This is a genomic window from Streptomyces sp. NPDC048211 (assembly GCF_043202315.1).
Classification (GTDB): Bacteria; Actinomycetota; Actinomycetes; order Streptomycetales; family Streptomycetaceae; genus Streptomyces.
This window is the reverse complement of the sequence record NZ_JBIDAD010000005.1, coordinates 226763-342105: the sequence shown is the minus strand read 5'-3', so window position 1 is coordinate 342105 and position 115343 is coordinate 226763. Positions and strand designations below refer to the sequence as shown.

General features: G+C 69.7%; 99 protein-coding genes and 4 pseudogenes (2 of these 103 running past the window's edge). 44 read left to right on the top strand and 59 right to left on the bottom strand.

Annotated features, from left to right (window positions below; translation table 11 throughout):
* The 4 genes from ACGFZA_RS21150 to ACGFZA_RS21135 form a co-directional block, all read right to left on the bottom strand.
* Nucleotides 1-80, bottom strand: the 5' end (the start) of a protein-coding gene (locus tag ACGFZA_RS21150) for a sugar ABC transporter permease (protein ID WP_385274392.1). 1192 nt of this gene lie to the left of the window's left edge; 80 of the gene's 1272 nt are visible here — the first part of the coding sequence; its start codon is at nucleotides 78-80; its stop codon lies beyond the left edge, outside the window.
* Nucleotides 77-856 carry an ATP-binding cassette domain-containing protein gene (locus ACGFZA_RS21145; RefSeq protein ID WP_385274389.1) on the bottom strand — a complete coding sequence of 260 codons (780 nt, stop codon included), beginning with the start codon at nucleotides 854-856 and terminating at the stop codon, nucleotides 77-79. The genes ACGFZA_RS21150 and ACGFZA_RS21145 overlap by 4 nt, the downstream gene beginning before the upstream one ends.
* A gap of 100 nt (nucleotides 857-956) precedes the next feature.
* Nucleotides 957-2045 (bottom strand): sugar ABC transporter substrate-binding protein, encoded by a 1089-nt coding sequence (locus ACGFZA_RS21140; protein ID WP_393681017.1) that lies wholly within the window; start codon nucleotides 2043-2045, stop codon nucleotides 957-959.
* Between the two features lie 240 nt (nucleotides 2046-2285).
* Nucleotides 2286-2738, bottom strand: coding sequence for a flavodoxin family protein (locus ACGFZA_RS21135; RefSeq protein WP_393681015.1), 453 nt, complete (start codon nucleotides 2736-2738; stop codon nucleotides 2286-2288).
* Nucleotides 2739-2879: 141 nt separating this feature from the next.
* Here ACGFZA_RS21135 and ACGFZA_RS21130 point away from each other — a divergent pair, with 141 nt between their 5' ends.
* Nucleotides 2880-4088: a four-carbon acid sugar kinase family protein gene (locus ACGFZA_RS21130; RefSeq protein WP_393681013.1), complete on the top strand. Its 1209-nt coding sequence runs from the start codon at nucleotides 2880-2882 to the stop codon at nucleotides 4086-4088.
* A 134-nt stretch (nucleotides 4089-4222) separates the two neighbouring features.
* Here ACGFZA_RS21130 and ACGFZA_RS21125 read toward each other — a convergent pair whose 3' ends face one another.
* The 13 genes from ACGFZA_RS21125 to ACGFZA_RS21065 form a co-directional block, all read right to left on the bottom strand.
* Nucleotides 4223-4966 carry an NADase-type glycan-binding domain-containing protein gene (locus ACGFZA_RS21125; protein WP_393681011.1) on the bottom strand — a complete coding sequence of 248 codons (744 nt, stop codon included), beginning with the start codon at nucleotides 4964-4966 and terminating at the stop codon, nucleotides 4223-4225.
* A gap of 344 nt (nucleotides 4967-5310) precedes the next feature.
* Nucleotides 5311-5877: a phage tail protein gene (locus ACGFZA_RS21120; RefSeq protein ID WP_385274375.1), complete on the bottom strand. Its 567-nt coding sequence runs from the start codon at nucleotides 5875-5877 to the stop codon at nucleotides 5311-5313.
* 4 nt (nucleotides 5878-5881) lie between these two features.
* Complete coding sequence (locus ACGFZA_RS21115) at nucleotides 5882-7858, bottom strand: putative baseplate assembly protein (protein ID WP_393681008.1); 1977 nt, start codon at nucleotides 7856-7858, stop codon at nucleotides 5882-5884.
* Nucleotides 7855-8289, bottom strand: coding sequence for a GPW/gp25 family protein (locus ACGFZA_RS21110; RefSeq protein ID WP_326733613.1), 435 nt, complete (start codon nucleotides 8287-8289; stop codon nucleotides 7855-7857). Before ACGFZA_RS21110 ends, ACGFZA_RS21115 begins: the two co-directional genes overlap by 4 nt.
* A 6-nt stretch (nucleotides 8290-8295) precedes the next feature.
* A complete protein-coding gene (locus ACGFZA_RS21105; protein ID WP_393681006.1) occupies nucleotides 8296-8577 on the bottom strand; it encodes a PAAR domain-containing protein in 282 nt (93 codons plus the stop codon).
* Nucleotides 8578-8610: 33 nt separating this feature from the next.
* Nucleotides 8611-10509: a VgrG-related protein gene (locus ACGFZA_RS21100; protein WP_393681004.1), complete on the bottom strand. Its 1899-nt coding sequence runs from the start codon at nucleotides 10507-10509 to the stop codon at nucleotides 8611-8613.
* A complete protein-coding gene (locus tag ACGFZA_RS21095; protein ID WP_393681002.1) occupies nucleotides 10506-11306 on the bottom strand; it encodes a peptidase M23 in 801 nt (266 codons plus the stop codon). The genes ACGFZA_RS21100 and ACGFZA_RS21095 overlap by 4 nt, the downstream gene beginning before the upstream one ends.
* Nucleotides 11307-11311: 5 nt before the next feature.
* Nucleotides 11312-11749, bottom strand: coding sequence for a phage tail protein (locus tag ACGFZA_RS21090; protein ID WP_148016756.1), 438 nt, complete (start codon nucleotides 11747-11749; stop codon nucleotides 11312-11314).
* Between the two features lie 93 nt (nucleotides 11750-11842).
* Complete coding sequence (locus tag ACGFZA_RS21085) at nucleotides 11843-13552, bottom strand: hypothetical protein (protein ID WP_393680999.1); 1710 nt, start codon at nucleotides 13550-13552, stop codon at nucleotides 11843-11845.
* 28 nt (nucleotides 13553-13580) lie between these two features.
* Complete coding sequence (locus ACGFZA_RS21080) at nucleotides 13581-13724, bottom strand: DUF6760 family protein (protein ID WP_266804398.1); 144 nt, start codon at nucleotides 13722-13724, stop codon at nucleotides 13581-13583.
* Nucleotides 13721-14164, bottom strand: a complete 444-nt coding sequence (locus tag ACGFZA_RS21075) for a hypothetical protein (RefSeq protein ID WP_393680997.1) — start codon at nucleotides 14162-14164, stop codon at nucleotides 13721-13723. Before ACGFZA_RS21075 ends, ACGFZA_RS21080 begins: the two co-directional genes overlap by 4 nt.
* Nucleotides 14164-14607, bottom strand: a complete 444-nt coding sequence (locus ACGFZA_RS21070) for a phage tail protein (protein ID WP_148016754.1) — start codon at nucleotides 14605-14607, stop codon at nucleotides 14164-14166. The genes ACGFZA_RS21075 and ACGFZA_RS21070 overlap by 1 nt, the downstream gene beginning before the upstream one ends.
* Before the next feature lie 69 nt (nucleotides 14608-14676).
* Nucleotides 14677-16212, bottom strand: coding sequence for a phage tail sheath family protein (locus ACGFZA_RS21065; protein WP_393680994.1), 1536 nt, complete (start codon nucleotides 16210-16212; stop codon nucleotides 14677-14679).
* A 276-nt stretch (nucleotides 16213-16488) separates the two neighbouring features.
* Between ACGFZA_RS21065 and ACGFZA_RS21060 the strand changes: the two genes are divergently transcribed.
* A complete protein-coding gene (locus ACGFZA_RS21060; RefSeq protein ID WP_393680992.1) occupies nucleotides 16489-20019 on the top strand; it encodes a hypothetical protein in 3531 nt (1176 codons plus the stop codon).
* Nucleotides 20019-20648 carry a hypothetical protein gene (locus ACGFZA_RS21055; RefSeq protein WP_393680990.1) on the top strand — a complete coding sequence of 210 codons (630 nt, stop codon included), beginning with the start codon at nucleotides 20019-20021 and terminating at the stop codon, nucleotides 20646-20648. Before ACGFZA_RS21060 ends, ACGFZA_RS21055 begins: the two co-directional genes overlap by 1 nt.
* Before the next feature lie 66 nt (nucleotides 20649-20714).
* Here the strand turns inward: ACGFZA_RS21055 and ACGFZA_RS21050 are convergent, their stop codons facing one another.
* From ACGFZA_RS21050 to ACGFZA_RS21025, 6 genes are all read right to left on the bottom strand, one after another.
* Nucleotides 20715-21992 carry a cytochrome P450 gene (locus tag ACGFZA_RS21050; protein WP_393680988.1) on the bottom strand — a complete coding sequence of 426 codons (1278 nt, stop codon included), beginning with the start codon at nucleotides 21990-21992 and terminating at the stop codon, nucleotides 20715-20717.
* Nucleotides 21989-22783, bottom strand: a complete 795-nt coding sequence (locus ACGFZA_RS21045; protein ID WP_393680986.1) for an alpha/beta fold hydrolase — start codon at nucleotides 22781-22783, stop codon at nucleotides 21989-21991. The genes ACGFZA_RS21050 and ACGFZA_RS21045 overlap by 4 nt, the downstream gene beginning before the upstream one ends.
* A gap of 140 nt (nucleotides 22784-22923) precedes the next feature.
* Nucleotides 22924-25071, bottom strand: coding sequence for an AAA family ATPase (locus ACGFZA_RS21040; protein WP_393680984.1), 2148 nt, complete (start codon nucleotides 25069-25071; stop codon nucleotides 22924-22926).
* Nucleotides 25068-25829 (bottom strand): DUF4255 domain-containing protein, encoded by a 762-nt coding sequence (locus ACGFZA_RS21035; protein ID WP_385274334.1) that lies wholly within the window; start codon nucleotides 25827-25829, stop codon nucleotides 25068-25070. The genes ACGFZA_RS21040 and ACGFZA_RS21035 overlap by 4 nt, the downstream gene beginning before the upstream one ends.
* Nucleotides 25830-25845: 16 nt before the next feature.
* Complete coding sequence (locus tag ACGFZA_RS21030) at nucleotides 25846-27861, bottom strand: HYR domain-containing protein (protein WP_393680981.1); 2016 nt, start codon at nucleotides 27859-27861, stop codon at nucleotides 25846-25848.
* Between the two features lie 267 nt (nucleotides 27862-28128).
* Nucleotides 28129-28755, bottom strand: coding sequence for a response regulator transcription factor (locus ACGFZA_RS21025; RefSeq protein WP_385274679.1), 627 nt, complete (start codon nucleotides 28753-28755; stop codon nucleotides 28129-28131).
* A gap of 219 nt (nucleotides 28756-28974) precedes the next feature.
* On the opposite strand from ACGFZA_RS21025, the gene ACGFZA_RS21020 reads away from it, so the two are divergent.
* On the top strand, nucleotides 28975-30327 hold the full coding sequence (locus tag ACGFZA_RS21020) for a hypothetical protein (RefSeq protein ID WP_393680979.1): 1353 nt from the start codon (nucleotides 28975-28977) through the stop codon (nucleotides 30325-30327).
* Nucleotides 30328-30454: 127 nt separating this feature from the next.
* Here ACGFZA_RS21020 and ACGFZA_RS21015 read toward each other — a convergent pair whose 3' ends face one another.
* Nucleotides 30455-31333, bottom strand: coding sequence for a DUF4157 domain-containing protein (locus ACGFZA_RS21015; protein WP_393680977.1), 879 nt, complete (start codon nucleotides 31331-31333; stop codon nucleotides 30455-30457).
* A 291-nt stretch (nucleotides 31334-31624) separates the two neighbouring features.
* A complete protein-coding gene (locus tag ACGFZA_RS21010; RefSeq protein ID WP_393680975.1) occupies nucleotides 31625-33397 on the bottom strand; it encodes a tannase/feruloyl esterase family alpha/beta hydrolase in 1773 nt (590 codons plus the stop codon).
* Nucleotides 33398-33654: 257 nt separating this feature from the next.
* Between ACGFZA_RS21010 and ACGFZA_RS21005 the strand changes: the two genes are divergently transcribed.
* From ACGFZA_RS21005 to ACGFZA_RS20970, 8 genes are all read left to right on the top strand, one after another.
* Complete coding sequence (locus tag ACGFZA_RS21005; protein ID WP_385274319.1) at nucleotides 33655-34308, top strand: GntR family transcriptional regulator; 654 nt, start codon at nucleotides 33655-33657, stop codon at nucleotides 34306-34308.
* Between the two features lie 45 nt (nucleotides 34309-34353).
* Complete coding sequence (locus ACGFZA_RS21000; protein ID WP_385274316.1) at nucleotides 34354-35103, top strand: PIG-L deacetylase family protein; 750 nt, start codon at nucleotides 34354-34356, stop codon at nucleotides 35101-35103.
* Nucleotides 35100-35816 carry a 4-carboxy-4-hydroxy-2-oxoadipate aldolase/oxaloacetate decarboxylase gene (locus tag ACGFZA_RS20995; RefSeq protein ID WP_393680972.1) on the top strand — a complete coding sequence of 239 codons (717 nt, stop codon included), beginning with the start codon at nucleotides 35100-35102 and terminating at the stop codon, nucleotides 35814-35816. The genes ACGFZA_RS21000 and ACGFZA_RS20995 overlap by 4 nt, the downstream gene beginning before the upstream one ends.
* On the top strand, nucleotides 35813-36886 hold the full coding sequence (locus tag ACGFZA_RS20990) for a 4-oxalomesaconate tautomerase (protein WP_393680970.1): 1074 nt from the start codon (nucleotides 35813-35815) through the stop codon (nucleotides 36884-36886). The genes ACGFZA_RS20995 and ACGFZA_RS20990 overlap by 4 nt, the downstream gene beginning before the upstream one ends.
* Before the next feature lie 47 nt (nucleotides 36887-36933).
* Complete coding sequence (locus tag ACGFZA_RS20985; RefSeq protein ID WP_393680968.1) at nucleotides 36934-37884, top strand: catechol 2,3-dioxygenase; 951 nt, start codon at nucleotides 36934-36936, stop codon at nucleotides 37882-37884.
* Nucleotides 37885-38112: 228 nt separating this feature from the next.
* A complete protein-coding gene (locus ACGFZA_RS20980) occupies nucleotides 38113-39441 on the top strand; it encodes an MFS transporter (protein WP_393680966.1) in 1329 nt (442 codons plus the stop codon).
* Between the two features lie 317 nt (nucleotides 39442-39758).
* Entirely contained in the window at nucleotides 39759-41207 is a 1449-nt protein-coding gene (locus ACGFZA_RS20975) for a Gfo/Idh/MocA family protein (protein ID WP_393680964.1), read from the top strand.
* A 26-nt stretch (nucleotides 41208-41233) separates the two neighbouring features.
* Nucleotides 41234-42235 carry an NEW3 domain-containing protein gene (locus ACGFZA_RS20970; protein ID WP_393680962.1) on the top strand — a complete coding sequence of 334 codons (1002 nt, stop codon included), beginning with the start codon at nucleotides 41234-41236 and terminating at the stop codon, nucleotides 42233-42235.
* Between the two features lie 69 nt (nucleotides 42236-42304).
* Here ACGFZA_RS20970 and gap read toward each other — a convergent pair whose 3' ends face one another.
* The 3 genes from gap to ACGFZA_RS20955 all read right to left on the bottom strand — a co-directional run bounded on the left by gap (nucleotide 42305) and on the right by ACGFZA_RS20955 (nucleotide 46027).
* Nucleotides 42305-43303 carry a type I glyceraldehyde-3-phosphate dehydrogenase gene (gene gap, locus ACGFZA_RS20965; RefSeq protein WP_385274296.1) on the bottom strand — a complete coding sequence of 333 codons (999 nt, stop codon included), beginning with the start codon at nucleotides 43301-43303 and terminating at the stop codon, nucleotides 42305-42307.
* A 275-nt stretch (nucleotides 43304-43578) separates the two neighbouring features.
* Entirely contained in the window at nucleotides 43579-44535 is a 957-nt protein-coding gene (locus ACGFZA_RS20960) for a GlxA family transcriptional regulator (protein WP_385274293.1), read from the bottom strand.
* Between the two features lie 79 nt (nucleotides 44536-44614).
* A complete protein-coding gene (locus ACGFZA_RS20955; RefSeq protein ID WP_393680959.1) occupies nucleotides 44615-46027 on the bottom strand; it encodes an aminopeptidase P family protein in 1413 nt (470 codons plus the stop codon).
* A gap of 175 nt (nucleotides 46028-46202) precedes the next feature.
* Between ACGFZA_RS20955 and ACGFZA_RS20950 the strand changes: the two genes are divergently transcribed.
* Complete coding sequence (locus ACGFZA_RS20950; RefSeq protein ID WP_385274287.1) at nucleotides 46203-47186, top strand: LuxR family transcriptional regulator; 984 nt, start codon at nucleotides 46203-46205, stop codon at nucleotides 47184-47186.
* A gap of 60 nt (nucleotides 47187-47246) precedes the next feature.
* On the opposite strand, the gene ACGFZA_RS20945 is transcribed toward ACGFZA_RS20950, so the two are convergent.
* A complete protein-coding gene (locus ACGFZA_RS20945; RefSeq protein ID WP_385274284.1) occupies nucleotides 47247-49061 on the bottom strand; it encodes an ABC transporter ATP-binding protein in 1815 nt (604 codons plus the stop codon).
* Between the two features lie 345 nt (nucleotides 49062-49406).
* Here ACGFZA_RS20945 and ACGFZA_RS20940 point away from each other — a divergent pair.
* The 3 genes and pseudogenes from ACGFZA_RS20940 to ACGFZA_RS20930 all read left to right on the top strand — a co-directional run.
* A pseudogene (locus ACGFZA_RS20940) lies at nucleotides 49407-49685 on the top strand (hypothetical protein); the annotation flags it as partial.
* 251 nt (nucleotides 49686-49936) lie between these two features.
* Entirely contained in the window at nucleotides 49937-50224 is a 288-nt protein-coding gene (locus ACGFZA_RS20935; RefSeq protein ID WP_385274281.1) for a DUF1905 domain-containing protein, read from the top strand.
* Between the two features lie 458 nt (nucleotides 50225-50682).
* Nucleotides 50683-51258 carry a DinB family protein gene (locus ACGFZA_RS20930; protein WP_393681351.1) on the top strand — a complete coding sequence of 192 codons (576 nt, stop codon included), beginning with the start codon at nucleotides 50683-50685 and terminating at the stop codon, nucleotides 51256-51258.
* A 51-nt stretch (nucleotides 51259-51309) separates the two neighbouring features.
* Here the strand turns inward: ACGFZA_RS20930 and ACGFZA_RS20925 are convergent, their stop codons facing one another.
* Nucleotides 51310-52569: a TerD family protein gene (locus ACGFZA_RS20925; RefSeq protein WP_385274278.1), complete on the bottom strand. Its 1260-nt coding sequence runs from the start codon at nucleotides 52567-52569 to the stop codon at nucleotides 51310-51312.
* Between the two features lie 329 nt (nucleotides 52570-52898).
* Between ACGFZA_RS20925 and ACGFZA_RS20920 the strand changes: the two genes are divergently transcribed.
* The 3 genes from ACGFZA_RS20920 (at nucleotide 52899) to ACGFZA_RS20910 (ending at nucleotide 56234) form a co-directional block, all read left to right on the top strand.
* Nucleotides 52899-53891, top strand: coding sequence for an MBL fold metallo-hydrolase (locus tag ACGFZA_RS20920; RefSeq protein WP_393680955.1), 993 nt, complete (start codon nucleotides 52899-52901; stop codon nucleotides 53889-53891).
* 407 nt (nucleotides 53892-54298) lie between these two features.
* Nucleotides 54299-55534 carry an NUDIX domain-containing protein gene (locus tag ACGFZA_RS20915; protein ID WP_393680953.1) on the top strand — a complete coding sequence of 412 codons (1236 nt, stop codon included), beginning with the start codon at nucleotides 54299-54301 and terminating at the stop codon, nucleotides 55532-55534.
* A gap of 196 nt (nucleotides 55535-55730) precedes the next feature.
* Complete coding sequence (locus ACGFZA_RS20910; protein ID WP_385274269.1) at nucleotides 55731-56234, top strand: NUDIX domain-containing protein; 504 nt, start codon at nucleotides 55731-55733, stop codon at nucleotides 56232-56234.
* Nucleotides 56235-56528: 294 nt separating this feature from the next.
* Here ACGFZA_RS20910 and ACGFZA_RS20905 read toward each other — a convergent pair whose 3' ends face one another.
* Nucleotides 56529-57908: a cellulase family glycosylhydrolase gene (locus ACGFZA_RS20905; RefSeq protein ID WP_393680950.1), complete on the bottom strand. Its 1380-nt coding sequence runs from the start codon at nucleotides 57906-57908 to the stop codon at nucleotides 56529-56531.
* Nucleotides 57909-58454: 546 nt separating this feature from the next.
* Between ACGFZA_RS20905 and ACGFZA_RS20900 the strand changes: the two genes are divergently transcribed.
* Together ACGFZA_RS20900 and ACGFZA_RS20895 are read left to right on the top strand one after the other, a co-directional pair.
* Nucleotides 58455-59477, top strand: a complete 1023-nt coding sequence (locus tag ACGFZA_RS20900; RefSeq protein ID WP_393680948.1) for a LacI family DNA-binding transcriptional regulator — start codon at nucleotides 58455-58457, stop codon at nucleotides 59475-59477.
* A gap of 420 nt (nucleotides 59478-59897) precedes the next feature.
* On the top strand, nucleotides 59898-60992 hold the full coding sequence (locus tag ACGFZA_RS20895; RefSeq protein WP_393680946.1) for a lytic polysaccharide monooxygenase: 1095 nt from the start codon (nucleotides 59898-59900) through the stop codon (nucleotides 60990-60992).
* A 319-nt stretch (nucleotides 60993-61311) separates the two neighbouring features.
* On the opposite strand, the gene ACGFZA_RS20890 is transcribed toward ACGFZA_RS20895, so the two are convergent.
* Nucleotides 61312-61440 (bottom strand): LPFR motif small protein, encoded by a 129-nt coding sequence (locus ACGFZA_RS20890; protein WP_393680944.1) that lies wholly within the window; start codon nucleotides 61438-61440, stop codon nucleotides 61312-61314.
* Nucleotides 61441-62135: 695 nt separating this feature from the next.
* On the opposite strand from ACGFZA_RS20890, the gene ACGFZA_RS20885 reads away from it, so the two are divergent.
* From ACGFZA_RS20885 to ACGFZA_RS20870, 4 genes are all read left to right on the top strand, one after another.
* Entirely contained in the window at nucleotides 62136-62810 is a 675-nt protein-coding gene (locus ACGFZA_RS20885) for a lytic polysaccharide monooxygenase (RefSeq protein ID WP_393680942.1), read from the top strand.
* Between the two features lie 253 nt (nucleotides 62811-63063).
* Entirely contained in the window at nucleotides 63064-64614 is a 1551-nt protein-coding gene (locus tag ACGFZA_RS20880) for a PQQ-dependent sugar dehydrogenase (RefSeq protein ID WP_393680940.1), read from the top strand.
* Nucleotides 64615-64704: 90 nt separating this feature from the next.
* The gene (locus ACGFZA_RS20875; RefSeq protein ID WP_393680938.1) at nucleotides 64705-65397 is read left to right on the top strand and encodes a TetR/AcrR family transcriptional regulator; all 693 of its coding nucleotides are present in this window, start codon (nucleotides 64705-64707) and stop codon (nucleotides 65395-65397) included.
* 54 nt (nucleotides 65398-65451) lie between these two features.
* A complete protein-coding gene (locus tag ACGFZA_RS20870; RefSeq protein WP_393680936.1) occupies nucleotides 65452-66981 on the top strand; it encodes an FAD-dependent monooxygenase in 1530 nt (509 codons plus the stop codon).
* 36 nt (nucleotides 66982-67017) lie between these two features.
* Here the strand turns inward: ACGFZA_RS20870 and ACGFZA_RS20865 are convergent, their stop codons facing one another.
* Nucleotides 67018-67218, bottom strand: coding sequence for a hypothetical protein (locus ACGFZA_RS20865; protein ID WP_393680934.1), 201 nt, complete (start codon nucleotides 67216-67218; stop codon nucleotides 67018-67020).
* Nucleotides 67219-67249: 31 nt separating this feature from the next.
* Between ACGFZA_RS20865 and ACGFZA_RS20860 the strand changes: the two are divergent.
* Nucleotides 67250-67414, top strand: a pseudogene (locus tag ACGFZA_RS20860) (SDR family oxidoreductase); the annotation flags it as partial.
* A 93-nt stretch (nucleotides 67415-67507) separates the two neighbouring features.
* Here ACGFZA_RS20860 and ACGFZA_RS20855 read toward each other — a convergent pair.
* The 14 genes from ACGFZA_RS20855 to ACGFZA_RS20790 all read right to left on the bottom strand — a co-directional run bounded on the left by ACGFZA_RS20855 (nucleotide 67508) and on the right by ACGFZA_RS20790 (nucleotide 76357).
* A complete protein-coding gene (locus ACGFZA_RS20855; protein ID WP_393681349.1) occupies nucleotides 67508-68041 on the bottom strand; it encodes a kinase in 534 nt (177 codons plus the stop codon).
* 215 nt (nucleotides 68042-68256) lie between these two features.
* Nucleotides 68257-68712 carry an Asp23/Gls24 family envelope stress response protein gene (locus ACGFZA_RS20850; protein ID WP_393680932.1) on the bottom strand — a complete coding sequence of 152 codons (456 nt, stop codon included), beginning with the start codon at nucleotides 68710-68712 and terminating at the stop codon, nucleotides 68257-68259.
* Between the two features lie 178 nt (nucleotides 68713-68890).
* On the bottom strand, nucleotides 68891-69169 hold the full coding sequence (locus ACGFZA_RS20845) for a gas vesicle protein K (protein ID WP_385274235.1): 279 nt from the start codon (nucleotides 69167-69169) through the stop codon (nucleotides 68891-68893).
* A complete protein-coding gene (locus tag ACGFZA_RS20840) occupies nucleotides 69166-69393 on the bottom strand; it encodes a gas vesicle protein (protein ID WP_385274232.1) in 228 nt (75 codons plus the stop codon). Before ACGFZA_RS20840 ends, ACGFZA_RS20845 begins: the two co-directional genes overlap by 4 nt.
* A 3-nt stretch (nucleotides 69394-69396) precedes the next feature.
* Nucleotides 69397-70212 (bottom strand): GvpL/GvpF family gas vesicle protein, encoded by an 816-nt coding sequence (locus ACGFZA_RS20835; RefSeq protein ID WP_393680929.1) that lies wholly within the window; start codon nucleotides 70210-70212, stop codon nucleotides 69397-69399.
* Nucleotides 70213-70230: 18 nt separating this feature from the next.
* Nucleotides 70231-70572 (bottom strand): gas vesicle protein, encoded by a 342-nt coding sequence (locus ACGFZA_RS20830; RefSeq protein ID WP_393680927.1) that lies wholly within the window; start codon nucleotides 70570-70572, stop codon nucleotides 70231-70233.
* A complete protein-coding gene (locus ACGFZA_RS20825) occupies nucleotides 70565-71746 on the bottom strand; it encodes an SRPBCC family protein (protein ID WP_393680925.1) in 1182 nt (393 codons plus the stop codon). Before ACGFZA_RS20825 ends, ACGFZA_RS20830 begins: the two co-directional genes overlap by 8 nt.
* Before the next feature lie 6 nt (nucleotides 71747-71752).
* The gene (locus ACGFZA_RS20820) at nucleotides 71753-72718 is read right to left on the bottom strand and encodes a histone protein (protein ID WP_393680923.1); all 966 of its coding nucleotides are present in this window, start codon (nucleotides 72716-72718) and stop codon (nucleotides 71753-71755) included.
* Nucleotides 72719-72725: 7 nt separating this feature from the next.
* Nucleotides 72726-72980 (bottom strand): gas vesicle protein GvpG, encoded by a 255-nt coding sequence (locus ACGFZA_RS20815; RefSeq protein WP_393680921.1) that lies wholly within the window; start codon nucleotides 72978-72980, stop codon nucleotides 72726-72728.
* A gap of 1 nt (nucleotide 72981) precedes the next feature.
* The gene (locus ACGFZA_RS20810; RefSeq protein ID WP_393680919.1) at nucleotides 72982-73734 is read right to left on the bottom strand and encodes a GvpL/GvpF family gas vesicle protein; all 753 of its coding nucleotides are present in this window, start codon (nucleotides 73732-73734) and stop codon (nucleotides 72982-72984) included.
* A 2-nt stretch (nucleotides 73735-73736) separates the two neighbouring features.
* Nucleotides 73737-74192 (bottom strand): gas vesicle protein GvpJ, encoded by a 456-nt coding sequence (gene gvpJ, locus ACGFZA_RS20805; RefSeq protein ID WP_385274211.1) that lies wholly within the window; start codon nucleotides 74190-74192, stop codon nucleotides 73737-73739.
* A 33-nt stretch (nucleotides 74193-74225) separates the two neighbouring features.
* Complete coding sequence (locus ACGFZA_RS20800; RefSeq protein WP_393680916.1) at nucleotides 74226-74546, bottom strand: gas vesicle protein; 321 nt, start codon at nucleotides 74544-74546, stop codon at nucleotides 74226-74228.
* A 523-nt stretch (nucleotides 74547-75069) separates the two neighbouring features.
* Nucleotides 75070-75384, bottom strand: coding sequence for a DUF2316 family protein (locus ACGFZA_RS20795; RefSeq protein ID WP_393680914.1), 315 nt, complete (start codon nucleotides 75382-75384; stop codon nucleotides 75070-75072).
* A 37-nt stretch (nucleotides 75385-75421) separates the two neighbouring features.
* Nucleotides 75422-76357 (bottom strand): aldo/keto reductase, encoded by a 936-nt coding sequence (locus ACGFZA_RS20790; RefSeq protein ID WP_393680912.1) that lies wholly within the window; start codon nucleotides 76355-76357, stop codon nucleotides 75422-75424.
* Between the two features lie 85 nt (nucleotides 76358-76442).
* Here ACGFZA_RS20790 and ACGFZA_RS20785 point away from each other — a divergent pair, with 85 nt between their 5' ends.
* Together ACGFZA_RS20785 and ACGFZA_RS20780 are read left to right on the top strand one after the other, a co-directional pair.
* Entirely contained in the window at nucleotides 76443-77066 is a 624-nt protein-coding gene (locus ACGFZA_RS20785) for a TetR/AcrR family transcriptional regulator (protein WP_385274199.1), read from the top strand.
* A 212-nt stretch (nucleotides 77067-77278) separates the two neighbouring features.
* The gene (locus ACGFZA_RS20780) at nucleotides 77279-79654 is read left to right on the top strand and encodes a SpoIIE family protein phosphatase (protein WP_393680909.1); all 2376 of its coding nucleotides are present in this window, start codon (nucleotides 77279-77281) and stop codon (nucleotides 79652-79654) included.
* 359 nt (nucleotides 79655-80013) lie between these two features.
* Here ACGFZA_RS20780 and ACGFZA_RS20775 read toward each other — a convergent pair whose 3' ends face one another.
* The 3 genes from ACGFZA_RS20775 to ACGFZA_RS20765 all read right to left on the bottom strand — a co-directional run bounded on the left by ACGFZA_RS20775 (nucleotide 80014) and on the right by ACGFZA_RS20765 (nucleotide 85617).
* Nucleotides 80014-81795, bottom strand: a complete 1782-nt coding sequence (locus tag ACGFZA_RS20775; RefSeq protein WP_393680907.1) for a ThuA domain-containing protein — start codon at nucleotides 81793-81795, stop codon at nucleotides 80014-80016.
* Entirely contained in the window at nucleotides 81792-84614 is a 2823-nt protein-coding gene (locus tag ACGFZA_RS20770) for a PQQ-dependent sugar dehydrogenase (protein ID WP_393680905.1), read from the bottom strand. Before ACGFZA_RS20770 ends, ACGFZA_RS20775 begins: the two co-directional genes overlap by 4 nt.
* 532 nt (nucleotides 84615-85146) lie before the next feature.
* Complete coding sequence (locus tag ACGFZA_RS20765; protein ID WP_393680903.1) at nucleotides 85147-85617, bottom strand: hypothetical protein; 471 nt, start codon at nucleotides 85615-85617, stop codon at nucleotides 85147-85149.
* Nucleotides 85618-85754: 137 nt separating this feature from the next.
* Here ACGFZA_RS20765 and ACGFZA_RS20760 point away from each other — a divergent pair.
* Both ACGFZA_RS20760 and ACGFZA_RS20755 read left to right on the top strand, forming a co-directional pair.
* A pseudogene (locus ACGFZA_RS20760) lies at nucleotides 85755-86898 on the top strand (DUF3500 domain-containing protein).
* A 113-nt stretch (nucleotides 86899-87011) separates the two neighbouring features.
* On the top strand, nucleotides 87012-87875 hold the full coding sequence (locus ACGFZA_RS20755) for a fumarylacetoacetate hydrolase family protein (protein WP_393680901.1): 864 nt from the start codon (nucleotides 87012-87014) through the stop codon (nucleotides 87873-87875).
* Between the two features lie 192 nt (nucleotides 87876-88067).
* Here the strand turns inward: ACGFZA_RS20755 and ACGFZA_RS20750 are convergent, their stop codons facing one another.
* The 7 genes from ACGFZA_RS20750 to ACGFZA_RS20720 form a co-directional block, all read right to left on the bottom strand.
* Entirely contained in the window at nucleotides 88068-88760 is a 693-nt protein-coding gene (locus ACGFZA_RS20750; RefSeq protein ID WP_393680899.1) for a Sua5/YciO/YrdC/YwlC family protein, read from the bottom strand.
* Entirely contained in the window at nucleotides 88757-89647 is an 891-nt protein-coding gene (locus ACGFZA_RS20745; protein ID WP_393680897.1) for a hypothetical protein, read from the bottom strand. The genes ACGFZA_RS20750 and ACGFZA_RS20745 overlap by 4 nt, the downstream gene beginning before the upstream one ends.
* Before the next feature lie 303 nt (nucleotides 89648-89950).
* Nucleotides 89951-92362, bottom strand: coding sequence for a glycoside hydrolase family 3 protein (locus ACGFZA_RS20740; RefSeq protein WP_393680895.1), 2412 nt, complete (start codon nucleotides 92360-92362; stop codon nucleotides 89951-89953).
* A gap of 557 nt (nucleotides 92363-92919) precedes the next feature.
* Entirely contained in the window at nucleotides 92920-95490 is a 2571-nt protein-coding gene (locus ACGFZA_RS20735) for a family 78 glycoside hydrolase catalytic domain (protein ID WP_393680893.1), read from the bottom strand.
* Between the two features lie 72 nt (nucleotides 95491-95562).
* Nucleotides 95563-96471: a carbohydrate ABC transporter permease gene (locus ACGFZA_RS20730; RefSeq protein ID WP_393680891.1), complete on the bottom strand. Its 909-nt coding sequence runs from the start codon at nucleotides 96469-96471 to the stop codon at nucleotides 95563-95565.
* A 5-nt stretch (nucleotides 96472-96476) separates the two neighbouring features.
* On the bottom strand, nucleotides 96477-97361 hold the full coding sequence (locus tag ACGFZA_RS20725; protein WP_393680889.1) for a carbohydrate ABC transporter permease: 885 nt from the start codon (nucleotides 97359-97361) through the stop codon (nucleotides 96477-96479).
* A 107-nt stretch (nucleotides 97362-97468) separates the two neighbouring features.
* The gene (locus tag ACGFZA_RS20720; RefSeq protein ID WP_393680887.1) at nucleotides 97469-98788 is read right to left on the bottom strand and encodes an ABC transporter substrate-binding protein; all 1320 of its coding nucleotides are present in this window, start codon (nucleotides 98786-98788) and stop codon (nucleotides 97469-97471) included.
* 289 nt (nucleotides 98789-99077) lie between these two features.
* Here ACGFZA_RS20720 and ACGFZA_RS20715 point away from each other — a divergent pair, with 289 nt between their 5' ends.
* The gene (locus ACGFZA_RS20715; RefSeq protein WP_393680885.1) at nucleotides 99078-100091 is read left to right on the top strand and encodes a LacI family DNA-binding transcriptional regulator; all 1014 of its coding nucleotides are present in this window, start codon (nucleotides 99078-99080) and stop codon (nucleotides 100089-100091) included.
* A 96-nt stretch (nucleotides 100092-100187) separates the two neighbouring features.
* Complete coding sequence (locus tag ACGFZA_RS20710; RefSeq protein WP_393680883.1) at nucleotides 100188-101213, top strand: LacI family DNA-binding transcriptional regulator; 1026 nt, start codon at nucleotides 100188-100190, stop codon at nucleotides 101211-101213.
* A gap of 15 nt (nucleotides 101214-101228) precedes the next feature.
* Here ACGFZA_RS20710 and ACGFZA_RS20705 read toward each other — a convergent pair whose 3' ends face one another.
* A complete protein-coding gene (locus tag ACGFZA_RS20705; RefSeq protein WP_393680881.1) occupies nucleotides 101229-102464 on the bottom strand; it encodes an MFS transporter in 1236 nt (411 codons plus the stop codon).
* A 226-nt stretch (nucleotides 102465-102690) separates the two neighbouring features.
* A complete protein-coding gene (locus tag ACGFZA_RS20700) occupies nucleotides 102691-103599 on the bottom strand; it encodes a LysR family transcriptional regulator (RefSeq protein WP_393680879.1) in 909 nt (302 codons plus the stop codon).
* 127 nt (nucleotides 103600-103726) lie between these two features.
* On the opposite strand from ACGFZA_RS20700, the gene ACGFZA_RS20695 reads away from it, so the two are divergent.
* The 12 genes and pseudogenes from ACGFZA_RS20695 to ACGFZA_RS20640 all read left to right on the top strand — a co-directional run.
* Nucleotides 103727-104725, top strand: coding sequence for a fumarylacetoacetate hydrolase family protein (locus tag ACGFZA_RS20695; RefSeq protein ID WP_393680877.1), 999 nt, complete (start codon nucleotides 103727-103729; stop codon nucleotides 104723-104725).
* Complete coding sequence (locus tag ACGFZA_RS20690; RefSeq protein WP_393680875.1) at nucleotides 104722-105684, top strand: cyclase family protein; 963 nt, start codon at nucleotides 104722-104724, stop codon at nucleotides 105682-105684. Before ACGFZA_RS20695 ends, ACGFZA_RS20690 begins: the two co-directional genes overlap by 4 nt.
* A gap of 22 nt (nucleotides 105685-105706) precedes the next feature.
* The gene (locus ACGFZA_RS20685; RefSeq protein WP_393680873.1) at nucleotides 105707-106837 is read left to right on the top strand and encodes an FAD-dependent oxidoreductase; all 1131 of its coding nucleotides are present in this window, start codon (nucleotides 105707-105709) and stop codon (nucleotides 106835-106837) included.
* The gene (locus ACGFZA_RS20680) at nucleotides 106834-107832 is read left to right on the top strand and encodes an amidohydrolase family protein (protein WP_393680871.1); all 999 of its coding nucleotides are present in this window, start codon (nucleotides 106834-106836) and stop codon (nucleotides 107830-107832) included. The genes ACGFZA_RS20685 and ACGFZA_RS20680 overlap by 4 nt, the downstream gene beginning before the upstream one ends.
* A 22-nt stretch (nucleotides 107833-107854) precedes the next feature.
* A complete protein-coding gene (locus tag ACGFZA_RS20675; RefSeq protein ID WP_393680869.1) occupies nucleotides 107855-108793 on the top strand; it encodes a VOC family protein in 939 nt (312 codons plus the stop codon).
* Nucleotides 108794-108946: 153 nt separating this feature from the next.
* Nucleotides 108947-109918 carry a fumarylacetoacetate hydrolase family protein gene (locus tag ACGFZA_RS20670; protein WP_393680867.1) on the top strand — a complete coding sequence of 324 codons (972 nt, stop codon included), beginning with the start codon at nucleotides 108947-108949 and terminating at the stop codon, nucleotides 109916-109918.
* A gap of 5 nt (nucleotides 109919-109923) precedes the next feature.
* A complete protein-coding gene (locus ACGFZA_RS20665; protein WP_393681347.1) occupies nucleotides 109924-110670 on the top strand; it encodes an SDR family NAD(P)-dependent oxidoreductase in 747 nt (248 codons plus the stop codon).
* Nucleotides 110671-110711: 41 nt separating this feature from the next.
* Nucleotides 110712-111449, top strand: a pseudogene (locus ACGFZA_RS20660) (CoA transferase subunit A); the annotation flags it as partial.
* A gap of 22 nt (nucleotides 111450-111471) precedes the next feature.
* Nucleotides 111472-112122, top strand: a complete 651-nt coding sequence (locus tag ACGFZA_RS20655; protein WP_393681345.1) for a CoA transferase subunit B — start codon at nucleotides 111472-111474, stop codon at nucleotides 112120-112122.
* Nucleotides 112123-112303: 181 nt separating this feature from the next.
* Nucleotides 112304-113518 (top strand): FAD-dependent monooxygenase, encoded by a 1215-nt coding sequence (locus ACGFZA_RS20650; RefSeq protein WP_393680865.1) that lies wholly within the window; start codon nucleotides 112304-112306, stop codon nucleotides 113516-113518.
* A 23-nt stretch (nucleotides 113519-113541) separates the two neighbouring features.
* Nucleotides 113542-114582, top strand: coding sequence for a cupin domain-containing protein (locus ACGFZA_RS20645; protein WP_393680863.1), 1041 nt, complete (start codon nucleotides 113542-113544; stop codon nucleotides 114580-114582).
* Between the two features lie 36 nt (nucleotides 114583-114618).
* Nucleotides 114619-115343, top strand: partial view of a fumarylacetoacetate hydrolase family protein gene (locus ACGFZA_RS20640; RefSeq protein WP_393680861.1) — the 5' portion only. Its footprint extends 142 nt past the window's final position; only the first 725 of its 867 coding nucleotides appear in the window; the start codon lies at nucleotides 114619-114621; its stop codon lies beyond the right edge, outside the window.

The following is a 115343-nucleotide window of genomic DNA, read 5'->3' as shown; positions in this document are numbered from 1 at the left end:
ACGAGCAGGCGGGTGTCGACGGCGGGCATGGCGTCGTGCGCCGGTTCCTGGGCGTCGTCGTGTACGGGTTCCCGGCTCATCGCTCCTCCTCCCGCTTACGGGCCTGGCGACGGGTGACGGCACTGTCCGAGGCGCCGGTGATGGCGGAGATGATCTCCTCGGTGGTGGTGGAACGCCGGTCGAAGAAGCCGTTGTTGCGCCCGAGGCGCATCACCGCGATCCGGTCCGCCACCGCCATCACGTCCACCATGTTGTGGCTGACCAGGATGGTCCCGAGGCCGCGTTCCCTGAGCCGTTCGACCAGATCGAGCACCTCGGCCGTCTGCTCCACGCCCAGGGCCGCGGTGGGTTCGTCGAGGATGACGACCTTCGGATCGCCGATCAGGGACCGGGCGATCGCCACCGTCTGGCGTTGTCCGCCGGAGAGCGAGGCGACGGGGATGCGGACGCTCGGGATGCGGATGGACAGTGTGTCGAGCAGTTCGCGCGAGCGCTGGTCCATGCGGACCTCGTCGAGCACACCGAAGCGGCGCAGTTCGCGGCCGAGGAAGAGGTTGCCGACCACGTCGAGGTTGTCGCACAGGGCCAGGTCCTGGTAGACGGTCGCGATGCCGAGGTTCTGGGCGTCGTGGGGGCGGCCGATGGCGACCCGGCGGCCCTGCCATTCGATGACACCCTGGTCCGGTGGGTTGACTCCCGCGATGGCCTTGACCGCGGTCGACTTGCCGGCGCCGTTGTCGCCGACGAGCGCGACGACCTCGCCCGGGTGGACCTCCAGGTCGAATCCCGAGAGTGCCTGCACGGCGCCGAATCGTTTGGAGATCCCCCGCAGGGTGAGCACGGGTGCTTGCGGCAAAGGAACCGCCTCCTGGGTTGCCCGTCCGCACGGGCGGACGCTCTCGGCCCCCGCCGGCCGGGCCGCGCGGTGCGGCCCGACCGGATGAGTGGAGTCGCGACTACTGGAGACCGGCCTCCTTGCAGGCGTCGGCGTAGGCAGGAGTGCAGATCTCCTTGACCGTGTACAGGCCGTCCTTGACGACCGTGTCCTTGATGTTGTTCTTGTCGACCACGACCGGCGTCAGCAGTTTGGCCGGGACCTTCTCACCACTTCCGCTGGTGACGGTGGTCGGCGCCAGGGACTTGGGGATGTCCTTGCCCTGCGCGAGGTCGACGGCCATCGCGGCCGCGGTGTCCGCCTCCGGCTTGTACGGCTTCTCGACGGTGATGGTCTGGGTGCCGAGCAGGATCCGCTGGATCGCGTCGAGCTGGGCGTCCTGACCGGTCAGCGGCACGTTGATGCCGGCCGCCTTCAGCGCGGTGGCGATACCGGCGGCCAGACCGTCGTTGGCCGAGTACACGCCGACGATCTTGTCCTTGCCGAGCGCGCTGATGGCGCCCGCCATCTGCTGGTTGGCGTTGTTCGGGTCCCAGTTCGGAGTGTCGTACTCCTTGCCGATCTTCACCTTCCCGTCGAGGACGGAGTGCGCTCCGGCCTTGAACTCGGCGGCGTTCGGGTCGGTCGGCGAACCGTTCTGCATGACGATTTCGCCGCTCTTCGCCTTGTCACCCAGCGCGTCGAGCAGCGCCTTGCCCTGCAACTCGCCGACCTTGCGGTTGTCGTACGAGACGTAGGCATCGACGGGGCCCTGCGCGAGCCGGTCGTACGCCACGATCTTCACGCCCGCGTCGCGTGCCTTCTGCACGGAGGACTGGATCGACTTGGCGTCCACGGCGTCCAGGATGAGTACCTGGTCGCCCTTGGCGAGGGCGGTGTTCACCTGCTGCTGCTGGGTGGTGGCGCTCTCCGCGGCGTTGTAGTAGTCGATCTGGGCGCCCGGCGCCAGCTCCTTGATCTTGTCCTCGATGTACGGCCGGTCGAACTTCTCGTACCGCGTGGTCTTGCTCTCGGGCAGCAGCAGGCCGATCTTCACCTCGTCGGCCCGGTGGCCCGCCGCCGGCTGCGCTGCCCCGCTGGTCGCCACCGCGCCCAGCGACAGGGCCGCCGCTCCGGCCAGAGCGATCGCGCTCCGCAATGTACGGGTCATGGGAGGCTCCTTCTCGTGCGGCGCCGTCCCTCTCCTGGGAGAGCGCGGATAGCGAACGTGCACTTATGGCCTACATATCGACATTAGCGGCAACCCCGCGACCGGCAAGCGGGTGGCATCTCCCCAGCTCGGAGCCCTTGGGGCAGCGCTGTTGGCCGGCCCATGGAGCACGACCGACGCCCCGGCGGCCCGATCGCGGGGCTCCGGCGGCCGGCCTGTATGCGCCGACGGGGCTGTGGGTCAGTCCGTCAACCCGGCGGCGAGGGTCGCTCCCAGCTCCCAGCACGCCTCGACGTCGGCCTTGGCGGGTTCTCCCGTGACCGTCACGGCGTCGGCCGCACGGCGCCATCCCAGACCTGTCGTGATCGACTCGATGGCCCGCACAGCCCCGGTGACGTCGTTGCCGCCGTGCACGTAGTACCCGAAGGGGCGGCCCCGTGTCGCGTCGAGGCAGGGGTAGTAGACCTGGTCGAAGAAGTGCTTGAGGGCGCCGGAGATGTAACCGAGGTTCGCCGGGGTTCCGAGCAGGATTCCGTCGGCGGCGAGCACGTCGGACGCCGTCGCGGCGAGCGCCGCGCGCCGTTCGACCCGGACGCCCTCGATCCCGTCGGCCGTCGTGCCGGAGACGACGGCTTCGAACAGTGCCTGGCAGTTCGGCGAGGGTGTGTGATGCACGATCAGCAAAGTGGCCACACCCCCAGACCCTGCCCCGTCCGCCGCGCGGCCGCAAGCGAGGCCGGCCGTGTCCGGCGGCGGCGAATCGATTGTCCTGCGCCTCGACTTCACCGACGATGGGTTCCCTCACCCATGAGCTGATCGACGACAAGGCGTGGCATGACATCCGGCAAGGGCACCCGGCAGGGCATCGGCATCCTGGCGGACGACCTCACCAGCGCCGGGGACGGAGCGGCCCCGTTCCGCCGGACCGGCCACGAGGCACGCATCCTCCTCTCCACCCCGGCGACGGCGCCCTCGCAGAGCCCGGGCGTGACAGCGGTCGACCTGGGAACCCGTCTGCTCGACGAGGCATCCGCCGCCACGCGCACCGGGGAGGCCGCCCGACTCTTCGACGGCTCCGCGCTCCTGCTCAAGACGGTGGACTCGACCCTGCGCGGGCATGTCGCGGCGGAGGTCCGGGCCGCGTGGGCGGGTGCGCGGCGGCGGGCCGTCCTCATCGCTCCCGCCTTCCCGGCGGAGGGCAGGGTGACGAGGGACTCCGTGCAGTACGTGCGGGGCGTACCGGTCCACCGGAGTGACTTCGCCCGCGATCCCGTGCACCCCGTGCGGCACTCGGACCTGAGGGCGGTGTTCCCGGACGCGCTGACGGTCTCGCCGGACCGGACGGCCCAGCTGCCCGGGCTGATCGCCCGAGGCGGCCTGATCGTGTGCTCCGCGGCGCAGGACAGCGACCTCGATCGTCTGGTGGCGGCGGTCCCGCGCCTGGACGACGTGCTGTGGGTCGGCTCCCCCGGACTGGCGGCGGCCCTGGCCCGACGGTGTGCACGCGCCGACGGTCCCGCTGTCTCCCCGCCCGCACCGGCGCGCCGGCCGCTCGTCGTCGTCGGCAGCGCGAACCCGGCGACCCGGCGCCAGCTGGCCGCACTCCGCTCACGTACGGATGTCCGCACCGTCACCGTCGGTGACGATCCTGCCGCGGCGGTGGAGAGGCTGCGCGGCCTGACGGCGCCCGTCCTCGCCCTGCGGACACCCGAGGACCGCCGTGCGCCGCAGGCCGCACACGCGCTCGCCCGGTCCTTGGCCGCAGCCGTCCGGGCGCTGGCCGAAGAGCATCTGACCGACGCGCTCGTCGTCACCGGCGGCGAAACGGCCGCGACCGTGCTCCAGACACTCGGTGCGAGCGGCATCGACCTGGTCGACGAGCCGGAGCCCGGCGTCGCACGCGGAACCCTGCGTGGACAGTCCTCCCTCACCGTGCTGATCAAGGCGGGCGGCTTCGGCGACGACGAGATGCTCCTGCGCCTGTGTGACCTCGTGCGGCATCCGGAGGTGCTGCGCCCCGTGAGCCGAGCAGCCGGCGCATGACCGCGACCGCGTTCGGGACCGGTGCGCGCAGCGGCCAGGCCCCGACGGGCCGCCGCCGATACCGGAACCGTCCCCGGTGAACGCGCAGGACCTCGACGCAGGGCTACGGCCGGGGCGCCGCACGGCAGGAGCCGTCAGGGCCGGTGGCCGAAGAACTCGACCTCGGCGACGGCCACCCGGCGGCCCTCGCCGGTGCCGTAGGCGGATTCGACCGCGAGCCGCACCCCGACCGTGTCCGATCCCCGCACATCGAAGGTCTGCTGGCCCGCCTGGTCCGCCAGCCGGATCGTCCGCCTGGTCTCCTTGCCGTCCTCCGAGGTGAGGAGCACGGCGATCGTCGCGGGCCTGGCCTGCGTGAGGAATTCGTCCTTGCGTGCCGAGGTCCCGGATAAGACCACCATCTTCAGCAGCCGGACCGGCTGCGTGAACGAGCACTCCAGGTACTGGCCCCTGCCGTCGCCGCTCTCCCGCGGCGCCCAGTACCGGTTGTTGAACCCGTCGAAGGCCGCAGCGGCCGGATGCCCCGACACCGCGCTGGAACTCCGGAAGGCGGACGGTACAACCGCCTCCGGAGCCCCCGTCTCCTCCTTGGCGAAGCCGAGCAGGCCGGACAGGTGCGGCAGCGCGAACCAGACCCCGGCGCCCAGCAGGAGCAGCACGACCGGAAGGAGCACTCGCGGTCTGCGCCGTGCGCGCCGTGGCCGCGTCCCGGCGAGGTGGGTCTTCCCCGGGCCCCGGCGCAGGATCCGGCGCCACCACGGCGGGCGCGGGTCCGGGGGCGGTCCCGGGTCGAGGAGCAGCGCGCAGTGGACGCAGAGTGTGCGGTGCGGTGCGTTCTCCGTACGGCAGTTGGGGCACAGCACGGGAGTGACCGTCACCGGTCCTGGCGGGGCGGCGGGTTCCGGGCCGGGGGCCCAGGCGTCGGGCCCGGGTGCGGGGCCGTCGGGGGCGTCTCCGGGGCGCCGGGGGGCCGCAGCCGGCTGCGGAGGGGAAGGGGGCTCGGTGGTCGGTGCGGTGGGTGTGCGTGCGGGGCCGGGCACGGGCGGGGCGGCCGGCCGGACAGGTGCCCCGTCAGGTACCTGCGCCGCGGGCTCCGGCCGGCCGGCTGCCGGCGGTCCCTGGTCCGCCTCGCCGGCTCCCTGCGGCTCCCACCCCAGAAACGCCTCGCAGGACGCGCAGAACTCCCGCCCCGGCGCGTTCCGGTGACCACACGTCTCGCAGATCACTGCGTACCGCCCCCCGTGTCCCCGGCCGGAGGCAGGATCTCCAGCGTGTACCCCACATGGGCCGGGACCTCGGTCCCGATGAGCTCCTCCAGCCGTACCCGGTCGATCGCGCGTCCCGGCCGCTCGCGGACCCGGATCGTCACCGAGGGGCGTGCCCGGCCCGGCAGCACGGTGTGCGACGCGGTCGACCAGGCCGTGCCGCCGCTCTCGGTGATCTCGGGCTCCGTGCCCGTCTCCAGCCGCACCGCGTCGGCCAGCCCACCCGCGGTGCCGCGCCGGGCGTGCCGGGCGACCGCTCCCCGTACCGTCTCGCGACGCCGCTCGACCGGGCTGTCCTCGTACTGCTCCACCGCCACCCACTGGGCCAGCCAGGCCAGGAAGTCCTCCGGGGCGCTGCGGGGGTCGAGGTGGGCGGGCAGGTTGTCGATCGTGAGGAGCACGGGGGCGAGCACGTCGTCGAGCGCGGCGAGGAAACGCCGGAGGAAGTCCTGTTCCAGGTAGACGGCGGGCAGTTGGTCGATGAGGGGGTGCGGGGTCGGGAGGCCGGTGACGCCGGTACGCATCGTCCTAGGCCCCCCTCACCCGGAGCTGGTGCTCGTAGCTGAAGACGAGCGCGTGCCGGTCCAGCGGGATCTTGGCCGTGGCGTCGGTGCGTTCGCCGGTGACCGGATCGGCGCGGTAGAGCCGTACGTCCTCCACGAGGTCCACCCCCGGCACCCGCTGGAGGACGGCGAACGCCTCGCCCGACTGGACCGGCCGCCCGAAGGGCCAGCCCTGCCCGTTCGGCCCGCCGGACAGCGCGTTGAAGTATCCGTACAGGGCGGCCAGCGCCGCCTCCCGTACGCGGTCCGCGTCCGCGCCGCGCTCGGCCTGCACCGAGGCGACGACGGTGACGCCCTGGTAGAACGGCGGCTCGACCACGAGCCGGGCCCCGATCGGGCGGCGGGCCTCCAGGTGCCCGGCGATGAGGCGGAGGGTGTGGGCGGGAGGGATGAGCTCGTCGAACTCGATCCTGCCCCGGTCGTCGCTGCGGCCGGCCGGGACGACGAGCAGGCGCACCCCGTGGGCGGAGCCCTCGTCGTCCCCGTCCCCGGGGTCACCGGCCCGGATGCAGTGCACGCGTGCCGCGTCCGGGGCGATGTCGCGGGCGAGGAGTTCGTAGTCGTGCGGGACGACGGCACGGTGCAGGGTGCGCAGCGTCATCGGTCCGCGTACCCGGGCGCTGTCGACGCTCTCGCCGTCGACGCCGCCGAGAGCCGGCCGCCGGTTCTCCACCCGTGCCACATAGGGGATCGCGCTGCGCAGGACCTTCAGGGTCGACCGGGCGACGTTGCCGCGCAGTCCGCCGCCCGTGCGGTAGGAACGCACCCGGACGGTGGCGCCCTTCGCGGGAACCGCGCCGTAGTGGCGGACGGAGCCGTCGCGTTCCCGGACGGCCGGACCGAAGTCGACGCGGCCGGAGTTCGGGTCGAGGGTGATGTGGCGGTCCTCGGGGCCGGAGTGCGCGAAGTCGTCGACCCTGGTCCAGCGCGTGTACTCCGGCTCCGGTCCGCCGGCGGGGTCGGCCACCTCGACGACGAAGTCGCCGGGCACCACGGGCGGACGGGCCAGTTCGAACACCTGGCCGGGCACTCCCTCCGCCGCGCCGAGCACCTCGTCGGCGATGGTCTCGGCGTGCTCGGCGGCCACGGTCGCACCGATGGTGAAGGCGGTGATCCGGCGGACGACGGGCGGTGCCAGGTAGGTCGGCCGGCCGTCCTCCGCGTCGATGAGCCGGCAGCGCAGCCAGCCGCCGGTGCGCCGCACGACGGCCGCGGGGGTGTGCGTCCTCGGCAGATGGAGGATCAGTTCGCCGGAGCGGTTGAAGCCTCCGGTGTCGTCCTTCTCGACCTCACAGACCGTCCAGGCGGTGCCGTCCCAGGCTTCCCAGACCAGCGGCGGCCGCAGCGGATCGACGCCGACGCCCTCGACCTTGCAGTCGAGCCGCAGGACGACGACTCCGGCGGGCACCGCGGCCGACAGACCGACGTAGAGACAGTCGCCGGGGGCCGGGGTCGCCCCGAAGCACGTCACGTCGCGGCCGATCGCCAGCTCCTCCGTACGGTCCGCCGCCTCCCCCGACACCGGCCAGGTGGCGAGATGGGCGAAGGCGCAGGGAGCGATCGTCAACTGCTCGGCGGTCGTGAAGACGACGGCTTCCTCCGTCTCCGTCCGCACGGTGGCGACCTCCGTCCCAGCCCGTACGACGACCGGGTCGGGCCGGGGTGCGGAGAGCCGGAACGTCACGTCGGTGTGCGCGGCCGTGGGCGGGTGCAGCTGTACCCCGATCAGGTCGAGGAAGGCGAGGTAGCTCTTCTCCGGTACCCGGTTCACGCGGTAGACGAGCTGGTCGACCATGGTGGCGAACGCCTCGATGAGGGTGACGCCCGGGTCCGACACGTTGTGGTCGGTCCACTCCGGGCAACGCTGCTGGACCAGGCGTTTGGCCTCGTCCACCAGGCCCTGGAAGCGGCGGTCGTCCAGATGGGGACTGGGCAGCGTCACGCGCCGGCCTCCTCGTCGTCGTGGCTCGTCTCCTGGGCGTGCTGCGGAATCACGTAGAACGGGAAGACGAGGTTGCGGGGGTCGTTGGAGCCGCGCACCGAGTAGCCGATGTCGATGTACAGGACCCCGTTGTCCGCCTCGTCGAACCGGACGGTGACCTCGGCGACCTCGATCCGCGGCTCCCAGCGCTCCAGCGCCAGGCGCACCTCGTACGCGAGCTGTCCCGCCGTCCCCGCGTCGGCGGGTGCGAACACGTAGTCATTGACGGCGCAGCCGAACTCCGGCCGCATCGGCCGTTCGCCGGGGGACGTCGCCAGGATCAGCCGGATCGACTCCTCCAGCTCCCGCTCGCCGCGCACCAGCGCGATGGAGCCGGTGGCGTCCGTGCGGGGCGGAAACGCCCAGCCGGCTCCGATGAACTGCTGTCCCATGCCGGCTCAGCCTCCGATCAGCACAGTGGCGCAGCCCGACAGGACCGGGGACCCGCAGCCGCTCAGGTCCCCGACCCGGGCGGCCGGACTCCCGCCGATCAACACGCTGGTGCTGCCGGGCGGTGCGATCGTGGACGGCGGGTGGACCAGGGGGGACGCGCACTGGTGGGCGGTGCCGACCGTGGCGGCGGGCCTCCCGCCGATCAGCACCGACACCACCCCGGGCGGCCCGACCATGCCGGGGTGACCGGTGGGGTCGGTGACGCGTGCGGCTGCGGCTGACGGCATGCGGTGTCCTCCTCTTCCCCTGATGGAGACAGGTCAGTTGAGCTTGATCAGCGGCGCGTTGACGGAGACCGAACCGCCGCTCGTGACGTCCGTGCGCCGACTGCCGTCGACGGTGACCTGGCCGCCCCGGACCTCCACCGCGCCGCCGGTGGAGAGCGCGACCCTGCCGTTCCCGCCGTCGAGTGCGACCCCGTTGCGGGACGTCACCGTGACGCTGTCGCCGGTGAGTTCCAGCGCCCCGCCGCCGGCGTCCAGCACGACTCCCTCGGCTGCCTTGACGGAGACCTGTTGCCGGGCCTCGATCGTCACGCTGCCGTCGCTGTTGATGACGACGGCCGTGCCCCGCCGGTCCAGGTCGATCGTGAGCTTTCCGTCGCCGGTACGGAGCCTGACGCCCTGCGGGCCGTTCGCCGCGTCCAGCAGTTCGAGCTGGTTTCCGCTCTTCGACGCGAAGGCGCGACGGTTCACCGCGCCGGTGGTGGGATCGACGAGACCGCCGCCGTCGCCGGGGGCTCCCGCGGAGGCCCCGGCGCCTCCCCCGGGCCGGTCCTTCCCGTTGTACAGACCGGCCAGCACGTACGGACGGTCGAGGTGGCCGTGCTCGAAGCCGACCAGCACCTCGTCACCGACCTCCGGGATGAAGGCCTCACCGCCGCCCGTCCCGCCGGACTGCGCCGTACGCGCCCAGTCGCTCGCGTACTCGTCCGACAGCCAGGGGAAGCGCACCTTCACCCGGCCCGACCCCTCCGGGTCCTGGGTGTCCGTCACCGTGCCGCTGACCAGTCCCGCGCACCGCCCCCCTCCCCCGGACGCTCCCGCCGGACCGTGCCCGTCGCCTCCGGTGAGCCCGAACAGCGAGCGCTCCTGCTGGCCGGACACGGTGATCCAGGTCTCGTACCCGCGTACGGCGTCGAAGACGTGCCGCGAGGACGTGACGGTGTACCGGCCCTCGAACGGCGCGCCCACGGCGTTCAGCGCCACCGCGCTGCCCGCCCTGACCTCCGGGTTGCCCCGGATCACCGCCTCCAGCTCCGCGAACGAGCCGGCGATCCGCTCCGCCAGCGCCTTCGCCGCCCGGTCCACCTGCGCCTGCGCCCCGTAGACCGCGTCGGTGACCACGAACCGTGCCTCGCCGAACGGAGCGGACACCTCGGCCGCCGTCACCCCGAGGTCCAGCGTCGACGACGTGCCGGCCGGGGCCCTGCCCACCACCGGTGCCTTGGCCCCGATGTCCCAGCCGCGCACTTCCACCTCGGACACCTGCTCGGCGGCCGAGACCCCGGCCCGGCAGCGCAACAGGTTGTCGCCCAGTTCGAGGACGAGGGGGTCGCGTTCGGCGCGCGCGGACCCGTCCGGCGCCCCGCTCGCCTCTACGGGGCGGGTGATGTGCAACCGCCCGTCGCGTACGTACGCCTGCGCACCGGCCTCCTCCGCCAGCCCGCGCACGAACTCCCAGTCGGTGACGTTGGGCTGGGCGATGTGCTCGATCACGGGTCCGGCCACATCCACGGTGCCCGGCTTCAGTCCGGCGCGCTGGGCGACCTGACCGCAGATGTCGGCGAGCGTCATGTTCTGGTAGCTGGCGACCCGGCGGCCGCGCAGCAGCCGGTGGGACTCGTCGAGGCCTCGTACGACGGTGAACGTGCCGGTCTCGTCGAGCTCCACCTCCAGTGCCGTGACCACCCCTTCGAGCAACGGCTCCGGGGCCGTGTCACCGCCCGCGCGGGCCAGCAGCCGAGTCTCGCTGCCGATCTTCAGCCCGGTCTGTTCCAGCAGGACACGGTCGGGGTCCCGGAACCGGAGCAGGAACAGGTCGGGGAGCGTCCGGCTGTCGTCGACGTACCCCTCGACCAGGGTGTTCACGAACCGGGCGGGCAGCGGTGTGCCTCCGAACTCCACCACCAGCGCGCTGGCGACGCCCTGTCGACTCATCGGCCCCGCCCCCGCTCCGTGCCGTGGCCGAGCCTCTTCAGCTCGTCGAGTGCGGGCAGCAGCAGCTGGGTCCCCGGCGCGAGCCGCAGCGGATCGTCGATACGGTTCGCCTCGGCGATCACCCGCCAGGCGCCGGCGTCCCCGTACTCCCGGTGGGCCAGCGAAGGCAGCGAGTCCCCGGAGGCCACCCGGTGCACGCGCCGGGCCGCCAGGGCGCCCGAGGTCGGGTTCTGGCCGGGCGTCTCCCCGCTGATCTCCTCCATCGTGACCTGGCAGACGGCCCGGATCGGCACCCCCGAGGTCGTGAACAGGGTGTACTTCGCCGCGACTTGGCTGACATATCCGGGGAACCCGGTGAGCCCGCCCCAGTGGAACACCACCCACGGCGGTGACGACCGCTGCTGCTGCCGGGTCTCGCTCGTCGGCACACAGCAGGCGAACAACTGCTCCACCGACGTCACCACCCGGGTGTCCTGGGTGTCACTGGCGTCGAAGAACATCTCCACGGTCAGCTTGCTGGGCTGCGACCCCTGGTACTCCGGGGGCCCCGAGCTCTTCGCCCCCTTGGCGGGGGTCCGCTTCCAGGAGGCGGCCTTGGTCAGGCTCAGCTCCTTGGGATTGAACTGGAAGTCGATCCGTCCGCACGGTCCGCCGGGCGTGAGTCCGCCCCCGGTGGGCGGCGTCCGGAGCTCCAGGTAGGCGTGCTCCAGCTTGGGCCGGGCCGATCCGCCCTTCGCGGCGGACGCCGCCCCGGACGTACCGGCGGCACTGAAGGCGATGGGTCCCGCGCCGCTCACGCCGCTCAGCCCTCCATCACATAGCCGTGGTGGGCGATCTCGATCGTCTCCATCGCGACCTTCGGCGATTCGGGAGTGAACGACGGTCCGGTCCAGCGCACGGGCACGACTTCCAGCAGCCCCCACTGGGCCACCTTCCGCCCGTCCCCGGTCCGCGCCTCGATGTGCGCCGTCTTGCGGCTGAAGCCGGTCGTCATGGTGGCGAACCAGCGGGCCACCTTCTCCGTCTCCCGGGTGAGCGGGCGGGACAGCTTGACGTTGGAGTACTTCAGCCGGGTCGGCAGCTGCCACAGATGCCCGTTGTTGCCGCCCTCCTCCCGGGTCTCCAGGACCACTTCGCAGCCCAGCCCGTCACAGGTGTTGAACGACCCGAGCTCGATGTCGTCGATCGTCACGACGAAGCAGACGCTGACGGCGGGGTCGTCGTCCGGGGAGGTGGCCATGGCACGTGCCTCTCGATCGGTGACTCGCGTGACTCGGTGGCTGGGCGGCGTGGTGATGCGGTGATGTGCCGGGTGCGTGGTGGGCGCTGATCGTCAGTGACGGGTGTTGATCAGGTATCCGGCGCGTTCGCGTTCGAGCCGGAGGTCGGCCTTGAGGAGCCGGCTGAGCGGCCCGTAGAGCGCCCGGACCAGCTCGTCCGTCGCGGGGGGCGCCCCCTGCCCCGCCGGTGGCCCGGCGGGGGCCTCCGTCCCGGCTCCGGGCGCCGCTTCCGGACCCGCGCCCGCCTCGGCTCCGGACGGCGCTTCCGGTTCCGTCGCGGGTGGGGGTTCGGGTTCCGGCGGCGGGGGTGGCTCCTCGGCGATCTCCGCGTCCCGCTGCACGACGGGCCGTGAGGTGCCGTGCAGGGGTGCGGCCCCGAAGACGACGCTCCCGTCGGCCATGCGCTGGGCCACTCCGGAGGCCACGGCGACGGAGCCGGCGGTGGGGAACGCGGCCCGGCCCCCGGTGCGGGCGACGGAGCCGGGCACGGGCGGCGCCCCGCTCGTCTCTCGCTGCACGCTCGTCTGTCGCTGCACGCTCGTCTGTCGTTGTACGGGCGACGTCCCGGGCCGCAGGAGCGCCGCGGGCGGACCGGTAGGGGCTGCCGGATCCGGGGCCGTCCACCGTACGGGCACGGCAGAGGGCTGACCCGGGGACGGGCCGCCGGGCAGCGGATGCTGCCCCAGCACCTCGCCGCCGCCCTCGGACGTGCGCTGGACGACCGCCCCGGCCGACGGTCCGGGAGCGCCGGGACCGGTGGCGGCACGGAGCGACAGCGGTCGCTCCCCGAGAAGGGGTGCGGTCGGGGCGACTGCGAGCGGAGGTACGGGCGTGGGCCCGCCGGGGACGGCCGCGGAGCGCTGGACGGGAACAGCGGATGACCGGGGCGCGTCGGCCGCGCTCTCCCCGCCTGCCTCTCCCCCCGACACCGCACCGGCCAGGGGCGCGTCGCCGAGCAACGGCGCCACGGGCTCGGCCGCGTCCTCACCGGTGGCAGTCCACGGCGCCTCCGGAGCCCCGGCCGCGCGGCTTACGGGATCGGCCGACGGCGCCGACGACGCGGCCTCTCGTTGAACCGTCGGAGGCCGGGGCACGGGTGGCGGAGCGGCCGACGGCCGCTCGCTCTGCCGCTGCGCGGTCGGCGGCAGACCGGGCAGCGGCGCACCGAGTCCGGGCGTGCGTCGGGGCGGCTGCGCCGGGAGCGAGTCCCCCGTGCGCAGAACCGCCTCCGTACGCCGCGAAGCCACGGTGTCCGAGCCCGTGCCCGGGTCCATCGGCCCAGCCGGCTCCGTCCGCTGGACGAGTGCCTGTTCGCCGACCAACTGCCGTACGGGCCAATCGGCTCGGGACGAAGAGCCGGCGGCCGACGTCAGAGCGGGTGCGCCCTCCCCGTAGGTGCGCTGAACGGACACCGGGGCCGGCCCGCTCCGCGGCCGCGGCGGCATCTCCACGGTCCGCTGCACCGCGGGGGCGGGGTTCCCCGCCGCCACGAGGGCGACGCCGTGCACCAGCCCGGCCGGCGCGTCCGGGCTGATCAGATGCCCCAGCGGCGTACCGAGTGCCGTCTCCTGCCGTGTGGTCAGTGCCGCTTGGAAGCCACCGGGGTCGATCACGAGGTCCTGGCCGGTCACCGACCGCTGCACCGGCTCCAGACGGCTCACATCGACACGGTCTCCCCGGTCCGGCCGCGGAGCGTCCGCGGCGGCCGGGGACGGATCGCCACCGGTGGCACCACCGCCGCGCAGCCAGGACATCAGCCCCATGACTCTTCCGCCCTCCCTGCGCTCCTCGCTACCGCCCGTTGAGGCGAGCGATCTGCGCGACGAACTTCAGTCGTTCCGGATGTTCCAGATCCAGCAGGTCGTCCAGCGGCCAGTGGAAGTGGTAAGCGAGGTACGCGACTTCCTCGTAGAGCAGGTCGGCCGCGTACGTCACGATTCCCCCAGGCGACCGCCGGCGAGATCCACCGCGAACTCCTCCTTGCAGGACGGGCACGAGACGGCGGCGCGGGTGTGCCCCTCCGCGTTGATCCGTCGGTAGAAGTCCTGGAGGAAGGCCAGGTCGGACGCGAACAGGTCCTCGATGACACCCGGGTGGATGTCCTCGACGGTCCCGATCCGGGTGACGACGCGGGAGATCAGGACAACCGACAGGTATGCGGAGTTCTCCCGCACCCGGTCGTCCCGCAACGGCACGAGTTCGTCGCGTGCGGTCGCGAGCCGCATCACGCCGGAGCGATGGACGGTGCCCGACTCGTCGACGTAGCCGCGGGGCAGGTCGAAGGCGAACTCCGTACGCAGGGGCTCGGACCGCCCGGCGCTCTCCCGCTCCGCGTGCTCCCCCTGCGGAGCCTGGAACTGGACCGTACGCCGCATCAGTCGAGCTCCATGCTCTCGTAGGTGATCGACAGCTTCTCCGTGAGGACCGAGGTGTCACCGGCCTTGAGCGTGCCGATCTCCAGGGACTTCGGCCAGGCGTTGATCAGCTTGTACCGCTTGATGGGCAGGCCCTCGTAGTCGTAGACGATGACCGCTCCGTTGCGCCGGGCGCTCATCATGCGGCCGAACCGGGAGTCCTTGATCCAGCGTTCGAAGCTGTTGTCCTCCGTGAGGCCGCGCGTGACGGTGACCTCGCCGGCCTTGGGACGGCCGGGCAGCTTCTTGATGGCGTACTTGCCGTCGGCGGTGTTCTGCTTCAGCTCGATGACGTCCTGCTCCATCTTCAGACCGCTGACCTCGGTGATCTGCTTGATGATGACGCTGTCGAATTCCAGGCCGAAGGAATGCCCGACGGAACTGTCAAGATCGGGAAGCGGCACAACGGGCTCCTTACACCAGGTTCGAGGACGGGCCGGTCACTGCTGTACGACGTGCTGCCGACGGCCCGGTCATTCGTCGACACCTCCCGTGCCGCCGGTCAGCTGGGAGAGCCGGAACACCACGAACTCCGCCGGCTTGACGGGGGCGACACCGATCTCGCAGATGACCTGCCCCGCGTCGACGCTCTCGGGCGGGTTGGTCTCCCGGTCGCACTTCACGTAGAACGCCTCGTCGGGGGTGAGCCCGAACAGGGAGCCCTTGCGCCACTCGTTCACCAGGAACGCCGAGACCGTACGCCGGATGCGCGCCCACAGCGCGTCGTCGTTCGGCTCGAAGACGACCCACTGCGTGCCGGCGAGGATCGACTCCTCCAGGTAGTTGAAGAGCCGCCGGACGTTGAGGTAGCGCCAGGCCGGGTCGGAGGCCAGCGTCCGCGCGCCCCAGACCCGGATGCCGCGTCCGGGGAAGGCGCGGATGCAGTTCAGTCCGATCGGGTTCAGCAGATCGTGCTCGCCCTTGGTCAGCTGTGTCTGCAGCGCCACGGCCCCCCGCACCACCTCGTTGGCCGGTGCTTTGTGCACGCCGCGTGTGTCGTCGTTGCGGGCCCAGATTCCCGCGATGTGCCCGCTCGGCGGTACGAGGGCGGCGCGGCCGGAGGCGGGGTCGGCGACGCTGATCCAGGGGTAGTAGAGCGTGGCGTACTTGGAGTCGAAGTTGGCCCGCTCCGTGCGCCAGCCCCGGATCTGTTGCGGCGAGAGTCCCGGCGGAGGATCCAGAATGGCGACGCGGTCACCCATCAACTCGCAATGACTGATGATGCCTTGCTGCACTGCGACGACGGACTCCAGATCGAGCAGCCCGCGTTCGAACGCGCCCATCAGGTCGGGCACGGCGACCATCGTGACCTCGTCCACCGCTTCGAGCCCGCCGAGCCCCGTGCGGCGGTCCGCGTCACCCACGTACACCTCGGGAGCGAGCGAACCGGCGCCGCCCGCCACGGAGGCGGCGGGAGCGAGCGCGACGGACTGGACGTCGGGCCTGGCGGGGGCGGCGCCGCGCCCCGTCTCCCGTATCTCGATGAGTTCGGACTTGGCGTTGACGCGGGTGGCGACGTTCTCCTTGCTGCGCTTGGTGGTCACGGACGGGTACGTCTCCGCGACCTGACCGTCCCTCTTCACGATCAGCTGGAAGACGTCGGAGGGCGGGTCGTCGCCCTCGGCCTCCGCGACCTCCACGCTGATCTCGCCGGCCACGCCCGGCCGGGGCTTGACGGCGTACGGCCCGACCTGGACCTCGGACCCGGCGGCCAGGTCCCCGGCACCGGTGTCCGACGCCTCGGCTCCCTCGGCGATGCGCACGACGTAACAGATGCCGCCCCCGTTGGCGAAGAAGCCGTAGACGGCGGAGGCGAGGTACGTACCGTCGACGAAGTCGCCGAAGGTGCTGACGAACTGGCTCCAGTTCGTGATGAGCGTGGGCTCGTCGAACGGCCCCCGCTGGGCGAAGCCGACGAAGGCGGCGACCGAGGTGCCCACCCCTTCGATCGGCCGGGACCCGGACTCGACCTCTTCGACGTAGACGCCCGGGGACAGGTACGACGGCATATGAGCCTCTCCTTGACGCGCTCCTCGACGTGCTCCTCGCCCCCGTTCCAGGACCGGGGAACGCCGGCAATTCTCGCCACTCGCGCGATCACCGGGAACGGATACACGGCCGCCCCGCCGTGCACGGGCGACTGCCCGAAGAGGCAATCCGAGAACGCCTCGCACACCACGTGCACGTGCCCGGGCCGCAGCCCGCACACACTCCACCCCTCCGGTACGCGCGCGGCAGCCTGACACACCACGTCCGGGCGGAACGGTGGCTGGCGGGAGGGACGGATGAAGGCGGTTCCGGAGAAGACCCCCACCACGCCGGGTCGACCCGACGCCGCTCCCCGCACGGACCGGGCCGCCCCCGCTGCGTCCTCCCCGCCCCCCGACCGGCGAAGCATTCAGCGTCTGCAACGGGCGGCCGGTAACGCGGCGGTCTCCCGGCTGGTGGCCCAGCGCTACAGCGCCCCGGTCAAGCCCGCTCCCGCCCAGGCACCCGGTTTCCGCAGCATGAAGACGGCTGTGGCGGCGAAGAAGACCCGGATCGCCGTCCATCCGCCTGCGGCTGCGGAGTCCAAGGCGTCCCAGGACGCGGCTGTCGCGCCCCCTGACGACAAGGAGGCTCAGGGGAAGGCGGCGAACGCCGAGAAGATGAACGCGGCGAAGCCCGGCGAGTTCGACAAGAAGGCGTTCGTCGACGCGGTGGACAAGGCGATCGACGCACAGGCTCCGAAGAACCTCGACGAGGCCGACAAGTTCTCCAAGTCCGGCAAGGCGGACAAGGTCAAGGAGGAGGTCGACGGCAAGGTCACGGACGGCAAGAAGTCGTCGGCCGAGGACATCGACACCGCGACGAAGGCTCCACCGGACACCTCGGCCGCCAAGGACAAGCCGGTCACCCCGCTCACCCCCGACCAGCCCCCGGGCAACCCCGGCGCCCCCTCGGCGGCCGACGCGATCCCGGCGAGGCAGCCGGCCGCCGTCACGGACTTCTCCGAGGGACCTGCCCAGAACGACAAGGAGATGGCGGACGCCGAGGTCACCGAGGAGCAGCTGGCCAAGGGCAACGAACCGGAGTTCAACGAGGCCCTGTCGGCGAAGAAGACAGCCGAGACGGACTCCGAGAAGGCCCCGACGAAGGGCAGGTCAGCGGAGAACCAGCAGCTGAGCACCGCCAAGGCGGGCGCGGCGGCCTCCGGCGCCGCGGCGATGACCGCGCTCACCGCGACACGGACCACGGCCGGCCAACAGGTGGACGGCGGCAAGGGCGAAACGAAGTCGAAGGACGAGAAGAAGCGCGCCGAGGTGACGGCGAAGCTGCAGAAGGTCTACGACGGCACGAAGAAGGACGTCGAGACCACACTCTCCGACCTCGACAAGAAGGTCGACACGGCGTTCACCGCGGGTGAGAAGTCGGCCCGGGACGCGTTCACGGCGGACCACAAGCGCCGCATGAAGGCGTACAAGGACAAGCGTTATTCGGGCTGGACCGGAAAGGCCCGCTGGGTGAAGGACAAGTTCGCCGGCCTGCCCAAGGAGGCGAACAACCTCTACCAGGAGGCCCGCAAGCTCTACGTGGCCCAGATGCGGACGGTGATCTCCTCGGTCGCCGACATCATCGGCACGGAACTGGGCAAGGCGAAGGCCCGCATCGCCAAGGGCCGCACCGAACTCAAGGCCGAGGTCGACAAACTTCCCGCGGACCTGCGCCAGTTCGGCGACGAGGCGGCCAAGGACTTCGCCGGCAGGTTCGACGACCTGGAAGCCACGGTCAACGAGAAGTCCGAACAACTTGTCCAGGACCTGGCGTCCAAGTACACCGCGGCACTCAACAAAATCGACGAGGAGATCAAGAAACTCCAGGAGGCCAACAAGGGCCTGATCGACAAGGCGAAAGACGCGATCGTCGGCGCGATCAAGACGATCAACGAGCTGAAGAACCTGCTGCTCGGCATCCTCGCCAAAGCCGCCGGCGCCATCATGAAGATCATCAAGGACCCCATCGGTTTTCTGGGCAACCTGGTCAAGGCCGTCGGCGCGGGCCTCAACCTCTTCGTCACGAACATCACCGAGCACCTGAAGACGGGAGTCGTCTCCTGGCTGCTCGGCACCGCGGTCAAGGCGGGCCTCGAACTCCCCCAGAAGTTCGACATGAAGGGCATCATCCAGCTCATCGGCTCACTGCTGGGCCTGACCTGGGCCAACATCAAAGCCCGCGTCACCCGCAAGGGCGTCCCGGACGAGGCGATGGCGGCGGTCGAGACGTCGGTCCCGGTCGCGAAGAACATCGCCGCCGAGGGCCCCGCTGGCGCGGTCAAGGAAATCCAGGCGGAGGCCGGCGACCTCAAGGCCACGATCCTGGAGAAGCTGACGAGCTACCTGATCCCCACGGTCATCATCGCGGGCGTCACATGGATCCTCTCCCTGCTCAACCCGGCGTCCGCGTTCGTCCGCGCCGTCAAGGGAATCATCGACATCGTCACGTTCATCGTGAACCAGGGCTCCCAGATCGTGGAGTTCGTCAACTCGGTGCTGGACGCGGTGGTGGCGATAGCCAACGGCGGCTCGGCGGGCGTCCCGAAGATGGTCGAGGCCGCTCTGGCCGCGAGCGTTCCGCTGCTGATCGGATTCCTGGCGTCGCTCCTGGGCATCGGCAGCCTGGCCAGCAAGGTCAAGAGCGTCTTCCATGCGGTGGCTCGGCCGGTGAACCGGGCGATCGAAAAGATCGTCGACTTCATCGCCAAGAAGGGGAGGAGCCTATGGAAGAACCTCAACCGAGAAAAGAAGGACCCTGCGGCAAGATCAAAGAAGAATGAGGATGCAAAGAATCCGGACAAGCCCGCCTCCAGCCGCCGACACATACGTGAAATCATCGCCGATATCGACTCCAGCCGGAACTTCAAGACATTTGGACACCCGCACACGATCAGAGCGAGGGGGGATTCATCAGGGGAGTTACATCTGACGTTGGCGAGCGAAGAAGAGGACTTCAAGAAGAAGATCAGGAGGGTGGTGGCCGAGCTAGGAACCTATCCAGCACCAAGAAAGATAAGGAACGTTTCTCCTGGAGACATGGTTGAAAGGCTGAACACCTCCATAGCGTCAGCGAAACGACTCAAGGAATCGTTTGGCGCATGGAAGGCCCAAGAGCAGGCGAGAGCAACACCCAACCCAGGTGCAGCAAATGTGATCAAGAGTCGGGTCGATGCCTGGATAGCTTCAGGATCACCTGATGTAGTCGATACGTCCAACATTCCCGCACCTACGCTCCCTCCTGGATTCAATAAACACAGAGAGCTGCTCTACGAAGGTGATGGAAACCGTTTCAAGAGGGCAAAGATAGCCGTTATCGGGCGAGACTTTCCTGCGATCTTCGACGACGTGCAGGCGGCGATAGACCCGTACAAGAAGGCTCTGGCCGCCGGAGCGGCACCAATGGAGCTGCGGATTCAGAAAGCCTTGGCCGCCCAGCGGCTGCGGGACATGACCATGCTGGGAGCAGCCAAGGACGATGCCAAGGTACCCGTCAAAGTACTCAGGGAGTTCAAGAGGAAGGGTGACGTAAACGGAAGGAACATGAGGGCTGCCTCGAACTGGAACGCCGACCACATTGTCCCGCTCGCCGCTCATTGGCACGCCATCGGATTCAATTCCGATGACAAGACCAGAGTCGACACAACGCCCGAGGTTTCGAACCTTCAACTGATCGCAGCGGATGCCAACAAGTCCGCTCAAGCAAATTACGGAGGAACGAAGTACGAGTTCATGAAGAAGAAAACGGGGCCGGACTTCAAGACTGACAAAGTGGAGCTGGTATAGTGATTTACGGTTCGGAGAAGGATAGACTGGAGCGCGTAATTCAAGGGCTTCGCTCATCGGGATGGACCATCTCCAGCGCGGCAGAGACCTCACACAACGATCCGACCATAGGAATACCGGAGAACTACGAACAATACTTCGACGATGAGGGCACCCTAGCCAGAGACCTCCCCTTCGAATGGGGACACGGAATGCCGTCGAGGATCCAGGTCGAATTTGCTAGAAAGGATCTTTGCGCCACGCTTGATCTGAGTGCCGACGAGGGCGACGGAAGAATTTTGGCAGATCGATCGGGACAATCCGACGTGTGTCGCCTCATCAAGGCTTTCGCCACGCTGGAAGGACTCGGGTACATCGCAGAGGGCGACTTCGCCTACACCAATTCCAGCGGGTGGAGTGATGTCCATGAACGCCAAACAGGTAGTGTTCAAGCAGTATTTTGGAACAGTCAGGCTCACCTGGACTGCTTCGACAACGAGGGAACGCTGATCGATGACCTCCCACTGCAGTGGGCCGGTGATCCAGACGTAATTGCGGCTGCACTTCGCGAAACAGGACTGATGATCGAGATTCCAGAAATTTCAGAAATGGCGTTCTACGTGGTGCCGGAGGAGGAAGACGGCGCATGACGCAGAGGAGCCGACGCGGCCTCCTGATGTCCTCCTCCAGCGAAATGCCCGTGAAGACCGCTGCTGTCAGACGTCGACAACCCGCACAGGCAGAGACTTCAGACCGTTGATGAAGTTCGACACCAGGCGGCGCGGTGGCGCCGCGAGCTCAAGAGGCCCTGTGGGGAACACCCGGCACGCCTCCTCGTACAGCACCCGCAACTGCAGGCGCGCGAAGTGCGCGCCCAGGCAGACGTGAGGGCCGTCGCCGAAGGAGAGGTGCGGGTTCGGGGAGCGGGAGAGGTCCAGGGCGAACGGGTCCGGGAAGACGCGCTCGTCGTGGTTGGCCGAGGCGTGGAAGACGACCACCTTGTCGCCCGCGCGGATGGGGGTGTCCGACAGGTGCGTGTCCTGGGTGGCCGTGCGGCGGAAGGTGAGGACCGGTGGGTGGCGGCGGAGCAGTTCGTCCACAGCGGTGGTGAACCCCACCTCGCCGTTGCGCAGGCGGTCGTACGCCTCGGGGTGCTCGGCCAGGAGGTGCAGGCCGCCGGGGGCCGCGCCGCGTACCGTGTCGTTGCCCGCGACCACCAGCAGGAAGAAGAACATCTCCAGCTCCGGCGCGGTCAGTTCGGGGTCGGTGGCGAGAGCCGTGATCACGTCGTCGGCGGGGTGTTCGCGCTTGTGGGCAGCCAGGACGTGCGCGTAGTCGAACATGTCGCGCAGTGACCCCGGGGAGCGCGGATTGACCGGCTTGCCGTCCGGGCCGAGTTTCGGTGTCCCTGCCTCGTCCGGGTCCTGGTAGCCGATGACGCGTTGGGTCCAGTGCAGCAGGAGCGCGCGCTCGGCGGCCGGTACGCCCAGCAGGTCGGTGAGGTTGAGCAGGGCGTAGTCGTCGGTGACCCGGGCGACGAGGTCGCAGGTGCCGTCGCCGGCCCTCGCCCCGGCGACCGCGCGGGTGAGGAGGGAGCGGGCCCGTTCCCGTACGACCGATTCGAAGTGGTCCACGCGCCTCGGGGTGAAGGCGCGGCTGACGAGCGTACGCAGGCGCCGGTGGTGCGGTGGGTCCTGGTTGAGCATCATCCGGCGGATGAACGGCAGGTCTGCGGGGTCCGGGTCGCGGATCTGGGTGGCACCCAGGCACGAGGAGTACGTGGAGGCGTCCTTCAGCACGCGGACGGCGTCCTGGTGCCGGGTGACCGCCCAGAAGCCCGGGCCCGCCGGCCAGCCCAGTACCTCCGGCTCCTCCTGCCACGCGACGGGGTGATGGTCGCGCAGATGGCGGTAGCGGTCGTGGGGGACGCCCTTCGCGTACTGCCTCGGATCGAAGACGTCCGGGACCGGTACCGGAGAGACGGCCCCGCTCACGCGCTCCCTCCGCCGCCCTCCGTGTCCGCCCGCAAGAAGTCCTCGACCGCCCGGATCACGTCGAGCGGAGCCTCGTCCATCGCGTAGTGGCCGCACGACGCCAGCTCCACGAGCTTGGCGCTCGGGAACCAGCGCATCCATGTGGAACGTTGCAGGTCCGCGGAGAGGGCCGGGTCCAGTGCTCCCACGACCGCCAGGGCCGGCACGGGCGAACCGTCGATCCGGTCGTGGAAGTCCTCGCCCGCCCAGGAATCCAGCCAAGCCCGGAACGCCTTCGCGTCGCTGCACTCGACCGAGCGACGCACCATACGGTCCAGCCAGGCGGCCGGGCGCCGCCCTCCGGTGGTGGTGTCGAGGATGATCCGACGGTTGCCCGGGTTCTGCGCCGCCTCGGCGAACAGCTCCCACTGTTCGGGTGGCAACGGCAGGCCGGACGCGGGGACCGGCGACACGCCGACGATCCGGCGCACCCGCTGCGGGGCGGCGGCCAGCGTCCGCTGGATGACGGAGCCGCCCATCGAGTGGCCGATCAGCGAGAACCGGTCCCAGCCGAGTCGGTCGGCCAGCGCGAGCACGTCGTCGGCGCCCTCGGCCGTGGTGTACGCGCCGCCCACATCCCTCGCTTCGCCGTATCCCCGCAGGTCCACCACCGCGTACTGGAACGAGCCGGTGTCGAGGTCCGGCAGCACCGGGTCGTACGCGGAGCGGTCGGCGAGCCAGCCGTGTACCGCGATCACCTTGTGCGGGCCCTCGCCGTGCAGGGTATGAGGCAGAACAGACAAACCGGTCACGTCGGCTCCTGTCACAGTACAGCGGTGGCCTGTCGGTCAACGTCGGCCCGTCCACGGTGACGCTGTCCACCGGCCCGCGCAAGGGAACACGCGGGGGAAGTATCGGGCGGCCGAGGAGAAGCTGTTCCGCCTTCGCCCCCTCACCCCTGAACCAGCCCCAGGTACGGCCCGAACTCCGAGGCAAGCGTCAGCCGTCCCAGCTTCTGGTACTCCCGCTGGATCGCGTGGATCAGCGTCGTCATCGTCACCGCGCCTCCGGTGTCCGCCGCCAGGTACGCCGCCGTCACCGCGATCGAGCGGATGTTGCCGCCCGCCAGCTCGAAGTTCTCGGCGCAGAAGCCGAGGTCCAGGTCCGTGCCGCGCGGGAGTACCGGTCCCAGGCAGCGCTCCCAGAGCACCAGGCGTTGTTCCGGGTCCGGGACCGGGAAGTCGATGACCAGGTCCAGGCGGCGGGTGAAGGCGTCGTCGAGGTTGGCGCGGAGGTTCGTGGCGAGAATGGCCAGGCCGTCGAAGGACTCCATGCGCTGGAGGAGGTACGCGCTCTCCACGTTCGCGTAGCGGTCGTGCGCGTCCTTCACGTCCGAGCGTTTACCGAAGATCGCGTCCGCCTCGTCGAAGAGCAGGACGCCGTTGACGCCCGCCGCCTCCGTGAAGATGCGTTCCAGGTTCTTCTCGGTCTCGCCGACGTACTTGTCGATGACCGTCGCCAGGTCGACCGTGTAGAGGTCCAGGCCGAGGTCGGCCGCGATCACCTCCGCGGACATCGTCTTGCCCGTGCCGGAGTCCCCCGCGAAGAGGGCTGATACGCCTCGGCCCCGGCCGCCGCCCGGACGCATGCCCCACTCCCCCAGGACGCGGTCGCGGTGGCGGGCGCGGGCGGTGAGTTCGCGGAGCTGGGCGTGGGTGCCGGGTGGGAGGACCAGGTCGTGCCAGGTGACCGCGGGTTCGATGCGGCGGGCCAGGCGGTCCAGGCCGGCCGCGTTCTGGGCGCGGGCTCCCTGGCGTACGTGGTCGGGGGTGAGTGCTCCGCCGTCCAGTTGCGCCGTCTGGGCAGCGCTGCGGGCCGCACCGGTGACCTGTTCCGGGGTGAGGAGGAAGGGGGCGAGGAGGTGGTCCGGGTCGATGGCGGGCGGGAGGGGGGCCGATGCCGTGTGCGCGTAGGCGTCGCTCCACAGAGCGCCGCGTGCCGATGGCTCCACCCTCGGAGCGTGCAGGAGCAGCGGCGGGACCGTCGACCACGACGCGTCCCACGGCACCCTGCCCACCATGACGGTGGGGACGGGCGTGGCCGTGAGGAGCCTGAGCAGGTGCGGGTGTTCGCGGGACACCGCGTCCAGTGGGGCGCAGACCAGGCCGGCGCGTGTCAGGCGTGCCTCGCGCACCAGGGAACGTACCGCGTCGGCGGGTGCGGGGTCCTCCGCCAGACGTGCCAGGTCCAGTCCCAGGACTCCCCGGCCCGCGCGGGTGAGCGCCGATGCGGCGAGGGCCGTGCCCGCCCCGCCCTGGTCCTCGGCCAGGTAGGCGAGGGGGAGCCCACCGGCCAGGACCCGGGCCAGCGGGGCCGGGTCGCCCACGCCTGCCACCGCGTGCCACGGCGCGAGGAGGTCGGCCAGGCGCGGGTCCCTCGTGTCGTCGCCCAGGAGGTGGGCGGTGACCCGGTCCGGGACGCGCAGCGCGCGGCTCAGGAACGGGCGGTCGAGGTCCTCGGCCAGCAGGAGGCCTGCGTGACGGAGCGGGGCGCGGGGGGCCAGCCGCCCCCGCGCGACCGCGTCGGCCGGTGACAGCCCGCACAGGCCGAGCGCCAGGCCGATGGACGGGCGGCGGCGGGTCACGTCGTCGTTGAGGTAGCCGTAGAAGGCTTCGAAGCGGTCGTCCAGATCCGGTACGAGGGCGATCAGCAGGATCTCGATGTCGAGCGCGGTGAGCCCGAAGTCGGCCTCCAGGCAGGTGAGTCGCGAGCCCTCGCCCCCCGTCGGAACGGCGTCACCCGCGGTCGGAACGGCGTCATCCGCTGCCCGGCCGGCGTCACCAGAGATCCGGCCGGCGTCATCCGCTGTCCGGCCGGCGTCACCCGCTATCGGTTCCGGAAAGCCTCGTGCCGCCTCCTCGTCCAGCAGTCGCGCGACGTTCTCGGCCGTGAGGTAGAGCCCCCGGAACTCGTCCTCGGGGTCCGGATCCGCGCGCTGCCGGACCTCCACCGCATGGCGGATGCGTTGCTCGACGTCCACCGCGCGGGCGAGCAGGTGACGCAGGTTCGGGTCCTGGTCCCGGTGGCCCGTGGGTGTCATGGAGTGCTGTCCTCGGTACGGCCGCCGCGCACGCGTCGGCTCTCATTGACGCGGAGGGCGAGGCCCCGTCGGCGCTCCGTCGAACCGGTCGGGTCCTCGGGCGCCGGTCGGCCCGGGCGGCTTCCGTAGACCGGGAGGCCGGCGCGTCCCGGCATCGGGTCGCGCCGCGGTTCCGAGGTCGGCGGTACGTCTCCGAAGTGCGCCCGGAGCCCTTCCTCGCCCACCGGCGGCCCCGCCTCGTACGTCGGTGAGGCAGTGACCGGGACGCTGACCACCAGGTCCAGCGAGGGCTTCAGCTCACCGCCCAGGGCGCTCCACACATCCGCGAACGAGCGGTCCTCCGGGGGCGGGAGCGCGATCGACATCGGGACGGCCGCCCCTATGTCGGCGAGGGAGCCGGCCAGGCGTTCCGGGGGCAGGGCCTCGTACGCCAGCAGACAGCCGAGCAGGGAGGACAGCAGCCGGTGTTCGTCCTCCGGGCGCTTCGTCCACGCCGTGATCAGATACGACAGCTTGAAGTAGCGGGGCGGGCGCCGTCGCGCGATGACGGTGCCCCGCTCGTCGTACTCGTTGTGGAGTCCGCGCTCGCGGCGTCGCATGTCCTCGCGGATGTCGTAGAGGTAGAGGTTCACCATCGGGGCGTTCACCTTGGCCGCCCATTCCCGGGTCGGTGCGTCGAAGACCACCGCGATCTGGCCGCCTTCGAGCACCTCGGCCCTGATCAGGGAGCGCAGTACGTCGTCCACCTCGTGGATCATCCGGAGGTCGCCCTTCTCATGTCCGGCCCTTGAAGTCCGGTGGCTGGAGGTTGCGTTGGACCACCAGGACGGGTTTCTGGAGTCGGGGAAGGCCGCGGATGCCTGCGCGCAGGATGCGGGGGCCGAGGGTGTCCTTGCGCAGTACCAGCATCTGTACCTCGAACGTGCCGTCCCGGCCGGCCCTCACCCCCGAGCGGTCACCCGTGATCCCGCGGTTCCAGGTGAGGTTCACGGTTTCCCCGGGCGGATAGTCCTCGCCTCGCGCCAGTACGGGCTGCCCCGGCTTGGCGACCTGCGGGGTGACGGTGAGGGACGGCTTCAGTACGCGCAGCCGGTCCGTGTCCTTGTTGTTCGTCGTACGACGGTCCGGGACCGTGCCGCGCACGCTGGCCCGTACGTCCCCGGTGATCGCCGCACGGTACGTCGCCGCCTGCGTCACCTCGATCCTGCCGCCCGCCGGGATCGTGCACGGTTCGGCTGCCGTGCAGCGGGTGAGCGGGCCCAGACTCCGGTCCTTCGACGCCGACGGGGCCGGCCAGGCCGCCGCGACGACGACTCCCCTGGCGGTGTCCGGGCCTGCGTTGGTGACGGTGTAGCGGGCGCGGGCAGGGCGGGTGACGTACGTACGGTCGGGGCTGACGTCGGCCTTCACCGCGATGTCCGACGAGGGCGGCGGCGGTGACGGGGGCTCCGGCGGCGGCTTCAGCACCTCGAAGCGTGCGGTGTCCGTGCCGGTGTTGCCGGCGGCGTCGGTGGCCGAGCAGGTGACCGTGGTCGTTCCGACCGGGAAGAGCGAACCGGACGTGGGCGTGCAGGTCACGGGCAGCTCACCGTCCTGGGCGTCGGTCGCCGTCGCCGTGTAGCTGATCCGCGCCCCGTCGTCGTTCTGCGACCTCGCGATGCGGTCGTCCACGGTGACGACGGGGGCGTCGGTGTCGTTCACGTCGATGCTGATCTGCTGCTGGAATTCGGGGTCGGCTGCCGCGGCGGGACCGATGGTCTCGGTCCCCGGCGCCTGGGTGCCGAGCAGGAACTGCACCGTGCAGGTGAGGGTGGTGCCCTGCGGTGCGTCGGCTGAGACGTCGACGGTCTCCGCGAAGTGTGCGGTCTCGCCGCTGGTCAGCCGGCGGGTGGGTGGATCGAGGACGACGGTGAGGTGGGGGTCGCAGTTGTCGAGACGGTAGCCGACGGAGGTGGGGAGGTTGTCGAAGCCGTCCATGATGGCCCGGGCGACTTCGTCGGGCTGGATGCCCTCCAGCAGGCGCCCCTGGGTCGCCTCGATGATGCGCGTCGCCTGCCCCTCGATGGTCGGTGGATGCTCGACGTACTCCGGGTTGTCGGGGTTGTGGGCGTCTCCGTTGCCGTTGAGGCCGTCGCCGATCTTGCTGTCCACGTCGACGCCGATGACCCGGACACCTTTGTCCTGCAGGTCGAAGATCGTGTCGTCGATGGTGTGGTGGTTGCTGGGTGCGTGACTGGAGGCGTCACTCACCAGCACGACGACCGGGTTGGAACCCTCGCGGAAGACGGTCTTGCCCCCGGCGCCGTTGGCTATCTCCCACAGGCCGTTGATCCAGTCCTCGGAGGGGCCACGGCTGCTTCCTCCCAGCACGGTCTTCAGCCCGTTGACACCTGTCTGGACCTTGTCGACGTCATCCGTCAGCTCCTGGAGCACCTCGAATCCGGCATTGGGGTCGCCCTCCTGGTCGCCGAACGTGGCGACGGCGAAGCGTGAGTCGCGCTGCTCGGCCAGGATCTTGCCGGTGATGTCGGGCAGGTACTTCTGCACGTCGTCGATGGGCCCGGCCATGCTCTTCGTGCCGTCCACCAGCAGAACCACCTCCGGCTTCGGGGGAATGGCCGGTGTACGTACCGACTTGTCCACCCCCGTCGACCCGCCCGGGTCGAGCGCGTCGTGCAGGGTCGCCGGGGTGACCCACGGCTCGGGCGGGACGGGGACGGCCGTGGCCACGACCGTCCCCGCCGAAGCGGGGGCCAGGCCTGCGGCCAGCAACAGCAGAACGAGCGCCACCGAACGGCGCACACCCGTGAGTCCGCGTGACCGTTGCGCCGGCCGCATCCACCGCACCGAATCTCTCCCCCGCACCCGGACCTCCCACCGAAGAACAGCGCCCACACGATCTCGCAGGCACTCGGCTTCCGCAGTGGGAGGCGAGCCACTTCCCCGGGAAGCCGCAACTGCCCTTTGGGGCAGCCCCCGAGAGAAGAACACCCGGCCCCCGGCACGGTCCGGGCGTGGGAAGGAGCGGCCGACGATCGCGTGAAGTCCGGTGAGTCGTCAGATCAGTCCCTGGCGCATGACGTACGCCACCGCGTGGGACCGATTCCGCAGTTGGAGCCGGGTCATCACCGAATGCAGCACGTTCTTGATGGTGCGTTCGGAGTAGGCGAGTTTCGTGGCGATGTCCGCGGTGTCGTACCCCTCGGCCACCAGCCGCAGCACGTCCACCTCGCGTGCCGCCAGACCGGTGAAGTGCAGTCCGCGCGGTCCGAGCACCTGCCCCTGGAGCCGGCCCACCTCTGCGAGGAGCCTGCCGAGCAGGTCGGAGGGCAGGTGGCCCTCTCCCCGCGCCACCGTCTCGATGACGTGCACCAGGTGTTCGGGGGTCGACTCCGCGCGCCTGATCACACCGACGACGCCGCACTCCGCCGCACTCACCAGCTTCTGCTCATCGATGTCCGTGGTGACCAGCACCGTACGTGAGTCGCTGGTGCGCTGGATGTGGCGCAACATCCTCAGCACGTCCTCGTCGACGGTGTCCACGACCATGACGACGACCTGAGGTGCGGTCTCGTCCTCGGCCCACTCCATCACGCTGACCTCGGGGCGGGTCCTCAACTGACTGGCCACGCCCGCTTGCGAGATCGGGTCCTGCGCCCGTAAGGCCACCGTGGTGCGTTCCATGCGTTCCATACCGATGCTCCCCCTTGAGCAACAGCTGGAAGGCCACAACGTGCACACGCCCCGCAGCCGTTGTCGTCCGTCTCATTGGTTATGAGGCGGACAGGAGATTCCCGCGTTTACTGACCAGGAAACTAAAAGAGTGTCAGGGGCACGGGATCTGCCCGAAAGTGTTCCTTCGAGGCCGGTGTCCGACGCCGTCGGCGACTCTACGGTCCGCCTATGAGTCTCACGGCAAGCCTCGACGCATCGTCCGTCAGCGCCGCACCGGGCGAGGAGACGGCTGTCCCCCTACAGGTCCGCAACTCCGGTGCGACGGTGGAGGAGTACCGCTTCGAGGTGGTCGGCGCGTGTGCCGCCTGGTCGGCGGTGGAGCCGGCGGTTCTGTCGCTGTACCCGGGTGACTCCCGCAGCGTCTCGCTCATGCTGCGCCCGCCGCGCGACGCGACGGTGCCGGCCGGTGAGACGCCGTTCGGGGTACGGGTGGTGCCCACCGGTGAGCCGAGCGGGACGGTGGTGCCGGAAGGCCGTGTGACCGTGCTGCCGTTCACCGAGACGACGGCCGAGCTGGTGCCGCGCAGCTCGCACGGCTCCCGCCGCGGACGGCACCAGCTCGCCGTCGACAACCGGGGCAACACGCCGGTCACGGTCCGGCTCGGCGCACAGCCGGGGACCGAGCTCGCGCGCGTCGTCTTCGACGTGGCCGAGCTCCAGGTCGCCCCCGGTCGGGCGGAGTTCGGAAAGCTGCGGGTGAGGCCGGCGAAGCGGATGTGGCGCGGCACGCCGGTGACGCATCCCTTCCAGGTCTTCGCCGCCACTCAGATGGCCGAGGGGCAGGAGTCGGTGGAACCGGTCCTCGTCGACGGCTCCTACCAGCAGGAACCCCTTCTCCCGCGCTGGCTGCCCCGAGCCCTCATCACGGCGGCCGTACTGCTGATCGCCCTGGCCGGGATCTGGTACGCGCTGCTGCGTCCGGCCGTGAAGTCGGCGGCGCGGGAAGCGGTCACGCCCGAAGCGGTGCGGTCCGCAGCCGCGGCGGACAAGAGCAAGGCACCGGACGGGGGCGGTACGGCGGGGGCGGGCGCAGCCGCCGGCACCGGTGACACCGCCGGGGCGGACGCGGGCGCCGGCGGTGCGAAGCCCACGCCGAGCCCTTCCGCGGCGGCGGAGGCGAGTGCGGGGGCCGGGTCGGGTGACGGGGCGGCCACTTTGACGAGTGCGCAGGTCCGGGTCAGGGACTCGGTGGGCGGCGGTTCGAACTCCTCGACCGCCCTCCAGGTACCGAAGGGCCACACCTTCCAGCTCACCGACATCGTCGTGCAGAACCCGCAGGGCGACGCCGGAACCGTCGTCATCTCGGCCGGCGAGAACACGAGTGCGCTGAGTCTCGGGCTGGAGAACTTCCGTGACTCCGACTACCACTTCGTCACGCCGATCCTCGTTCCCGCGGGCGGGAAGGTCACGATGACCATCGACTGCCGGAAGGTCGGCAAGCCGGTGGGTGCCCGCACACCCTCGCGATGCTCCGAGTCGTTGTTCCTCGGCGGCACGATGCGCCCCGACTCCGCGGGCTGACCCCGGGGCCGAGGACGCACGCCGGACGGTCAGCCGGACCGGGGGACGCGTACCGGACCGCCGGCCGGACCGAGGACGCCTGCCCGACCGTCAGCCGGGCCCTGACGGAGGCGACGCAGGAAGCCGCTCAGGCCGGTGGGGCCTCTTCCTCCTCCTCGGGGTTCTTCTCCTCCGCCCGCTGGACGAACGATCCCTGCACATCGGCCGGCTGCTCGTCCTCGTCCTCCGTCGCCGCACGCTGGACGGCGGGGGCGGAGGGGGCGGCCGACGGCGCGGCCGAGGCGGCGCCCGGCGTGGGCGCCGGGTCCGACAGCACCCGGTCGGCGTTGGTCACGGCCTCCCGTTCGAAGCGGTCCGAGGGATCGCTGACCCGGATGCCTCCCGGCGCTTCCGTGCCCTCCACCGGGCCGCTCCGCTGCTGCATCACATGGGTCAGCTCGTGGGCGAGCGTCGTACGGCCCAGGGATGACGACGGGTCGTACGCGTCACGTTGGAAGACCACGTCGTTCCCCACGGTGTAGGCGTGCGCGCCGACACCCTTGGCCGACTCGTGCGCCGCGGAGTCGTTGTGGATGCGTACGGCGGAGAAGTCCGCCCCCATCCGGTCCTCGAACTCCGTGCGGGTCCCGGTGTCCAGCGGGGTGCCGCCGCCCGAGGAGATGACATCGCGGACCGGTGAACGCGTCTCCTCCTCGGACTGCTCGGGCTCTTGGGCCCTGGCACGCTGGATCAACGGGCCGAGGGCGGCGTTGCCGATGCTCCGCTGGAGCACACCCATGCCGGCTCTTCCGACCACGTCAGCCCGGCCGGTGGCCGCTGCGCGGAAGAGGTGGCGGGTGTCCACGCCCCGATCGGGTGCCGCCTGGGACCGCTGCGCCACGGAGGTCTCTTGGTACAGGTGGTCCCCCTGCGTCCGCTCGTGGTCGTACGCGCTCTCGGTCGGCGGGGCGTGGTGGTCCCGCTCGGGGTCCTGCTCGTGCTCATGGCCGTGGTCCTGTGCGTTCATCGTCGTCTCCCTGACCGCACCGTCGTGGGCGCGCACACCGTGCGGGGCCGCGACGGCCGGCGGCCCTCCTGCCGGTTCTCCACCCTCACGCCGGACTCCCTGCCCCGTCCAGCCCGCCCCCGGCGGGACCGGGGCATCCCGAGCTGCCTCTTGGGGCACTCGGACCGTACGAACGGCCGCTGCCCGCAGGTCCGGGAAACCGGTGGAGGATACGCGGGCGGGTGGTCGAGCGGCCCCGGGGAGCCGGGGCCGCCGTACGACGTCACTCGCCGGCGGTGATCACGTCACCGGTCAGGCTTTCCCCTTGGTGACGGCCCACTTGCCGTCGGCCCAGTTGCCGACCGTCTCGTATCCCGAGCGGAAGGAACCGAGCCAGTTCAGCGTCAGACCCGCTTCCGCGGTGGAGGCGACGGGGGTGTAGCTGCTTGCCTCATCGGCCGGGCCTCCGGTGGTGTTCTCGGCCACGTACGGGAAGGGGTAGACGGGCCGGGTGGCGGTGACTTTGCCCGCGCCGTCCGTCGACCTGGTCATCAGGCTGTCGGGGGCATCGCCCTTCGTGACCCAGTCGACGACGGCGGTCAGCGCGTCGAACTCGCTCGGACCCTGCCCGCCGCCGCAGTGCGCGACGCCCGGGAGGAGGAACAGCCGGGCGAAGCTCTCCGTCGCCGCCACCGAGCCCATGGCCTTCTGCACGGCCTTGTAGTACGCCATGGTGCCGACGGCCGGGATGTGCTGGTCGCCCAGCCCGTGCCAGAGGATCAGTTTGCCACCGGCCGCCCTGAACGCCTTCAGGTCCGGGTCGGTGGCGTCGTACATGCCCTCGTTGGGCCGGACGATCTTCTTGTAGGAGGCCTCGGTGAATTCGATGTCCCGGTAGGTGAGGGCGGGGTGCGGGCTGTCGAAGACCTGGTAGCGGAGGGTCTCCCTGACGAAGTTGATGTCTCCGCTGGTGCCGTCGGCATCGGACGGCACGATGACACCGGCCCAGTTGAGTTCGGAGCCGCGCAGCTGGTAGCCGGGGTACAGCAGCTTGCCGTGCTGGTCGGTGGGGCCCGAGTAGATCCGGTGGAGTGTCGTGACCTGGTCGGCGGTCAGGCAGAAGTCATCGGGTGTGGACGTCTGCCCTGCGCGGCAGGTGAGGGTGGCCGGATCCCAGGTACAGCGGAGCGGGTCCGCGATGATTCCGTCGGTGGCGGCGCAGCCTTCGAGGACCGCTTGGTGCAGCGGTGCCAGGTCGGCGGTGGTGAGCGTGGCGGGGCCGCCGTCGAGGAACACGGACTGGGCCGTCCAGGCGTGCGAGAAGGTGTTGAGCGCGGTGAAGTTGTTGGCGGGGGCGCCGGCGATGATGCCGTCGAAGTCGTCCGGGTAGCGCTGCGCCTCGGTGAGTGCCTGGTGGCCGCCCTGCGAGCAGCCGTCGAAGTACGAGTGGGCGGCAGCCCGCCCGTAGTACGTCTTGATGATGGTCTTCGCCGCCTGGGCGAGCTGGTGGTCGGACTTGTATCCGAAGTCGGCGCGCAGAGTGGGGTCGGTGGAGAACAGACCACCGCCCTGGGAGTGCCCCTCGTCGCTGGAGGCGACGGCGAAGGCACCGGTGGTCAGCGGAACACAGCCGCTGGAGGCGGGGGCGCTGCCCGTGCTCACGTTTCCGCAGAGGCCGCCGCAGCCGACCTGGAGGTAGTTGGACTGCCAGCCGGTTTCCGGCAGCCGGAGCTCGAAGTGGATCTGGGGGGCGATCACACCTTTGACGTGGCAGGCCGCCCAGTTCCCGAGCGTGTTGCCCCCGGCGGCCAGCTCCGTCGCGGAGGTGATCTCGAAGGGCACACCGGGTACGTCGGCTGCGAGGTCGAGCGAGGTGAGGCCGGAACAGGGCAGGGCGGGTGCGGTGCCCGAGGACGCTCCGGTTGCCGCCGGGGCGGCGGCCGCTGCCGAAGCGTCGGCCGGGCCGCTGCCGGTCGTGCTGTCGGCGAGGGCCATGCCCGTACCGCCGGCCAGGGCGAGGACGGCAGCGAGGGCGGCCAGTACGGCAGCCGCTTTCCGTCGGAACCAGCGTGAGGGCAGAGGCATACCCGGACTCCGTTCGATCGCGGCCCGGGCCTCGTGCCCGTATGCCGGTCCTGTGGGGTGCGTGCGGGAAGGGTGTCGGGACGGGGGCGGACACGCTTCGGCGCGTGGGACGCCGTCGGCCCTCCGGCTCCGCAGCGGCGCCACGGCGAGGAACGTAGTCCGGCACGGATCTCCGCGCAAGACTTGCCAACGAGATTGTTGACAATCCTGTTGGCGTAAGTTTACGTTCGACAGGCACTCACTCAGGGAGGGCATTGATGCCGAAGGAAGCGCGTCCCAGTTCCGGAGAGCAGGCCAAGGAGCACGCACTCGGGAAGCTTCGGCAGGCGATTCTGCAAGGGGAGATGGCACCGGCTCAACGGCTGGTGGAGGACGAACTCGCCGAGCAGTTCGGCGTCACCCGGGCCAGCATCCGGGCAGCACTTCTGGAGCTGGCATCCGAGGGGCTGGTCGAGCGGATCCGTAACCGCGGATCACGCGTCCGCGTGGTGACCAAGGAGGAAGCGGTCGCCATCACCGAGTGCCGGATGGTCCTGGAAGGACTCTGCGCCGCCAAGGTGGCCGCCGGGGCCACCGAGGAGCAGCTGGCCGAACTGGCGGCGACGGGCGCGGCGATGGCCAAGGCGGTCGCCGACGGCGAGCCGATGACCTACTCCGAGCTCAACCACCGGCTGCACGCCCTGATCCGGGAATTCTCCGGCCAGCGGACCGCCGTCGGGCTCCTGGAGCGACTGAACGGCCAACTCGTGCGCCACCAGTTCCAGTTGGCGCTCAGGCCGGGCAGGCCACAGAAGTCCCTGAGTGAGCACCTGGCCGTGATCGAGGCGATCACGGCCAGGGACCCGCAGGCGGCCGAAGCAGCCGTCCGCGCCCACCTCGGCAGCGTGATCGACGCCTTGCGCGACGACTGACGCGACTCGGGGCGGGAGCACACCTGTCACCAAGGAGAGTTCGCAATGACGCACGGCAAGGTGCCCGCCACCCCACGATCGACGCTGGTGATCACCGCGCACGCCGGGGACTTCGTATGGCGCGCGGGCGGCGCCATAGCCCTCGCCGCCTCCCGAGGGGAGAAGGTCACCATCGCGTGCCTGACCTTCGGCGAACGGGGCGAGTCCGCCAAGGCGTGGCGCGAGGGCAAGCAACTCGCGGAGATCAAGGCCCTCCGCCGCGAGGAGGCGGAGCGGGCCGCGGCGGCGCTCGGCGCCGGCATCGTCTTCTTCGACGCCGGCGACTACCCGCTGCCGGTCACCCCCGAGCTCACCGACCGGCTGGTGTCCGTCTACCGCGAGGCGCAGCCGGACGTGGTCCTGACCCACCCCCTCACCGACCCGTACAACGGGGACCACCCGGCGGCCGCCCGCATGGCGCTGGACGCCCGCGTCCTCGCCCAGGCGATCGGCTACCCGGCCGAGGGCGAGATCATCGGGGCTCCCCCGGTGTTCTTCTTCGAACCGCACCAGCCGGAGATGTGCGGCTTCACTCCCGAGGTCCTGCTGGACATCACCGAGGTCTGGGAGACCAAGCGCAAGGCCATGGAGTGCCTGTCGGCCCAGCAGCACCTGTGGGAGTACTACACGGACCTCGGCAAGCGGCGCGGCGTGCAGCTGAAACGCAACGCGGGCCCCAACCTCGGTCTTCCGCACACCACATGGGCCGAGGCGTACATGCGCCCCTACCCGCAGGTCACGGGAGAGCTGGCGTGAGCGGCGTCATCGTCACCGGTCCCCCGAGGGCGTCCGCCGAGGACGTGACGGCACTGGCCGGATACGGCGTGGCCACCGTGCACGAGGCACTCGGCCGCACCGGCCTCCTCGGCTCCCGCCTGCGCCCGATCCAGCAGGACGTACGCGTGGCAGGCACGGCGGTCACGGTGCTCAGCTGGCCCGGCGACAATCTCATGATCCATGCGGCCGTCGAGCAGTGTGCCGAGGGCGACCTGCTCGTCGTCACCACCACCTCGCCGTCCACCGACGGAATGTTCGGCGAGCTGTTCGCCACCGCGCTGCGGTACCGGGGCGTGCGCGGCCTGGTCACCGACGCCGGGGTGCGCGACACCGCCGAGCTGCGCGGGATGGGCTTCCCCGTCTGGTCGGCCGCGGTCAGCGCCCAGGGCACGGTCAAGGCGACCGGCGGGTCGGTCAATGTGCCGGTCGCGATCGGGGGCCGGATCATCCGCCCCGGTGACGTGATCCTCGCCGACGACGACGGGGTGATGTGCGTTCCGCGCGAACGGGCCTCGGAGGCCGTTGAGCTGTCACGGGCGCGCACGGCGAAGGAAGAGGCCACACGCGCCGCGTTCGCCGAGGGGGAACTGGGGCTCGACCGCTACGGGCTGCGCGAGACACTCGTACGTCTCGGGGTCCGGTATCAGCCGTACGAAGCCTGCGCCGCGGACTCTTCGGGGCCCGGGTGGTGACCGCGCCCGCCGCCGGGGTGCGCTGCATGCTCCTGCGCGGCGGTACCTCCAAGGGCTGTTACTTCCTGGCGGAGGATCTTCCCGCCGAACCGGCTCTGCGTGACGCCCTGTTGCTGCGGATCATGGGCAGCCCCGACACCCGCCAGATCGACGGCCTGGGCGGGGCGCACCCCCTCACCAGCAAGGTGGCGGTGGTGCGTCCGTCAGCCGGTCCGGACACCGACGTCGACTATCTCTTCCTTCAGGTCGGCGTCTCCACAACCGAGGTGTCGGACCGTCAGAACTGCGGGAATCTCCTCGCAGGCGTCGGCCCCTTCGCCGTCGAACGCGGCCTCGTCACCCCGGGCCGGGTGGAGACGTCGGTGCGGATCCGCATGCTCAACACGGGGGATCTCGCCACCGCGACCTTCCCCACGCCGGACGGGCGCGTCGCGTACGAGGGCGACGCCGAGATCTCCGGGGTGCCGGGGACCGCCGCGCCCGTGGTGATCGAGTTCCCGCCGGGCAGCGGTCCCCTGCTGCCCACGGGCAGCGTCCGCGACACCCTCGCCGGCCTGTCGGTCACCTGTGTGGACAACGGCATGCCGACGGTGCTCATCGCCGCTTCGGCGCTGCGCCTCACCGGCTACGAGGATCCCGCGGAGCTGGAGGCGGACCCGGTCCTCGCCCAGCGGATCCGCGAAGTCCGTATCGAAGCAGGTCTGCTGATGGGCCTCGGCGATGTCGCCGGCACCACCGTGCCCAAGGTCAGTGTGCTGGCGCCGCCCCGGCACGGCGGCGCCGTGTCGACGCGCACGTTCATTCCGGTGCGCTGCCACACGTCGATCGGCGTGCTGGGTGCGGCGAGCGTGGCCGCAGGACTGCGCGTCACGGGCGGTGTCGGTGAGGGCGTGGCACGGCTGCCCGCCCGCGGCGACCGGCTGCGCATCGAACACCCCACGGGGTTCCTCGAAATCGAGTCGGCCGTCGAGCAGAAGGCCGGAGGGGCTCTTCCGGGCGCCGGCCGCACCGCTGTCGTACGTACCGCGCGAAAGATCTTCGACGGCACCGCTTTCCCCCGCCCCGCCTGACCCGCACCGGGATTCCCTTCCGTCCCCCGTACTTCCAGGAGTCGCAGATGACCCCGCCGCTCGGAGACATCGCCCACCTCGGCCATGTCGAACTGCTCACCCCCGACCTGGACGCCAGCGTCCGCTTCTTCACCGACTTCCTCGGCCTGACCGAGAACGGCCGCTCCGGCGACTCCGTGTACCTGCGGACCTGGGACGACTACGAACACCACAGCCTCACGCTCACCGCCCACAGCACCCCCGGCCTCCGCCGCACCGCCCTGCGCACCTCAGGCGAGGACGCGCTCCGCCGCCGGGTCGAGGCCCTGGAGGCGGCCGGCCGGCCCGGCCACTGGGCCGAGGACGAGCCGGGTATCGGCCGGCTCTACGTCACCACCGACCCCGACGGCCACGAGCTGGCCCTGTACTGGGAGAGCGAGTGGTACGAGGCGCCGGACGCGCTGCGGCCGGGCCTCAAGAACCAGCCACAGGCCAAACCGGGCCGCGGCGTGGGCGTACGCCGGCTGGACCATGTCAACTTCCTGGGCGCGGACGTCGCGGCCAACGGCGACTTCCACCGCGAGGTCCTCGGCGCCCGTCCCACCGAGCAGATCCGGCTCGACAGCGGCAGGATCGCGGCCCAGTGGCTGACGTTCACCAACAAGTCGTACGACATCGTCTACACCGAGGACTGGACGGGGTCGAGCGGCCGGCTGCACCACATCGCGTTCGCCGCGGACACCCGCGAGGACATCCTGCGCGCCGCCGATCTCGCGCTGGACACAGGGGTGTTCATCGAGACGGGCCCCCACAAGCACGCCATCCAGCAGACGTTCTTCCTGTACGTCTACGAGCCGGGCGGCAACCGCATCGAACTGTGCAACCCGCTCACCCGTCTGGTGCTCGCCCCCGACTGGCCCCTGATCACCTGGACCGAGGCCGAGCGCGCCAAGGGACAGGCATGGGGCCTGCGCACCATCGAGTCGTTCCACACCCACGGAACGCCGCCCGTCGCCTGACGTCCGGCACCCCCCTTCGGCCCCGGTCCGGCTCCACACCAGACCGGGGCCAAATTGTTCCTAAGATTGTCAACAAAAGCGTTGACACACCCTTCCGGTGTTTCTACCGTCAAGGCCATCACTGCGAGCGCGCATCTCGCCTCGCGTCGGGTCGGCGGCTCGAGCCGCGCCGACCGCCCCTTCTTCCCAACCTCCAGGGACCCTCCTCCCGGACGAGAGGAAACAACGATGTCCTCCTCGCTCGCCCCGGCCATCCGCGGTAGCAGAATGGCCATGCTGGTCATCGCGCTGTGCTGGCTGGTCGTGCTCTTCGACGGCCTCGACATGTTCATCTACGGCTCGGTGCTGCCCCACATGCTGGAGCAGCACGCGCTGGGCCTCGAACCGTCCATGGCCGGAGACCTCGGCAGCTACGCCACGTTCGGGATGCTGGTCGGCGCCCTCTCCTCGGGCACACTCACCGACCTCATCGGGCGCAAGAAGATGATCATGTCCTGCACCGCGCTGTTCTCCCTGGCCTCGGCCCTCTGCGCGGCCGCCTCCACGGTCACGGTGTTCGGCCTCGGCCGGACGCTCGCCGGGCTCGGCCTCGGCGGCCTGCTGCCGACCGCGATCACCATGGTCTCGGACTACGCACCGCGTGCCCGCGGCGCCTTCGTCATCGGCACGCTGATGACCGCCCACCACGTCGGCGGCATCCTCTCCGCGTACGTCGCCCTGTGGATCGTGGAACCCCTCGGCTGGCGTGCGGCCTTCTGGGTCTGCGTGGTCCCGCTGGTCATCGCGGTGCCGCTGGTCGCCCGCTGTCTTCCGGAGTCGCTGAGCTTCCTGGTCGCCAAGGGACGTACCACCGAGGCGCATGACCTCGCCGCGCGCTACAACGTCGAGATACCTGCCGCGAAGGACCCCCGGGCCGCCGGCGACCGCTGGTACGCCCTCGCCCAGCTGTTCCGGGGCAGGGAATGGATCCAGACGCTGATGTTCTGGCTGGCCTCCTTCGGCGGACTGCTGCTCGTCTACGGCGTCGCCACCTGGCTGCCCACCATGATGCGGAACGAGGGCTACGAGCTCGGTTCCTCACTGAACTTCGTCGTCGTCTTCAACCTCGGCGGCATCGTGGGGATGCTCGTCGCCGGCCGCTGCGCAGACCGTTTCGGCGCCGCGCGCATCTCCGCGATCTGGTTCCTGATGACCGCCGTCGGCGTCTATCTGCTGAGCGTGCACATGCCGCTCGGGCTGACCTTCGCGGTGGTCTTCGTCACCGGCCTGTTCCTCAACAGCGCCCAGACGATGATCTACGCGACGGTGGCCGGCTACTCCGGCTCCGCCAACCGGGCCACGGCCGTGGGCTGGACCTCCGGAATGGGCCGCTTCGGCGCCGTGTTCGGCCCCTGGCTGGGCGGTCAGCTGCTCGCCAACGGAGCCGCGAACTGGGGCTTCACCGCCTTCGCCCTCTCCGCCGTGTTCTCCACGGTCTTCATCACCCTGGCCGGTCTGCGCATGTCCCGGCGGAGGCCGCAGCAGCCCGCGGCACGTTCGGTGACGGCCACGGCCTGACCGGTGCGGCCCGGGCGGCTCCCGGTGGGTCGACGAGGGCCGTTGGCACGCCTCGTCGGCCCACCGGGCTCGCCGCGCGGATCGGCAGGACGTACCGCATCGCACCGTCCGAAGTGAGTGGGCTCCCACCCACGCGACGCACGAGCACGGCGAAGGGAACACCGCACGTGCGGGGCCGCACAACCAGCCGGCGTCGATCGAATGCTCGCTAATGCTCGAAAGTCGGCGATGGTGAGCAACTCTTGACATGCCCCCGTCGCTCCGGCGAGAGTCGTCCCCGCCAGTGATGCCGGTCGCGTAGCGAGGAGCGTTGTCGCATGCCTGAAATCCCTGAAGTCTCACGCCGTCTGGTCCTGGGGGGAACGCTGGCCACCGGAGCGCTCGCCGTCGGTCTGGGCTCGGCCGGACCTGCTTCGGCGGCTCCCGCGTCCGCCGCGGCCTCCCTGCTCACCGAAGGCGCCGCGCCCCGTCGGGCAGCGGGTCAGAAGTCCATGGTCAACGTCCCGTTCGAGCCGCACGCGACGGTCCGCGTCGGTGTCATCGGGCTCGGAAACCGGGGATCCGGGATGACCACGGGGTGGTCCCTCATCCCCGGCTGCGTCGTAGCCGCGGTCTGCGACATCCGCGCCGACCGCGCCAAGCGCACCGCGGACCGGCTGGTGGCCGACGGGAAGCCGCGTCCGGCCGAGTTCGGCGGCTCCGCCGACAGCTATGCCGAGATGCTCAAGCGCGACGACATCGACCTCGTCTACATCGCCACTCCCTGGGAGTTCCACTACGAACAGGGCAGGGCCGCACTCCTGTCCGGCAAGCACGTGATCGTCGAGCTCCCCATCGCGACCGAGCTCGACGAGCTGTGGGACCTCGTGAACACCTCGGAGCGCACCCGCAAGAACCTGATGCTGTCCGAGAACTGCAGTTACGGGCGCAACGAGCTGGCGATGCTCAAGATGGGCCATGAGGGCGTGTTCGGCGAGCTCACCAACGGTCACGGCGGCTACCTCCACGACCTGCGTGCGCTGCTGTTCTCGGACACCTACTACACCGACTCCTGGCGCCGTCTGTGGCACACCCGCTCCACCGCGTCCTTCTACCCCATGCACGGGCTGGCGCCCATCGCCGCCGCCATGGACATCAACCGCGGCGACCGGATGACCACGCTGACGGCCACCGCGACGGCCCCGAAGGGACTCGCCGACTACCGCGAGCGCTTCATGCCGAAGTCCCACCCGTCCTGGAACGAGACGTACATCAACGGCGACCTGGTCACCTGTCAGATCCGGACGGCGAACGGCCGGACGATCCGGGCCGAGCACGCGGTGAGCGCGCCCCGCCCGTACAGCCGGATCAACTCGCTCGCCGGCAGCCGGGGCATCTTCGAGGACTACGCGGGCACCTCGACCACCGACGCACGTGTCTACTTCGAGCCGGACCACAGCGGCGACACCTGGCGCGACTTCGAGACGTACCGCAAGGAGTTCGACCACTGGCTGTGGAAGGAGCTCGGTGACGAGGCCGAGAACGGCGGCCACGGCGGCATGGACTACGTCCTGCAGTGGCGCACGGTCCAGCTGATGCGGGCCGGTCTCGTCCCCGACATCGACGTGTACGACTCCGCCTCGTGGTGCGCACCGGTTCCACTGAGCGTCAAGTCCCTCGCCGCGAAGGGGCGTCCGGTGGAGATCCCTGACTTCACCCGTGGCTCCTGGGTCAACCTGCGCATGGGGCTCGACTCGCGCACCACCGAGATGCCCCCCGTCGTCTGACGACCTCCCTCTCCAAGGAGCACGCCATGAGACCGGCCCGACTGATCAACCCGCTCAGAGCCGCCGCGCTGGCGGCCGCGGTCCTGCTCGTTCCCGCACAGGCGGCCACGGCCGCGCCCGCGCCTGCCGTGGCAGCCGCCGAGTCGAAGACCGAGGTGACCGTCTCCCCCGTGGATCTCGACGGACCGGTCATCTCGACGGTGGAGGTCACCGTCAGGAACACCGCACCGCAGCGCCTGCGTTCGCTCAAGGTGTCCTTCGCGGGGCCGGTCGGATGGGCGGTCCAGCCTTCCGTGCAGAGCGTGTCCGGCTCCCTCGCCACGGGCGCCTCCGCCACCACGACGTTTCGGATCCAGGTCCCCGAGAAGCGCTCCGGGTTCGTGATCCGTACGTTCACGGCGACGGCGACGTATCAGGGCGGCGACGGCCTCACCACGGCCACCGGCACCCGGACCGACCGCTCCGGATCGCCGCAGGCGAACCTGGCGGCGGCCTACAACGGTGTGGCGATCACCGACGAGTCCGCCACGACGGCCGGGAACTACGACGGGGAGGGCAACAGCTTCTCGGCACAGAAACTCGCCGCGGTCGGTCTGACGCCCGGAGGCGAGGTCGACGCACTCGGCGCCACCCTGACGTGGCCGGACGTGCCGGCCGGCACGAAGGACAACGTGGCGAGCGCCGGGCAGGCCGTCTCACTGGCCGGCCAGGGGTCGAAGCTGGTGTTCCTCGGCTCGGGCGTCGGGAGCGGCGCCACCGGCAAGGCCACCGTCTACTACACCGACGGCACGACCACCACGGGATCGTTCGGCTTCCCCAACTGGTCGTTCGACCCGGTCGATGCCCACGGTGCGACCCTGGTCAAGTCCACGGACGGCCGTAACCGGCCCGACGGATACGGCAACGCCACGGTGAAGTACAGCGTGTTCGCCCATTCGGTCCCGCTGGATCCGTCCAGGACGGTCGAGTTCGTGGTCCTGCCCGCGAACGGGAACGTCCACCTCTTCGACATGGCGATCGCTCCCTGAGCGTCGTCCACGAACGGCCGGGGCCCCGGTGGCCGGCGCCGAGCGCCTGCCGCGGGGCCCCCTGGCCGGTCAGCCGTTGGCGAGGAGCTGGAGCGTGTCGATGACACGGTTCGAGAAGCCCCACTCGTTGTCGTACCAGGCGACGACCTTGATGTGCCGGCCCTCGACGCGGGTGAGCTCCGAGTCGAAGATCGACGAGGCCGGGTTGCCCGTGATGTCGGACGAGACGAGGGCGTCCTCGGAGTACTCCAGGACCCCGGCGAGCGGACCGTCCGCGGCAGCGCGGTAGGCAGCCAGGACGTCCTCGCGCGACACGTCGCGGGCCACCGTGGTGTTGAGCTCGACGATCGAACCCACCGGAACGGGGACGCGGATCGAGTCGCCCGACAGCTTGCCGTCGAGGTTCGGCAGCACATGGCCGATCGCCTTGGCGGCGCCGGTCGTCGTCGGCACGATGTTCACACCCGCGGCGCGGGCGCGGCGGGGGTCGCGGTGCGGGCCGTCCTGCAGGTTCTGCTCCTGCGTGTAGGCATGCACCGTCGTCATGAAACCGTGCTCGATACCGGCGAGTTCGTCGAGCACCTTGGCCAGCGGCGCGAGCGCGTTGGTCGTGCACGAGGCGTTCGAGACGATCGTGTGCAGGGCCGGGTCGTAGGCGTCGGTGTTGACACCGAACGCGAGCGTGACGTCGGCGCCGTCCGACGGCGCGCTGACGAGCACCTTCTTCGCACCGGCGTCGATGTGGGCGCGCGCGGCCTTCGCCGACGTGAAGCGGCCGGTGGCCTCCAGCACGATGTCGACGTCGAGCTCGGCCCAGGGCAGCTGTGCCGGATCGCGCTCGGCGACCACCTTGATGCGGCGGCCGTCGACGACGAGGACGTCCCCGTCGAGCGTCACCGGGCGCCCCAGCCTGCCGGACGTCGAGTCGAAGGCGAGCAGCCGGGCCAGGGCGGCGGGCTCGGTGAGGTCGTTGACGGCGACGACTTCGAGGTCGCTGTCGCGCTCCAGCAGTGCGCGCAGCACGTTGCGTCCGATGCGGCCGAATCCGTTGATGGCGATGCGAGTCATGGGGTGTCCCTTCGTCCCTGCGGTTCGCTACCAAGGTTCGCTCGCGGCAACCTGCCACGGCAGCGGCGTGAGCGCCACGGTTCGAAAGGATCGCGCCACCCCCTTCCGCGGCTAAGGGCTGTCCCGCAATTCCTGGTGGATCAGCGCGCGGCGTCAGATGCGGTGCATCGCAAGGCGGAGGGGCGCCCGCATACTGGATGTATTCGGGCGTTTCGACAACGCGGCGAGGTGCCGTAGCTGTCGTCGTGCGCCCGCCAGGAATTGCGGGACAGCCCTTAGTCGCTGCTGGCGAAGGTGCGCCGGTACTCGCTCGGTGTGGTGCCGAGAATGCGCTGGAAGTGGAGCCGCAGATTGGTCCCGGTGCCGAGTCCGGTCTCGGCGGCGATCTGCTCGATGCTCCGCTCCGAGCGCTCCAGCAGCTCTCGGGCCACGTCGATGCGGGCCCGCATGACCCACTGCATCGGGGTGTAGCCCGTGTCCTCGACGAAGCGACGCGAGAGCGTGCGCGGCGAGACCGCCGCGTGACGGGCGAGGGATTCCAGGGTGAGCGGTTCGCCGAGCCTGCGCAGCGCCCACTCGCGGGTGGCGGCGAACCGCTCGCCGAGCGGCTCCGGCACGCTGCGCGGCACGTACTGGGCCTGCCCGCCGCTCCGGTAGGGGGCCGCCACCAGCCGCCGGGCCGCGTGGTTCGACGCGGCCACGCCGAGGTCCCCGCGCAGGATGTGCAGGCACAGGTCGATCCCGGAGGCGGCGCCGGCCGAGGTGAGGACGGTGCCCTCGTCGACGAACAGCACGTTCTCGTCGACGCGGACGAGGGGATGCTTCGCGGCGAGCGCCCGCGCGTAGTGCCAGTGCGTCGTCGCCCGCCTGCCGTCGAGCAGGCCCGTGGCGGCGAGCGCGAAGGCTCCCGTGGAGATGGCCGCGAGCCGCGCGCCCCGGTCGTGGGCGGCGACGAGCGCGTCGACGACGGGTGGCGGCGGGTCGTCGCGATCGGGAAAACGGTAGCCGGGGATGAAGACGATGTCGGCCCACTCCAACGCGTCGAGACCGTCGGCGACGTGGTACGACAGCCCGTCACCACCGGTCACGAGGCCGGGCGCCGCGCCGCACACCCTTACCTCGTACGGCATGCTCGCGCGCGTCGAGAACACCTGCGCGGGGATGCCCACATCGAGCGGCTTCGCGCCTTCGAGCACGAGGACGGCGGCACGGTGGAGGCGGGAGGCTGGCACGGACTCCAGGGTACGAGGGGCCCGGCCGCGCCGACGAGCGGGCCGGGCCCCTCGGCGTGGCCGGGTCGGTGGCCGCTGCTCAGGCCGCGAACCGGGCCATCCACGCCTCGATGTCGTCGGCCGAGCGCGGCAGGCCCGCCGACAGGTTCTCGTGACCGTCCGCGGTCACGAGCAGGTCGTCCTCGATCCGGACGCCGATGCCGCGCCACTCCTCGGGGACGGTGAGGTCGTCGGGCTGGAAGTACAGTCCGGGCTCGACGGTGAGCACCATGCCCGGCTCCAGGACTCCGCCGACGTACTCCTCGTGCCGGGCCTGCGCACAGTCGTGGACGTCCAGGCCGAGCATGTGCCCGGTGCCCGCCATGGTGAAGCGGCGCTGGAGACCGAGCTCGTACGCACGGTCGGCCGGGCCCTCGATGAAGCCCCACTCGACCAGCCGGACCGCGAGGTGGCGCTGGGCGGCCTCGTGGAAGTCGCGGTACGCGGCGCCCGGCTTGACGGCGGCCATGCCGGCCTCCTGGGCCTCGTACACGGCGTCGTAGACCTTGCGCTGCAGCGGGGTGAACGTCCCGCTGATCGGGAGCGTGCGCGTCACGTCCGCGGTGTAGAGGGTGTGCGTCTCCACTCCGGCGTCGAACAGGAGCAGTTCCCCCGGGCGCACCGGGCCGTCGTTGTCCGTCCAGTGCATGATCGTGGCGTGGTCGCCCGCGGCGCAGATCGTGCCGTATCCCACGGAGTTGCCCTCCAGGCGGGCGCGGCGCAGGAACGTGCCCTCGATCCACCGCTCGGACGAGGCGACGGCTCCGGAGAGTTCGCCGACGGCGTCGGTGAACCCGCGCACGGTGGAGTCCACGGCCTTGCGGAGCTCGCCGATCTCCCAGTCGTCCTTGACGAGGCGGAGGTCGCTGAGGGCCTCTTCGAGGTCGGCGTCGCGCTCCTCGTCGGTGTTCACGGCGGCCTCCAGGGCCGGGTCGACGCCGCGCACGATCCGGGTCGGCACACCGGTCGCGGCGGCCAGGTCGTGGGCCGCGGTCCGGACGTCGCGGCAGGGCAGTCCGAGTACACGCTCCGACTCGGCCAGGGAGCGGCGCCGGCCCATCCAGAGCTCCGCGGTGGGGCCGGTCCAGAACTCGTCGTTGTCCCTGCTGTCCCGCGGCAGCTGGAAGCAGTAGGCGTCGTGGCCGCCGTCCGGGCGCGGTTCGAGTACGAGCGCGCCGTCCCGGGCCCGGTCGCCCGTCATGTGGACGTACCCCGAGTACGGACGGAAGGGGTAGGTGTCGTCGTTCGACCGGACCTTGAGGTTGCCGGAGGGGATCACGAGGCGTTCGCCGGGGAAACGCGCGGAGAGGGCGTCACGGCGGCGGGCCGCGTGCGGCGCCTGCTCGCCGGGCAGCAGGTCGTGCTGCTCGGTGTCGGCCCACCCGGTCCTCATCAACGCGGACAGTTCCTCGGAGATCCCTGAGTAGAGACCGTTCTTTCGGCCTTTCGCCACGTCCTGCTCCTTCTTCGCGATGGTTCCCCGACGACAGGGTCCGTTCGGCTGGACTCCGGACACCCGCCGGCGGCGGCTCACGGACGGTATCCCGCGCCGCGCAGGCGTGGGGCCTCGATCCGCCACTGGCACGGATCGGCCACAAGCAGGGCGGCGACCGTCGATAATGGCGTCCATGACGACCGCGAAACTCGGCGAGGCGCTCCGGCTTCTGGGGATCGATCCAGCGGCGGGCCAGGTGTATCTGGCGCTGCTGGAGCTGGCCCCCGCCCCGCTGAGTGCCATCGGATCCGCGTGCGGTCTCGGGCGGGCGGAACTCGCCACGGCGTACGCCTCGCTGGTCGACGCCGGTCTGGCCAGTGCCGCCGAGGAGGGCGAGGACGTCGTCGCTCCGGTGCCGCCCGCCGCGGGCCTGGAGATCCTGGCCCGGCACCGGGCGGCCGAGGTCGAGGAGTCGCGCATCGCCGTCGGGGGCGCGTTCGAGTCGTTCCGGCGGCAGCGGCTCGCCGCGTACAACGACCACCTCGTCGAGGTCGTGACCGGCGACGCCGTCGGCCCCCGGATCCGTCACGCGTGGGCGAGTGCCCGCGACCAGATCCGGCAGTTCGAGTCTCCCCCGTACTTCCCGCTGGCCGGGGCGACGGACGACGCGCTGGCCACGCTCGCGCGCGGTGTCACGCAGCGTGTCGTCTACTCGCGGGCGTCGCTGGAGCACCCGGGCCATCTGCAGGACGTCATCGAGCCGTGCGTCAGGGCCGGCGAGCAGGCCAGGGTGGCGCCGGCGGTGCCGGTCAAACTCGTGATCATCGACGACGCGTACGCGCTCGTGTCGTTGTCGATCAAGGAGGCCGACGTACACAACACGATGCTCGTCGTGCAGCCGTGCGGTCTGCTCTCGGCACTCGTGGCGCTGTTCGAACAGTCCTGGCAGAACGCCCTGCCCTTCCACGGCCGAGCCACCGCGCCGGGCGGGCTGCCGCCCGGCGACCGCCGTCTCCTGTGGCTCCTCGCGGGCGGCGCGAGCGACGACGTGATCGCCCGCGAGATGGGCATCAGCCGCCGCACGCTGTTTCGCCGGCTGTCGGTCCTGATGGCCCGGCTCGGTGCCGCGAACCGCTTCCAGATGGCGTTGCAGGCGCAGCGCTCGGGGTGGCTGTGACCGGCCGTGACCGGAGCCCCTCGGGGCTCCGGCCACGGCCGCGTCGGGGACTGTCCTCGTTCAGATCAGGCCTGCCTGCTGCTGGGCCGGGGCGTCGAGGAAGCCACCCGACTGGTGCTGCCACAGCTTGGCGTAGGCACCATCCGATGCGAGCAGCTCGTGGTGCGTGCCCTGCTCGATGATCCGGCCCCGGTCCAGGACGACGAGCCGGTCCATGGTGGCGACCGTGCTCAGCCGGTGGGCCACCACGAGCGCCGTCCTGCCTTCCATGAGCCGCCACAGCGCCTCCTGGACGAGGATCTCGCTCTCCGAGTCCAGGGCGCTCGTCGCCTCGTCGAGCAGCAGGATCGGCGCATCGCGCAGGATCGCGCGGGCGAGGGCGACCCGCTGGCGCTGTCCGCCGGACAGCTTCACGCCGCGCTCCCCCACCATGGTGTCGAAGCCCTCGGGCAGGGCGTCCGCGAACTCCGTGACGTGCGCGGCCCCGGCCGCGCGGCGGATCTCGGCGTCCGTGGCCCCGGGCTTGGCGAACGCGATGTTGTCCCGCAGCGTGCGATGGAACATCGCCGGGTCCTGCGGCACGTAGGCGATCATGCTGCGCACGTCCGCCTGGCGCAGTCTGCTGATGTCCTGACCTCCGATCAGGATCCGGCCGCCGTCGATGTCCGTCATCCGCAGCAGCAGCCGGCTGAGCGTGGTCTTGCCGCCACCGGACCGGCCGACCAGGCCGATCTTCGCACCGCTGTGCACGGACAGGTCGAGGGACTCGAAGAGCGGCTGCGCTCCCGCGTGGGCGAACGTCACCTGCTCGAAGCGGACGTCGGCGGCGCGGGGAAGCAGCGGCTCCGGCGACTCCGGGTCGCGCAGGGCCGGCGGCGTCAGCAGCAGCTCGGTGAACTGGGCGGCCTCCGTCATCGAGCTTTCCAGCCGGCGGTAGATCTGGTTGAACTCGAACATGATCCGGGTGGCGTTGGTGTAGTACATGAAGGCGACGACCACCGCCTCCACGCCGTTGCCTCCTCCGCCCAGAACTACGGCGAGCAGCAGGCCCAGGGCGTTGGTCAGCACGGACAGCGGTGCGACCAGGGTGTCGATGCGGAGGTTGCCGTAGTCCCACGAACGCAGCATGAGCCGCCGCGACTCCGCGACGCGGGAGCGGTGCTCGGCGGCCTCACGCTTCTCGGCGGCGAACGCCCGGACCGTGTCCATGTTCATCAGGCTGTCGGCCACATGGCCGGACACCCGGGCGATGGCCTCCTCACGCTGCCCCACGAGAACCTGGCGGCGGCGGATGAGGGGGGCCACACACACCGCCGTCAGCGCGATCATCGCCAACAGGCCGACGACGAGCAGCGGTTCGTAGCGCCAGAGCACCACCGACCCGAAGGCCAGCGGCACGAAGCTGCCCACGACGGAGAAGGTCAGGGTGTCGACGAACTCCTCGAAGCGGGAGGCGAAGCTCAGGACCCTCTTGGTGAGCGATCCCGCGAAGTTGTCGTGGAAGAACGAGGCGTCCTTGGCGTACAACTCATCCATGCCCGTGACGTACAGGTGCTCGATGGAGAGTGCCGCCAGGCGGTTCAGGAAGTGCAGACCGATGCGCCAGAACGTCTCGGCGAGGAGAAGTACGGCGGCGAACCCCAGGACATAGGGGAGCATCGATCCGATCGAGGTGTCCTTGTCGCCGGCGATACGCCCGACGAGTTTCGCGACGACGAGCGGCGCCGCGTAGTTGATTCCGATATTGCCGAGCGCCGGCAACAGCATCGCGGGCAGCGTCACCCGTTTTCGGCGGGCCAGCTCCCTTCCGTAGTAACGAAGTGCGAGGAGCACGGAGCCCCTGCCCGGCGCTTCGTGCGATTCAGGCGTTCCCATATCAACCCTGTGTGGTCGTGCGGCTGCGGGAGGAGGTGCGTGCCTCAACGGCCGCGCGGAGTTTCGGTTCGGTGTGGAGTGCCCTCGCCGGGGCGGTCCTGCGGCGCACGGCACGCGGCGGTGCGTCGGTGTGAGTACGAGGAGGGGTGGGCGAGGGGTCACAGTGTCCCGGTCCGGCGCGCGCCGAGTCCAAGGGTTTTCCCGCTGCAGCCGTGCCGCGCGGCCCGTCGTTGGCCGATTCCCGTCCACCGGCGCGCGGGGGCTCAGCGGCGCGAAAGGGTGGTGAAGGACGTGCCGGCCGGCCTTCCGTCGTCCCGTGGCGCCGGGTGGGCCGTCCCCTGAGGAATGCGACGGCGAGCGAGCGTCGTACGAACGAGCCGGGTCGTCGAGGTCGGCGGCAAGGTCCTGCTGTCGCCCCAGTCCCACCTGTACCTGGACCGACCGTACGCGGCCGAGTTCGCGTCCTCCGAGCAGGCGGAGGCCGCCGGACGCCTCGGCTTCGGCAACTACCGGCCCCGGGGAATCGAGCACGCCGCGTCCTGGGACCCGGCCGCCGGCGGAATTCCGGACGCATGCGTCGCGGGCGTCGAAGCGACGCTGTTCGCCGAGCAGTTCAAGGGCTTCGACGACGTCACCGTACTGCTGTTGCCCCGGCTGGCGTCGGTGGCGGAGGCCGCCTGGTGCGGGCGGGCCCGCAGGGGGCCGAGTACCGCGAACGCCTGGCCCACCACGGGCGGATGTGGGACGAGCGGGGGCTGGACTGCTTCGCGAGCACGGAGGTCCCGTGGGCCGGTTGACCGTCGCGGTCGGCGTGGACGGCGCCCCGGGTACGCTGCCCGGGACTCGCCGCCCCTTCAGACGAACGGACCGATCCCATGCGCGTTGTGTTCACCGGCCGCGTCATCGAATGGCGGGGGCCCTCACCGTTCTACTTCGCCACCGTGCCAGAAGAGCAGGCCGCCGACATCCGCGAGGTGGCCGCGATGGCGACATACGGCTGGGGGGCGGTCCCCGTCGAGGCCCGGATCGGCGAGACCACCTTCACCACGTCGCTCTTCCCCAGGGACAACGGCTATCTGCTCCCGCTCAAGAACGCAGTACGCCGGCCGCAGGGCCTCACGGCGGGCGATGACGTCGCCGTGAGCATGACCGTACGCATCTGAGGGCTGTCCCTTCGGGCCTTCGACGTCCCCCGTGATCCAGGATCCTCACCGGCCGGCCCGCGCATTCCAGGTGCGGGCCATCGACGGATCCGCAAGACGCGTGCGTGGGGCGCGCCCGTCCGAATCCCCGGGCTCCCGGGAAGGAGCCGTCATCACGTACGGGTCAGGCGGCTTCGACCAGCGCCCCGAGGTCCGGGACGCGTACCGGAACGACGTCCGGCTCGGCGCCGGACCGGAGAATGAGAGATGCCCGTGCGAGGCCCGCTGTGGGCAGACCGGCCGGGGGCGGCAGTCGGGGACGCTCTCGTGAGGGTGATCAGAGAGGCAGCGGGTGTCCGTGCCCTGAGTGGGGCTATCGGCGCGCTGGGGCCGGTTCACCGCCCGTTCCCGGCGGTTCGCGGCAACAGGTCCCGGCCGTAGGGAAAATCAGTGGCGTGGCTGGGCCCTCGACGACGATCATGTCGCGCATGAGCGACCGACCCGCACGATGGACCCGGGCCACCGTCTACCCCGACATGTGGGCGGACCCGGACGACGACCCCCGCAACAACAATGGCGACGGGGCCGGCCCGGACGGCGAACTCGCGACGCTGCAGGACTTCCTGAGGGACTACCGCCTGACCCTGCGGATGAAGTGCGACGGACTGGACGCGGAACAGCTGGCCCGTCGGTCGGTTCCGCCGTCGACGATGTCGCTGCTCGGACTGCTCCGGCACCTGGCCGAGGTCGAGCGGGACTGGCACAACTGGATCAGCGACGCCGATCCGCTGCCCAAGCTCTACGGCGGGAGTGACGCGGACTTCGACGGAGCGGTCGCGGATCAGGCGATGGTCGACGCCGCGTACGCCGATCTGGAGCGCGAGCAGGCGGAGTTGGACGCCGCGCTGGCCAGGCATCCCGATCTGGGCGAGCGGCTGGGGAAGGACCGGATCGCGGTACGGGAACTGATGGTGCACAGGATCGACGAGTACGCCCGGCACTGCGGGCACGCCGACCTGCTTCGCGAGTGTGTCGACGGGCGGGTGGGCCAGTAACCGGGGCCGCTGCCCGCCCGTCAGACCGGTGCCGGGCGGGCGGCGCCCCGGTCAGTCCTTGCTGGCCGCCTGCCAGGTCAGCCCCCAGCCGTATTCGATGTCGGCTGCCTGCTGTTTGAGGATGCCGGGCGGCAGCACGAGGTACTTCGCCTCCCGACGGACGATCAGTTCGCCGCCGATGTTCTCGATCAGCGCGATCGCGGCCACCGGAGAGGGAACGGTGCACTCGTCCAGGAGCACCTCGATCGGCGGTCCGGCGGGCGGATGGAGCGTGGCGACTCCGTTCAGCCCCGCGAAGCTCGACGCTCCGGAGTAGATCACCACGAACACGAGGAGGCGCTTGATCTCCGCCGTGTGATCAAGGTTGATCATGAGGTTCTCGCCGGCCTCGCTCGTACCGGTCCGGTCGTCCTGGTCCAGCTGGACATACGGCGGCTGGTCGAACGAGCCGAACTGGTTGTTGATGGGATGGACGATCCCCATCGCTCCGTTCTGCAGCTCCCACAGGCAGGACAGGTCCAGGTCGACGTCCTCCAGCCGGACGGCACCCGGCCCCTTCTTCATCCAGCCGCGCGGTGGCCGGCGAGCACTCCACGAGAGGTTGACCCGCATGGCTCCCGAGGTCGCCCCCTGCTTGGCCAGCGATACCGCAGGTGCCGTCTTCGTCAACGTGATCTTCGAAAGACGCACGGGCTGAACGGGAACGGGCGGCGGGCCCTGCGGTGCCGGGGGCGGCGTCTCGGGCTGTGGGCGGGAGGCCGCAGGCCGCACCGGTGGGGGCGGGGCAGGCCGGTCGACGGTGATCCCGAAATCCGTGGCGAGCCCCGCCAGCCCGGAGGCGTACCCCTGCCCGACGGCCCGGAACTTCCAGGCACCGTTGCGCCGGTACAGCTCCCCGAGCACGAACGCCGTCTCCGTCGTGGCGTCCGTGGCATCGAATCGCGCCGTCTCCGCACCGCTCGCCGCGTCGAGGACGCGCACGAACAGTCCGGGCACCTGGCCGAACGTGCCGTCCGTCGAGGCCGCGACCACGACGGTCCCGACCTCCTGCTCCACCGCCGACAGCGCCACACCGATCGTTTCGACCGCGCCGGCCCCGTCCTGGCGCCTTCCCTCGTGCCGCACGGCCCCACCGGGATGGACGGGCTGGTTGTAGAACACGAAGTCGTCGTCCGACCGCACCCGGCCGGCCTCCGTCAGCAGGAGTGCCGACACATCCACGTCGGGGACCCCGGGTCCTTCGCGCCAGCCCAGCTCCACCCTCACGTGGGTACTTGCCACGGGCGTGTTGGCGCCCTTGCGCAAAGACATGCGGGTCCTCCTCCATGGTCACTCCGACTACCGCAGGCTACGGAACTTTGCCGTGTCCTCCTCCTCGAACGCGGTAATTTGCGGTGCCCCGTGCGGAGTTGACCGACCCAGGGGATCCGCACACCGGTGAATGGCGGATTCTCCCTCGACGTGCGCCGCCGTCGGCGGCACCGACGGACGGACCGGGGAGCCCCGGTCGCCACCTCCTGCCCGGCTTCTCGCTTTCCGCCCCGGCACGGCAGAGGCTGCGACTTCACCGCCACCGCTGCAGATACTGACGGTGCATCATTCATTCATCAAGGACTGCGAATCGGTCGAGGGGGCCAACGATGAGCGCCGGCGCCGAACCTCGCATCCCGCGCCTGACAGCCGTGCTGCGGGGCCTACGGGCCCCCGACCTCACCCCGTGGACGCACCTGTCCGAGCCACCCGCCGCGCCTCGGCCGGGAGCACCGCGCGCCATGTTCCTCGGGGTGTCCACGATTCTGCTCGACGACGGTGACAGCAGGATCCTCACCGATGGTTTCTTCAGCCGCCCCGGCCTGGCACGCATGCGGTTCGGCCGCCTGCGGCCGCACCGCGCCCGCATCGACGCCGGCCTGCGCCGAGCCGGCATCGACCACCTGGATGCCGTGTTCGTCGTCCACTCGCACTACGACCACGCCCTGGACTCCCCCGCGGTGGCCGCGGCGACGGGCGCCCGCCTCATCGGCTCATCGTCCACCCGCAACATCGCACGCGGGCAGGGATTCCCGGACGATCGCTTCCAGCCGGCCGTCACGGGAGTGCCGTTCACCATCGGGCGTTTCACGCTCACCGCCCTGCCCGCCCGGCACAGCCCGGGCGACCTCGCCCCCGGCCGGATCGACCGGCCGCTGCGACCGCCGGTCCGCGCCACGGACTACAGAACCGGTGACTGTTACACGCTGCACGTCCGCCACGGCACACACCGGCTCCTGATCCACGCCAGCGCGCACAGCCTGCCCGGCGCCCTCGACCGTCACGCCGCCGACACGGTCTACCTGGGGATCGGGGCGCTCGGCAAACAGGACGAGGCGTTCCGGGAGGAGTACTGGCACAGGCTGGTCACCGCCACGGGTGCCCGACGCGTCGTCCCCATCCACTGGGACGACTTCTTCCGTTCCCTCGACCGTCCGTTGAGGCCCTTCCGTGCCTTCCTCGACGACTTCCCGACCACCATGGACTTTCTGACCCACAAGGCCGCACACGCGGGAGTCTCCCTGGCCCTGCCGGTTCTCGGCCGCCGAACGGATCCCTGGCCGCCCCGACCCACCGCACCGCCGCCGGCGCGCACCGGCTGATTACCGGTCCACCACACAGGCCCCTTCCGGCAATCCCCCATGAGCAGGACCCAGACCCACACGAGTGAGCGAACGCGGTAGCACGGGCCGTGTTCCGCAGTCGCGTCAAGGGAAGCTCGATCATTCGCACTTCTGATCGAGATTTCGCCCTCCCACACCCGTGACGACGAGAGCGATTCGCCAGTTACCCGATTACCTGTCCGCATCGCGCCCGAGGAGTACCCGTGCGTCGCCTGCACCTTGCCGCGCTCAAGCATCCTGCGTTCGAGCGCGGGCTCCCCCGCCCGGGCGCCGCCGCTCACCCCGCGCGGGGCTGTGCCGGATTCCCCTCCGCCGTATCAACCGACTGACCGGCCCTCCCCGGCAACCGTGACCTCGCACCCCGACAACCGTATGGAGACGTCGGCTTGGACAGCGAACAGATCAACCTCCGCACGTGGAACGCGTACGGCACACACCACCTCGCACGGGGAACGGAGATCCCCGAAGCCGACCGCCTCTCCTGGGGCCCCTGGCCGACCGGACCGGGAGCCGAGATCCTCGGCGACCTGACCGGCCGTCGCGTTCTGGACCTCGGCTCCGGCATCGGGAGGCACGCCGCGCACCTCGTACGTGAACACGCAGCAGTCGTGGACGCCATCGACTCCTCACCGGGCCAGCACCGACGCGCCTGTGACCGGTACGGCGATCTGGAAGGGCTCCGGCTTCTCCTGGGTGACGCAGTCGACCACTTACGGTCCACCGAGGCGTACGACGTCATCTACTCCATCGGCGCGGTCCCCTACATCGACCCCCGCCGTCTGATTCCGGCCCTCGCCCCGGCGCTCAAGCCGGGCGGAAGGCTCTGCTTCACCACCCTTCACACGAACAGCCTCGGCAACGGCCCCTCCCAGTCCGTGACCGCCCGCCCCGAGGTCCTGCCGCTGGCCGGCGGTGACGACCTCACCGTGCACATGTGGGTCCTCGCCCCGGAGCTGTGGGAGGACCTGCTCACCGAGCACGGGCTGCGCGTCGAAAGCGTCGACGCCCTCGACTCCCCCGACAGCGACGACCACGTGTCGTACCGCGTCTTCCGAGTGCGACGGCACACCTGCGTCACTTCCCCGCCCCGTTCGTCCCGGCCGCCCGCCCAGGACCGGCCGCCGCTCCCGACGGGGACCTCAGCCCGTGAGGCGAGCAGCACGGCCGTCATGCTCGTCAACCGTCGAGGCCAGTACCTGCTGCACCTGCGGGACGCGAACAAGCCGATCTGCGATCCGGGCACGTGGTCCCTGGTCGGCGGTGCCCCCGAGGGTGCGGAGACCCTCGACGAAGCCATCGCGCGCGAGATCCACGAGGAGACGGGACTGACCGTTCCGGGACTCGTCCCCTACGCCCGGGCCCCCACCACAGGGCCTCATCTCACCAGCGGACGCATCCTGGTCTACGTGGGCCATTGGGACGGCGACGCCGACGCGTTGCCCGTCACCGAAGGAATCATGTTCCGCTGGTTCGACGTGGCCACCATGAAACATCTGACCATGTGCGCCTGGGCGCACGAGGTGATCCTTGCCCACCACGCCGAGCAGGTCGAACAGATCGAGCAACCCGCTTCGGAAGAGCAGGTCGCGCCACCGGGTCCGGACCCGACCGGCACCACGTGAGTGCGCACCGATCGCCGGCGCCACATGGGCACAGCCGGATCGCCGCCGCTCCCGCCCACACCATCCAAACCGTCATCCCACATCCGTCATCGTCCAGAAGGGTCGGAACGCGTTGGCCAAGCCCCCGGTTCATGAGCAGCGTCGCATCGCAGGAGCGGATCTGCAGCAACCCCGAGTGGAACCGAGAAACCACGGCGTGAGCCCCACCTGGCTGCCCCCGGAGCAGTACGCCGAAACGGTGTTGAAGGCGACCGCGTTCGCCTGTCTGTTCTTCACGGACGAGCATGACCATCCGCTGCAGCTGAGAGCGGTCTACTCGCGCACCCACCCGTGGCAACTGGTCGGCGGAACCATGGACCCGGGCGAACGACCGTGGGAGACGGCGGTGAGGGAATGCCGCGAGGAGACCGGGATCGTGTTCGGCGGCCGCCCCGAACTGCTGGCGACGGTCTTCGGCCAGCCCGGGGCCGAGTGGCCCTACGCAACGATCGGCTTCGTCTTCGAGGGCGGCCGGCTCACCTCCGACGAGATCAGGTCCCTCACCCTGGATCCCGCCGAACACGACGAAGCCCGCGTCCTGCCCATGCCGCAGTGGCAGGCACACATGCCACAGCGGGACTTCAGCCGACTGGAAGAAGTGGTGAAGGCACGACGCACGGGCACAACGGCGTACTTCGATTGCTGGGACTGGGAGGACTGACGCCGAACCGCCCGACGCACAGGCGGTCCTCGCTGCTGGCCCCCGGTCGGTCCTGCTGCTGACCCCCGGTCGGTCCTGCTGATGGGACCCCCGGTCGGTCGTCCTCGCGCACCGAGGCCCGGTCGCTCCTCGTGTGACGACGGCCGGCCAATCCTCGTGTGCCGACGATCCCGTGAGCTGAGTGCGACGAGCGCCTGGCCTGTCCCGCCCATGCGGAACCCCGTCATCGACAACCACCGACGGCACGTACTCCCGGATCGTCGGGGCTCCGGCGCAGCCGGAGCCCCGACCAGATCAGCTGGTGGGGAAGTTGTCGGGGGTGCTGATGCGGCCCTTGAGCAGCGTCCCGGATTCGGTCAGCACACCGCTGCTGCTGTAGTCGCTTCCGTCGCAGGTGCCCGGCTGGAACGCCGCGCTGCTCTCGGGGGCGTCGGAGTAGGTCCAGTTCGCGTAGCCGATCTTCAGCTGGTCGAGCAGGTCCAGCCAGGCCGTGGTGCTCGCCCGGTCGAGCGCTCCACCGCCGGTGGCACTGACAGTACCGAACTCGGTGACGAACAGGGGGAGTTGAGCAGCAGCCCGGCTCACGGTGGAACGGTAGGAGTCCTTGTGGCTCGCCGCGTAGAAGTGGAACGCGTACATGATGTTGGTGGCGTTGACGGGGTTGTTGACGATCTCGCTCTCGTTGGAGCCGTCGGAGACGCCCAGTGAGGACCAGCCGCGGGTACCGACGACGACAACAGCATCGGGGTCGGCCGCGCGGATCACCGGGATGACCTGCTCGGCATAGCTCTTGATGGCCGTCCAGCTCACGCCGTTGGGCTCATTGGCGATCTCGTAGATCACGTTCTTCTTGCCGGCGTTACGGGCCGCGACGGACGCGAAGAACGTCTTCGCGCGGTCGAGGTTGAAGTTCGGGTCGCCCGGCGTAAGAGTGTGGAAGTCGATCAGCGCGTACAGGCCCCGCGCTTCGGCCATGTCGACGATGCTGTTCACACGGTTGGTGAAGCCCGCCGGGTCCGTCTCGTAACCGTCTTCCTGCACATACATGGCGACGCGCAGCAGATCCGCCTTCCAGTCCTTCGCCAGCGCATCCACGGACGCGTCGTTGTAGCACTGACTGAACCACTGGATGCCGTGCGTGCTCATCCCCCGCAGTTGTATGGGGCGGTCGTACTGATTGCACAGGTGCACACCGCAGACGTGCACCTGTCCGTTGATGCCCACGGGAGTGCCGTCGTCGTCACCCGGGTCGGGCGACGGGGTCCCGTCGACGGATCCCGTACAGGCGACGCCGTTGAGGGTGAACGCCGTCGGCTTCGGGTTGGCCCCCGTGAAGGAACCCACCATCCCCACGTCCGCCGCCGCGCCGGTGGCCAGCGTGCGGTTCCAGTCGATGCCCACGGCCGTGACCGTGGAGCCGGACTGCGACCACGTGGCGTTCCATCCCTGGACCACCTTCTGCCCGGGGTCCGGCATGGTGATCGCGAGCGTCCAACCGTTCACCGGTGCACCCAGGTTGGTGACCTTCACTCCGGCCTGGAAGCCGCCCGCCCACTGGCTGGTGACCGTGTAGTCGACCTTGCATCCGGTGGCGGCCACAGCCTGGGGACCGAACAGAGCGGTGAGGCCCAGTATCGTCGCGCAGGCTGCCAGCAGAGCCAAGAAGCGTTTCATAGCATTCCTCCTCGTACGTAAGGGAAATGTCGTGATGGGAGCGCTCCCGAACTGTCTCGGCCAGGAACTGACTGCCCCGCCTCGATACGTAACGAACTTATTCGCAGGTCGAGTTGACTATCCGGCACGGTGAAGTCCTCCTGCACAACCAGCCGTTCGGGGCTGTTGCGCTCGATGGGACGCAATGGGATTGGGAGCGCTCCCAATCTGGTGGGGCGCGCGACGCGCCGTCAAGCTGTTGGACGGAATTCGCCGCCGCTGTTGCATTTCAGGGGGTGACCGCGCCCCGCAACTGGGGCCCGCGCTCCGGCCGCCCACTACTCGTCCGGCGTTCATACCGTCACGCGGGTGCCCGCCGGCCGGACGGACGCAGAGCCGGGCCACACCCCAACCTCGCGATCCACATCTGGACCAGCAAACCCATGGGTGAGGGTGTCCGATGAACATCGGCTGCGGGAGCGCTCCTTCGCCGCCGTCGCTTCTTCGGCATCACCCGGACCGAGCACCTGTCGGAACGTAAGATCAGGTGCTCTTGGGGGTGGGAACATGCTGAAGCGGAGTTCCGGCACACCGACGCTGGAGGAAGTGGCCGCCCTTGCCGGGGTGGGGCGGGGCACGGTCTCCCGGGTGATCAACAACGCGTCGGGGGTCAAGGCGTCCACACGACGTGCCGTGCAGCGCGCGATCGACGAACTGGACTACGTGCCCAATCTGGCAGCACGCTCACTGGCCGGACGGCGCGCGAACGCCGTCGCACTGGTGATGACTCAGACGGACTGGCGACTGTTCGGCGAGCCGTTCTTCTCGGAGGTCGCACAGGCGGTCGGTGATGCCCTGACCGAGGCGGACGTGCAGCTTCTGCTCACCCTCGTCCGTACCGACGCGGAGCGGCAGCGACTCGTGAAGTACGTGCGAGGCGGGCGGATAGACGGGGTGCTGCTCATGTCCGTACGCGCCGAGGACCGGCTGCCGGACATGCTCGCCGACGCAGGGCTGCCGACGGTGTTGCTCGGCAGGCGCTCGAACGAGGAGCGGGTGACCTACGTGGATTCGGACAACGTCGGCGGCGCGCGGGCCGCGGTCGGCCATCTGGCGCGTGGCGGGCGGAAGGCCATCGCCGCGATCACCGGCCCGCCCGAGATGTACGCCGCCCAGTGCCGGCTTCGCGGCTATCGGGAAGCGCTCGGCGATGCCGGGCTCGACGCGGTGCCGTCCCTGGTCGCCCAGGGAGACTTCACCGAGGCGAGCGGGCGGCGGGCGATGGCCGGACTCATCGAGCGGCACCCGGAGATCGACGCCGTCTTCGCCGCGTCGGACAGCATGGCGGCCGGGGCCCTGACCGCCCTGCACGCGGCGGGACGCCGGGTGCCTCAGGATGTGGCGGTGACCGGCTTCGACGACTTCGAGCTGGCCGAGCAGACCGAGCCGCCACTGACGACCGTCCGTCAGCCGATGGAGGAGATCGGCCGGACCATGGTGCGACTGCTGCTGGAGGAGATCGAGCAGCCGCAGGTTGCCTGGCGCCACGTCCTCCTGCGGACACAGTTGGTGGTGCGCGAGTCCACCTGAGTCGCCTGCGCGCGCCACGTCGACCGCCGGACGGGCCGGACTCTCTCGGCCCGGACAGCGGCCCGAGTAGCGACCCGACCGGCGCACGCCGGGACGGCTTGGCATCTCCCTGATCTCCGGGATCTCCCGGGACACCCCTGACCTGCGCCTCCGGAATCCGTTGGACGCATTCCGGTTCGACGGGTTGTCAGGAACACGACGACGCTCTTACAGTCCCCTACAGAGCAGCATGTGGGAGCGCTCCCATGTGGGGTGGCCGCACGCCCCGACTCCCCGCTCGCCGCATCCGGGTCACCCCGCCCGGAGAGGCCGCGCGCGTGCGCGCCACCACGGCACCCGCGCAGCTGGACCACCCACGCCCCGCACCGACTGGACTAGCCCCACCGGAAGCAGAGCCCCATACGGACACAGGAGACCCCCATGACCCGACGCAGAAAACAACTCGCCTCCCTGGCGACGGTGCTCGCGACACTGCTCAGCGGTTTAGCCCTGACGCTCCTGGGCCAGGGAAACGCTGAGGCGCACGGCGTGACCATGACACCGGGATCGCGTACGTACCTCTGCATGCTGGACGCCAAGACCAGCACCGGCGCCCTGGACCCGACCAACCCGGCATGCAGGGCCGCGCTGGACGAAAGCGGCGCGACCGCGCTGTACAACTGGTTCGCCGTACTCGACTCCAACGCGGGTGGGCGAGGGCAGGGTTACGTCCCCGACGGAAAGCTGTGCAGCGCCGGTGACCGATCGCCGTACAACTTCACCGGCTACAACGCCGCACGCTCCGACTGGCCTCGGACTCATCTGACATCCGGGAACACGATTCAGGTGAAGCACAGCAACTGGGCCGCGCACCCCGGCTCGTTCCGGGTCTACATGTCCAAGCCCGGCTATTCGCCCAGCACCGAACTCGGCTGGGACGACCTCGAATTGATCCAGACCGTCACCAACCCGCCGATGACCGGCTCGCCGGGCACGGACGGTGGCCACTACTACTGGGATCTGAACCTGCCGTCGGGCCGCTCGGGTGACGCGGTGATGTTCATCCAGTGGGTTCGCTCGGACAGCCAGGAAAACTTCTTCTCCTGCTCCGACATCGTGTTCGACGGCGGCAACGGCGAGGTGACCGGCATCCGCGGCTCGGGCAGCACTCCGACTCCGGACCCGACGCCCACACCGACGGACCCGACGGACCCGACGGACCCGCACACCGGGTGCATGGCCCTCTACAACGTGACCAACTCCTGGAGCGGCGGCTTCCAGGGCTCCGTCGAGGTCATGAACCACGGCACGACGGCGCGTGAGGGCTGGGCCGTGCAGTGGACACCCGGCACGGGAGCCAAGATCAGCAGTGTGTGGAACGGGGTGCTGACGACAGGATCCGACGGCACGCTCACGGTCAAGAACGTCGACTACAACCGGACCATCCCACCGGACGGCAGCGTCACCTTCGGGTTCACGGCGACATCGACCGGCAACGACTTTCCGATCGGCTCGATCAGCTGCGTCAATCCCTGACCGGCAATCCCTGGCGGGACAGCCCCTGGGGCGTGATTTGAAAGTCCCGTCCGGCTCGCGACGCCCTCCGGGCGGACGACGCTACTTTCATAACACGCCCTAGCAGCCGATGAACCCGTGCCGGTTCCCGCATCGTGCGGGAACCGGCACCTTCCCGAAGGGGGCTGCCTGCGTCGACACGCCGAAGGTGTCCGCGACCCGCAGGCAGCAACATTTCAGGTGGACCTGATCTGCCCGATTCAGGATCGGCGGCACATGCCGTTCAAGACCGACTGGAATGATTTCTGGGACGCGAGAGGACCGTTGCAGAAATCGCCGGTCAGTGATGGCCGTGTGCACTGTCCGAAGCGCCGCCGAAAAGCCTCGCGACGGCACGGAACGGAAGCGTGACGACTGTAGCGATGGCGCCTCCGACGGACCTCAGAACGTCTGCAATAGCCTTCAGCATGTCAGAACCTCCGTAGGAATATGACGGGTCCTCGAAATGGATTTCTTCAGCGGACTCCGGTACTCAGCTCGTACCCGGCCGGCGGGATCGAAAACGGGTGGCTATCCGCGCGCCCCGGTAACGCGTCCGATCCGGGGTGGAACGGTCGCCGCTCGGGACACCGGCGCATCCAACGCACCGACAGGCCTTCTGCGGTCTCACCTGCACGTCAAGCGGCCCGGTTCGGGGATTCGGGGATCGCGTTCACGCAGGATTGCGACACGCTGCATTGATCCGCATCCAGGGAGAATGTGAATGCCTGGCCCCCTCGACGTTCCGACACCATTGCACCCACGTCACTCGACAATCTCACTGCGCTGACCCGTCGAATCGGATGAAGATATCCCATGCCTACCCATCGGGGACGCCTCACGCCTACCCATCGGGGAACCATGACGACAGATAGAGCGGGAAATGCGGATACCCCTCCAGCAATCTGCGCATCGTCGGGTAACGGGTGGGAACGGGCTCCGTTCACCCCCCTGGAGGGACCCCGTTCGGCGATCAAATGCTTTTGCGCCACACCGCGCAGAAGTGGCGCGAACGAATATTGCCCGACCCCACTCGCGACGCGCAATCTGGAATTGCGGGAGCGCTCCCACACAACTGGCACTCTCCCGAGAAACCGACATCCCCCCACCGGAAAGAAAAAGATCATGAATCGTCATACCCATGATGTTCATCGTCTACGGCGCCTCCTGACGCCGGCCCTGAGCGCTGTCGCCGCCGTGCTCCTCAGTCTGATCCCCGGGAGCGGCACCGCCGTGGCCCACGGATCGGTCGTGGACCCGGCATCGCGCAACTACGGCTGCTGGCAGCGCTGGGGCAGCGACTTCCAGAACCCGGCCATGGCACAGCAGGACCCCATGTGCTGGCAGGCCTGGCAGGCCGACCCCAACGCCATGTGGAACTGGAACGGCCTGTACCGGAACGGATCCGGCGGCGACTTCCAGGCGGTCGTCCCGGACGGACAGCTGTGCAGCGGCGGTCGGACCGAGAGCGGCCGCTACAACTCGCTGGACACCGTGGGCGCGTGGAAGACCACGGACATCGCCGACGACTTCACGGTCCAGTTGAACGACCAGGCCAGCCATGGCGCGGACTACTTCCAGGTCTACGTCACCCGGCAGGGCTTCGACCCCACCACCGAGGCCCTGCGGTGGAGCGACCTCGAACTGGTCGCCCTGACCGGCGAGTACGGACCCAGCCAGAACTACGCGATCCCCGTGAGCACGTCCGGCTACAGCGGTCGCCACGTCGTCTACACGATCTGGCAGGCCTCGCACATGGACCAGACGTACTTCCTCTGCAGTGATGTGAACTTCGGCTGACCCCGCGCTCACAGATGTGTCCCGTCGGACGCCGCACCCTCCGGCGGGACACGCTCGCGCCCGGAAGTACCGGCGCACCACCCGCACGTCGGAGCTTCCCACTGACCGGCAGCGGTGACGTCCGACCGGAACAGGGGTCCTCCGCCCGGGACGCGCCTCCGGGTCCGGACCGCTCGTCCGTGAACACCATCGCCGTGCAGGCGTCCATGAGTCTGGAGCCGACATGTTACGACGCCGCTGTACAGGGCCGATCTTGCTGGCCCTCCTGCTGACCGCCCTCGCCTCGTCACCCGCCACCGCGGCCCGGCCTTCCGCCGCAGCCCAGCCCCTCGCCGCAGCCCAGTCAGTCGCCCCGGCGGGCAACGTGCCTGACGGCGCGGTGGCGGCCCCCTCGTCCGTCCCACTCCCCTCGCTCCGTGCGACCACCACCCAGGTGGCCTCCGGGCTGAGGCGGCCCACCGCTCTCGCCGCCCCCGCTGACGGCACGGACCGGTTGTTCATCACCGAGAAGTCCGGCACCGTGCGCGTGTACCACCCGGACACCGGCCTGGCCCCGGCCCCGCTCATCGACATCACCGCGAGCGTGGACGAATCGGGCAACGAGCGCGGACTGCTCGGTATCGCTGTCCCGCCCGACTTCGCCGACAGCCATCACCTGTACCTGGCGTACACGGCTCTGCCCGACGGCGCGGTCACCCTCGCCCGCTACCGGCTCGACGAGTCCCGCTCGGAGGTGCTGCTCTCTCAGCCGCATGCGGAGCACAGCAACCACAACGGCGGTCAGCTCGCCTTCGGCCCCGACGGCCGGCTGTACTGGAGCATCGGTGACGGCGGTGGCTCCGCAGACCCCTTCCGCTCCGGCCAGCGACTGGACACCCTGCTGGGCAAGATCATGCGCATCGACGTGAGCCGCGGCTGCGGCACGCTCCCCTACTGCGTGCCCGGTGACAACCCCTTCGTGGGCACGCCGGGCGCCCGCGGGGAGATCTGGCTGTACGGGCTGCGCAACCCGTGGCGGTTCTCCTTCGACAGCGGCGACGGCTCGATGTGGATCGGCGACGTCGGCCAGGGCCGCTGGGAGGAGGTCGACCATCTCGCCGCCGGACAGGGAGGGCTGAATCTCGGCTGGTCCTGCTACGAGGGCCTGGAGAGGTTCGACGGCGGGGACTGCCTGCCCGGCGCAGCGTACACAGAGCCGGTCTTCACCTACTCTCCCTACACCGGCGGCTGCTCCGTCATCGGCGGTCACGTCTACCGGGGCCAGAAGTACGCCGCCCTCGTCGGTGGCACGTACATCGCCACCGACTGCTGCTCGTCCACGGTCTGGGCGCTGCGCCCCGATGGCGAAGGCGGCTACGAGCAGGCCGAGATCGGGGAGATGCCCACGCAGGTGACGTCGATCGGCACGACGGCCGACGGAGAGTTCTACGTCGTCAACGACCTGCCGGGCGGCCTGCACCGCGTGTCCTTCGCACGGGAGGAACCCACCTGCCGCGTGGACCGCACCGTGCGCACCTGGGGTACCGGCACAACGGTCGACCTCACCGTCACCAACACCGGCAGCACCGCGGTGAACGGCTGGACGCTGGAATTCCCGCTGGCCCTCGGACAGGTCGTCACCTCCGACTGGAACACGGACCTCACCCAGGGAAGCAACACGGTCACCGCCAACGACGCCACGCACAACGCGACGATCGCCCCCGGCGCGAGCATCACTCTCGGATACCTCGCCCAGCACAGCGGCGACTCGTCGGCGCCACCACGTTTCATGCTGAACGAAGACGCCTGCGCCGTCGGCCGCTGAACCTTCAGCACCGTGCCCTCCGTCCGGACCGATACTTTTGGAGCGGTGCACCAATTTGGTTCACCGCTCCAAAAATGTCATCATGAGGGCATGGCAACGCGCGACGGCCGTCCTCAGCGGCGTAACCAGGTGCTCTCACGGGAGCGGATCATCGCGACGGCGATCGAGCTGCTCGACGCGGGCGGCGAGGGTGGTCTGACCGTCCGGGCACTGACCGAGCGCCTGGCCACCGGCTCCGGAGCGATCTACTACCAGGTGGGTACGCGCGACGAACTGCTGGACGCGGTGACGGAGACATTGGTCGGCGCGGCCCTGACAGCAGGGACCAGCGGGGAGGCGGCCACGCCCGGCGACGGGATCCGTGTCGTCGCGCTGGCCCTGTTCGACGCGATCACCGAGCATCCGTGGCTCGCCACCCGGCTGATCCTCCAGGTCGTGCGGAACCCTGTCGGTCCGGTGACCGTGGGGATCTTCGAGAGTATCGGCCGGCACGTGGGCGCCTTGGGCGTGCCACGCGATTCCTGGTTCGACGCCGCCTCGACGATCGTGCATTACCTCCTCGGAGCGATCAGCCAGAACGCGCGCATCGCCGGGGATATCCCGGACGTCGAGCCCGCCCGCGAAGAGTTCTTCGGCTCGGTGGAGACGGCGTGGCGGGAGCTCGACGCGGCGAAGTACCCGTTCATGCATGCCATCGCCGGCCAGGTCGGCCGGCACGACGACCGCGAACAGTTCCTCACCGGTATCGCGATCGTGCTCGACGGCCTCACCCGCCCTGGCTGACCCGGCACGAGGTTCGGATGAGCGCCGACTGTTCGACCGAGAAGGGCATCCCTCATGCATGACGTAGTGATCGCGGGCGGCGGACCGGTCGGCCTCTTCCTGGCGGGCGAGCTCGCCCTGGCCGGCTGCTCCGTACTGGTCCTGGAGCGGGACGACGAGATCGGCTCGCCGTGGAAGGCGCTCCCGCTCGGACTGCGGGGCCTCAACGCCGGGTCGGCCGAGACGCTCCACCGCAGGGGGCTGCTCGAAGCGGTGATCGGTGCGTCACGCGCCGATGCGACGAAGGTCGGCGCGGCCCCGGACGCGATCGAGGCGCCGGCACCTCGTGACGTGAGCCATTTCGCGGGGATGGGTCTCGACGCGGCCGACATCGACGTGTCCTCCCTGCCGTTCCGGCTGCCAGGTCCGGCGATGGAGGGGTTCATGACGAGCCTCGAAGCGCTCGGCACGGTCCTGGCCGACCACGCGTCCTGCGTCGGCGTCGAGGTCGTCCGGGGTGCTGCGGTCACCGCCGTGACACGGCACGACGCGTCCGTCGTCGTCACGGCGGGCGGTCAGGAGTACGCAGCACGCTGGCTGGTGGGATGCGACGGCGGACGCAGCACGGTGCGCCGGCTTGCCGGCTTCGACTTCGTCGGTACCGAGCCGCTGTTCACCGGCTACGTGGCGCAGGTCGACTTCGCCGACCCCGACCCGTCGAAGCTGCCGTTCGGCTTCAACCCGACGGCGAACGGCATGTATCTGCGCACGCCCTTCGAGGGGCATCTGGGCCTGATGGACTTCGACGGCGGCGCCTTCGACCGCTCCCAGCCGCCGACGCGTGAGCACCTTCAGGAGGTGCTGCGCCGCGTCACCGGTGCCGACGTGACGCTGAACGGTGTACGCCGGGCATCGAGCTTCACCGACCGGGCGATGCAGGTGACGACCTACCGCAGGGGACGCGTGCTGCTGGCAGGCGACGCCGCGCACATCCACTCCCCGCTGGGCGGCCAGGGACTCAATCTCGGCATCGGCGATGCCGTGAACCTCGGCTGGAAGCTCGCGGCCACCGTGCGCGGCACCGCCCCCGCGGGCCTGCTCGACACCTACACCGGCGAGCGCCACCCCGTCGGCGCGGCGGTGCTGGACTGGTCGCGCGCCCAGGTGGCGACCATGCAGCCGGGCCCCAACGCTCCCGCCCTGCGCAGGCTCGTCCACGACCTGATGAGCACCCCCTCCGGGACGACCCACGTGTACCGGAGGACGGCGGGTCTGTTCCACCGGTACGACCTGGGCGGCGAGCACCCGCTCATCGGCTGCACCGCGCCCGACTTCCGCTACGAGGACGGCACCACCGTCGGCGACGTGCTGCGCCGGGGCCTGGGCGTCGTGCTCGACTTCGGCGACGGTCACGCGCTGGAGCCTTCTGCCCGGAGCTGGAAGGACCGCATCCGATACGTGTCGGGCCCGCCGCGCGACGCTCTCGGCCTCACCGCACTCCTCATCCGCCCCGACGGCGTCGTGGCCTGGGCCGATGAGCACGCGCCCGACCTCGTGACGTTCGAACGGGCCGCCGCCCGCTGGTTCGGCGGTCCGGAGATCTGACCGACCACACGTCATCCCGCAGCCGGAAGAGGCCGTTCAGGCGGCTGCCCTCGCCACGAGTTCCGCCGTGCTGAGGACGTGCTCGCCCGGCCCCAGGGCGACCGGCGGGCAACCGGGCAGTTCCGCGGTTCCGTCGCACCCCTCCGGTACGGCGATGCGGGCCGTCAGCCCCTTGGAGGTCTGCTCCCACGACAGGGCCACCGTGCCGTAGGGGTCTCGTGACGGGTGCGGGCCCACGTGGTGTCACCCCCGGACGCGGGCGGAAGAGGGGCCCACCGGACACGTCGACGAGGTGGCTCCCCTGGTGGTCTTCCTGATGTCCGATCAGGCGGCTTTCATCAGCGGGGCCGAGATACCCGTCGACGGCGGCCTCACCGCGCACGGCGGCGTCAGGTCCCTCTCTGGCGCCCTTCGTCCGGAATCCGCAAGGTGAAACGCGACCCCTGGTGCACTCGTTCGCCCGCTGAACCCGGACCTGCCGATCGGAGCCGGACGGCCGATCGGTATGCCGCCCGCCCCGTTCCGGTCAGTGCTCCAGTGCGGGGAGCCGGGCGAGGGCGGTGTCGTGCATGATGCGGTCGACGGTATCCGCCAGGATGCTGCCGGAGTCGATGACGGTCTCGATGCCGCCGGGCAGGAGATCGAGCGGGCGATACCACTCGCGCAACTGGTTCTCGCCGACCTCGTCCGCGATGGGTTTGGTCGCGTGTCTGGCCAGGGTCTCCACGAAGGGGACGTCCAGGTAGTAGCAGTGGGTGTGCCCGCGATGGTCGGCCAGCAGTTGCTGGAGCATCTGCCCGTAGTGGTCCGCGTAGAGGATGCCTTCGAGGACGACGTGATACCCGGCGTCCAGGCTGTAGCGGGCGACCGTGTCGATGAGGCCGATGTTCACGCCGCCGGGGCGGTCGTGTTCACGCAGGACCACCCGGCGGAGGTTGTCCTGGCCGACCAGGGCCAGGCCGCGGCCGAATCGTTCCCTGATCCCTGCCGCGACCGAGGACTTGCCCGAGGCGCTGTTCCCCCGCAGGAGAACGAGTCCGGTCTCTGCCGTGCCCACCATCATCCGCCCACGCTACCGGCGGCCACCGCCCTCGGGAACGCACATGTCCGCGCGCCACGGGCAGTCTCCCCGATGGTGCGCATGCCCCGCCCGTGTGCGGTGGGGGCGCGGGTTTCCCCGGATATGTGCGCCGCCGTGGAACGAGGGCAGAATCGCCCTCAAGTTCCAAGGGCCGAAAGGTCGGTTGGTGGCTGACGGCGCACATCAGGCCCGCGTCACTGGACGCGCCGCTTGTTCTCAGCGTTTTCCGAGTCCTCGTCGTCGTCCGATCCCGGTACGTAGACGTCCAGCACCTTGATGTTGATCTCGACGACTTCCAGACCGGTCATGGTCTCGACCGCATCGGTGACGTTGCTCCGGATGTTCTTCGCAGCCTCCAGGATGCGGGTTCCGTACTCCACCACGATGTTGACGTCGATGGCGGTCTGCTTCTCCCCCACCTCCACCTTCACGCCGCGGCCGGGGTCGTTGGAGCGGGACACCTTGTCCTTGACCGCCCCCATGGCCCGGGACGCGCCCCCGCCGACGGAATGGATCCCGTCGGTCTCGCGCACGGCTATTCCCGCGATCGTCGAGACCACGGCATCCGCGATGACGGTGGTGCCACGTGTTCCACCCGACGTGTCACCGGTGCTCAGTGAAGTGCCGCTCTGGCTGTCATTTGTCGCCATGAGTTCCTCGCACAGAGTTGTCAGCGAGGGGGCGGACCGGTCTCTGCGGACTCCTCCGCCGACCTGTGCCCCCTCTTTTCCACTGTGCTCCGGATGCGTGCCGTCCGCCATTCGGGTGGCCGCGTACGCTCCCGCCGTTCGAACCGGCGTCTCGGCGTCTCGTTCCCGGCCTCTGCCGTCAGTCGCGAGGCAGCAGACTGCCCAGCGGCCCCAGATCCAGATTGAGGTCTTCCGGACGCACTCCGTGCTGCTCGCAGAGCTCCGTCATGCGCTGGTCGAGCATCATGAGGGTGGTACCGATCTCGTCGGTCTGCTCGTCGGTGAGGTCGCCCTGGTCGATGCGCCGCATGGCCTGGCGTTCCATCAGCTGACGGAGCAACTCGACCACGGTGAGGACGAGCGTGACGAGGTCGCGCCCCATCTTCTCGGAATCCAGGTCGACTCGTGAGGTCGTCACAGTGGCCCGCTGTCCGCCCACGGGGCAGGTACGCGTTCGTTGACGGACGAGAGCAGGGCGTGCAACGACACCCGTACGAGCGGCACATCAGCGATCGCGATCACCAGGTCCCCGCTGACGACCACCCCTGTCGCCAGGACCCGGTCCAGGAGATCCACCAAGGGCACTCCGATGGGACCGCTCAAGTCGCCCGGGCTGTCCCACGGAACCGCGTCGTGCGTCACGACTCACACCTCGCCGACGAAGGAGTAGGGAACCCACGGGCCCGAAAGCTCGATCTCCGCACCGGTACGTTCACGCAAGCTGCTGGCCAGCACGTCCAGTTCGCCCGCGCGGTCATCGGCGACCAGATAGGTGGCGTTGAGGACCTGGACCCTGTGGTCGCCGGCGGCGCCGTGGCCGTGCGGCCGGAGTCGCCGCGAAGCCTTGGCGATGCGGCTCACATCCGCGTCCACGGCCTCGGCGACGCGCAGTGACTCCCCCTGCCGCTGTTCGCGCCGCGCCTGCAGGTTCCGCTTGCGGTCCAGGTAGGCGCGTCCGGCCCCGGGGGCGGGACGCGTCGGCACGGTGTCCTTCGGCCGCTCTGCCGAAGCGCTGCCCTCCTCATCGCGGGAAGGTTTGGGCGCGTACACCTTCACGCCCCACTCCGCGTGATGCGCAATACGGCTCAGGGCCCTGTGAAAGCGCGGCGACTCGTTGTCCAGCGCGGCTCTGGCCCTGTCCTCCCCCTGGTACAGCGTGGCCAGCGGCAGAGGCACCGTGGGTGTCCCGGCAGCGACCTGTGACACCACCGTGTGGTGGGCGCGAGCGTACCGTTCGAGCTCGGCCTCGTCCGTCAGTCGCTCCTTCCAGGCCTCGTCCGTGAACTCGGCCGACCGGACACCCTGCACGATCGCGGTGAGAGATCCGATGGGAAGGGCACGCACCGGTTCGTCCCGGGTGACGCCGATGAGTCCGGCGAGGTTCAGGGGTGCCTCGGCACGGCAGACGGCATACACGTAGATGGCGTTCGTATCCGGGGCCTGGGGGCCACGCTCCGTCATGTGTTCGGTTCTCCTCGGTCATTGCTCGGACGAAGCTGGTTGTTCCGAACCGGATTCCCATTGCTCCAGGCGCCGGCGCAGTTCGCGGTTCTCGTCCTGCAGGGCATTGCGTGCCGCATGGGAGCTGAGCGCGGGATCGGTCTCCCACCAGTCGATGCCGGCCTTCTTCGCCGTGTCCACGGATGCGACGAAAAGGCGCAGGCGGATCGTGAGCAACTCGATGTCGAGAAGGTCGATCTTGATGTCCCCGGCGATCACGATCCCCTTGTCGAGGACACGTTCGAGGATGTCGGCGAGGTTGGTGTTCTGGGGCCCCGCGACCGGGTACGACGCATCCTGCCTGAAGTCGAGGTCAGTCACCGCGAGCCCTTCGTGATCGCTGCTTCGCGGGGGCTGCCCGCCTTCTGGGACGGCCCTCGTCCTCGTCCTCTTCCTCGTCGGCCTCTTCTTCGTCGGCCTCGTCCTCGTCGCCTTCGTCGTCCTCTTCTTCCTCGTCTTCTTCGTCGGCCTCGTCCTCGTCGCCTTCGTCGTCCTCTTCTTCCTCGTCTTCTTCTTCGTCCTCGTCGTCCTCGTCGTCCGTCAGTTGATCGTCTTCCTCGCCATCGCCGTCCTCCTCATCCCACTCGTCCTCGCCCTCGTACTCGTCCTCGTCCTCGTCGCCCTCGGTATCCGTGTCTTCCTCGTTCTCCGCTTCTTCCTCTTCCATCGCCTCTTCGTGGGTCACGACGACTTCACCGTCACGAATCTCACCACGCCACCCCTCCGGTTCCTCCTCGGTGAGGGTGACGTAGCGCTGGAAGTGCTTGAAGTCGAGTCGCACCCGGCGTCCTTGGGCTCGCCAGAGATTGCCCGTCTTCTCGAAGAACCCGGACGGGTAGTACTCCATGACGAGGACGATGCGCGTGAGGGACGGTGTCAGTTCGTGGAAACTCACGGCGCCCCGGGTAGTGCCCTTGGCGCCCTCGGACGTCCAGACGATGCGCTCGTCAGGCACCTGCTCCTGGACGGTCGCTTTGAAGCTGCGCGAGGACGGTCCGACCTTGACCTTCCAGTCGCTCGACATCTCCTCATCCATCGAGACGTCCCGCACGCCCTTCGCGAAACTGCTGAACTGGTCGTACTGGGTCCAGTGGTCGTAGGCAGTACGGAGCGGAACACCCACATCGAGCACCTCGATGATGTTCATCAGCTTGCCGCCACTTGCCTTCCGCTTGCCCTTACCACCCCCGCCACCGCCGAAGGCTTCCTTGGCCTTGTCCACGACGTTGTCCTTGACGCCCTTGGCCTTCTCCGAAACGAATGCCTTCACCGGCGATTCGCCCTGGAGGACGCGGGACCCGATGGCAGGCAACGAGCCGCCGTTCTCGGCGACATCGGTCAGCTGGCCGGTCACGTCGGTCAGCTTCTCTCCCGCCTTCTCCGCGAGCTTCTCCATCTGTGCGCTGAGGAAGTTGGACAGTTCCCCACGGAGTCTGTCCAGGCCGCCCATGCCGGACTCTTCCGCCTCAGACTCTGAATTTTCCGTCCTGGCCATGATCCGCTACCTCCGACGACTGGTGCGCTTGGATGCGGCCCGCTTCTTTGACGACGAGCCACCCGCTGCCGTCTTCTTGGCGGCCGTCTTCTTCGCAGGTGACGTCTTCTTCGCTGCGGTCTTCTTTGCCGGGCCCGTCTTCTTGGCGGCCGTCTTCTTCGGCGGGGCGGACTTCTTGGCCGCTGTCTTCTTCGCAGGTGACGTCTTCTTGGCTGCGGTCTTCTTCGCCGGGGCGGACTTCTTGGCCGCTGTCTTCTTCGCCGGAGCGGACTTCTTCGACGCGGACTTCTTCGCCGGGGCGGACTTCTTGGCCGCCGCCTTCTTCGCCGGAGCGGCCCTCTTCGACGCGGACTTCCTCGCCCGGGAGTCCTTGCCGTCCGCAGAGTCCTCGGCCGTCTTCGGCTGAGCCCGCTTGGAAGCACGCCTGCGCGGCTGCCGCTTCTCCGGCTCCTCCTCGGGCTCTTCCTCTTCTTCCTCGTCTTCCGGCTGCTCGTCCTCGTACTCCTCCTCAGGCAGTTCCTCGTCCTCGTACCCCTCCTCGTCTTCCGGCTCGTCCTCGTACTCCTCGTACTCCTCGTCGTACTCGGCGCCTTCCTCGTCCGGCGCCTCCTCGTACTCGTCCTCGTAGGCGTCCTCGTCCTCCTCCTCATCGCGTGGGGGTTCGATGAGACGGGCCGTACGGTCGCTGATCGCATCAGCCAGTGAGGTCATGCTGCGGTTGGCGGCGGCGGTCATGGCCTTGCGGCCGGCATCGAGGACTTCGCCGCGGAGCTGGTCCTGAAGTTCGGCGACCTGGGGAACCTCGCTCAGACGCCGCATTCCCTCCGCGGCGAGCTGGCGGGGCTCCAGGCCGAAGCGCCGACCGGCCAGGTAGGTGACGACCGTGAGAGCCAGCCGCCCCTTCTTCGTCCTGCCCAGCACATAGCCACCCACCACCGCGGCCGCGAGAGTCACTTTCGTCTGGTCTTCCATGCGCACATCACCTTCGATCGATCTGTTCCGGGCCGACCCGTACGGCGTGCAGCCGGTCAAGCAACCGCTCTTCTTCCCGTTCGAACTCCTCCAGGCTGATGTCTCCTGCCTCAAGTTCCTGGTTCAGCAAGGCCAGTTGCGTGCGGAGTACCCCCGGGTCGTGCAGTTCGCGCTCGGCAGCGTCGTTGAGCTTCTCCGCCACCCAGACCACGCCACGGACCGGCGCGATGGGGAGCGTGAGCAATCCTGCGATCAGACCCATGTCACTCTCCGCCCACAGGTACGGGACGGGCCGCCTCGGACGAGACGAAGCTGTAGCAGGGCAGCGGGCCCGCAAGGCGCAGCTCCACATGGTCCCGATGGGCCTCCGCGAGGCGACGTGCCCTCGCGAGGAAGCTGTCGGCGTCGCCGTGGTCGACGAGGAAGGACATGTTGAGTGCGCATCCCGGGACCTCGGGTCCCGCGGCCACGGCTCCGGCTCCGGGCGTCAGCTCTCGCAGAATCCGCTGTCCTGCCGCGGCTGCCCTGCGGCTGAGAGCGGCTGCGATGGCTTCGCCCAGCCGGAGGCTGGCCTCGTAGCCGGGGTTCCGCCGAGCGGCCTCGCGCAGCCGCCGTACGCTCGCCTCCTCCGCCACCAGAGCCGGCAGCGCGTCCTGCGCCGGAAGTGCCTTGACGTTGATCTCGATGCGGCCCGCAAGCTGGTCGAGGGTGGCGACATGCTGGGATTCGGCCGCGGCCAACTGTGTCAGGACGGTCGCCTCGTCCGGTGCGACCGTGCCGAAGCGCATGGGCAGGACCGGCCCTTCCTCCGCCAGCCGCATCAGAAGGTCCTGGTGCGCCAGCAGGTCGCGGCGCCGTGCGCGAAGCTGGGGCGGGGCGTCGCTGACCACCGCGTCGAGGCGGCCCTGCGTGATCCTGCGAACGAGGGCGGGAGGTGATCCCACGCCGCGGGACCCGCTCGGTACCACCGTCCCTGCCCGCAGGACCGCGTATACGTACACGCCCTCAGCCACCACGGTCAGGCCTCCACGCGTCGTCGTCGGCTCGTGCCACTGCGGGCAGGGGCCCGTCGCTTCCTCGGCCGCTCGTCTTCTTCCTCGTCCGCGTCCTCTTCGTGCTTACCGCCGCCCACCGCCTTCTTCACGGTGTCGCCCACCGACTCGGCGGCATTGCGGACCTTGCGCTTTCCGACGGACTTGGCCACACCGCCACCGAGCAGTTCGGGGATGGTGGTACTGCCGGAGTCACGCTCCAGATCGAGCCGGTTGCACGCCTCGGCGAACCGCAGGTAGGTGTCCACACTCGCGACGACGATGCGCGCGTCTATCTTCAGAATCTCGATTCCGACCAGTGAGACGCGGATGAACACATCGATGACCATGCCGCGGTCGAGAATGAGTTCCAGTACGTCGTACAACGTGCCGGCGCGGGGCGGGCAGGCCACTACTTCGTCGGAGTACGTGGTGGCGGTCATGGAACGTCCTTCCAGCAGGGGAGCGGAATCGGGTCACTCGTCGGCTGCACCGCGTCGGTAGCGCCGGACCCTGCGGTATTCCAGGAGTTCACCGGCCCGATCGAGCTGCACCTCGTACGAGGCGAGGAGGCTTGTGGTGTCGGGAATCCGTGGCACTTCCAGAACGTCCACCACCACACACCAGCCGTCGTCGGAACGCCGGACAGCGGACACACCATCTGCGGGGTGACCGATCAGCCCCTCCAGGCTCTGGCAGGCAGCTCTGGCTGCATGCTCCGGGCCCCGCGCAGATCCTGCGCGGTGGGCGGTCGCCGTCTTGGAACTTCCGGCGTGTGTGCGACGCTGTTCTGCCATAAGGCCAGTCTGGCCATTCCCGTCGGCTACGCATCTCGGGCGATGCCATCAGGGGTCGTGACCGTGGGGGTCCGGCCGATTGTGGTGTGACAGTCGAATTCGACTCGGTCCGCGACTCATTGCCGTGCGGCAGGCGGCCCGCCGGCGGGTCCCGGCCCTGAGTTGCCGCGGTTGCGGTATCGCGTGGCCACGGAGCCCACCGGCGTCGGACCGCGCTCGCCCTGCCCCTGCTCATACTCCTGCGCGCGGGAGGGTGCGGGTGGCCCGTGCGCGCCACAGTGTGTACGTCGGGGAAGGTGCTGAGGAATCGGCTGTCTCGCTGCCCAGGAGAAGGCCATCGATCGGCCGGCCTTGTGTGCGAGCCGAAGAAGGCCGCCCCACAGCCGCATTCATGCGGGCCATGGAGCGGCCGACACAGCCGACGCAGGGCACACGACTCCCGCCCACTCGGTTCAGCGGTGGCGGCGTCGTTGCGTGCAACCTGCACGCACTGGTCACCCCTCCCAGGGGGTAGCGGGCTGGTTCATGCCCCCGCGAAGACGTGCCGTGGGGCGCCGCGCAGCCGGAACCAGAAGCGCGCCTTGAGCCGAGAGCGGTCGTCGAGCACGGAGTACGGGACAGGTGTACCCCCGGCGTCCCGGACGGCCTGCTGGAGATAGTCGCGCAGTTGCCACACGTCGACCGGGCCGGATGCGGGGTCGACATCGAGGGTCTGCCGCAGTCGCTCGGGCGTGAAGGCCAAGTCGGCGGCGACATCGTGGGGCGCGAGCCCGGTCAGTGCGAGGTTCTCGGCGAACTCCTCGCCCGTGCGGAGCCGTTCGGCAGCGTTCAGTGTCAAGGATGACCTCCGTGTGCGGTGGTGCGGGTGACCGGGACTATGCGACCTCGATGTCGCCGGAGCGCGTGGGGACGGCGTCGAGTGCGGTGAGAGTGGCCTCATCGAGGGTGATCGCACCTGCGTCGGTGTTCGCCCGCAGGTGCTCCGCGTCGGCGGTGCCGGGGATGAGGAGTGTGTTCGGGGTGTGCTGGAGCAGCCAGGCCAGGCCGATCTGGGCGGGGGCGACACCCAGCGCCAGCGCGGCTGCGGCGACGGCGGGCTCCTCGGTGACCTTCGGCAGGCCCGCGTAGGCGCCGCCGAGCGGGAAGTACGGGACCCAGGCGATGTCCTCGGCGAGGCAGAACCGCAGTATGTCCTCGTCGTCGCGCGACACCAGGCTGTAGGCGTTCTGCACACAGGCGATGCCCACGGGGAGGGCTCGGCGCAGTACGTCGAGGGACACGCTGCTGAGACCGATGGCGCCGATCTTTCCCTCGTCGCGCAGGTCGGCCATGACGGCGAGCTGGTCGTCGAGGTCGACGATCTGGTCGCCTTCGGGTCGCAGGCCGGGGCCGTGGTCGGCGCGGCGCAGGTTGACCAGGGGGACCTGGTCGAGTCCGAGGCTCCTGAGGTTGTCCTCCACTCCGGCCCGCAGCTGTTCGGGCCGCTGGGCGAGGCGCAGCGGGATGGGACCGCTCGGAGCGGGTTCGGCGCCCACCTTGCTGACGACCAGGACGTCGTCCTCGGGACGGAGCGCCGCGGCGATCACCTCGTTGACGAAGCCGTTGCCGTAGAACTGCGCGGTGTCGACGTGATCGATGCCGAGTGCGACGGCGCGGCGCAGCAGGGCGATCGCGGCCTCGCGATCCAGCCGCTGCAGTTGCATGGCGCCGTAGCCGACGCGGGAGACGGTGCGGCCCGCGAGCACGCCGGGCCCGCCGGACCGTGCCGCTCCGGTGGCGGTGAGCTGGGGAGATCGAGCGGTGGACGTCATGGCGGTCTCGCTCTCATGAGACGATGGAGGTAAACGGAGAGACTCCGTTACTCACGACCGTAACACTAAACGGAGGGCCTCCACTTTGACCGCGTCAGACTCGCCTGTCCCCGACGGACCCGCGCAAGCGACCGGGCGCCCGGCCCGCGCAGATGCCCGGCGCAATCGCGAGCGACTGCTCGAAGTAGCCCGTGACGCCTTCACCGCGACCGACGGCAAAGCCCCCCTCGATGCCATCGCCCGCGAGGCCGGCGTCGGGATCGGCACGCTCTATCGCCACTTCCCCACCCGCGAAGCGCTCGTCGAGGCCATCTACGCCGCCGAACTCGACGCCGTCGTCACCAGCGCCCCCGCCCTGCTCTCCGCACTGCCGCCCGAGGCGGCGCTGCGTGCGTGGATGGACCGCTACGCGGCGTTCTTCGCGGCCAAACGCGGCATCTCCGACACCCTCCGCGCCGGCTGGGCCTCGGGTGCCATCGCGACACCCGCCACCCGGGAACGGCTCACCGCCGCAATCGCGGAGATCCTCGACGCCGGGGCCCAGGCCGGCTCACTGCGGGCGGACGTCGAGCCGGACGAGGTCACGATGATGCTCCTCGGAGTGTTCCTCTCCACGACGGCCAGCAACAGCCCGGAGCTGACGGGACGGCTGCTGGACCTCGTGGTCGATGCCCTGCGGCCGGCAGCGGAAGGCCGGCCGCGGGCCTGACGCCCGCCTCGGCCATCTCCTTCGGGGGCCGCCTGACCTTGGCCGAAGCCGCATCACGGTCGGAGCAGGTGCGGCGCGGACACCTACGAGCCCCTCGGCGACCCGATCGATTTCCCGGTGCGCACAGCATTCGCCGGTCGATCACAACCAGCACACATCACATAAATACTCATACTTGGGATGTAGAAGGCCCCAATGCTTGTGAGGCTGGCATGGACTCCCGCATCGGTGAGGACGATGACGGCTACGACGCTCTGGCGACCGTCGTGGCCGCCCTGATCGACGACCACGGCACTGTCAGGCAGTGGTCCCGGGCGGCCGCGGAACTGCTGGGCAGGTCCGCCGACGAGGTGTGTGGCCTGCACGTGTCCGAGCTGTTCGCCTCGACGCGTACGGATGGTGCTCCTTCGGTGGGGCCCTCCTCCCCCACCGCCGGCATGTTCCTGCGTCACGCACACGGGGACGCCGTGAACGTGCGCTGCCGCCTCCTGCCACTGGAGCAATCCGCGCACCAGCTGCTGCTGGCCGTGCCGGCGGACCGTGCGGAGGAATCCGACCAGGCCACCGCACTGCTGCGCGCCCTGCTCGCCCAGGATCAGATCGGTGTCATCGTCCGAGACGCCGATCTCGCGGTCGTGAGGACCAGCTCCACTCCGCCCGGCCTGTCGGCCCCACCCCTGGGGAGCACGCTCGCGGACGTCATGGAACCGTCCCACGCCGCCACCATCGAGGCGGAGCTGCGCACCGTCCTGACAACGGGCGTGCCGCTGGTCGACCACACACTCCGCGGACGGTCCCGGTCCGCACCTGTCCATGAGTACTCGTACTCGGTGACCGCGGTGCGCACCACAGATCGCCACGGCCGGCCCACAGGCGTCATCGCGCTGGTCACGGATGCCACTGCCCAGTGGCTCGCCGGCCGTCGACTGCAACTGCGCCACCATGCCTCGACCCGCATCGGCCGATCCCTGGACGTCCGGCGCACCGCCCAGGACATTGGCGAGGTACTCGTGCCCGACTTCGCGGACCTGGTGTCGGTCGACCTGGCCGACAAGGTTCTGGCGGGCGACGAGCCACCCCGCACGTTCGGCGGTGGCGATCTTCATCTACGCCGCATGGCGGTGCGAGCCACCGACGGCTGGCCCCGGGGGCTGCTGCCACTCGAGGCCAGGTTTCCCCGGCTGCCGGACCGGCCCCCCGTCCGCGACCTCCAGGAAGGACGCACGGTCCTCTTCGACCGGGACTCGATCTCGCGAGCGGTAGGCGACAGCCGTTTGAGCCCCTTGCTCATCCCGGACAACGGGCATTCCTTGGCCATGGCCCCGCTGTTCGCCCGTGGCCTGGTGCTCGGACTCGTCAGCGCTTGGCGCACCCAGGGCGACGAGCCCTTCGACCAGGAGGACGCCGACATGTTGGCGGCGATCGCCGCGCATGCGGCGCTCAGTGTCGACAACGCACGTCGGTACACGCGGGAGCACCGTGCTGCCGTAGCCCTGCAACAGCGCCTGCTGCCGGCCGCCACGACGCTCACCCCGGCGGTGGAGGCCGTGGGGAAGTACGTGCCGGCCGCCGACGGCGCGGAGATCGGAGGGGATTGGTTCGACGTGATCCCGCTGCCCTCCCTGAGAGTCGCCCTGGTCGTCGGGGACGTGATCGGGCACGGGCTGCATGCCGCGGCCACCATGGGGCGTCTGCGTACTGCCGTCCAGACACTGGCCGACCTCGAACTCCCCCCGGACGAACTGCTCGGTCGGCTGGACGAGTTGGTCGCACGTCTCGCTGCTGAGGCCGACCCGGCCGAGCGCGACACCGTAGGTGCGACGTGCTTGGTCGCGCTCTACGATCCGGTCACGCAACTGTGCACGGTGGCCAGCGCAGGGCACCTCCCACCCATCGCGGCCGGACCGGACGGCACCGCCCGCCCCCTCCCTGTCCGGCCCGGCCCGCCTCTGGGCGTGGGCGGCCTGCCGTTCGAGGCGACCACCGCCCACCTCGCTCCGGGCGACTGGCTGGCGCTCTACAGCGACGGGCTGATCGGCCAGCCGGCCGACGGCATCGACGCCGGCGTGAACCGGCTCGCCGGCCGCATCGCCGACCTGCATCGTGCGCAGTGCTCCCTGCGGAGAGCCGGCGAGGTACTGACCGCCGGGCAAGCCGACCGTCCCGCGGCCGACGACACGGCCCTGCTGCTCGCCCTGGCCCGCCCGCTGCGGCACGACGCCATCGCCGAGTGGGAGTTTCCGGCCGATCCGGCCGCCGTCGCCGACGCCAGGGCGGCGGTCGCCCGCAAGATCGGCGAGTGGGGGCTGACGGATCTCGACTTCGCCGTCGAGCTGATCGTCAGCGAACTGATCACCAACGCCGTCCGGTACGCGGGGGGCCCGATCGGCCTTCGGCTCATTCACGACAAGGTCCTCGTCTGCGAGGTCAGCGATCCCAGCAACACGCAGCCCAGACTGCGCCAGGCCTCCTCAAGTGACGAGGGCGGTCGCGGGCTGTTCCTCGTCGCCCAGGTGAGCAGCCGCTGGGGCAGCAGGTACAGGCAGTCGGGCAAGACCATCTGGGCGGAACTGGCGTTGCCCGACTGAACATGGCAGGGGTGGCGGGACGAGCGCCGGACGCCCCCGGAATCCCTGACCGCACTGCCCACCACCGCAGCGTTGACGTCGGCCGAAACACGGCTGCGACCTGCCCTGAGGGGAACCGTCGGCACACCGCCGATGACCCGGGCCCCGTACCAGGACCTGCAAGAGCGAGCCCCGACCGGGACGGGGTCTGCGAACCCGTCCGAGCGGGTGCTCTGACCTCGATCGTCCGTCACCGGGTGGGCTGGAGGGACGGCGGCAGGGCGCTTCGGCGTCGCGCTCTGCCGCCGTCACCGGCCCATGGGAGCGGCCGGTCCCGTCACCGTCGCCCTCCGCGCCGGTGACGGTGTCGAGCGGGTCACTCAGCCAGGGAGGACCCATTTCTGGTTGGCGCCGGTGCCGCAGGTCCACAGGTGCAGCCTGGTGCGGTCGGCAGAGGAGACGCCCTCCGCGTCCAGGCACTTGCCCGACTGCGGATTACGCAAGGTCCCATCGGCCCCCGGGGCCCACTTCTGCGCCCCGGAACCATTGCACCCGTAGAGCTGCACCTTGGTGCCGTCCGCCGAACCACCACCACTCACGTCCATGCACTTGCCGAGCGCGCGCAGAGTGCTGTCCGTCCCGACCGTCCACTTCTGCGCGGCCGTCTGATTGCACGTATACAGCTGGATCTGCGTCCCGTCGGCCACCGCACCCGCCGCCACATCGACACACTTGCCACCGACACCCGTGATCGCACCCTCCCGAGGACCGGTCGCGCCGCCGAGTTCCTTGATCCGGACGTTGCGGAAGGACACGTCGTCCCCGTCCCCGTGGTTCTGCAGGCCGATATGGCCCTGCCGGAGGCTGCGGACGGGATCGGTGTTGGTGAAGTCGTTGATCCGGCGGCCGTTGAGGAAGACCTGGAGGCGCTCGCCCTCGACCCGGATCTCGTACGTGTTCCACTCCCCCGGTGGGTTCAGAGCCGCGTCACGGGCCGCCAGGTCGGCGGACTTGAAGCCGTAGACGGAACCGGTGGTGCGGTCGGGGGTGTCGGTGGCGTCGATCTGGATCTCGTAGCCGTTGTTGACCGCCGACCAGGGGTCGTCGGAGGCGGGGAAGCCCACGAAGACACCGGAGTTGTCGTCGTCGGTCTGCCGCCAGTCGAGTTTCAGGGAGTACGAGGTGTACTCCCTGGCCTGGTACCAGAGGAGGCCGAGGCCGCCGCGGGAGGTCAGGGTGGCGTCGGATTCGGCGAACGAGCCCGGACCGGCCTGTTTCCAGCCGGTGGTGCCCGAGTTCCCGTACAGCGTGGTGTAGCCGGTCTCCGGACGGCAGTCGGCCTCGGTCCGCTCGGCCGCCCAGCGGATGCCGCCCAGCAGATGGCGGCGGAAGGCGGCGTCGTTGTACGACTCCTCGGTGTGGCCGCCGCCGGTGTAGAAGGCGCGCCCGCCGGCGTAGTCCTTGCACCACGCGATGGGGTGGTCGCCGCTCATGCTGCCGCCGCTGTAGCTGGACTCGTCGAGCGAGGCCAGCACATGGGCTGACGTGCGGGGATTGGTGCGGTAGTTGTACCACTCGTCCGTCCGCTGCCAGGTCGGACCGAGGTGAGCGGTGGCGTCGTGGGCGCGGTCCTCCACTTTGACCTTCGCCGACTGGATGGCCGGGTGGGACTGGAACAGGGCGCCGGCCAGTCCCGCGTACCAGCTCCAGTCGTATTCGGTGTCGGCCGCCGCGTGCACGCCGACGTAGCCGCCGCCGGCCGCCATGTATCCCTCGAAGGCGGTCTGCTGGGTGGGGTCGAGGACGTCGCCTGTGGTGGAGAGGAAGACGACGGCCTCGTATCCGGCGAGGTTCGACGGAGTGAAGGCGGCGGGGTCCTCGGTCGCGGTGACGGTGAAGTTGTTGGCCGCGCCCAGCTCGCGCAGGGCGGTGATGCCTTCGTCGATGGAGGAGTGGCGGAAACCGACGGTTCTGGAGAAGACCAGCACGTCGTACGCGGGGTCAGTCGCTGCCGCCTTCGCGGGGGCGGATAACGGGCGGTCGAGGGCGGCCGGCTCCGGCGCTGCGGTCGCGACCGCAGCGGGCAGGGCAGCGATGCCGAGGAGGCCCGATGCGGCCCAGCAGGCGAGGCGTCCGAGAGGCCGGACCGTTCGTCGGCTCATGGCAGGATCCACTTCTGGTTGGCGCCGGTGCCGCAGGTCCACAGGTGCAGCCTGGTGCGGTCGGCAGAGGAGACGCCCTCCGCGTCGAGGCACTTGCCCGACTGCGGATTACGCAAGGTCCCATCAGCTCCCGGGGTCCACTTCTGCGCCCCGGAACCATTGCACCCGTAGAGCTGCACCTTGGTACCGTCCGCCGAACCACCACCACTCACGTCCATGCACTTACCGAGCGCCCGCAAGGTGCTGTCCGTCCCGACCGTCCACTTCTGCGCGGCCGTCTGATTGCACGTATACAGCTGGATCTGCGTCCCGTCCGCCACCGCACCCGCCGCCACATCGACACACTTGCCACCGATACCCGTGATCGCACCCTCCCGAGGACCGGAGGCGCCGGAGGTCGTGACGGTGAATTCGTCCACGTCGAAGAGGGATCCGGTGCCGCCCTTGAACACGAGATGGAGGGTGGTGGTGCCGGCCGGGCGGTTGGTCAGGTTCGTGGAGACGTCCTGGAAAGTCTCCCAGCTTCCCGTGACGGGGACGGCCACGGAACCGAGCAGGGTGCCGGTGGGCGACCCGGCTCGCACCTCGAGCGTGCCGCCGGCGCCGGCGGAGGAGACGCGGGCGGTCAGCTTGGTGGCGTTGTCGAGGGCGTAGGGCTTGAAGGAGATCCAGTCACCGTTCTCGATGTTGCCCACGGTCTTGCCGCCGTGGGCCGCGTCATGACTGACGACCGACACTCCGGCGGAGGCCCCGTAGTGCTCGGCCTGGCGGTGGCTGGGCTGGCTGATGTGCTCGTCGTGCGTGGTCAGGGCGGGCTGTCCGTTCGCGCCCTTGTCGGTGTACTCGGCGTCCCAGACTCCGAAGATGTTGGCATTGGGGTCGTGCTCGCCGTCGGCGATGGTCTGTACGGTGCCGGAGCAGCCGGTGGCCGAGGTCTGCGGGTGGCCGTGGCTGTCGTGGCCGATGATGAAGGTCACCTTGACCTTCGAGCAGTCGATGGTGCCGTCCTCCGGGTCGGTGACGGTCACCTTGAACGGCACCGCGGCGCCCGGGTCGACGATCTTGCCGTCGACGGGCAGTTCCAGCTTCACCGAGGGCGCGGTGTTGCCCACGGTCACGGTGACGGAGGCGGTCGCCGTCCGGCCGGTACCGTCGGACACGGTGAGCTCGGCGGTGTACTGCCCGTTCGCCGTGTAGGTGTGCGCCGGACTGGCCGCCGTCGAGGTGCCTCCGTCACCGAACTTCCAGGCGTAGGACAGCGGATCGCCGTCGGGGTCGGACGTTCCCGCGGAGGAGAACTGCACGGCGAGCGGTGACTTGCCCGAGGTGTGGTCGGCCGAGGCCTGGGCGAGCGGGGACCTCCCGCCGCTGACGTTCTCGATGCGGTAGACCGCGCTGTTCTCGTCCCCGTTGAAGTAGCCGGTGCCGTAGTCGAGCACGTACAGCGCACCGTCGGGGCCGAAGGCCATGTCCATGACCTGGGTGCCCTGCCAGGGGAAGGCGTTGATGGACTGCACGGTTCCGTCGCCGGCCTGCTCGATGCGCTTGATCCACTTGCGGCCGAACTCGCCTGCGAAGAAGTCCCCGTCGAAGCTCTCGGGGAACTTGACCTCCGAGGTCGAGGCCGCGTCGTAGTGGTAGACCGGTCCGCCCATGGGCGACTCGGAGCCGCTGCCGAACTCCGGGACCGAGCCGCCGTCGTACGGGATCCAGGCGGGCTGGACCGGGGGGAGGTCGGTCAGGCCGGTGTTGTTCGGCGAGGTGTTCTTCGGCGCCGAACAGGAGAACGCGGCGCCGGACGTCGAGGTGGCGAAGTTGTAGTCGACGTACGCGTTGTTCTTGCCGGTGCAGTAGGGCCAGCCGAAGTTGCCCGCCTTGGTGATCCGGTTGAACTCGACCTGTCCGGCGGGCCCGCGGGTGGAGCTCGATGTGCCCGCGTCGGGGCCGTAGTCACCGAGGTAGACCGTGCCGGTGGGCTTGTCGACGGTCATCCGGAAGGGGTTGCGGAAGCCCATGGCGTAGATCTCGGGCCGGGTCTTCGCGGTGCCGGGGGCGAAGAGGTTGCCCGCCGGTACGGAGTAGCTTCCGTCGGCGTTGACCTTGATCCGGAGGACCTTGCCACGCAGATCGTTGGTGTTGCCGGCCGAACGCTGGGCGTCGTACGCGGGGTTGCGGGTCGGCCGCTCGTCGATCGGGGTATAGCCGTCGGAGGCGAAAGGATTGCTGTCGTCCCCGGTGGAGAGGTACAGGTTGCCCTGGGCATCGAAATCGATATCGCCGCCGACATGGCAGCACAGACCCCGGCTCGCGGGGACGTCCAGGACCTTCTTCTCGCTGGCGGTGTCCAGAGTGCCGTCGGTCCTGAGGACGAACCGGGACAGCCGGTTGACGCCGTCGAAGGGGGCGAAGTCGGCGGCCGAACCGTCCGCGGGGGCGTCCCCGGAGGGGGTGGTGAGCTTCGGGGCGTAGTAGAGGTAGACGAAGCGGTTCGTGGTGAAGGCGGGGTCGACACCGACACCCTGGAGGCCCTCCTCGTCGTGCGAGTAGACGTCCAGCTTGCCGGAGACCTTGGTGGTGCCGGCTGCGTCGGTGAGGCGCAGCGTGCCGTCCCGCGAGGTGTGCAGGACGGACCGGTTCGGAAGAACGGCGAGCGTCATCGGCTCACCGGTCTCGGCCACCCCTTTGGCGAGGGTGACCTGCTGGAACTCAGGTGCCGCCGGGGCCGCTTCGGCCCGGCTCTGGTGAACGGTGAGGGCGCCCGCGGCAGCCAGCAGGGTGCTGGCCAGCGCCGCGAGGGGCCGGGTGAGTCTCCTGTGCACGCGCGTCCTCCGTAAGTCAACGGGGCTGGGGGGTCTCGCACAGGCGCGCGCCGTCGCGCCGGGGACACGGACACCCTGGGAGGGGGTCGGGCGAACGCGTCCTTGTTATCCGGTACAGAGCAGGAAGGTAATGGCTTTTCCATCAACCAGAAACCCCTTTGACGCTTCAGGCTCGAACTTTTATCTGCGGGGGGACAAAGTGCCACCACCCGAACGCCCCATCCTCAACTCCCTTACCAGGGGGTGATGTTGTTCCGGGCGCCCTACGTTCACGCGCGAACGCGAGCAGCTGCGAGCGAGTTCAGCAGCGTGAGTCAGTCCGACGGGCGGCGCCACGGAGCGGCTTCAGCACGGAAGGCACGAAGGCGCCGGCGCCCTGCACCCGGAGCCCGGAAATCCTCGATTATCCGTCAACACCACATGCCACAGCACCGATCGAGCCGACCCGTGACTGTGGGACCTCGCATCGCCCGGAGGAGCGCGTCACGACCCACCCCTCCCGGCACGCCGGCCACCAGTTCGCAGGGAACAGTCAGCGGCTGCGTCGCGTCAGCACCTTCGTCCTCAACGAGGCGGGAAAAGTACAAGTTGGCCTCGTCCCCACGACGAACATCGTCTCGCCGTACCGCTCCAGCTTGGCGCGCTGACGGCCTGGTTCCGGCACATCGGTGGCGTGGTCGCCGACCTGTCGGAGCGGGGTGCCGTCGAGGATGTTGACGGCGTTTACGAGCGGTGGTTCGACGAGCACGGGTGCGAAGCGCTCCTCGCGCGGCCGGACTTCTACGTGTTCGCGGCCGGCGCGCACACGGGCATCCCGGGATTCGTCTCCCAGCTGCGCCGAACACTTCAGCCCGCTGTGGGGCGGCACGCTCCCGCCCCCCGTCGTGAGGCCGGGGACCAGTGAGCTCGCCACCACCCACATGAATCCGTGACCGGTGGCGGGGCTGCGACGGGCATCGCCCCTCACGGCGACCGCAGCGCGGCCGAGGAAGAACCGGGGCATGACACCAGCGGTCACCGGGGCTCACGGAGCGCCGAATGAGCGGACGGCGCGGACGGCCGTGCAGCGCCCGACCCGGCACAACGGCCGGACGGCGGCGCGACAGGGCCTGATCAACCGACGAAGAAGGGCATGACGACATGGCGGGGACGCGACATTCACACCGGAGCAACGGGCTTCCCGAGGCACACCTGCCACGACCGGGTGGGTCGTTCGACGCGACCGCGGTCACGTTCGCCGCGATGGGCCTGTTCGACGGCCTGAGCGCCGAGCAGCGAGCGAAGGCACTGCTGCCCTCCGCGGATCCGGGCCGCACACACTGGAACTTCCTTCCCGAGTCCGGCCGCCACGGCCTCGCTCCCGGGGAACTCGACCGTCACCAGGAAGTACTGGCGCACCGGCTCATCGCCGAGTCGATGTCGATTCCGGCGTACGCACCCGTGGTCCAGGTGATGGCCAATGAGCATGTACTGCGCGAGCTCAACCTGCCCGTGTTCGGTCATATCGCCGCGACGCTCCGCGATGCCCGCGGCTACTTCCTCACCTTCTTCGGCCAGCCGCAGCCGGACACCACCTGGGGCTGGCGCCTGGTCGTGCACCACCTGTCTGTCAACGTCACCGTCGTGGACGGCGACCTGGTCAATGCCACCCCGTTCCTGCTCGGCGCGGAACCGGCCCGCCTCGGGCCGGTTCCGGGTCCTCGGAGAGGAGGAGGACGCCGGCTTCGCCCTGCTGGACGGTCTCACCCACGTACAGCGGGAAGAGGCGATCATCCACTCCAAGCCTCCGGCGGACTTCGTCACCCGAACCGTGGAAACCATCGGCGAAGTCGAGTACCCGGACTACCACGGGGTCGGCCGTCACGACGCGATGATCACCGACGTCGACCGCAAGGCTCTCGCCTACTTCCGCGCACACCCTCGCGGTGTGCGCGTGGGCGACCTCTCGACAGTCCAACGCACCCACTTCGACGTCCTGCTCGCCCTGTTCGTCGAGCGTGCCCGCCCGGGCCTGGTCGGCTTCGAGATGGATCGCATCACTGCAGCCGGCGGCGTCGAGGAGATGCGATTCGCCTGGGCCGGCGGCACATCCATCGACCAGCCGCACTACTTCCGTGTGCAGGGGCCGGTGACCCTCGTCGAATTCGACAACGCCGAGGACAACGGCAACCACGTACACGGCGTCTGGCGCGACCCCTCCAACGATTTCGGCGCGGACCTCCTCATGCAGCACCACCTCGCACACGACCACACGGGCTCTCCCGAGGACAGCGTCGACCAGTAGACCCGGGGCTCGGCGGCAACCGGTCAGGAACTCGCACCGCTTCCGGCCACGAGATGGTCGGCAACAGACGGCTCCCAGGTCGCGTGCGCGCGTCTGAGGAGCGGAAAGGGAAAATGATGAGAATAGTCGGCATCAAGCGACTCCACGGCAGCTGCGGTGTGGAGGTCGCCACATTGATCGAGGAGCAGAAGCAGGTCTCCGTCATCGCCCCGCTCGCAGATTTCTGGGCCGATCCGACGGGCCATCTCTCACGGCCTCCCGCCGGGCGCACCCTTGCCCTCGCCGATGTCGAACTGGTTCCGCCGGTACTCCCCGGCGCCCGCGTCTTCTGTATCGGTCTCAACTACGCGGAGCATGCCGCGGAGGGGAGTTTCCGGGACCAGGACCTTCCCCCGTATCCCACACTCTTCGCGCGATGGACCCAGTCCCTGAGCGTGGACGGGGCCGAGGTCCCCGTACCGTCCAACGAGGAGGGACTCGACTGGGAGGGCGAAGTCGTCGCCTGGGTCGGAACACCTCTCGTCGACGCCACCCCCGAGGCGGCCGCACAAGCGGTCATCGGATACTCCACGTTCAACGATCTGACTGCCCGTAAGGCCCAGAAGCTGACCACTCAGTGGTCGTTGGGGAAGAACGGAGACCGTTCCGGACCGATCGGCCCGATGGTGCCGGCCGCGGAGGTCGGCGATCTGAGGGACGGACGGAGGCTGAGGACGCGGGTCAACGGCGGAACAGTTCAGGACGCCAACACCAGTCAGATGATCTACGGAGTCGGAGAGACGCTGTCGCTGATCTCGCACACGCTGTCCCTCCGCCCTGGCGATCTACTGGCGACCGGCACACCGTCGGAAGTCGGCTACGCGCGTACGCCTCCTCAGTTGCTGCAGCCGGGGGACACGGTCGAGGTCGAGGGCTTGGGCGTCCTGCGCAATATCGTGGTCGGCAACCACTGCCGGTCGGTCGGCACGGCCGTTTGACGCTGCCACGCTTCTGAGGAGTTCTTCCGCCTCGGCCCGGCGCCGGACCACGGCCTCGGACAATCCAGCAACGCCATGGGGGTGGCGAACCGAATCCCCTTAGCGGCCGTGAACCCGGCGATCGAGGCTACGGGCCGCTCACGGCCCACATCACAACGCGCCGGCGGACCGCGTGACCGGTGGAGAGCGAGCTCAGGTACGCGACGATGCGTACCGCTGGAGCAGGCGGGCCAGGTAGTCCTCCGGACTGGTGTGGGCCTCGTCCTGGGCGCCGTGGCGGTGCAGACTGAGGTCGCCATCAGGGTGCAGCGCCACCGTGGTCGTCGCCCGCCGTGCCGGGCCGTGGGACGGGTCGTGTCCGGGCTGCGGCAGGTGCAGGACGGGGACGGCGGCGGGGAACATGGCCAGCGCCTCGGCCGCGGTGGCGGCGGGTGGGCGGCCGGTGCGGTTGGCACTGCTCACGTACAACACCGGGTGATCGTCCAGAAGCGGGACGAGAGGCTGCCACCGGGCGCCGAAGAGCAGCATCCAGCCGTCCTTGCAGGCGGGCGCGAGCCACGCCGGCAGATGGGCGGCCCCGCGCAGCGGCAAGAGCACAGTGAGGTACTCCTCCACCAGGAGCCTGCGGGCCAGGGAATCTCCCGCAGCGCCGAGTTGTGCGCAGGTGGTGACGGTGCGGAGAGTCTCGGCGTGGTGGGCCCACAGGGCGACCGGCTGAGCGGACGGCCGTGCCTTGGCCTCGTTCACAGCGCGCGGCTCGGTGGCGGCGACGACGTGGGTCAGCGGCGCCGGGTTCGGCAGCACCACGGCCCTGCCCTCGCGCAGAGCACGGCGAGCGTCGTCCATCCCTGCGGGCGTCCGTGGCGCTGCGGCGTCCATGCTCATGCTGCTCCTCCGGCAGAGTGGTGGGTGAGGCCGTCGAGGTAGCCGGCGAAGGCCGAGTCCTCGATGGCGGCCCGGCCGGTCCGATAGGCCCTCCGTTTCACCCAGGCCATCGCCGCACGGGTCTGCTCGCGGTCCAGGGTGTGGCCGAGGCGGGTGGCGACCGAGGTGACGACCCTGGCGCTGGCCAGATGAGTCAGGACCACGCGAGGGGTGATACCCAGCACCTCCTCGGGGTCGTAGGGCTGGAAGAGCTCCGGGTGGACGAACGGTGTGCCGGTGGAGATCGAGCCCACCCCGGTCCCCACGATCGGCGCGGTGACACTCAGCGGGACGCCGGTCTCGGCGGCCACCATCTGCGCGATGACCGGCAGCCGCGTCAGATCCGGTGGCGTCCACCACGGTACGGCGTCCGCTCCCAGCAGTTCACCGGCATGCCGGGCGAGCAGGAACAGCAACTGCTCGGTGGCGACCATCCCGGCCCGCTCGGCGATGCCCAGCCAGGAGGAGGACATCACACGCACCCCGGCGCCCAGTGCCTGCAGGGTGTTGGCCAGCCCCAGCCCGAGATCGTTGTGCAGATGGGAGGCCAGCACCACCTCACCGCCGACTTCCGCGCGTACCCGGCGGAACATCTCCCCGCAGGCGGCCGGAAGCTGAGCGCCGACCGTGTCCGCCAGGACCACCAGCCCCGCCCCAGCGCCGGTCATGGCCTGCGCGTAGTGGGCCATCAGCGCGTGATCGGCACGGGAAGCGTCCGCCAGGCACACATCCACCGCCACGTCTTCGTCCAGGTCCCGGGCCTCCTTCACCAGATCGACCCCGGCCTGCAGAGCCTCGGGGGCGCTGCGGTGGACCATCACCTGCGCCATCGCCTCCGAGGCGGGCACGACCCTACGTGTCGGCGGTGGCGGACGCCGTGTTGTGCGGGGCGGGCTCGGACGGGTACGTCTTCGCGCTGACGCGGTCTGGCACGGTTGATCGACGAGGGAGCCTCCCGTCCTGATTCAACCGGACCGCTGAGTGGCGTGCAACGTGCCCCACAGTGCCGCATTACAGCCGGAAACCCACAGGGGGCTGGTCAGTATGGCCGCCGACGGGATGCTGGAGGCTCCCGAGGAGATAGCCTCGGGCGGGCCGTTTCCTAGCTGGTTCGCCAGGGGAACGGCCCGCGCCAACAGAACCGTCAAGGATCAGCGGATGGTCAGGGCTCGCTGTGCCGTCAGGTCACGGGACGAGCGTGCGGTGGCGAAGGTGTACGCGCCCGGCACGAGGACCCAGTTACCCGACTTCCATACGGTCAGGTCCTGTGCCGGGATCGTAAGGGTCAGTCGCTGTGAACCGGCCGCGTCCAGCGTGACTTTGCGGAAGACGACCAGCCGGCGTGGCTCCGCCGCTGCCGCACCGGGCAGCGTGGCGTAGACCTGCACTACTTCGGTTCCCTTGCGCCCGCCCGTGTTGGTCACGTTGACGGAGAGAGTGACGTTCCTGGTTGCCTGGTCGTAGGCCGCTTCCAGTGAGCCATGGGCGAAGGAGGTGTAGGACAGGCCGTGTCCGAAGGGGAATCGGGGCTGCTGTCCCACGGCGTCGTAGTAGCGGTAGCCAACGGCGATGCCCTCGTCGTAGGTGACGGCGCCGTTCTTCCCGGGGTAGGTCGCGGGCGTATTCCCAGGCCCCTGGGTGGCGTCAGCGGGGAAGGTCACGGGGAGACGGCCGGAGGGATCGCTGTCACCGAAGAGGACTGCGGCAAGGGCGGTGCCCATGCCGCGGCCTCCGTACCACGTCTGGATCACGGCTTCCACGTCGTTGAGCCATGGGGTGGCGACGGGGCCGTCCGTATTCAGGACGACGATCGTGCGCGGGTTGGCGGCAGCCACGGCGGTGATGAGCTGGTTCTGGTCCCCCGGCAGGTCGAGTCGCTGGTGGTCCATGGCTTCGCCCGCAACCCGATTGACGAAGACCACGGCGGCGTCGGCCGCCCCTGCGGCCTTGACCGCGGCGGGGATGAATGACTCGGGCTGCCAGCCCAGAGTCAGACCGCAGGTGCCGGTCTCGGCGGTGGCGTTGGTGTAGGTCAGTTCGACACTCACCGCGCGGCCGGCGGTCAGCTGTGCGGTCCCCTGGAGCGGGTAGTCGAACGGTCCGAGGAAGAACCTGCGCATCTGCCGGGTGCCGGAGACGACTGTGCCGCCGTTGATCTTCAGTGTGGTCGTGCCGGCGGGCAGCAGGGAGAAGCGATGCAGGCCGGTGGTGGTCGGCACGAGCGTGCCGGTCCACTTCGCCGACCAGACGGCGGGCAGATCCGAAGCGGGTGCAGTGGTGAAGTCGACGGTCGCGTCGGTGGTCGTCACGATCGGGGTCCCGGTGCCCTCCGCGCCCGCGAAGTACTTGGCCGTCAGACCGGCGTTGCCCTTGCCGTCGCGCAGCACGCTCGACGGGACCACAGCCAGAGGCAGGTCTCCCGTGGTCCCTTGGGAGTGAGTGACCTTGACGGAGGTTCCTGCTCGGCTGCGAACGGCCTGCAGAGGTGTGGTCCAGGCGCCGGGGTCGACGTAGGTGGATCCGGCGACACCGGCGAACACGTCGGTATCGGCCGGCCCGATGACGGCCAGCGACTTCACCGAGGCAGGCAACGGCAGAGCAGAGGAGCGATTGGCGAGCAGGACCGTTGAGGCGATCGCGGCCTCGTGAGCCAGATCCCGGTGTTCCTGTGTGCTGACGTTGTCGGCGGGAGCGGGGACAGGGGCGTCGAAGAGTCCGTTCGCGAACATCGTCACGAGGATGCGGCGCGCGGCGTCGTCGAGCCGCGCGCCCGGGATCGCTCCTCCCGTGAGTGCGCCCGGTGGAATCTTCACTGCGCCGGGGCCGAGTCCGGCAAGGTCCATGCCTGCGCGGGCGGCTGCGACCTGGTCATCACCGGCCCAGAAGTCCGGCACGGTGTAGCCCTGGAGTCCGAGACCCCTCTTCAGGTCGTCGAAGAGGGTGGGGTTCTGCGTCGCGAAGGTGCCGTTGATCTTCGGATAGGCCATCATCACGGACGTGGTCGGCGCGGCGGCGACCACCCGGCGGAAGGGCGCCTCGTATATCTCGTGCAGAGCACGGTCCGAGACCTTGGCGTCGATGAAGAAGCGGTCGGTCTCCTGGGTGTAGGCGGCGAAGTGCTTGACGGTGGCAGCCACCTGCTGACTCTGCATGCCGACCGTGACAGCCGCTCCCAGGTTTCCCGCGAGCAGCGGGTCCTCCCCCATGCCCTCGGACTGGCGGCCGAAGTGCCAGGTTCGCGTCAGGTCGACGGTGGGGCCGAGCATGTTGTTGTACCCCTTCCCCCTGCCTTCCGCGCCGATGGCCCGGCCGATGCGGCCCGCCAGGTCCTCGTCGAAGGTCGCCGCTTGGGCGACGGGAACGGGGAAGGCCGTCACCCCCTTCTCGCCGCGGAGGCCGGCGGACGCGTCGACCATGGTCAGGGCGGGGATCCCCAGGTGGGCGACGGCCGCGAAGTCGCAGCGTACGAGTGCTTCCTTCTCCGTCGCCGTCATCGTGGCCAGCAGAGTGTCGGCGCGGTTCTGCGGGGCGGCGCCGGACGCGGCGGCTGCCTGTGCGGTCATGACCGGAGCCATACTCACGGCCAACGCGGTGAGAGTGGCGGCAGAGAGGAATGTACGTCGGTTCACAGCGGCTCTCCGGATACGTTCTGGCGGCTGCGTGACACGCCACCGCAGGGGGAATGGGGCCGACCGGGAGGTCAGGTTCCTGGCCGACCCCAGCAGACGGGTAGCGCAATTACTCTTGCGTGGAACATTTGCGGATTCCACCGGGATAAACGTGCCGCATCCCACGACAGCGAGCCCCGATGCTCATCTATATCGACGCACGAAGCGGTCTAACCAACACGCGGAAAGCTATTGCCTGTTCACGCCCAGGTCAACCCTCCGGCAACGCCTCTTCAATTAAGCCGCTGACCAGCAAAGAATACCTCAATCCATCTGAAATGGATGTGAAATTTTCAATCGGCGACCCGACAGGATCACCTCCCCATCATTCTGCTGGATCCCATCCATTCACGAGAGAAATAGGGATTACGGGACAGCCCTTAGATAACGTCGTACGGCCCGACACAGGAGGTTCCTGCACCGGGCCGTACGACGCCATATCCCTCATCAATTCAGATGACGGCCCCAAGGAGATCGGTGGTCTCGAGGACGTGTTCGCCCGCATGCAGGGTGATCGGCGGGCAGCCGGGCAGCTCGGCGATGGCACGGCAGCCCTCGGGGACGGTGCAGCGGGCCGTGAGGCCGGTGGCTGTCACCTCCCAGGACAAGGACGCGGTCCCGTAAGGGGTTTCGTGCCGGGTGCGAGCCCATGTGAGGCCTCCGCCGGGCTGTGGCCGGAACGCGATTTCCCGGTAGCCCGGGGCGGTGACCGTGATGCCGCCGACGACCCGGTGCAGCCAGTCGGCCACGGCGCCCAGGGCGTAGTGGTTGAAGGAGGTCATGCCGCCCGGATTGAGGCTGCCGTCGGGCCGCAGGCTGTCCCAGCGTTCCCAGATGGTGGTCGCGCCCTGGGCCACGGTGTAGAGCCATGAGGGGCAGTCGGTCTGGAGTAGCAGGCGGTAGGCGACGTCGAGGTGGCCGGTGTCGGTGAGTGCGTCGCAGATCAGTGGGGTCCCGACGAAGCCGGTGGCGATCCGGGCGTCGTCCGCGAGGACGAGTTCGGCGAGCCGGTCGCCCGCGTGCTGCCGCTGCCGGGGGGTGAGCAGGCCGAAGGCGATTCCCAGCGCGTATGCGGTGGGACTGTCGCTGGTCATGCGACCGGACGGCAGGACGTATTGGCGGCGGAAGGCGGCGGCGACCTCGTCGGCCAGGCCTGCGTACCGCTCGGCGTCCGCTTCCTCTCCCAGCGCGGTCGCGGAGAGTGCGAGGTGGCGGGCGGAGTGGGCGAAGTATGCGGTGGCGACGAGATAGCGGTCGGTGGTGCCGGCGGCCGGGTCCTCCGGTGGGGCGGCGGGGTCGAGCCAGTCCCCCAGCTGGAAGCCGGTGTTCCACAGACGGCTCGGCCCTGCCAGCCGCTCCATGAGGTCGACCCATGACTGAGCCATGGAGTAGTGACGGCGAAGGAGATCGACGTCGCCGAAGCGCTGGTGGAGCGTCCAGGGGGTGAGCGTGGCGGCATCCCCCCAGGCGGCTCCGGGCTGGATCGGTGTCCACATCGGCTCGCCCGGTATGACGGGCACGTACCAGGGAATGGTGCCGTCGGGCAGCTGTTCCAGTCCGACGTCGGTGAGCCAGGAGTCGAGCATGCCCACGCAGTCGTAGAGGTAACTCGCGGTGGGGGCGAAGACCTGGATGTCGCCGGTCCAGCCCAGGCGTTCGTCGCGCTGGGGGCAGTCGGTGGGGATGTCGACGAAGTTGCCGCGCATGCTCCAGACGACGTTCTCGTGCAGCCGGTTGACCCGTTCGTCGCTGCACTCGAACCAGCCGGTGCGCCGCATGTCCGTGTGGTACACCCGGGCGGTCACCGTGCCGGGGCTCAGGTCCGCTTCCCAGCCGCTGACTTCGGCATAGCGGAATCCATGGAGTGTGAAGCGGGGTTCCCAGGTGAGAGGGCCACGGCCGGAGAGGATCAGGGTGTCGGTGGCGTACGCCTCACGCAGCGGCCGCGTGGCCAGTTCGCCCTCCTGAAGGACCTCGGCGTGCCGGAGGGTGACGGTGGTGCCGGCCGGACCGTCCAGGGTGATGCTGAGGCGGCCGACCAGGTTCTGGCCGAAGTCCAGGAGGTGGCGGCCGTCGCCGGTGCGAGTGATGGAGACCGGGGCGACTACCTCGGTGCAGCGCACCGGGGGCCCCATAGGGGCGACGAGACTGCCGGGGTCCCGGATGCCGGTCCGTGCGGGCGTCCATACGTCGGAGGCGGTGGGAGACGGTGTGCACCAGTCCGGGTCGTGCAGCCGGGCGTCGAACGTCTCGCCCTCGTAGAGGCCGCTGGTCAGGATCGGGCCCGGGGCCGCGCTCCAGGTGCCGTCCGTGGCGACGACGACGGTGGTGCCGTCGTCGTACGTCACCTCCAACTGGGCGATGAGGGCCTGGTCGGTGCCGTAGATGTTGCGGGTGCCGCCGTCGAAACCGTACTTGCCCCGGTACCAGCCGTCGCCGAGCCATGCTCCGATGGTGTTGGCGCCCCCGGTGAGGTGGCCGGTGACGTCGTAGGTGCGGTAGCGCAGGCGGTGCGGGTAGACCGTCCAGCCCGGCGCCAGGACTTCGTCGCCCACGCGCCGGCCGTTGATCTCAGCCTCGTACAGGCCGTGCGCCGAGACGTACAGGCGGGCACGGATCAGGGGTCGGTCGAGCGAGAAGTTCTTCCGGACCCGGGCCGGACGGCGCTCGGCCTCCGGGTCCTCCTCCCATCCGGCGCCCACGGGGACCGCCTGCCAGTCGGCCGGTTCGAGGAGCCCGGCTTCCACGGCACGCGGTTCGCTCCACTCCGAGGGCTCCAGGGCGTCCGGGGTCCAGACGCGGACCCGGACGGTCGCGCGCTCCCGCGAGGCCAGCGGCTCACCGGGCCAGGGCGTCAGTACCTGGCCGGTTTCGTCGACGCGTCCCGTGCGATGGACGGCACCGGAGCGGTCGATTTCCAGTTCGTACGCCCACTGTTGGCCCGCTCCCGGCGGCAGTGTCCAGGTGAGGCGGGGGGCGGCGACTCCGACCCCGAGTCCGTCCGGGAGGTGCTCGAAGGACACCGGTGAAGGCTGAGGGGGGAACAAGGGGGGACCTTTCGTACACGTGTGGCAGCAGGGGGTGGTGGTCGGGTGTCAGCCCTTGACCGCTCCCGAGGTGAGGCCCTTCATGACCTTCTGGTTGAGGAAGAGATAGATCAGGAGGGTGCCGAACACGTTGATGCAGATGGCGGCGAACAGCGGCCCGTACTGGGTGGCGCCGAAGTCGCCGGTGAAGTTGAGCAGGCCGACCTGGATGGTCCGCAGGTCCTGGTTGTTGGTGAAGGTCAGCGCGATGAGCAGGTCGTTCCAGATGAAGAAGAACTGCACCAGGCCGACCGTCAGCAGGGCGTTGCGGACCAGAGGCACGCTGATGGTCCAGAAGGCGCGCAGGATGCCGGCGCCGTCGATAGTGGCGGCCTCGAACAGTTCACGGGGGACGGTGCGGTAGTACGTGGCCATCATGAAGACGGTCAGTGGCAGTCCGGTCCCGGTGTAGGTGAGGATCAGCGGCCACAGGGTGCCGGACAGCCCGGTCTGGAAGTACACGGTGAACAGCGGCAGAAGGATCATCTGCGGTGGCACCATCATGCCCGCCAGGAAGACCAGCAGAGTGAGGCTGCGCCCCTTCCACACCATGATCTGCAGGGCGAATCCCGCGGCCGTTCCCAGGAACAGCATGAGTGCCAGTGCGGGCAGGACGGCGAGGAGGCTGTTCTGGACGTACAGGCCCAGGTGGCCAGTGGTCCATGCCTCGGAGTAGTTGGCCCACTCCCACGTCGTCGGCAGGCTCCAGGTGGAGTTGTTCAGGTAGTCGTCGTTGGATTTCAGGGATGTCAGGAACATCCAGATCAGCGGGTAGATCTCGACGACCAGCAGCAGGGTGACAACGATCTTCACCCACAGCCGGCGCGGTGGCCGGACCATGCGGACCGGCCCGGCGGTTCCGGAAGGCGTCCGGCGCCTGCGGCCCGCGGAGGTCTTCACAGGTGTGTCGATGGCCATGGCGCTCAGCCCTCCGTGAGGTCGCGCTGTGAGACGCGGTAGACGGCCAGGCTCACCAGGAGACACACCACGGTCAGCAGCAGGGCGATGGTGCTGCCGTAGCCGTAGTCGCTGTAGGTGAACGACGTCTGGAACATGTACAGGGTCAGTGGCGTGGTGCCGCTGCCGGGGCCGCCGTTGGTGAGGGCGACGACGGAGTCGAAGACCTTCAGGGTGCCGTTGATACTGAAGATGAGCGACGACATCAGCACCGGCAGGGACAGCGGCAGCACGACGTGCCGGATCAGCCTCAGCCCCGAGGCTCCGTCCAGTCGCGCCGATTCGAGGACCTCGTCGGGGATGTCGACGAGGCCGGCGAAGAGCAGGACGGCGTAGAAGCCCATGGACCGCCAGATGTCCATGAGGATCAGGACCCAGAACGCGCTTCCCGCGCTGCCGAAGAAGTCGATGGAGTCGAGTCCGACCGCGTTCAGCAGGGAGTTGACCGGCCCTGTCTGCGGGGCGACCTGGAAGAACTTCTGGAAGAGCAGGCCCACCGCGACCGTGGGCAGCACCACCGGGAAGAAGACCAGTGTGCGGATGAGTGCGGAGGACTTCTTGAGGAAGAAGACGTACAGCAGGGCCAGCAGATAGCCGGCGACGACCTGTCCCACCGTCACGACAGCGCCGTACTTGAGGGTGAACCAGAGGGCGTCCCGTGCGGCTTCGTCGGTGAACAGGCGCTGGAAGTTGTCCAGTCCATTGCCGGTGAAGCCGTCGATGGTGTTGCCCTGGGTGAAGGAGTAGCCCAGCGACCACACCATCGGGACGATCATGATCAGGGAGTAGACGAGGAGAGCGGGACCGAGCAGGATCACGATGGCCCTGCGGTCACCGAGGACGCGGTGCATGGGTGGTGTCCACTTCGTTTCCGTTGAAGAGACTGCCGTACGAGACCGGGGGCGGCGCACGCGGAGTACGGAACGTGCGGGAAGGCCGGGTGGGCCGCCCCCGGCGGTCACTTGGCGGTCAGGGCGTCCTGCACGGTCTGCATGAACTTCTGCGGGCTCATGCTGCCGCTGACCAGGGACGCAGCGTTGGTCTGGCTGACCGTGGTGGCCTTCGTGCTGAACAGCGCCTCGAACCACAGCACGTTCTGCTTGGAAGCACCTATGGTCTCCCTGACCTGCGCGGTCACCTCGTTGGCGTCCTCGAACTCCTCATTGACCTTGAACCCGGAGATGGCCCCCTGGCCCTTCAGCACGGTGGCGCCGTAGTTCTTCGCGATGCACGAGGTCCAGTCGCCCGTCTTGCCGTCGAAGGACTTCTTGGCGAGTGTGATGCCCAGGCCGACGTTGGACGGGTACTGGTCGATCGCGCCCTTGCCGCCGGCAACTGCGGGGAAGGACATGAAGCCCACGTTCTCCGCGCCCCCGATCTTGTTCTGCTTGGCATCGGAGATGTTGGTCAGCGCCCAGCTGCCCATGTAGAACATGGCGGCCTTGCCGTTGAGGAACTGGTTGATCGCCGTGTCGTAGTCGATGGAGCCGAGCCCCTTGCCGAAGTAGCCCTTCTCACCCAGGGCGGCCACCTCCTGAGCGGCTTTCACGTACTCAGGATCGGTCAGCTTCGCCTCGCCGTCGGCGACCTTCTGCAGGGCGTCCGGCCCCAGGCTGCGGTAGAGGTACCCGCTGATGAGACGGGTGAGGGGCCAGCCCTGCTGACCGGAAGCGGAGAACGGCTGGATGCCCTTGCCTTCGAGCTTCGCGGACGCGGCCACCAGGGCATCCCACGTCTCGGGCACCTGAAGGCCGTTGTCGGCGAACAGCTTCTTGTTGTAGAAGATGCCCTCGATGTTGTACTCGTACGGCAGGACCGCCAGCTTGCCGTCGTAGAGAGCCTTGACCGTCGAGACGGCGGCGGGCTCGATCTGGTCCAGGACGCCGAGGCCCTTCAGCTCCTTCTCCAGATCGGCGATCTTCCCGGACTTGTTGAGCTGGTTGGTGAGCGCCGGCGCGTTGCCGGCGGCGAACTGCACCGGCAGAGCGTCCTGACCGGCCAGGAGCTGCAGCTTCTGGTCGAGACTCGCCTGCGGAACCGTCTCCACCTTCAGCGGCAGCGCCTTGTTCTCCGCCTTGCAGGCACCCTCGGAGAGGGTGGTCAGCGTCGTCTTGACCGCGGTGTTCTCGGTGACGCTGAGGTAGCTGAAGTCCTTCGGCGTGGACGCGGAACCGGCGCCGCTGCCGCCGCAGGCGGTGGCCAGGAGCGCCAGAGAAGCGGTAACGGCTGTGAACAGGCTCAGGCGTGCACGGTGGGCACGGGACATACGAGAGGACACGGAAGACTCCCGAGAAGTATGGAGAGAAAGGCGAGGGTGCTGAGCGGCACGAAGGGCGACGGATGGGCCCTGCCACGAGGAGATCGTGTAAAACGTTCTCTACTGAGATTGGGCAACACCCTGCACCGCTCAATCCATCTCCGTCAAGACACAAAGAAGTAACACTGCCGTGTTATGACGGGCCACTTGACGGCACACCGGAGACTTGGTGTAGACCGTTACACTCACGACTACGAGATCCGGAGCGCTGACGATGGACCGGGCTGCGACACCCAGACAGAACAAACGTGTGACCATCACCGACGTTGCTCGGCACGCCGGCGTGTCCACCGCCGCCGTCTCCAAAGTGATGCGCAATGCCTACGGCGTGAGCCCGGCCATGCAGGAGAAGGTCAGAGCGGCGATCGCCGAGCTCGGCTACCGCCCGCACGCTGCGGCCCGCGGCATGCGCGGCCGGACGTACACGATCGGCGTGCTGCTGGACAACGTGCGCAACGCGTTCTTCGCCGACATCCTCGACGGCATCCAGGACGAACTCCGCGACAGCGAGTACACCGTGCTGATCGGCGCGGCGGGATTCTCGCCGGAGGAACAGGCCAAGACCATCCGCTCCATGGTCGACCGCCAGATGGACGGCCTGATCCTCATCGCCCCGGGCACCTCGCGCGACGAAGTTCTGGATACCGCCGCGTCCACGCCCACCGTGGTCCTCGGCCATCACGACAGCTCCGACACCCACGATTCCGTCGTCGACGCCGACGACATCGGGGCCGGCCTGGTCGTCGACCGCCTGGTCTCGCTGGGCCATCGCGACATCGCCCTGGTCTCGGCCCCGGGCACCAAGACCAACCGGTGGAAGCGCACACCAGAGATCGTGCTGACCGCCGGATACCTCGAAGCCATGGAACGGCACGGGCTCTCCGAGCACGCGCAGGTGCTGCACGCCGCGTACTCGGACGAAGGCGGGTTCAAGGCGGGCATAACCCTGCTGACGGCCGCGCAACGGCCCACCGCCATCATGACCGGCGCCGATGTCGCCGCGCTGGGCATCTACCGCGCGGCCCACGAACTCGGCCTGAGCATCCCCGAGGACGTCTCCCTGGTGGGCTACAACAACACGGCTCTCGCGGCGTTGGCCACTGTTCAGCTCACCAGCGTCGACCAGGCGGGACACACCATGGGTTCCACCGCCGCCCGCATGCTCATCGAGCGGGTGGAGGGCCGGCGGGACCGGGCCATGCAGACGACCATGACCCCACGCCTGGTGCAACGCGGCAGCACCGCAGCCCCAGGGAGCCGCTGAGCCATGGCCCGGCGGGCGCCCGCCACCGCTCCCACGGCCCCCACGGTGATCCCCGCACCAGGGCCCTGACAAGGCGCAAGGACGGCTCAAGAGGGCGTGGCGGCCCGCAGGACCGGCATCAAGGACGTCGCACGCGAGGCCGGCGTGTCTGTCGGAACCGTCTCGAACGTCCTCAATCACCCGGAGATCGTCGCCGAGTCCACACGCAGGCGCGCTCTCGACGTGATCGGCTCGACCGGTTGCGTACGCGCTGAAGGGCCACGGCAGTTGCAAGGCCTGGCCGCCCGCGTGATCGCCGTCCTCGGGCTGGACTCGGCGGACCCGCATTTCACCGCGCTGACCACCGGCGTCGAGCAGGCCGCGCGCAAGGCGGATGTCGGGGTCATGGTGTGCACCGGCGCCCGTGACCTCGCGGAGGAAGCCCGGCACCTCGCGCTGATCACCTCGCACCAGGTCCGCGGGGCCGTACTGATGTCCGGCGACGGAGTGGGCCGGACGGTGGCCGCGTTCCGCCGGCATGCGGTGTCGTTCGTCATGGCCGACCAGTGCACGCCCCAACCGGCCGCGTGCTCCGTGGGAGTCGATGACGTCGCCGGCGGTCACGCGGCGGTCCGTCACTTGCTTGCGCAAGGACACCGGTCCGTCGTCTGCGTGGGTGGCCCCGAGCGGCTCGCACCTATCCGGGACAGGCGCACGGGTGCGCGCATTGCTGTCAGCCGGTCCGGGTTCCCATCGGTCTCCCTGCATGAACTCTCGTGCCTGGAACTGACGGTGAGCGCGGGCAGGGATGCAGGACAGCGCATCCTCGGCATGCCGGCGCGGCCGACCGCCGCCTTCCGTGCCGACGATCTGCTCGCTCTGGGAGTGATACAGGCGCTGTACGAGGCCGGCCTGAAGGTGCCGGAGGACATCGCCATGGTCGGCTACGGGGACCTCGCGTTCGCCGCGTCCGCCGTCGTGCCGTTGACCACGGTACGGAGGCCTACCGTCGCCATGGGACGACAGGCCGGCCGTCTCCTCATAGAGGACACCGCACACGGCGCCCGTCATGAGCATGCCCGCGTCGTACGACAACCGGAACTGGTCGCGCGCCGGTCCACCTTGTCCGGACCGGCGCGGTGACCTCGGAGGGCAGGGCTACTCAGGAGCATGACGCAGTGCAGTAGTCGGCGTCCGCCGGGCGAGGAGAAGCTGGGCACCGGCGAGCACCATGGTGACCAGGCCGAGTGCTCCGACGGCCGAGCCCAGGCCGCCGAAGGACTCCTTGCCGCCAAGAAGGATCAGCGGGCAGGCGAACTCGCCGAGGAAGAACGCCGAAGTCCACAGACCGGTACCGCGACCCCGGTCGGCGAAATCGAGGCGGGACATGGCCAGTGTCAGCAGGGAGGGCAACAGCAGCCCCGTACCCACACAGTTCACCACGGCACCCACGATCAGCAGGGGCAGGCTGTGGCTCATTCCCATCAGAAGGAATCCTGCGGCGCACAGCAGAAGGACGGCGGGCAGACGGCGTCCTGGGTGGCTCGTGAGCCGGGTGAAGAGCACCGAGCCGAGGACGGTGGCCGCGCTCGCGATCGCGGTGACAGCACCTATGCCTCCGGTGGAGTCGACGCCCAGGTCGTCGAGGAGATACGACATCTCCACAGGGACTGTGTAGAAGACGACGGCGCCGAACACTGTCAGCAGGCAGATCGCGCCCATACGGCGCACCGGGAAGGGCCGCTTGTCCGCCACGGAGGGGGCCGGCTCGCCCTTCACCCCGGCCGGAGGCTGTGGTGTCGGCAGTGCGCGAGCCATGGCGGGGGCCAGCAGCAGCCCAATTCCGTACAGCCAGAACGGCGCCTGCCAGCCGGCCCCTCCAAGGGCCCCACCGATCACGAAGAAGACGGTGGCGGATGCCGACGCGCACATGGTCTGCAGGGCGAGGTAACGGTCGCGGACGCGCCCGGTGTAGTAGTCACCGATCAGCGTCGTACAAGCAGTCATGATCGCCGCCTCAGCCACCCCCACCAGCACGCGGCTGAGGAGAATGCCAGGCAGCGAGTCCACGTACAGCGGGACCGTGCCGAACAACGTGTACAGGAGCGTCGCCACCACCAGGAGGCGCTTGCGGCCGAGACGATCGACGATGACGCCCGCGAAGGGAGCCAGCAGCGCCAACGACAGCGCCGGAATGGTCAGCACCAGAGGAACCAGTGCGGCGCTCCCAGCGACGTCTGCGAAGTGGTCCTGCATGCGAGGCAGGACCGGTGCGAGCAGCACGGCGCCGAGGACGGGCAGGCAACTTCCGGCCATGAGCAGGGCGGCAGGGAGCTTGCCCCGTACGTCCGGGGAAGCGCAGTCATGTGAAGGCGGGGAGGCGGGAGCGGACACGGCGGCACTCCAGAGTGCGAGGCGGGGAGGGGTGTGCGTGGCGCCCGGTCCGTCCGGCGAGGACGTCGGTGCGCGGGCGCGGGGATGTGACACGACTATGCGGTCCCCTTGACGGCCTGCCCAGCCCTGCCACGATCCGATTTTCGGATGCTTTCGATCCATGTCGTGGATACTGCCGACGCAGCCCCCGCGCCACCGCCGCGCTGCAGGCCACCTCCGGCCTCTCCTACGCGTCAGCCATGCGCCTGCCCACCCGGGCGGCCGTTTCACGCAGCCAGATGTGTGCGGCGTCGTGGGTGTGTACGGGGTGCCACCACATGGCCTCCTGTAGGGGCACCGCCTCGTACGGCGGCTCCACCACTCGTACGGCGGCGAGCGGCGCGAGCAGGCGGGCGAGGCGTTCCTGGATCAGCGCGATGCGCCGGGTCCCGGCCACCAGCAGCGGCAGCAGCTGGAAGCTGTCGACGGAGACCTCCACACGCGGCTCGACGCCGAGCATGCCGAGCTGGCGCACGGCCGGGGCGTCGTAGGTGCGCTGGTAGGTGACCCAGGGCAGCCGGGCGAGGTCCTGGCGGGTGATGCGGTCCTCGACGCTCGGGTGGTCGTCCGCGACCAGGAAGACCCAGCTGTCCTGGTAGAGGTCGGTGGCGGGGAAGTCGCTGACGACGCCGTGCGGCATGAGCAGGCCGTCGGTGGTGCTCAGCAGCGTGCCGGTGTCATCGACGACGGAGGTCGGGGGCTGGGTGAAGCGCAGACGGATGCCGGGAGCCTCCTCGTGCATGACGCGGGCGAGTTCGGTGCCGAAGATCGCGACGGCGTAGTCGGAGGCGATCAGCTTGAACTCCCGGGTCTCGACCGCCGGGTCGAAGTCGGCCTGGCTGGCGAACAGGCGCTCCAGGACGTCGTAAGCCGTCGAGGTGCGGTCGAGGAGGACCTGTCCGAGGGCGGTGAGTTCGTAGTGCCCGCCCACCCGCGCGAGCAGGTCGTCGTCGAAGTGGCGGCGCAGCCGGGCCAGGGCGGCGCTCATGGCGGGCTGGCTGAGCCCGATGCGCTGTCCGGCGCGGGTGACGTTGCGCTCCTCCAGGAGCGAACGCAGTGCGACGACGAGGTTGAGGTCCAGACGGGACAGGTTCACAGGTTTTCCCCTTGCGATATGGCGCCGACCAGGGTGAATTAACACGATGGATGGCAGGCATCCATATAATCTATTTCCATGATTGCAGGTGGTGGGTTCAGATTAGTCACATCGCAATCAGGAGGACATGTTCGTGAAACCCGCACCCGCATCCGCGCTCTTCGCCGGACCGTTCGCCCTCGCCACGCTGTCGGCCCCGAACGGACCCGCGTTCCCCGCTCTCGTCACGCCCGACGCCCAGGTGCTCGATCTGCGAGCCGCTCTCGGCGACGACCGACTTGCCGTCCGGAGTCTCCTGGAGAACTGGGAGGCCACCCTCCCTCGCCTGGAAGCACTGGCCGAGGACGGCGGACGGCAGCGAAAGCCGCTGGCGGACTTCGAGGTGCACGCTCCCGTCGAGCCACGTCAGATCTTCCAGTCGGGCGCGAACTACCGCCAGCACGTCATCGACCTGCACGTCGCGCACAAGGCCCCGGATGACGAGCGTTCCGAGGAGGAGCGGCGCGCGGAGGCGGCGGAGATCATGGACCGCCGGGCGGCGGAGGACCTGCCGTACGTGTTCATCGGCCTGCCGAGCTCGATCACCGGCCCGTACGACGACGTGGTGCTCCCCACCTGGGCCGAGAAGCCCGACTGGGAGCTGGAGCTGGCCGCGGTCATCGGCCGGCCCGCTTACCAGGTGTCCGTCGAGGAGGCGCTCGACCACGTCGCCGGCTACACGATCGCCAACGATCTCACCGATCGCTCGACCGTTTTCCGCCGGGACATGCCGCAGATCGGCACGGACTGGCTGCGCAGCAAGAACGCGCCCGGTTTCACCCCGCTCGGCCCCTGGATCGTGCCCGCCACATCTGTGGCCGGCACGGACGACCTGCAGGTGACGCTGAAGCTGAACGGCGAGACCATGCAGGACGAATCCACCAAGGACATGATCTTCGACGTCGCACGCGTGGTGTCGTACGTCTCGCAGACCGCGCGCCTCCTCCCGGGCGATCTCGTCCTGACGGGCAGCCCGGCGGGCAACGGCATGCACTGGGGCCGGCTGCTGCGCGACGGAGACGTCATGGAGGGGACGGTCACCGGGCTCGGCCTCCAGCGCACCCGGTGTGTCGCGGAGGCGTCATGACACTCGACCGCGCGAATCCCGAGGCTTCGATCGCCAAGGCCGCCAAGGCGTTCTCCAACTGGGGGCGTTGGGGTGAGGACGACGTCCTGGGCACCCTGAACTTCCTCGACGAGGCCAAGCGTCGCGAGGGTGCGGCCCTGATCCGGCGGGGTGTCAGCTTCTCGCTCTCCCAGCGCTTCGACATGGACGGCCCGCAGAAGGGCTGGCGCCGGCGCACCAACCCGGTGCACACCATGCTCGACACCGGTACCGACGCCGTCGTCACCGGACAGGGTTTCCCGCACGGGATCGGCGGCGCCGACGACGTCATCGCGATGCCGTTGCAGTGCTCGACCCAGTGGGACGGACTCGGGCACATCTTCGACCATGGCAAGGCCTGGAACGGGCGCCCGGCCGAGAAGGTCGTCACCTCCGAAGGCGACCTGGTCACCGGCATCGAACACATGGCACCCCACGTCGCGGGCCGAGGAGTGTTGCTGGACGTCGGCCGTGCGATCGGTGAGGGCGACGAGTTGCCCGACGGCTTCGCGATCACCACGGAGCACCTGGCCGCGACGGCTGAGGCTCAGGGGGTGGGAGTCGGCCGCGGGGACATCGTCCTGGTGCGCACCGGGCAGCTCGCCCGGACCCGCCGGGACGGCTGGGGCGAGTACGCGGGCGGGCCGGCCCCCGGCCTGTCCTTCACCACGGCCGGCTGGCTGCACGGCACGGAGATCGCCGCGATCGCCACCGACACCTGGGGCTTCGAAGTCCGGCCCAACGAGTTCGACCACGCCTTCCAGCCGTTGCACCAGGTCGCCATACCGAACATCGGGCTCCTCATCGGCGAGATGTGGGACCTCGACGCACTCGCCGAGGACTGCGCGACGGACGGGGTGTACGACTTCTGGCTCACCGCAGCCCCGCTTCCCATCACTGGCGCGGTCGGCAGCCCCGTCAACCCGATTGCCGTCAAGTAACGAACGGAACAAGGGAGTTCCCATGAATAAGGCCCGTAGGGTCCTCGTGATCGGTGGCGGTGCGGCCGGAAACGCCGTGACGGTCCTGCTGCGCCGGACCGGCGTCGGCGTCGACCTGATCGAAGCGAAGGACGACTGGAACGCCACCGCCGGATCCGGCATCACCCTCCAGGGCAACGCCCTGCGCGTGCTGCGCGATCTCGGCGTGTGGGAGCAAGTGGAGGCATCCGGATACGGCTTCGGCTCGGTCGGCATCACCGCCCCCGACGGCACCGTCCTGCACGCACAGGACGACATCCGCAGCGGAGGCGACGACCTCCCTGCCACCGTCGGCATGCAGCGCCCCCAGCTCCAGCAGATCCTCATCGACGCCGTCCGCACGAGCGGAGCCGACGTACGTCTCGGTGTCAGGGCCACCGCCCTGGACCAGGACGGCGACGGAGTCACCGTCCGCTTCACCGACGGCACCGAACGCCGTTACGACCTGGTGATCGCCGCGGACGGCCTCGGTTCCACGACCCGCGCCGCGATCGGCATCACGGCGGAGCCGGAACCGACCGGCATGGCCATCTGGCGCGCCGCGGCCCCGCGTCCGGCTGATCTGACCCGCACCGACCTCGCCTACGGCGGCCCGGCCCACATCGCCGGTTACTGCCCCACCAGCGAGACCACCCTCTACGCGTACGTGGTGGAGGCGAACCGCGACCGCGCCTCGATCCCGGCGGAGTCGTACGCCGACGAGATGCGCCGTCTGGCCTCCGCCTACGGCGGCTTCTGGCCCGAGATCACCGAGACGATCACCGACCCGGCGAAGGTCAACTACACGTGGTTCGACCGCATGCTCGTCGAGGGATCCTGGCACCGCGGCCGGGTCGTCCTCGTCGGCGACGCCGCCCACTGCTGCCCTCCCACCCTGGCGCAGGGAGCCGCTCTGTCCCTCGAGGACGCGCTCGTGCTCGCACAGATGCTGACCGCCACCGACACGTGGGACGACGCACTGTTCCAGGCGTACTACGAGCGCCGGATCGCCCGTGTGCGCCCCGTCGTCGAGGCGTCTGTCCAGATCGGGCAGTGGCAGCTCGACGGAGTGCGCGACGCGGACGTGCCAGGTCTGATGGGCCGCACCATGACCATGCTCCGGGAGCTGCCGTGATCACCCCGACGATCGATGTTCACGCTCACGTCCTGTTGCCCGAGGTCGAGGCGCTGGTCGCCGGCCTGCCCGGCCACGCCGAGGCCAAGCAGCTCGACGCCCGGCGTAACGGCCCCGCCGCCCTCGCCGTCAGCGGCCCCATGGTCGGCGAGCGGATCCCGAAGCTGACCGACGTCGCGGCACGTCTCGCCGCGATGGACGCGCAGGGCGTGGACGTCCAACTGGTGAGTCCCTCACCCTCGCACTACCACTACTGGGCCGACGAGGGCACGGCGGAGAAGGTGTACCGGACCGCCAACGAGGCCACCGCCACACACTGCGCGGCGGCACCGGACCGGCTGCACGGCCTCGGTCTCGTACCCCTCCAGCACCCGGACCACATGGTGTACGCGCTCGACCACGCCCTGGAACAGGGGCTGGCCGGCGTGGAGATCTCCAGCCATACCCCGTGCCGGGAGCTGTCCGACCCGGCGTACACGCCGTTCTGGGCCCGTGCGGAGGAGACGGGCGCGATCCTCTTCCTGCACCCCTTCGGCTGCACGCTCGACGAGCGCCTCGACCAGTGGTACCTCTCCAACACCGTCGGCCAGCCCACCGAGAACGCCGTCGCACTCTCCCACCTCATCTTCTCCGGGGTACTCGACCGGCACCCCGGACTGAAGCTGGTCGCCGCCCACGGCGGCGGCTACCTGCCCACCCACATCGGCCGCTCCGACCACGCCTGGTCCACCCGCTCCGACGCGGGCGGGGGCTGCGCCCACCTGCCCAGCAGCTACCTGAAGCGGATCTACTTCGACTCCCTCGTCCACGACCCGCGCGTGCTGGGCTCGCTGCTGGAGGTCGCGGGGGCGGACCGGGTTCTGCTCGGCTCCGACTTCCCCTTCGACATGGGGTCCGAGGATCCGGTCGGCGCGCTGCGCGCCGCGCGGCTGTCCGCGGCCGACTTCGACGCGGTACGCGGCGGCAACGCCGCCGCCCTGCTGCGACTCGCCTGACCTCAACGAGGAGGAACCCACCATGAGCGCACGCCTGCTCACCCATCTGCGCCACGTCGACCTGGCGGTGCCGGACTACGACAAGCAGCTCGACTTCTACGCCGGAGTCTGGGGCCTGACGAAGGTCTCCGAGGACTCCGGGATCTCCTTCCTGGCCGCCGAGGGCTCCCCCGAGCAGTACGTCGTACGGCTGCGCGAGGCCGAGGAGAAGAGGCTCGACCTCGTCTCCTACGGTGCCGCGAACCCCGGCGACGTGGACACCCTCGCCGAACGACTCCTCGCGGGAGGTGTTCAGTTGATCTCGCAGCCCGGCAGGGTCGACACCCCTGGCGGCGGCTACGGCTTCCGCTTCTTCGACGTCGACGGCCGCACCATCGAGGTCTCCGCCGACGTCGCGGTCCGGCAGCACCGGAAGATCGAGGAGAAGGAGGCCATCCCGGTCAAGCTCTCCCACGTCGTTCTCAACTCCCCCGACCTCAACCGCACCCGCCAGTGGTACGAGCGCCACCTCGGCTTCGCCCTCTCCGACACCCTGAGCTCGCCGCACATGGGCGAGGTGATGCACTTCATGCGCATCTCCAACCAGCACCACTCCATGGCCATCGCGCAGGGCCCGCACACCGCCCTGCACCACGTCTCCTTCGAGATGCGCGGCATCGACGAGTACATGCGCGGCTCCGGCCGGGTCATGCGGGCCGGCTTCCGCAAGATCTGGGGTCCCGGCCGGCACATGGCTGGTGACAACACCTTCACGTACTTCCTCGACCCGCACGGCAACACCGTGGAGTACACGACCGAGCTGGAGAACCTCGACGAGGACACCTGGCACCCCCACGTCTACGACTTCTCCCGGCCCGAGGTCACCGACCAGTGGGGCACCGCCAACGCCATGAACGAGATCGTCGCCAAGGAGTCCTTCAACGACCCCGACCGCGGCGTCTTCATCGCCCCTCCGGTCTAGGAAACCGTCCCCCGTCCCCGGGGGCGTGGCCGTCGTGCCCGCGCCCTGGCTCACCCGAGCCACGCCCCCGGCTCAACCCTTGGTACGGAGCGACACCTGGACCGCAACCTGATGCGCGTCCCCGTTGCCCCCTTCCTCTTTCAGGAGCCGTACATGCGTTTCGCCGCCTACGAACATCAGCACCGCCACCGCGTGGCCGTCGTGGAGGAGGACGGCACCCTCTTCCCGCTGCCCGGTGTCGCCTCACTCACCGCGCTCCTCAAGGACGTCGACGGGCTGCCCGGGCTGCTCGCCGCCGGTGCGGCGGCACAGGACGTACCGGCCGGCCCGCATGTGTCCCAGGTGCGGCTGCTGCCTCCCTTGCAGCCTTCATCCATACGGGACTTCGTGACGTTCGAGGAGCACGTCGAGGGGGTTCGCCGCGCCGTCGACGGCGTCGCGGGCGTTCCCGAGCAGTGGTACGCGGCGCCGACCTTCTATTTCACCAACCCGCACGCCGTCTACGGCCCGCACGACGAGGTCCCGATGCCGCCCGGCTCAGCGGCGCTCGACTTCGAACTGGAGGTGGCCGCGGTGATCGGCCGCGAGGGGCGCGACCTCACCCCCGAACGGGCCCGCGATCACATCGTCGGCTACACCGTCTTCAACGACTGGTCGGCGCGCGACCTGCAGTCCGCGGAGATGAAGGTCGGTCTGGGTCCCTGCAAGGGGAAGGACACCGCCACCACTCTCGGCCCGTATCTGGTCACCGCCGACGAACTGGAACCGTACCGCGACGCGGGCGGCTTCCTGCGCCTCGCACTGACCGCCCAGGTCAACGGGGAGGTGGTCGGCAAGGACCTGCTGTCCAACATGAGCTGGACCTTCGAAGAGATGACCGCCTACGCCTCGCGCGGCACCCGAGTCGTCCCCGGTGACGTCCTGGGCTCCGGAACGTGCGGCAACGGCGGCTGCCTCGCCGAACTGTGGGGCGTGCGGGGCGAGCAGAGCCCTCCCCCGTTGAAGCCCGGCGACACCGTGAGCCTCACCGTCGAGGGCATCGGAACGTTGACCAGCACCGTCGTCCCCGGTGTGGCGCCCGTCGCGCTCCCGGCAGGCCGGCGCCGCAGCCGGGAGCGGCCGTGACCGAGGTGCCTCCCAAGAGGCTTCTGGGCAAGGTCGTCGTTGTCACCGGCGCGGCACGCGGCCAGGGTGCCGCAGAGGCCGCGGCCCTCGCCCGCGAAGGCGCCCACGTCGTCGCCACCGACATCGAGTCCACGCGCACGTGCCGCCGCCTCGACGTCAGCAGTGAGAACGACTGGGCCGAGTTGGCCGCCGAACTGCGCGAGACGTACGGCCAGGTGCACGGCCTGGTGAACAACGCGGGCATCACTTGGCGCGCCAGGATCGGCGATGCCCGGCCCGAGGACATGGCCCGCGTCCACTCCGTCAACGTCACCGGGCCGCTGCTCGGCATCCAGCACCTGACGCCGCTCATGCCCGCCGGCTCCTCCGTCGTCAACGTCGGCTCGTCGGCAGCCCTCACCGCCCACTACCCGGTCGCCTACACGACCAGCAAGTGGGCACTGAGGGGCCTTTCGAAGACCGCGGCACTGGAGCTCGGCCCGCGCGGCATCAGAGTCAACACCATCCACCCCGGCTACATCGAGACCGAGATGACCGCATCGGCCGCCCCCGCCTTCCGGGAGGCCAACATCCGCGAGACGCCGCTCGGGCGCACCGGAACCGTCGACGAGGTCGCCCCGCTGGTCGTCTTCCTGCTGTCCGACGACTCCTCGTTCATCAGCGGTGCCGAGATCGCCGTGGACGGCGGCATGACCGCGCACGGCGGCGTCAAGTCCGTCTCCGACGCACTGCTGCCGCAGAACAGCGCATGACGCCGCCTCCTGCTCGGCGCCTCACCGAAAGGAAGTCCACCATGGACAAGGTGCATGGCAGCGCCGCCGAAGCAGTCGCCGACCTGCCGCACGGCGCCTCACTCGCCGTCGGCGGCTTCGGTCTCTCCGGCATCCCAACCGTCCTCATCGACGCCCTCCATGCGCAGGGCGCGACCGGTCTGGAGGTCGTCTCCAACAACTGCGGTACGGACGGCCGCGGTCTCGGCGTGCTACTGGCCGCCGGTCGCATCGCCCGCGTCACCGGCTCCTACGTCGGGGAGAACAAGGAGTTCGCCCGTCAGTACCTCTCCGGCGAACTGGAGGTGGAGCTCGCCCCTCAGGGCACTCTCGCCGAACGGCTGCGCGCCGGCGGGGCGGGCATCCCCGCCTTCTACACCCCGGCCGGCGTCGGCACCCAGGTGGCCCAGGGAGGATTGCCGTGGCGGAACGCGCCCGACGGGGCGGTAGCGGTCGCCTCCCCGCCCAAGGAGACCCGGCAGTTCCACGGACGCCCCTACGTCCTGGAGCACGGCATCACCACCGACTTCGCCCTCGTACGGGCCTGGCGCGGCGACCGGCACGGCAACCTCGTCTTCCGCCGAGCGGTCGCGAACTTCAACCCGCTCGCCGCGATGGCCGGCCGCATCACCGTCGCCGAGGTCGAACAGCTCGTGGAACCCGGCGAGCTGAGCCCCGACAAGGTCCATCTGCCAGGCATCTACGTACAGCGCGTGGTGGAGCTGACCCCGGCCGAGGCCGCCGACAAACACATCGAGAAAGGACTGTTCGCGCATGAGCGCCATGGGCTGGAACCGCGACCAGATGGCCGCTCGCGCCGCCGCCGAACTCACCGACGGTTCCTACGTCAATCTGGGCATCGGCCTCCCCACCCTCATCCCCGGCCATCTCCCACCCGGGGTGCACGTCGTGCTGCACTCCGAGAACGGCATCCTCGGCACCGGCCCCTACCCCACCGAGGGAGAGGTCGACCCCGACCTGATCAACGCCGGCAAGGAGACGGTCACCGTCGGGCCCGGGGCATCCTTCTTCGACTCGGCACTGTCCTTCGGGATGATCCGCGGCGGCCACATCGACACCGCCGTCCTCGGCGCCATGCAGGTATCGGCCCAGGGAGATCTCGCGAACTGGATGATCCCCGGAAAAATGGTCAAGGGCATGGGCGGTGCCATGGACCTCGTCCATGGCGCACGCCGTGTCATCGTCCTCATGGACCACACCGCCAAGGACGGCACACCGAAAATCCTGCCGGAATGCACCCTGCCGCTCACCGGCCAGAGCTGCGTCCACCGGATCATCACCGACCTCGGCGTCCTCGACGTCACCGGCGAAGGGCTCGCCCTCGCAGAAACCGCTCCGGGTGTGACAGTCGAGGACATCACCGCGCGCACCGGTGCCCCTCTGCGCCTCGTCAGCAGCGCTGCCGTCTGCTGACGAGGCGCAGGATCGACACACCGAACAGCGACTCGCGGTCTGCGAGCCACCTGCCCCGTCCACCCATTGACATGAGGGAAACACCATCGCAATATAATCAGTACACCAATGATTGGTGTACTGATTAAATGCGCTGATCCTCCCCGCGGTGTCCGCCGCTTCTTCCGTGCCAGGAGGCCATATGTCCATCACCCCAGAACCTCTCCGTATCGCCGTGGTCGGTGGCGGCATCGGTGGGCTGGCCGCGGCGTTGGCGGTCGCCCGTTCCGGACACCGTGTCACCCTCCTCGAACGATCAGCCCAGTTCGGCGAGATCGGGGCCGGCCTGCAGCTCGCCCCGAACGCTTCCCTCGCCCTCGAACGACTCGGCGTCCTCCCGGCCGTCCAGCGCACGGCTGTCGCCCCGCCCCGGCTCGTCATGATGGACGCTCTCACCGGCGACCAGATCACCTCACTGGATCTGCGCAGTGCGGCTTACACCGAGCGCTTCACCCACCCCTACCTCGTCACCCACCGCACCGATCTCCACGCCGCGCTGCTGGCCGCCTGCCAGGAGCACCCCTCGGTCACCCTGCTCACCGGTCACACCGTCGAACGCATCGACCAGGACGAATCAGGGGCACGGCTCCACTTCGCCGAGGCCCAGGCAGTACTCGCGGCGGACGCGGTCGTGGCCGCGGACGGCCTGCACTCCCGCCTGCGCCAGAACCTGGTGGGCGACGGAAAGCCGGTCTGTTCCCGCTACGTGGCCTTCCGCGGAGCCCTGCCCACGGAGAAGATGACCGGCCGCATGTCGCAGCACGCCGCGTCGGAAGCCGTGATGGTGTGGGCCGGACCGCGCATGCACCTGGTGCAGTACCCCGTACGCCGTGGAGAGCTCTACAACCAGGTCGCCGTCTTCGAAAGCGACCATTACACGCCGGACTCCGATGACTGGGGCACCGAGGCCGAACTCGAAGAACGCTTCGCCGGAACCTGCCTGACCGTCCGCGACGCGCTCCCCCTCATCTCGCGCGACCGGCGCTGGCCCCTCTACGACAGGCTGCCCATCGACAACTGGGTACACGGCCGGATCGCCCTCCTCGGCGATGCCGCCCACCCGATGCTCCAGTACCTCGCCCAAGGCGCCTGCCAGGCCCTGGAGGACGCAGTGGCTCTGGGAGAGAGCCTCGGCCAGTTCGGCGACCCCGCGGACGCCTTCACCGCATTCGCCGCGCGACGCACGGAACGGGCGGCACGTATCCAGACCAACGCCCGCCGCTTCGGGGAAATCTGCCACCTGGAAGGCATGGGAGCCACCTTCCGCAACCATCTCCTCGCATCCCGCAGGCCCGACGACTTCGACGACATCGCGTGGGTGTGGACCCCGGTCGCTGCCACCCCTCCCACCACGTGAGTCCGATCCCGAAGGAGGACACCATGACGACCGGTGAATCCGTTTACAAGGCCGTGGAGTCGGCGGGCGCCGCACCACTGTGGCGCTTCTACGGCAACCTGTTCCCCGCCCAGCCGAAGAGCCGCGCCGTCCCCCACCTCTGGAGCTGGCCAGAACTGCGCCCGCACCTGCTGCACTTCTCCGAGACACTGTCGCTGGATGAGGCGGAACGTCGCGTACTCATGCTGGTGAACCCCGGCCTGACCGATCCCCCCGCCACCGTCAACACCCTGTACGCAGGACTCCAGATCATCCTGCCCGGCGAGACCGCCCAGGCCCACCGTCACACCTCCAACGCCTTCCGCTTCATCCTGGAGGGCAGCGGCGCCTGGACGACGGTCAACGGCGAGCGTGTTTTCATGTCCCCGGGCGACCTGCTGCTCACCCCCGGGTGGCACTGGCACGACCACACTCATGAGGGCGACGCGCCGATGATCTGGCTCGACGCGCTGGACTACCCACTGGTCAACGCTCTGGAAGCCGGCTTCTACGAGAAGTACCCGCAGCGCCTCCAGCCCGTGACCCGCCCGGACGACGCCGGCAGCAGGCAGTTCCTGCACGGCCGGCTCAACCCGGTCTGGCTCACCCAGGACGGGCCCAACTCCCCCGTGACGCGCTACACCTGGGAGGAGACCCTGCATGCCCTGGACAGCGTCGCCGACACCGCCGAGGGAAGCGACGTCGACGGCATCGTCCTGGAGTACACCAACCCGTGGACCGGCGGCCCGGTCATGCCTACGATCGGCTGCCGCGTCCAGCGGCTGCGACCGGGCTTCCAGGGAGCCGGCCGCCGGCACACCGCCTCCACCATCTTCAGCGTGGTCCGCGGCGAGGGCACGACGATCGTGGACGGCCAGCGGCTGGAGTGGTCGAAGAACGACACCTTCGCCGTGCCCGGCTGGGCCTCCTACCGGCACCTCAACAACGCGGCCTCCCACGACGCCGTCCTGTTCTCCTACAGCGACGAGCCGGTCATGCGCTCCCTCGGCCTGTACCGCACGGAGGACGCCGACCCCGGCGCCTGATCCGCCACTCACCCGACACCTCACAAGGAGGCCCTGATGCGTCTGGCCCTGTTCAACAAGGGGCGACTCGGCGTCGTCGACGGCGACAAGCTCGTCGACGTGACCGACCAGCTCGCCGGCTCCGGCACACCCGGCCCCGCCGGAGCCCTGCACCACTTCATCGAGACCACGGCCCGTGGCGGAGCTGCTCAACTCGACCTCACCGGTCTCCCGGGCGTTCCACTCACCGAGGCGACCCTGGAAGCACCGCTGCCCCGCCCCGGAAAGATCGTCGGCGCGCCGGTCAACTACCTCGACCACAAGGCGGAGATGGAGTACACCACCTCCATCGCCGACCTCGGTGTCTTCCTCAAGGCCAACTCGTCCGTCATCGGACCGGGCCAGGACATCCTCCTGCCGTACACGGACAAGCGCACCGACCAGGAAGGCGAACTCGGCGTCGTCATCGGCCGCACCGCCACCCACGTCAGCGCCGACGAAGCCCTGGACCACGTCTTCGGCTACACCTGCGTGCTGGACATCACCGTCCGCTCCGGCGAGGACCGCTCCACCCGCAAGTCGTTCGACACCTTCACCCCCCTGGGACCGTGGGTCGTCACCGCCGACGAGATCCCCGACCCCGACACCCTCGATCTGCGCTGCGACGTCGGCGGCGAGACGCGGCAGCGGACCAACACCGCCGACCTGATCTTCGGTGTCCGTGAACTGATCGCCTACACGTCCTCCGTCATGACCCTCCACCCCGGCGACGTCATCGCGAC

Bases quoted from the DNA above. Each gene is read 5' to 3' on its own strand.
- ACGFZA_RS21140 (WP_393681017.1), bottom strand. From the start codon at position 2,045: ATGACCCGTACATTGCGGAGCGCGATCGCTCTGGCCGGAGCGGCGGCC.
- ACGFZA_RS21130 (WP_393681013.1), top strand. From the start codon at position 2,880: ATGACATCCGGCAAGGGCACCCGGCAGGGCATCGGCATCCTGGCGGAC.
- ACGFZA_RS21120 (WP_385274375.1), bottom strand. From the start codon at position 5,877: ATGCGTACCGGCGTCACCGGCCTCCCGACCCCGCACCCCCTCATCGAC.
- ACGFZA_RS21110 (WP_326733613.1), bottom strand. From the start codon at position 8,289: ATGGGACAGCAGTTCATCGGAGCCGGCTGGGCGTTTCCGCCCCGCACG.
- ACGFZA_RS21105 (WP_393681006.1), bottom strand. From the start codon at position 8,577: ATGCCGTCAGCCGCAGCCGCACGCGTCACCGACCCCACCGGTCACCCC.
- ACGFZA_RS21100 (WP_393681004.1), bottom strand. From the start codon at position 10,509: ATGAGTCGACAGGGCGTCGCCAGCGCGCTGGTGGTGGAGTTCGGAGGC.
- ACGFZA_RS21090 (WP_148016756.1), bottom strand. From the start codon at position 11,749: ATGGCCACCTCCCCGGACGACGACCCCGCCGTCAGCGTCTGCTTCGTC.
- ACGFZA_RS21085 (WP_393680999.1), bottom strand. From the start codon at position 13,552: ATGGGGCTGATGTCCTGGCTGCGCGGCGGTGGTGCCACCGGTGGCGAT.
- ACGFZA_RS21075 (WP_393680997.1), bottom strand. From the start codon at position 14,164: ATGCGGCGTACGGTCCAGTTCCAGGCTCCGCAGGGGGAGCACGCGGAG.
- ACGFZA_RS21065 (WP_393680994.1), bottom strand. From the start codon at position 16,212: ATGCCGTCGTACCTGTCCCCGGGCGTCTACGTCGAAGAGGTCGAGTCC.
- ACGFZA_RS21060 (WP_393680992.1), top strand. From the start codon at position 16,489: ATGAAGGCGGTTCCGGAGAAGACCCCCACCACGCCGGGTCGACCCGAC.
- ACGFZA_RS21040 (WP_393680984.1), bottom strand. From the start codon at position 25,071: ATGACACCCACGGGCCACCGGGACCAGGACCCGAACCTGCGTCACCTG.
- ACGFZA_RS21035 (WP_385274334.1), bottom strand. From the start codon at position 25,829: ATGATCCACGAGGTGGACGACGTACTGCGCTCCCTGATCAGGGCCGAG.
- ACGFZA_RS21025 (WP_385274679.1), bottom strand. From the start codon at position 28,755: ATGGAACGCACCACGGTGGCCTTACGGGCGCAGGACCCGATCTCGCAA.
- ACGFZA_RS21020 (WP_393680979.1), top strand. From the start codon at position 28,975: ATGAGTCTCACGGCAAGCCTCGACGCATCGTCCGTCAGCGCCGCACCG.
- ACGFZA_RS21015 (WP_393680977.1), bottom strand. From the start codon at position 31,333: ATGAACGCACAGGACCACGGCCATGAGCACGAGCAGGACCCCGAGCGG.
- ACGFZA_RS21010 (WP_393680975.1), bottom strand. From the start codon at position 33,397: ATGCCTCTGCCCTCACGCTGGTTCCGACGGAAAGCGGCTGCCGTACTG.
- ACGFZA_RS21005 (WP_385274319.1), top strand. From the start codon at position 33,655: ATGCCGAAGGAAGCGCGTCCCAGTTCCGGAGAGCAGGCCAAGGAGCAC.
- ACGFZA_RS21000 (WP_385274316.1), top strand. From the start codon at position 34,354: ATGACGCACGGCAAGGTGCCCGCCACCCCACGATCGACGCTGGTGATC.
- ACGFZA_RS20985 (WP_393680968.1), top strand. From the start codon at position 36,934: ATGACCCCGCCGCTCGGAGACATCGCCCACCTCGGCCATGTCGAACTG.
- ACGFZA_RS20980 (WP_393680966.1), top strand. From the start codon at position 38,113: ATGTCCTCCTCGCTCGCCCCGGCCATCCGCGGTAGCAGAATGGCCATG.
- ACGFZA_RS20975 (WP_393680964.1), top strand. From the start codon at position 39,759: ATGCCTGAAATCCCTGAAGTCTCACGCCGTCTGGTCCTGGGGGGAACG.
- ACGFZA_RS20970 (WP_393680962.1), top strand. From the start codon at position 41,234: ATGAGACCGGCCCGACTGATCAACCCGCTCAGAGCCGCCGCGCTGGCG.
- gap (WP_385274296.1), bottom strand. From the start codon at position 43,303: ATGACTCGCATCGCCATCAACGGATTCGGCCGCATCGGACGCAACGTG.
- ACGFZA_RS20950 (WP_385274287.1), top strand. From the start codon at position 46,203: ATGACGACCGCGAAACTCGGCGAGGCGCTCCGGCTTCTGGGGATCGAT.
- ACGFZA_RS20945 (WP_385274284.1), bottom strand. From the start codon at position 49,061: ATGGGAACGCCTGAATCGCACGAAGCGCCGGGCAGGGGCTCCGTGCTC.
- ACGFZA_RS20935 (WP_385274281.1), top strand. From the start codon at position 49,937: ATGCGCGTTGTGTTCACCGGCCGCGTCATCGAATGGCGGGGGCCCTCA.
- ACGFZA_RS20930 (WP_393681351.1), top strand. From the start codon at position 50,683: ATGTCGCGCATGAGCGACCGACCCGCACGATGGACCCGGGCCACCGTC.
- ACGFZA_RS20925 (WP_385274278.1), bottom strand. From the start codon at position 52,569: ATGTCTTTGCGCAAGGGCGCCAACACGCCCGTGGCAAGTACCCACGTG.
- ACGFZA_RS20920 (WP_393680955.1), top strand. From the start codon at position 52,899: ATGAGCGCCGGCGCCGAACCTCGCATCCCGCGCCTGACAGCCGTGCTG.
- ACGFZA_RS20905 (WP_393680950.1), bottom strand. From the start codon at position 57,908: ATGAAACGCTTCTTGGCTCTGCTGGCAGCCTGCGCGACGATACTGGGC.
- ACGFZA_RS20900 (WP_393680948.1), top strand. From the start codon at position 58,455: ATGCTGAAGCGGAGTTCCGGCACACCGACGCTGGAGGAAGTGGCCGCC.
- ACGFZA_RS20895 (WP_393680946.1), top strand. From the start codon at position 59,898: ATGACCCGACGCAGAAAACAACTCGCCTCCCTGGCGACGGTGCTCGCG.
- ACGFZA_RS20890 (WP_393680944.1), bottom strand. From the start codon at position 61,440: ATGCTGAAGGCTATTGCAGACGTTCTGAGGTCCGTCGGAGGCGCCATC.
- ACGFZA_RS20885 (WP_393680942.1), top strand. From the start codon at position 62,136: ATGAATCGTCATACCCATGATGTTCATCGTCTACGGCGCCTCCTGACG.
- ACGFZA_RS20875 (WP_393680938.1), top strand. From the start codon at position 64,705: ATGGCAACGCGCGACGGCCGTCCTCAGCGGCGTAACCAGGTGCTCTCA.
- ACGFZA_RS20870 (WP_393680936.1), top strand. From the start codon at position 65,452: ATGCATGACGTAGTGATCGCGGGCGGCGGACCGGTCGGCCTCTTCCTG.
- ACGFZA_RS20855 (WP_393681349.1), bottom strand. From the start codon at position 68,041: ATGGTGGGCACGGCAGAGACCGGACTCGTTCTCCTGCGGGGGAACAGC.
- ACGFZA_RS20850 (WP_393680932.1), bottom strand. From the start codon at position 68,712: ATGGCGACAAATGACAGCCAGAGCGGCACTTCACTGAGCACCGGTGAC.
- ACGFZA_RS20835 (WP_393680929.1), bottom strand. From the start codon at position 70,212: ATGACGGAGCGTGGCCCCCAGGCCCCGGATACGAACGCCATCTACGTG.
- ACGFZA_RS20825 (WP_393680925.1), bottom strand. From the start codon at position 71,746: ATGGCCAGGACGGAAAATTCAGAGTCTGAGGCGGAAGAGTCCGGCATG.
- ACGFZA_RS20820 (WP_393680923.1), bottom strand. From the start codon at position 72,718: ATGGAAGACCAGACGAAAGTGACTCTCGCGGCCGCGGTGGTGGGTGGC.
- ACGFZA_RS20815 (WP_393680921.1), bottom strand. From the start codon at position 72,980: ATGGGTCTGATCGCAGGATTGCTCACGCTCCCCATCGCGCCGGTCCGT.
- gvpJ (WP_385274211.1), bottom strand. From the start codon at position 74,192: ATGACCGCCACCACGTACTCCGACGAAGTAGTGGCCTGCCCGCCCCGC.
- ACGFZA_RS20800 (WP_393680916.1), bottom strand. From the start codon at position 74,546: ATGGCAGAACAGCGTCGCACACACGCCGGAAGTTCCAAGACGGCGACC.
- ACGFZA_RS20790 (WP_393680912.1), bottom strand. From the start codon at position 76,357: ATGACGTCCACCGCTCGATCTCCCCAGCTCACCGCCACCGGAGCGGCA.
- ACGFZA_RS20780 (WP_393680909.1), top strand. From the start codon at position 77,279: ATGGACTCCCGCATCGGTGAGGACGATGACGGCTACGACGCTCTGGCG.
- ACGFZA_RS20775 (WP_393680907.1), bottom strand. From the start codon at position 81,795: ATGAGCCGACGAACGGTCCGGCCTCTCGGACGCCTCGCCTGCTGGGCC.
- ACGFZA_RS20765 (WP_393680903.1), bottom strand. From the start codon at position 85,617: ATGCCCCGGTTCTTCCTCGGCCGCGCTGCGGTCGCCGTGAGGGGCGAT.
- ACGFZA_RS20755 (WP_393680901.1), top strand. From the start codon at position 87,012: ATGATGAGAATAGTCGGCATCAAGCGACTCCACGGCAGCTGCGGTGTG.
- ACGFZA_RS20750 (WP_393680899.1), bottom strand. From the start codon at position 88,760: ATGAGCATGGACGCCGCAGCGCCACGGACGCCCGCAGGGATGGACGAC.
- ACGFZA_RS20740 (WP_393680895.1), bottom strand. From the start codon at position 92,362: ATGACCGCACAGGCAGCCGCCGCGTCCGGCGCCGCCCCGCAGAACCGC.
- ACGFZA_RS20730 (WP_393680891.1), bottom strand. From the start codon at position 96,471: ATGGCCATCGACACACCTGTGAAGACCTCCGCGGGCCGCAGGCGCCGG.
- ACGFZA_RS20725 (WP_393680889.1), bottom strand. From the start codon at position 97,361: ATGCACCGCGTCCTCGGTGACCGCAGGGCCATCGTGATCCTGCTCGGT.
- ACGFZA_RS20695 (WP_393680877.1), top strand. From the start codon at position 103,727: ATGTTCGTGAAACCCGCACCCGCATCCGCGCTCTTCGCCGGACCGTTC.
- ACGFZA_RS20690 (WP_393680875.1), top strand. From the start codon at position 104,722: ATGACACTCGACCGCGCGAATCCCGAGGCTTCGATCGCCAAGGCCGCC.
- ACGFZA_RS20685 (WP_393680873.1), top strand. From the start codon at position 105,707: ATGAATAAGGCCCGTAGGGTCCTCGTGATCGGTGGCGGTGCGGCCGGA.
- ACGFZA_RS20675 (WP_393680869.1), top strand. From the start codon at position 107,855: ATGAGCGCACGCCTGCTCACCCATCTGCGCCACGTCGACCTGGCGGTG.
- ACGFZA_RS20670 (WP_393680867.1), top strand. From the start codon at position 108,947: ATGCGTTTCGCCGCCTACGAACATCAGCACCGCCACCGCGTGGCCGTC.
- ACGFZA_RS20655 (WP_393681345.1), top strand. From the start codon at position 111,472: ATGGGCTGGAACCGCGACCAGATGGCCGCTCGCGCCGCCGCCGAACTC.
- ACGFZA_RS20650 (WP_393680865.1), top strand. From the start codon at position 112,304: ATGTCCATCACCCCAGAACCTCTCCGTATCGCCGTGGTCGGTGGCGGC.
- ACGFZA_RS20645 (WP_393680863.1), top strand. From the start codon at position 113,542: ATGACGACCGGTGAATCCGTTTACAAGGCCGTGGAGTCGGCGGGCGCC.